The organism is Streptomyces sp. NPDC091209 (assembly GCF_044757755.1).
Classification (GTDB): Bacteria; Actinomycetota; Actinomycetes; order Streptomycetales; family Streptomycetaceae; genus Streptomyces.
On record NZ_JBIVVR010000009.1, the window covers coordinates 294,140 to 409,482 of the forward strand.

At 71.1% G+C, this 115,343-nt stretch carries 84 protein-coding genes (2 of these 84 running past the window's edge); 41 read left to right on the top strand and 43 right to left on the bottom strand.

Annotation, left to right across the window (positions count from 1 at the left end; genetic code table 11):
- The 3 genes from ACIQRL_RS26845 to ACIQRL_RS26855 all read right to left on the bottom strand — a co-directional run.
- Window positions 1-477, bottom strand: partial view of a hypothetical protein gene (locus ACIQRL_RS26845; RefSeq protein ID WP_401336142.1) — the 5' portion only. The gene continues 210 nt to the left of window position 1, outside the view; only the first 477 of its 687 coding nucleotides appear in the window; it begins with the start codon at window positions 475-477; its stop codon lies beyond the left edge, outside the window.
- Complete coding sequence (locus ACIQRL_RS26850) at window positions 474-2,126, bottom strand: serine/threonine-protein kinase (RefSeq protein ID WP_401336144.1); 1,653 nt, start codon at window positions 2,124-2,126, stop codon at window positions 474-476. The genes ACIQRL_RS26845 and ACIQRL_RS26850 overlap by 4 nt, the downstream gene beginning before the upstream one ends.
- 263 nt (window positions 2,127-2,389) lie before the next feature.
- A complete protein-coding gene (locus tag ACIQRL_RS26855) occupies window positions 2,390-3,250 on the bottom strand; it encodes an oxidoreductase (protein ID WP_401336147.1) in 861 nt (286 codons plus the stop codon).
- Between the two features lie 367 nt (window positions 3,251-3,617).
- On the opposite strand from ACIQRL_RS26855, the gene ACIQRL_RS26860 reads away from it, so the two are divergent.
- Window positions 3,618-4,358, top strand: a complete 741-nt coding sequence (locus ACIQRL_RS26860) for a flavodoxin family protein (RefSeq protein ID WP_401336148.1) — start codon at window positions 3,618-3,620, stop codon at window positions 4,356-4,358.
- 1 nt (window position 4,359) lies between these two features.
- On the opposite strand, the gene ACIQRL_RS26865 is transcribed toward ACIQRL_RS26860, so the two are convergent.
- Both ACIQRL_RS26865 and ACIQRL_RS26870 read right to left on the bottom strand, forming a co-directional pair.
- Window positions 4,360-5,418 carry a PucR family transcriptional regulator gene (locus ACIQRL_RS26865; RefSeq protein ID WP_401336151.1) on the bottom strand — a complete coding sequence of 353 codons (1,059 nt, stop codon included), beginning with the start codon at window positions 5,416-5,418 and terminating at the stop codon, window positions 4,360-4,362.
- A 238-nt stretch (window positions 5,419-5,656) separates the two neighbouring features.
- Window positions 5,657-6,226 (bottom strand): TetR/AcrR family transcriptional regulator, encoded by a 570-nt coding sequence (locus tag ACIQRL_RS26870; RefSeq protein WP_401336154.1) that lies wholly within the window; start codon window positions 6,224-6,226, stop codon window positions 5,657-5,659.
- Window positions 6,227-6,297: 71 nt separating this feature from the next.
- On the opposite strand from ACIQRL_RS26870, the gene ACIQRL_RS26875 reads away from it, so the two are divergent.
- On the top strand, window positions 6,298-6,789 hold the full coding sequence (locus ACIQRL_RS26875; RefSeq protein ID WP_401336156.1) for an FBP domain-containing protein: 492 nt from the start codon (window positions 6,298-6,300) through the stop codon (window positions 6,787-6,789).
- A 348-nt stretch (window positions 6,790-7,137) separates the two neighbouring features.
- Here ACIQRL_RS26875 and ACIQRL_RS26880 read toward each other — a convergent pair whose 3' ends face one another.
- Complete coding sequence (locus ACIQRL_RS26880) at window positions 7,138-7,788, bottom strand: hypothetical protein (protein WP_401336158.1); 651 nt, start codon at window positions 7,786-7,788, stop codon at window positions 7,138-7,140.
- A gap of 428 nt (window positions 7,789-8,216) precedes the next feature.
- Between ACIQRL_RS26880 and ACIQRL_RS26885 the strand changes: the two genes are divergently transcribed.
- Window positions 8,217-8,645 (top strand): ATP-binding protein, encoded by a 429-nt coding sequence (locus ACIQRL_RS26885; RefSeq protein ID WP_401336160.1) that lies wholly within the window; start codon window positions 8,217-8,219, stop codon window positions 8,643-8,645.
- Window positions 8,646-8,915: 270 nt separating this feature from the next.
- Here the strand turns inward: ACIQRL_RS26885 and ACIQRL_RS26890 are convergent, their stop codons facing one another.
- Entirely contained in the window at window positions 8,916-11,561 is a 2,646-nt protein-coding gene (locus tag ACIQRL_RS26890; protein WP_401336163.1) for an alpha-L-rhamnosidase C-terminal domain-containing protein, read from the bottom strand.
- Window positions 11,562-11,883: 322 nt separating this feature from the next.
- Between ACIQRL_RS26890 and ACIQRL_RS26895 the strand changes: the two genes are divergently transcribed.
- Together ACIQRL_RS26895 and ACIQRL_RS26900 are read left to right on the top strand one after the other, a co-directional pair.
- Window positions 11,884-12,408: a hypothetical protein gene (locus ACIQRL_RS26895; RefSeq protein ID WP_401336165.1), complete on the top strand. Its 525-nt coding sequence runs from the start codon at window positions 11,884-11,886 to the stop codon at window positions 12,406-12,408.
- Between the two features lie 395 nt (window positions 12,409-12,803).
- Entirely contained in the window at window positions 12,804-14,687 is a 1,884-nt protein-coding gene (locus tag ACIQRL_RS26900) for a glycoside hydrolase family 15 protein (RefSeq protein WP_401336167.1), read from the top strand.
- 67 nt (window positions 14,688-14,754) lie between these two features.
- Here ACIQRL_RS26900 and ACIQRL_RS26905 read toward each other — a convergent pair whose 3' ends face one another.
- Both ACIQRL_RS26905 and ACIQRL_RS26910 read right to left on the bottom strand, forming a co-directional pair.
- The gene (locus tag ACIQRL_RS26905) at window positions 14,755-15,576 is read right to left on the bottom strand and encodes a maleylpyruvate isomerase family mycothiol-dependent enzyme (protein WP_401336170.1); all 822 of its coding nucleotides are present in this window, start codon (window positions 15,574-15,576) and stop codon (window positions 14,755-14,757) included.
- 1,002 nt (window positions 15,577-16,578) lie between these two features.
- Entirely contained in the window at window positions 16,579-17,052 is a 474-nt protein-coding gene (locus tag ACIQRL_RS26910; protein WP_401336172.1) for an AAA family ATPase, read from the bottom strand.
- 133 nt (window positions 17,053-17,185) lie between these two features.
- Between ACIQRL_RS26910 and ACIQRL_RS26915 the strand changes: the two genes are divergently transcribed.
- Entirely contained in the window at window positions 17,186-17,533 is a 348-nt protein-coding gene (locus ACIQRL_RS26915) for a DUF1330 domain-containing protein (protein ID WP_401336175.1), read from the top strand.
- 156 nt (window positions 17,534-17,689) lie between these two features.
- Here ACIQRL_RS26915 and ACIQRL_RS26920 read toward each other — a convergent pair whose 3' ends face one another.
- Window positions 17,690-18,922 (bottom strand): carbohydrate-binding protein, encoded by a 1,233-nt coding sequence (locus ACIQRL_RS26920; protein WP_401336177.1) that lies wholly within the window; start codon window positions 18,920-18,922, stop codon window positions 17,690-17,692.
- A gap of 249 nt (window positions 18,923-19,171) precedes the next feature.
- Window positions 19,172-19,819: a TetR family transcriptional regulator gene (locus ACIQRL_RS26925; RefSeq protein WP_401336180.1), complete on the bottom strand. Its 648-nt coding sequence runs from the start codon at window positions 19,817-19,819 to the stop codon at window positions 19,172-19,174.
- Window positions 19,820-20,391: 572 nt separating this feature from the next.
- On the opposite strand from ACIQRL_RS26925, the gene ACIQRL_RS26930 reads away from it, so the two are divergent.
- The 4 genes from ACIQRL_RS26930 (at window position 20,392) to ACIQRL_RS26945 (ending at window position 29,258) form a co-directional block, all read left to right on the top strand.
- On the top strand, window positions 20,392-21,813 hold the full coding sequence (locus tag ACIQRL_RS26930; RefSeq protein WP_401336183.1) for a lipase family protein: 1,422 nt from the start codon (window positions 20,392-20,394) through the stop codon (window positions 21,811-21,813).
- A gap of 341 nt (window positions 21,814-22,154) precedes the next feature.
- Window positions 22,155-23,018 carry a glycoside hydrolase family 16 protein gene (locus ACIQRL_RS26935; RefSeq protein ID WP_401336185.1) on the top strand — a complete coding sequence of 288 codons (864 nt, stop codon included), beginning with the start codon at window positions 22,155-22,157 and terminating at the stop codon, window positions 23,016-23,018.
- 204 nt (window positions 23,019-23,222) lie between these two features.
- Window positions 23,223-26,165, top strand: a complete 2,943-nt coding sequence (locus tag ACIQRL_RS26940) for a hypothetical protein (protein ID WP_401336188.1) — start codon at window positions 23,223-23,225, stop codon at window positions 26,163-26,165.
- 294 nt (window positions 26,166-26,459) lie between these two features.
- On the top strand, window positions 26,460-29,258 hold the full coding sequence (locus ACIQRL_RS26945; RefSeq protein ID WP_401336190.1) for a hypothetical protein: 2,799 nt from the start codon (window positions 26,460-26,462) through the stop codon (window positions 29,256-29,258).
- A 241-nt stretch (window positions 29,259-29,499) separates the two neighbouring features.
- Here the strand turns inward: ACIQRL_RS26945 and ACIQRL_RS26950 are convergent, their stop codons facing one another.
- The 3 genes from ACIQRL_RS26950 to ACIQRL_RS26960 all read right to left on the bottom strand — a co-directional run bounded on the left by ACIQRL_RS26950 (window position 29,500) and on the right by ACIQRL_RS26960 (window position 33,247).
- Window positions 29,500-30,933: a metallophosphoesterase gene (locus ACIQRL_RS26950; protein ID WP_401336192.1), complete on the bottom strand. Its 1,434-nt coding sequence runs from the start codon at window positions 30,931-30,933 to the stop codon at window positions 29,500-29,502.
- Between the two features lie 168 nt (window positions 30,934-31,101).
- Window positions 31,102-31,932, bottom strand: coding sequence for an aldo/keto reductase (locus tag ACIQRL_RS26955; RefSeq protein ID WP_401336194.1), 831 nt, complete (start codon window positions 31,930-31,932; stop codon window positions 31,102-31,104).
- Between the two features lie 160 nt (window positions 31,933-32,092).
- Complete coding sequence (locus tag ACIQRL_RS26960; protein ID WP_401336197.1) at window positions 32,093-33,247, bottom strand: S1 family peptidase; 1,155 nt, start codon at window positions 33,245-33,247, stop codon at window positions 32,093-32,095.
- A 430-nt stretch (window positions 33,248-33,677) separates the two neighbouring features.
- Between ACIQRL_RS26960 and ACIQRL_RS26965 the strand changes: the two genes are divergently transcribed.
- The 6 genes from ACIQRL_RS26965 (at window position 33,678) to ACIQRL_RS26990 (ending at window position 45,551) form a co-directional block, all read left to right on the top strand.
- Window positions 33,678-34,859, top strand: coding sequence for a serine/threonine-protein kinase (locus tag ACIQRL_RS26965; protein WP_401336199.1), 1,182 nt, complete (start codon window positions 33,678-33,680; stop codon window positions 34,857-34,859).
- 516 nt (window positions 34,860-35,375) lie between these two features.
- Window positions 35,376-39,113 carry a S8 family serine peptidase gene (locus ACIQRL_RS26970; RefSeq protein WP_401336202.1) on the top strand — a complete coding sequence of 1,246 codons (3,738 nt, stop codon included), beginning with the start codon at window positions 35,376-35,378 and terminating at the stop codon, window positions 39,111-39,113.
- A gap of 426 nt (window positions 39,114-39,539) precedes the next feature.
- A complete protein-coding gene (locus tag ACIQRL_RS26975; protein ID WP_401336204.1) occupies window positions 39,540-40,805 on the top strand; it encodes a family 16 glycosylhydrolase in 1,266 nt (421 codons plus the stop codon).
- Between the two features lie 81 nt (window positions 40,806-40,886).
- Window positions 40,887-42,086 (top strand): beta-1,3-glucanase family protein, encoded by a 1,200-nt coding sequence (locus tag ACIQRL_RS26980; protein ID WP_401336207.1) that lies wholly within the window; start codon window positions 40,887-40,889, stop codon window positions 42,084-42,086.
- Between the two features lie 206 nt (window positions 42,087-42,292).
- Window positions 42,293-44,404 carry a SpoIIE family protein phosphatase gene (locus tag ACIQRL_RS26985; RefSeq protein WP_401336209.1) on the top strand — a complete coding sequence of 704 codons (2,112 nt, stop codon included), beginning with the start codon at window positions 42,293-42,295 and terminating at the stop codon, window positions 44,402-44,404.
- Between the two features lie 268 nt (window positions 44,405-44,672).
- Window positions 44,673-45,551: a YhjD/YihY/BrkB family envelope integrity protein gene (locus ACIQRL_RS26990; RefSeq protein ID WP_401336212.1), complete on the top strand. Its 879-nt coding sequence runs from the start codon at window positions 44,673-44,675 to the stop codon at window positions 45,549-45,551.
- 4 nt (window positions 45,552-45,555) lie between these two features.
- On the opposite strand, the gene ACIQRL_RS26995 is transcribed toward ACIQRL_RS26990, so the two are convergent.
- The gene (locus tag ACIQRL_RS26995; RefSeq protein ID WP_401336214.1) at window positions 45,556-47,622 is read right to left on the bottom strand and encodes a SpoIIE family protein phosphatase; all 2,067 of its coding nucleotides are present in this window, start codon (window positions 47,620-47,622) and stop codon (window positions 45,556-45,558) included.
- 255 nt (window positions 47,623-47,877) lie between these two features.
- Between ACIQRL_RS26995 and ACIQRL_RS27000 the strand changes: the two genes are divergently transcribed.
- Window positions 47,878-50,343 (top strand): SpoIIE family protein phosphatase, encoded by a 2,466-nt coding sequence (locus ACIQRL_RS27000; protein WP_401336217.1) that lies wholly within the window; start codon window positions 47,878-47,880, stop codon window positions 50,341-50,343.
- Between the two features lie 43 nt (window positions 50,344-50,386).
- Here ACIQRL_RS27000 and ACIQRL_RS27005 read toward each other — a convergent pair whose 3' ends face one another.
- The 5 genes from ACIQRL_RS27005 to ACIQRL_RS27025 all read right to left on the bottom strand — a co-directional run bounded on the left by ACIQRL_RS27005 (window position 50,387) and on the right by ACIQRL_RS27025 (window position 57,651).
- Window positions 50,387-52,168: a SulP family inorganic anion transporter gene (locus tag ACIQRL_RS27005; protein WP_401336219.1), complete on the bottom strand. Its 1,782-nt coding sequence runs from the start codon at window positions 52,166-52,168 to the stop codon at window positions 50,387-50,389.
- 55 nt (window positions 52,169-52,223) lie between these two features.
- Window positions 52,224-54,947, bottom strand: a complete 2,724-nt coding sequence (locus tag ACIQRL_RS27010; protein WP_401336222.1) for a cation-translocating P-type ATPase — start codon at window positions 54,945-54,947, stop codon at window positions 52,224-52,226.
- Between the two features lie 48 nt (window positions 54,948-54,995).
- Entirely contained in the window at window positions 54,996-56,015 is a 1,020-nt protein-coding gene (locus tag ACIQRL_RS27015; RefSeq protein ID WP_401336225.1) for a polyphosphate kinase 2 family protein, read from the bottom strand.
- A gap of 41 nt (window positions 56,016-56,056) precedes the next feature.
- Window positions 56,057-56,545: a three-helix bundle dimerization domain-containing protein gene (locus ACIQRL_RS27020; RefSeq protein WP_401336227.1), complete on the bottom strand. Its 489-nt coding sequence runs from the start codon at window positions 56,543-56,545 to the stop codon at window positions 56,057-56,059.
- A 653-nt stretch (window positions 56,546-57,198) separates the two neighbouring features.
- On the bottom strand, window positions 57,199-57,651 hold the full coding sequence (locus tag ACIQRL_RS27025) for a phospholipase (RefSeq protein WP_401336476.1): 453 nt from the start codon (window positions 57,649-57,651) through the stop codon (window positions 57,199-57,201).
- Window positions 57,652-57,922: 271 nt separating this feature from the next.
- Between ACIQRL_RS27025 and ACIQRL_RS27030 the strand changes: the two genes are divergently transcribed.
- The 3 genes from ACIQRL_RS27030 (at window position 57,923) to ACIQRL_RS27040 (ending at window position 59,984) form a co-directional block, all read left to right on the top strand.
- The gene (locus tag ACIQRL_RS27030; RefSeq protein ID WP_401336230.1) at window positions 57,923-58,141 is read left to right on the top strand and encodes a hypothetical protein; all 219 of its coding nucleotides are present in this window, start codon (window positions 57,923-57,925) and stop codon (window positions 58,139-58,141) included.
- Window positions 58,142-58,462: 321 nt separating this feature from the next.
- Window positions 58,463-59,062, top strand: a complete 600-nt coding sequence (locus tag ACIQRL_RS27035; RefSeq protein WP_401336233.1) for a cysteine hydrolase family protein — start codon at window positions 58,463-58,465, stop codon at window positions 59,060-59,062.
- A 10-nt stretch (window positions 59,063-59,072) separates the two neighbouring features.
- The gene (locus ACIQRL_RS27040) at window positions 59,073-59,984 is read left to right on the top strand and encodes a GlxA family transcriptional regulator (RefSeq protein ID WP_401336236.1); all 912 of its coding nucleotides are present in this window, start codon (window positions 59,073-59,075) and stop codon (window positions 59,982-59,984) included.
- A gap of 42 nt (window positions 59,985-60,026) precedes the next feature.
- Here the strand turns inward: ACIQRL_RS27040 and nhaA are convergent, their stop codons facing one another.
- Window positions 60,027-61,928 carry a Na+/H+ antiporter NhaA gene (nhaA, locus tag ACIQRL_RS27045; RefSeq protein ID WP_401336478.1) on the bottom strand — a complete coding sequence of 634 codons (1,902 nt, stop codon included), beginning with the start codon at window positions 61,926-61,928 and terminating at the stop codon, window positions 60,027-60,029.
- Window positions 61,929-62,238: 310 nt separating this feature from the next.
- Here nhaA and ACIQRL_RS27050 point away from each other — a divergent pair, with 310 nt between their 5' ends.
- Window positions 62,239-64,626, top strand: a complete 2,388-nt coding sequence (locus ACIQRL_RS27050; protein WP_401336238.1) for an ATP-binding cassette domain-containing protein — start codon at window positions 62,239-62,241, stop codon at window positions 64,624-64,626.
- A 334-nt stretch (window positions 64,627-64,960) separates the two neighbouring features.
- Entirely contained in the window at window positions 64,961-65,305 is a 345-nt protein-coding gene (locus ACIQRL_RS27055; protein ID WP_401336241.1) for a carboxymuconolactone decarboxylase, read from the top strand.
- A 27-nt stretch (window positions 65,306-65,332) separates the two neighbouring features.
- Here ACIQRL_RS27055 and ACIQRL_RS27060 read toward each other — a convergent pair whose 3' ends face one another.
- From ACIQRL_RS27060 to ACIQRL_RS27080, 5 genes are all read right to left on the bottom strand, one after another.
- The gene (locus ACIQRL_RS27060) at window positions 65,333-65,845 is read right to left on the bottom strand and encodes a potassium channel family protein (protein ID WP_401336244.1); all 513 of its coding nucleotides are present in this window, start codon (window positions 65,843-65,845) and stop codon (window positions 65,333-65,335) included.
- A gap of 285 nt (window positions 65,846-66,130) precedes the next feature.
- On the bottom strand, window positions 66,131-66,544 hold the full coding sequence (locus tag ACIQRL_RS27065) for a hypothetical protein (protein WP_401336247.1): 414 nt from the start codon (window positions 66,542-66,544) through the stop codon (window positions 66,131-66,133).
- Window positions 66,541-66,915: a hypothetical protein gene (locus ACIQRL_RS27070; RefSeq protein ID WP_401336249.1), complete on the bottom strand. Its 375-nt coding sequence runs from the start codon at window positions 66,913-66,915 to the stop codon at window positions 66,541-66,543. The genes ACIQRL_RS27065 and ACIQRL_RS27070 overlap by 4 nt, the downstream gene beginning before the upstream one ends.
- 138 nt (window positions 66,916-67,053) lie before the next feature.
- Window positions 67,054-70,710 (bottom strand): ATP-binding protein, encoded by a 3,657-nt coding sequence (locus ACIQRL_RS27075; RefSeq protein ID WP_401336251.1) that lies wholly within the window; start codon window positions 70,708-70,710, stop codon window positions 67,054-67,056.
- Between the two features lie 105 nt (window positions 70,711-70,815).
- Window positions 70,816-71,205 (bottom strand): hypothetical protein, encoded by a 390-nt coding sequence (locus ACIQRL_RS27080; RefSeq protein ID WP_401336252.1) that lies wholly within the window; start codon window positions 71,203-71,205, stop codon window positions 70,816-70,818.
- Between the two features lie 275 nt (window positions 71,206-71,480).
- On the opposite strand from ACIQRL_RS27080, the gene ACIQRL_RS27085 reads away from it, so the two are divergent.
- Complete coding sequence (locus tag ACIQRL_RS27085) at window positions 71,481-71,963, top strand: nuclear transport factor 2 family protein (protein WP_401336255.1); 483 nt, start codon at window positions 71,481-71,483, stop codon at window positions 71,961-71,963.
- A 39-nt stretch (window positions 71,964-72,002) separates the two neighbouring features.
- Here the strand turns inward: ACIQRL_RS27085 and ACIQRL_RS27090 are convergent, their stop codons facing one another.
- Window positions 72,003-73,178: an epoxide hydrolase family protein gene (locus ACIQRL_RS27090; protein ID WP_401336258.1), complete on the bottom strand. Its 1,176-nt coding sequence runs from the start codon at window positions 73,176-73,178 to the stop codon at window positions 72,003-72,005.
- A 386-nt stretch (window positions 73,179-73,564) separates the two neighbouring features.
- Here ACIQRL_RS27090 and ACIQRL_RS27095 point away from each other — a divergent pair, with 386 nt between their 5' ends.
- A complete protein-coding gene (locus tag ACIQRL_RS27095; RefSeq protein ID WP_401336262.1) occupies window positions 73,565-74,971 on the top strand; it encodes an FG-GAP-like repeat-containing protein in 1,407 nt (468 codons plus the stop codon).
- A 31-nt stretch (window positions 74,972-75,002) separates the two neighbouring features.
- On the opposite strand, the gene ACIQRL_RS27100 is transcribed toward ACIQRL_RS27095, so the two are convergent.
- Window positions 75,003-75,380, bottom strand: coding sequence for a winged helix-turn-helix transcriptional regulator (locus ACIQRL_RS27100; protein ID WP_401336265.1), 378 nt, complete (start codon window positions 75,378-75,380; stop codon window positions 75,003-75,005).
- A gap of 107 nt (window positions 75,381-75,487) precedes the next feature.
- Here ACIQRL_RS27100 and ACIQRL_RS27105 point away from each other — a divergent pair, with 107 nt between their 5' ends.
- From ACIQRL_RS27105 to ACIQRL_RS27120, 4 genes are all read left to right on the top strand, one after another.
- Window positions 75,488-75,853 carry a DoxX family protein gene (locus tag ACIQRL_RS27105; protein WP_401336268.1) on the top strand — a complete coding sequence of 122 codons (366 nt, stop codon included), beginning with the start codon at window positions 75,488-75,490 and terminating at the stop codon, window positions 75,851-75,853.
- A gap of 155 nt (window positions 75,854-76,008) precedes the next feature.
- Entirely contained in the window at window positions 76,009-76,965 is a 957-nt protein-coding gene (locus ACIQRL_RS27110) for a GlxA family transcriptional regulator (protein ID WP_401336271.1), read from the top strand.
- A 155-nt stretch (window positions 76,966-77,120) separates the two neighbouring features.
- A complete protein-coding gene (gap, locus tag ACIQRL_RS27115) occupies window positions 77,121-78,119 on the top strand; it encodes a type I glyceraldehyde-3-phosphate dehydrogenase (protein ID WP_401336274.1) in 999 nt (332 codons plus the stop codon).
- A 229-nt stretch (window positions 78,120-78,348) separates the two neighbouring features.
- Complete coding sequence (locus ACIQRL_RS27120) at window positions 78,349-78,678, top strand: antibiotic biosynthesis monooxygenase family protein (RefSeq protein ID WP_401336277.1); 330 nt, start codon at window positions 78,349-78,351, stop codon at window positions 78,676-78,678.
- 234 nt (window positions 78,679-78,912) lie between these two features.
- On the opposite strand, the gene ACIQRL_RS27125 is transcribed toward ACIQRL_RS27120, so the two are convergent.
- Window positions 78,913-79,644 carry a TetR family transcriptional regulator gene (locus ACIQRL_RS27125; RefSeq protein ID WP_401336280.1) on the bottom strand — a complete coding sequence of 244 codons (732 nt, stop codon included), beginning with the start codon at window positions 79,642-79,644 and terminating at the stop codon, window positions 78,913-78,915.
- Between the two features lie 130 nt (window positions 79,645-79,774).
- Between ACIQRL_RS27125 and ACIQRL_RS27130 the strand changes: the two genes are divergently transcribed.
- Window positions 79,775-80,254, top strand: coding sequence for an SRPBCC domain-containing protein (locus tag ACIQRL_RS27130; RefSeq protein ID WP_401336283.1), 480 nt, complete (start codon window positions 79,775-79,777; stop codon window positions 80,252-80,254).
- Between the two features lie 78 nt (window positions 80,255-80,332).
- On the opposite strand, the gene ACIQRL_RS27135 is transcribed toward ACIQRL_RS27130, so the two are convergent.
- The 5 genes from ACIQRL_RS27135 to ACIQRL_RS27155 all read right to left on the bottom strand — a co-directional run bounded on the left by ACIQRL_RS27135 (window position 80,333) and on the right by ACIQRL_RS27155 (window position 86,003).
- The gene (locus tag ACIQRL_RS27135; protein WP_401336480.1) at window positions 80,333-81,514 is read right to left on the bottom strand and encodes a hypothetical protein; all 1,182 of its coding nucleotides are present in this window, start codon (window positions 81,512-81,514) and stop codon (window positions 80,333-80,335) included.
- A 299-nt stretch (window positions 81,515-81,813) separates the two neighbouring features.
- A complete protein-coding gene (locus ACIQRL_RS27140) occupies window positions 81,814-83,040 on the bottom strand; it encodes a glycosyltransferase (protein WP_401336483.1) in 1,227 nt (408 codons plus the stop codon).
- 276 nt (window positions 83,041-83,316) lie between these two features.
- Window positions 83,317-83,832, bottom strand: coding sequence for a hypothetical protein (locus ACIQRL_RS27145; RefSeq protein WP_401336286.1), 516 nt, complete (start codon window positions 83,830-83,832; stop codon window positions 83,317-83,319).
- 8 nt (window positions 83,833-83,840) lie between these two features.
- The gene (locus ACIQRL_RS27150) at window positions 83,841-84,356 is read right to left on the bottom strand and encodes a SigE family RNA polymerase sigma factor (RefSeq protein WP_401336288.1); all 516 of its coding nucleotides are present in this window, start codon (window positions 84,354-84,356) and stop codon (window positions 83,841-83,843) included.
- A gap of 309 nt (window positions 84,357-84,665) precedes the next feature.
- The gene (locus ACIQRL_RS27155; protein ID WP_401336290.1) at window positions 84,666-86,003 is read right to left on the bottom strand and encodes an NAD(P)-binding domain-containing protein; all 1,338 of its coding nucleotides are present in this window, start codon (window positions 86,001-86,003) and stop codon (window positions 84,666-84,668) included.
- A 212-nt stretch (window positions 86,004-86,215) separates the two neighbouring features.
- On the opposite strand from ACIQRL_RS27155, the gene ACIQRL_RS27160 reads away from it, so the two are divergent.
- From ACIQRL_RS27160 to ACIQRL_RS27175, 4 genes are all read left to right on the top strand, one after another.
- A complete protein-coding gene (locus tag ACIQRL_RS27160; RefSeq protein WP_401336293.1) occupies window positions 86,216-86,866 on the top strand; it encodes a TetR/AcrR family transcriptional regulator in 651 nt (216 codons plus the stop codon).
- Window positions 86,866-88,578 carry a GMC oxidoreductase gene (locus ACIQRL_RS27165; protein WP_401336295.1) on the top strand — a complete coding sequence of 571 codons (1,713 nt, stop codon included), beginning with the start codon at window positions 86,866-86,868 and terminating at the stop codon, window positions 88,576-88,578. Before ACIQRL_RS27160 ends, ACIQRL_RS27165 begins: the two co-directional genes overlap by 1 nt.
- Window positions 88,575-89,261: an acetoacetate decarboxylase family protein gene (locus ACIQRL_RS27170; RefSeq protein ID WP_401336298.1), complete on the top strand. Its 687-nt coding sequence runs from the start codon at window positions 88,575-88,577 to the stop codon at window positions 89,259-89,261. Before ACIQRL_RS27165 ends, ACIQRL_RS27170 begins: the two co-directional genes overlap by 4 nt.
- A gap of 177 nt (window positions 89,262-89,438) precedes the next feature.
- Window positions 89,439-90,362, top strand: coding sequence for an SGNH/GDSL hydrolase family protein (locus ACIQRL_RS27175; RefSeq protein ID WP_401336301.1), 924 nt, complete (start codon window positions 89,439-89,441; stop codon window positions 90,360-90,362).
- 151 nt (window positions 90,363-90,513) lie between these two features.
- Here ACIQRL_RS27175 and ACIQRL_RS27180 read toward each other — a convergent pair whose 3' ends face one another.
- A complete protein-coding gene (locus tag ACIQRL_RS27180; protein WP_401336303.1) occupies window positions 90,514-91,947 on the bottom strand; it encodes a cellulose binding domain-containing protein in 1,434 nt (477 codons plus the stop codon).
- Window positions 91,948-92,244: 297 nt separating this feature from the next.
- Here ACIQRL_RS27180 and ACIQRL_RS27185 point away from each other — a divergent pair, with 297 nt between their 5' ends.
- From ACIQRL_RS27185 to ACIQRL_RS27205, 5 genes are all read left to right on the top strand, one after another.
- Window positions 92,245-93,132 carry a GntR family transcriptional regulator gene (locus ACIQRL_RS27185; RefSeq protein WP_401336306.1) on the top strand — a complete coding sequence of 296 codons (888 nt, stop codon included), beginning with the start codon at window positions 92,245-92,247 and terminating at the stop codon, window positions 93,130-93,132.
- A gap of 421 nt (window positions 93,133-93,553) precedes the next feature.
- Entirely contained in the window at window positions 93,554-94,381 is an 828-nt protein-coding gene (locus tag ACIQRL_RS27190) for an alpha/beta fold hydrolase (RefSeq protein WP_401336309.1), read from the top strand.
- Window positions 94,382-94,633: 252 nt separating this feature from the next.
- The gene (locus ACIQRL_RS27195) at window positions 94,634-95,494 is read left to right on the top strand and encodes a hypothetical protein (protein WP_401336312.1); all 861 of its coding nucleotides are present in this window, start codon (window positions 94,634-94,636) and stop codon (window positions 95,492-95,494) included.
- Entirely contained in the window at window positions 95,491-97,662 is a 2,172-nt protein-coding gene (locus ACIQRL_RS27200; protein ID WP_401336315.1) for a bifunctional serine/threonine-protein kinase/ABC transporter substrate-binding protein, read from the top strand. The genes ACIQRL_RS27195 and ACIQRL_RS27200 overlap by 4 nt, the downstream gene beginning before the upstream one ends.
- 35 nt (window positions 97,663-97,697) lie before the next feature.
- On the top strand, window positions 97,698-99,857 hold the full coding sequence (locus ACIQRL_RS27205) for a bifunctional serine/threonine-protein kinase/ABC transporter substrate-binding protein (RefSeq protein ID WP_401336486.1): 2,160 nt from the start codon (window positions 97,698-97,700) through the stop codon (window positions 99,855-99,857).
- Between the two features lie 39 nt (window positions 99,858-99,896).
- Here the strand turns inward: ACIQRL_RS27205 and ACIQRL_RS27210 are convergent, their stop codons facing one another.
- A complete protein-coding gene (locus ACIQRL_RS27210) occupies window positions 99,897-102,716 on the bottom strand; it encodes a SpoIIE family protein phosphatase (protein ID WP_401336317.1) in 2,820 nt (939 codons plus the stop codon).
- Window positions 102,717-103,168: 452 nt separating this feature from the next.
- On the opposite strand from ACIQRL_RS27210, the gene ACIQRL_RS27215 reads away from it, so the two are divergent.
- Window positions 103,169-104,353, top strand: coding sequence for an AI-2E family transporter (locus ACIQRL_RS27215; RefSeq protein ID WP_401336319.1), 1,185 nt, complete (start codon window positions 103,169-103,171; stop codon window positions 104,351-104,353).
- Between the two features lie 25 nt (window positions 104,354-104,378).
- On the opposite strand, the gene ACIQRL_RS27220 is transcribed toward ACIQRL_RS27215, so the two are convergent.
- The 5 genes from ACIQRL_RS27220 to ACIQRL_RS27240 all read right to left on the bottom strand — a co-directional run bounded on the left by ACIQRL_RS27220 (window position 104,379) and on the right by ACIQRL_RS27240 (window position 108,755).
- Complete coding sequence (locus ACIQRL_RS27220; protein WP_401336322.1) at window positions 104,379-105,332, bottom strand: NUDIX domain-containing protein; 954 nt, start codon at window positions 105,330-105,332, stop codon at window positions 104,379-104,381.
- Window positions 105,333-105,514: 182 nt separating this feature from the next.
- On the bottom strand, window positions 105,515-106,255 hold the full coding sequence (locus tag ACIQRL_RS27225; protein ID WP_401336325.1) for a VOC family protein: 741 nt from the start codon (window positions 106,253-106,255) through the stop codon (window positions 105,515-105,517).
- A gap of 103 nt (window positions 106,256-106,358) precedes the next feature.
- A complete protein-coding gene (locus tag ACIQRL_RS27230; protein ID WP_401336328.1) occupies window positions 106,359-107,360 on the bottom strand; it encodes an acyl-CoA desaturase in 1,002 nt (333 codons plus the stop codon).
- Window positions 107,361-107,577: 217 nt separating this feature from the next.
- Window positions 107,578-108,024 (bottom strand): SRPBCC family protein, encoded by a 447-nt coding sequence (locus ACIQRL_RS27235; protein ID WP_401336330.1) that lies wholly within the window; start codon window positions 108,022-108,024, stop codon window positions 107,578-107,580.
- 152 nt (window positions 108,025-108,176) lie between these two features.
- A complete protein-coding gene (locus tag ACIQRL_RS27240) occupies window positions 108,177-108,755 on the bottom strand; it encodes a hypothetical protein (RefSeq protein WP_401336333.1) in 579 nt (192 codons plus the stop codon).
- A 200-nt stretch (window positions 108,756-108,955) separates the two neighbouring features.
- On the opposite strand from ACIQRL_RS27240, the gene ACIQRL_RS27245 reads away from it, so the two are divergent.
- Window positions 108,956-109,996, top strand: a complete 1,041-nt coding sequence (locus tag ACIQRL_RS27245; protein ID WP_401336336.1) for a LacI family DNA-binding transcriptional regulator — start codon at window positions 108,956-108,958, stop codon at window positions 109,994-109,996.
- Window positions 109,997-110,292: 296 nt separating this feature from the next.
- Window positions 110,293-112,431, top strand: a complete 2,139-nt coding sequence (locus ACIQRL_RS27250; RefSeq protein ID WP_401336338.1) for an RICIN domain-containing protein — start codon at window positions 110,293-110,295, stop codon at window positions 112,429-112,431.
- Window positions 112,432-112,523: 92 nt separating this feature from the next.
- Here the strand turns inward: ACIQRL_RS27250 and ACIQRL_RS27255 are convergent, their stop codons facing one another.
- A complete protein-coding gene (locus ACIQRL_RS27255) occupies window positions 112,524-114,878 on the bottom strand; it encodes a glycoside hydrolase family 3 N-terminal domain-containing protein (RefSeq protein WP_401336341.1) in 2,355 nt (784 codons plus the stop codon).
- A gap of 135 nt (window positions 114,879-115,013) precedes the next feature.
- Window positions 115,014-115,343 carry the 3' portion of a carbohydrate ABC transporter permease gene (locus ACIQRL_RS27260; protein WP_401336344.1) on the bottom strand. Its footprint extends 612 nt past the window's final position, so the window shows 330 of its 942 coding nt (coding positions 613-942); its start codon lies off the right edge, out of view — the gene reads right to left on this strand; the stop codon is at window positions 115,014-115,016.

Sequence of the window (115,343 nt, forward strand, 5' to 3'; positions counted from 1 at the left end):
CCTGCCGTTGGTGGTGACCGTGCCCGTGATGTCGGCGGTTTCGTCGCATCCGGGGGAGGGTGACGCGGCGGCGACCGTGACGCCGTCCACGCCGAGGGACGGCGCGGCGCGGTGCCAGAGGAGAAACGCGACGACAGCCAGCAGCACCACGGCGGGCAGCGCGTGTCCGCGCCATGTCCGGCGGCGTACCGGGACCAGCGGAGGAGCCTCGAGAGCGCGGCGCATGGTGTCGGCGTTCACACCGGGTCCGAAGCGCAGCAGGGTGCCCTCGATCCGGTCGGGGCTGGTGTCCCTTGTCGTCGATTCCGACAGCGCCACCGTCGCCGCCGTGGCACCCGACAGCGTCACCGTCGCCGTGTCCCCGGAGAGGGGAAGCGTGTCGGAGGAGTCCGGCCGCTGGATCCAGTGGCTGGCCAGCGCGGTCGCGCTGTAGTCGTCGGGGGAGGGGGCGCCCGCGGCGCCGGGGTGTTCGGTCATGTGATGATGCACCGCCGGGTCAGTAGCTGTTGAAAGGCGCCGCCGTCGGCGGAGGCCGGCTGGGTCCTGGCCTGGACACTCCAGTAGCAGCCCGCTCCCTGGAAGGTGTGGGCGAGGGCGATCGTGTACTGGGTCGACCCGCTGCGCTGATAGGTGTCCGCCGCCCCGTCCTGGGACCCGGCCTGGCCGCTCACCTCACCGGTGAACCACGCGACCGTGATGGTGACCGGTCCGGTTCCGTCGGTGGTGACGGTGGCCGTCGCCGCCGCGGTCGCCGTCCCCGTCTGCCGGAAGCCGCTGAAGGTGACCGACTTGACGTTGACGCCGATCGTGGGCGACGGGGATGCCGTGGTGGGCTCGGCCGTCGTCGTGGCCGGTGCCGTCGGGGGCGCGCCGGTGGCGGACGCGGACGCGGTGGTGGTCGCGGACGCCGACGCGGGCGGCTGCGTGGTGGCCTCCGTGGCCGAACCGGAAGCCGTGGGCGGAGCCGATGTGGACGACGACGAGGAGGACGGAGTCGGGGAGCCGGTACCGGCTGTCGTCGTGGGGCCGCCGGCGCCGGTCGGCTGCGCGCTGGTGGTGGCGAGCGCCTGCGCGGCCCTGCGCGGTGTGCCGAAGTCCGGAGCGTGCCGGTCGATGCCGTACGTCAGGAGGAGGGCCGCGACGAGCGCGGCCCCCGACACGAGCAGCGCGCGGAGACTGGGCTGCCAGGCCCGGAGCCAGTCGGGTGTCCCGCCGAGGATGGTGCGCGCCGTGTCCGTGGAGCGGCGCGGAACGGAGGGGGCGGAGGGAAGCAGCAGCAGGGACAGCGCGGCGAGCGCCGCGAGCCGCCCGCGGCCGCGCTCCTCCCAGTCCGGACCGTACGCGCCGCCGGCCGTGGCCTCGAGTTCGGCGACGAAGTCCTCGGCGTGGGCGGGCCGTTGCGCGGGCGACTTGGCGAGGCCGCGCTGGACGAGGGAGCGCACCGGCTCGGGGACCTCGTCGGCGGGGATGGCCGCGTCCACGTGCTGGAGGGCGAGTTCGGCCATGTTCTCGCCCGTGTAGGGCTTGCGGCCGGTCAGGCACTCGAAGAACGTCGCGGTCGCGGCGTACACGTCGGCGGCCGGTGAGGCGGGGGCGCCGGTCCACTGCTCGGGAGCCATGTACGACGGGGTGCCCGCGATGCCCGCGGTGGTGCCGTCGGTGGCGGCGATCCCGAAGTCGACGAGCTTCGACGTGCCGTCCGGGCGGACGAGGACGTTCTCCGGTTTGTAGTCACGGTGCACCACGCCGACGCGGTGGGCGTCGGCGAGGCCCAGCAGCGAGCCCTTGAGGAGGACGAGAGCCGCTTCCGGATCGAGGGGGGCCTCCCGGGCGAGCACGGCCCGCAGGGACACGCCGTCGACCAGCTCCATCACGATGGCCGCGCCCTCCGGCCCCTCCACGTACTCGTACAGGCCGGCCACGTGGTCACTGCGCAGCCCGCCGAGCAGCCGGGCCTCCGCCCGGAACTCGTGCACGAATCCCGGACGGGTCCGCAGCGACTCGCTGAGGTACTTGACCGCGACCGGATGGCCGGTCTCCTCGTGAACGGCCAGCGCGACGCGCCCGCTCGCCCCCGAACCGAGCTCGCGGGACTCGGTGTAGCCCGGTACCGCCCAGGTGCTCATGATCCATGCCTCCCCATGACGTGGGGCACGTGAGGCATTCCGGGCCCCACGCGCTCCAGTCGTGTGCTGTGAGACACCATGGGGGCCGCTTCGGTTGCAGGCGGCCGGGGAGAGCGTCGCCCGACCGCCGTCATCCGCGTCACACCGGCGGCCGTCAACGGTCCCGGACCGTCGTGACGGCTCCGGGCGAGGCGTCGTCCGCCCCGTCGGCATGCGGAGCCTCGTCCACGGCGTCCGACCCGGTTCTCCGGAAAGGCACGCGGCTACCCCAGCTCGGCGAGGTCCTCGGCGCTCAGTTCCAGTGCTCCGGCGGCGATGTTCTCCTCCAGGTGGGCCAGGGAACCGGTGCCGGGGATCAGGAGGATGTTGGGCGATCGGGCCAGCAGCCAGGCCAGGGCCACCTGAGGGGTGGTCGCCCGGTGGCGGGCGGCGACGGACTCCAGGTGCTCGGCGGTCACGGGCTGGAATCCGCCGACCGGGAAGAAGGGGACGTAGGCGACGCCGGCTTCCGCGCAGGCGTCGACGAGGGGGTCGTCGTCGCGCTGGGACAGGTTGTAGAGGTTCTGGACGCAGGCGATCGGCGCGATCTTGCGGGCCTCGGCGAATTGGTCCGCCGTGATGTTGGAGATGCCCAGATGCCGGATCAGGCCCTCGTCGCGCAGCGCCAGCAGCGCTTCCAGCGGCTCGGCCAAGGACGGCGCCCCGGACCCGTCGACATCACCCAGCCGCAGGTTCACCACGTCCATCCGGTCCAGGCCCAGCGAGCGGAGGTTCGCCTCGATGCCACGGCGCAGATTGCCGGCGGTGAGACCGGTCTTCTCGGCCGCCGGAAGGGCGATGTCGGCGCCCTCGACCAGTGCGCCCACCTTGGTCACGATCACCAGGTCGTCCGGGTAGGGGTACAGGGCCTCCCGGATCAGCTCGTTCGCCGACACTCCGTCGCGTGCGTAGTAGTACGAGGTGTCGATGTGGTTCACCCCGAGTTCCACGGCACGGCGCAGAATTCCCAGTGCGGTGTCCCGGTCCGGCTGGTCGCCTCTCGGCCAACCGGTCAGCTTCATCGTGCCGTAGCCGATTCGCGCGACGCTCAAGTCGCCGCCGAGTGCCCATCGTTCAGTCGTCACGATCACCACCCTAGTGCTCCGGCGCGGGGGTGATGGCGGCGACGAGGGACGGGTTCCGGACGGGTCGCGGCCCGCGAGCCGGGTCGGTCGGGGCCGTCGCGGGACCGGCGGCCGGCCTCTCGCACGGCGCACACCGCAGGGGCGTACACCAGAGGGCACGGGACACGCGGCGTACGGCGTACGGCTGACACCCGCGCGGGCGCGTGACACCCCGACGCGCGTCCTGCGTGACGCGCGCCCGTGCGTCGTTCGGGACAAGCCGGGGTGCGCGGGAGACGCTGTTCCTGATCAACCGACCAGCGGGCCGACGCCGAGTCGTCCCGTGTCCCGGCCCCACCACCGCGGCCCCGCACGAAGGAGTCCCCCCGTGACCGAGTCACCGTCGACCCCGGCAGCCGACGACGCGTACCGCTTCGACGACCTGCGCGCGCTGTTCATCAACTGCACCCTCAAACCGGCACCCCAGCAGAGCCACACCCAGGGACTGGTCGACAAGAGCAGCCAGATCATGGAAGCACAGGGAGTCACGGTCGAGGAGGTGCGCGCCGTCGACCACGACATCGCTCCGGGCGTCTACCCGGACATGACCGAACACGGCTTCGCCACGGACGAGTGGCCGGCCATCCAGGAGCGGGTGATGGCCGCGGACATCCTCGTTCTCGCGGGCCCGATCTGGCTCGGCGACAACAGTTCGGTCACCAAACAGGTCGTCGAGCGGCTCTACAGCGGTTCGGGACTGCTCAACTCCGCGGGACAGTACGCCTATTACGGTCGGGTGGGCGGCTGTCTGATCACCGGCAACGAGGACGGCGTGAAGCACTGCGCGATGAACCTCCTCTACAGCCTCCAGCACCTCGGCTACACCATCCCGCCGCAGGCCGACGCCGGCTGGATCGGTCCGGCGGGTCCCGGTCCGTCGTATCTCGACCCCGGTTCGGGCGGCCCGGAGAACGACTTCACCAACCGCAACACCACCTTCATGACCTGGAACCTGATGCACATGGCGGCCCTGCTGAAGCGGTCCGGTGGCATTCCGGCCCACGGCAACCAGCGTTCGCAATGGGACGCGGGCTGCCGTTCCGACGCGCCGAACCCCGACTACCGCTGAGTCACAGACTCCGCGCGGGCCAGTCCAGCAACCGGGCACCGATGACCGCGGTCTGCAGCATGTAGCGCTGCGCGGGGTCGGCGGGGTCGGCCCCGGTGAGTTGGTGGATGCGTTCGAGGCGGTACGTCAGGGCGCGCACGCTCAAGGAGAGCCGGCGGGCCGCCGCGGCGGCGACGCAGCCGGTGTCGAAGTACGCGGTGAGGGTGTCCAGGAGCGGTTGGGCGCCGCCGCGGGCGCCGGTGAGCGGGCCGAGCGCGGCCAGGACCAGGTCGGCCATCGCCTGGCGGTCCCGGGTGAGAACGGGGTAGACGAGCAGGTCCGCGGCGCGCAGCACGGGGGCGTCCAGGCCCAGCCGCTCGGCGAGTTCGAGGGTGTTCAGCGCCTCCTCGTAGGACTGGACGACACCGCCGGGGCCGGGCTGGGGCCGGCCGATGGCCACATGTCCGCCGTCGGTCGCCGCGTGCGCCTGCCGGGCGAAGTGGGTCAGGACATCCTCCTGTTCGCCGGGCGCGACGCACAGCATCCGGCCGTCCTTCGTGGTGAACAGGATGTTGCGGTCGCCGAAGCGGGCGATGAGGGCCTGCTCCACCCGGCGGGGGACGGGCGCCGACTCGTCGTAGGCGACGGGGCCCTCCGCCACGGCGACGGTGTGCGCGTGGGAGAGCCGCAGACCGAAGCGTTCCGCGCGCTCGGCGAGGCGGCCCAGGTCGCTGCGCCCGTGGAGGAGGTCGTCGATGAACTCGCGGCGGGCGGCCTCCTCCTTGCGTACGGCGAGGAACTGGGCCCGCCCGTAGCCCTCGGCGAAGGCGTCGATGACCTGTTGGACCGCGGCGAGCGTGCAGTCGGCCGAAGCGGGTGAGGCGGGCCAGGCGGCACGGGCCGCGGAGAGATGGGCACTGACGAGGGCGGGCAGGCCGTGACCGGCGTCGGCGGCCCGTTCGCCCAGGGCTCGCCGGGACTCGATCTCGTCCCGGGTGAGGCGCCTGCCGGTGACGGAGACATCGGACAGTATCCGGGCATAGCCCTCCAGATACTGTTCGGGTATCTGCCGTTCCATCACTTCGTCCCCCGGTTTCTTGACGGCCCGGTGACGACTTCTTAGCGGCGACCGGCACGCAGAGCGTAGGCAACACTGCCGGGAACCGGCAATGCGCACCTCCCGTACCGCGATGCACGATGTCGGCAGGGGAGCACGGCGGATGGTCCTGTGCCGGACACCGGCAGAGTCGGCGGTGTCCGGCACAGGACCGGAAAGACGCCGGGGCGCCGGCGATCCGGCGCCGATGGAGGAGCCGCTCTCAGGGTGCGGGCCAGTTCCGCAGCAGCGCGTCGAGGGCGTCCAGGACACGCGACCAGCTTTCCTGCGAGTCGGGCGCGCTGTGGCTGAAGCCTCCGCCCATCTCCAGGCTGACATAGCCGTGGAACACACTGCCCAGCATCCGGACCGCGTGGGTCTCGTCCGGTTCCGTCAGGTCGTAGCCGCGCAGGATCGCTCGCATCATCCGCGCGTGCTTGACCCCGGCACTCGCCGCCGCCGTCTCCGGGTCGAGCCTGAGCTGTGCGGCGGCGTAGCGGCCGGGGTGTTCCCGGGCGTAGTCGCGGTAGACGTTCGCGAAGGCGGTCAGGGCGTCCTTGCCGGCCCGCCCGGCCAGCGCGGCGGCCCCTCTCTCGGCGAGTTCGTCCAGAGCGAGCAGGGCGATCCTGGTCTTGAGATCGTGGGAGCTCTTCACATGCGAGTACAGGCTCGCGACCTTGACGTCGAACCGCCTGGCCACGGCCGACACGGTCACCTGGTCGAAGCCGACCTCGTCGGCCAGCTCAGCCCCCGCCCGCGTCAGGCGCTCGGCGTTCAGTCCCGCGCGAACCATGTCCTTCCTCTCCTTTGGCGTAGTCGATTATGCATTTGCCTAATACCTTTAGGCAAATTACGGTGAGCTATATGAAGCCGTTGACCGAGCAAGAGATCCGTGCCGCGTTCGTGAACTGCACCAAGGGTGAGGCGAAGCGCCTCTCCGTCCCGCGCGACCTGGCCGACCGGCCCTGGGACGACCTGGACTACCTCGGCTGGCGGGACCCGCAGGCGCCGGACCGCGCGTACATCGTGGCCGAACTGGACGGCGGTCCGAAGGCACTCCAGCTCCGCTGCCCCAGCGCGACGTCAGGCCAGTTGCGGCGCAGCATGTGCTCGATGTGCGTGACGACCCACACCGGCGGGGTCTCCCTGATGGTCGCGCCCAGGGCGGGGAAGGCCGGACAGCAGGGCAACTCGGTCGGCGCCTATCTGTGCAGCGACCTCGCCTGCTCGTTGTACGTGCGCGGAAAGAAGGACGCGGGCGTCGGAGGCCGGCTCCGTGAGTCCTTGACCCTGGAGGAGAAGATCCAGCGGACCGTGCGGAACCTGGCCGCGTTCATCGCCAAGGTGACGGCTTGAGCGACGTTCCGGCGTACGGCACCCGGAGCCAGGACGTGCCCGTCTGTCGGAGCTCCTCGCGCGGCGCTCGGCCGCGGTGGTGAGCCGAGCCGCCGGGATGTGCGGGATCCCGGCGCCGGACCGGCTCGCCGTGCCGGCGGCGGGCCGCGGCGCCGACGCCGCGGCCGTGGCACCGGACGTCACCCAGTCCTCGAAGGGGCGGAGACCACCTCCGGGAGTGGGCACATCAAGGTGTTCGGCGCGGAGCCGCGCCGGACACATGGGCAGCCGTCCCGAGCCCCCTACCGTTCCGTCCACGGCCTCGGAGTTCATGTCCACGTACCGTGCCAGGAAACGAGGTTGACGGGTTCAGTTGCCGGTCGCCACTGCCTGCGACTCCGTCGGCCGGTCCGCGCTCGGTGCCGACGCGGACGGCTCCTGAGCACCGATGGCCGTGTAGAACACGGAACTTCCCTGCTTGGCGCGGTGGGCATGGCTCTTGGCCACGAGGTTCTCGAGCGTGGTCCGGACGACGTTGGTCTGGATGCGACGGTCGGGGTGGGTCTGGCCGAGTGCCGTCGACACCTCCGCGGCGGACCGCGGTTCCCGCTGTTCCGTGAGGTAGCGGCGGATGAGGTCGATGAGCGTGGGCTGAGCCGAGACGGCCTTGGGCGCGGGCTTCTTGGCCGCCGGCGTCCGCGCCGCTGTCTCCTTCACGACGTCTGCCTTCTTGGTCCGCGTGCGCTTGCCGTCGGCGGACTTGCCGGGAGTCTTCTGGCGGGGCACCGAGGACGCCGATGTCGGCTCGGGACCGGCCTCGACGGGCGTGCCCGCGGCCCCCAGTGCCTGCTGCAGATTGGTGAGGACGGCGTGGTCGTGCCGCAGAGCGCTCAACTGCTCCTGCAGGGCGTCGATTTCCGCACCGATGCGGTCCTGCTCCTTGGCGTTGCGCTCCAGGTCGCCGACCACCTGAGCGGTGTACTGCGATGTCAGTTCGGTGGGAGTCTTGGTGTCGGGCACGATGGAGACCTCTCTTCGGTGCGCGGTCGCCACATGAACACATCGGGAAGGTGCCGGAGGGCGGGGCGTGTTCCTGTTGACCGGCTGCGTGGCTGGGCGGCCGCACTTGATGCGTATGCCCCGGCTTACAGATAGTACGGACACCGTTGGCCTGTTGTTCCCTTCGCGTGCTGGTTCGCCCCAAAGGGGAGCTTGGGTTGTGGTGCCGGATTGACTCCCCCGGGTGTCGGCGGGGCCTCGCGCCGAGCGCGTGACGCCCTGTCCGAACTCATCCTGAACCGGTGTCCTGAACCCATCGACGCGGTGCGCACGGAGCGTTGCCGCGCTGTATCGGCCGCGTCGGCGGTGGGCCGACTGCGCGGGCCGCTTCCGGGTACCCGGCCAGTACGAGAGGGCACGGACGACGCGATCGGGAGCGAGGTCGGGCGATGGCGGTCAGGGCGATGGGCTGGGCACACTCGTTCCCGGTCTCCGGAGGGGTGAGCGCCGGGCGGCGCTGGACCCGTGGGCACCTGGAATCCCTGGCGTGGACGGCCGAGGAACCCGAGACGGTGGACGCCGTCGTGCTGACGGTGTCCGAACTGCTGACCAACGCCCACATCCACGCTCACAGCGACGCGCATCTCGTTCTCACCTGGGACGGCGACTGCCTGCAGGTGAGTGTCCACGACGAGGACTCCACGCTTCCGCTCCAGCGCGACCCCGAGCCGGGCGCGGTGTCCGGCCGGGGGGTCGGCATCGTGCGGATGCTGGCCGACGAGTGGGCCATGAAGTGTCAGCGGCACGGGAAGACGGTCACGGCGTGCTTCCGCCCGACCGGCGGCCGACAGCACCGTGACGGTGGCGAGGCTCCCTGACGTTCACGGGCGGAGCGTGCGCGTGCGGGTCCACGTGCCGACGCGGAAGGGATCTCATGCGGAAGGGATGTCATGGGGCCTCGGGTGACAGGAGCTGACGGGGCACGAACACCCGTGGGCGCGGGGACGGCCGGCAGTCGGCCCCGCGCCCGGTGCGTCAGGTGAGGCGGCGGAACGCGGCAGGTGCGCCGTCACCGACCACGGCGGGCGGACGAACGCCCTTCCCGGCCCCCTGCCCGATCGGCCCGATCGCGCCTCCCACGCCACCTCTCAGGCGTGCCGAACGGCGGAGAAGGTGTGGGTGCCCGCGCGCAAGCCGGTGACCGTGATCCGGCCGCCGGTGACCCGGACGCCACTGCCGGCCGACGCCCGGTGCCCGCCCCAGAGCACGCGCCCGCCCTTTCGCACCGTCACGGCACGACTGTCCATCGGGAACGCGACCGCACCTCGGGTTCCCGAGGGCACATGGACGGTCAACGCGAAGACCTGCGCGCCGTTCTCCCACGAGACCTCCAAAGGGCCCTGTGGTGTGGGCAGTTGTCCTTGGGCCCAGGCGATCCCGCCGGGATGCGGCCGTACCTCCCAGGTGGCGTATCCGGGGGATGTCGGCACGGCGCCCAGCAGTTGGTGCGTCAACGCCGGGAGGACGCCCGTGGACCAGCCGTGCGCCATGCTGGTGTAGGCGCCCTCGTACAACGATCCGCCGGGACCGATGCCCTCCCAGTTGGTGATGCCGGGGTCGTGGCTGTCCATCCAGCCGTACGTGCGCCGGATCTGGTCGACGGCGGACTCCGCCCGGCCGGCCTCGAAGCGTGCCACGATCTCGGGGTACGAGGTGAAGGCGTACACGCGCTGTGAGGCATCGCCGAAGATGGTGTCGTTGTCCATGAACGCGTTGCCGTAGGGCCGTTGTGTGGTGGCGTCGAGATGGGCCAGGGCCGATGCGGCGCGTCCGCTGTCGGCGACGCCCGCCGTGATGGCGATCGCGTTGCCGTCCTGCGCGTGCCTGACGGGTCCGGTCGCGGAGTCGAGGTAGGCGCCGGCGGCCGCGTCCCACAGATGGGCGTTGATGGCGTCCTTCACCGACGCGGCCCGCTGGGTCCAGCGGGCCGCGTCCCCCTCACGCCCCAGCCAACGCGCCAGCAGGGTGGCGTCGTTGAGGGCCTGTACGTAGTTGGCGTTGTAGTAGGTGATGCGTCCGGTGCGGTCCAGGAAGGCGTAATCGCCGTAGCCCCCCGTGCCGTTGAGACCCTTGCTCAGGAGTCCGGCGCTGTCGGTGACACTCGGGCACCAGGTGTCGAGCACCTTCACCAGGTTCGGATAGTAGCGGTTCGCGTAGGAGCGGTCCCCCGTGTAGAGCACATAGTCCCAACTGCACGTCACCCACCACAGCGGATAGTCGAACAGGGGGAGTGCGTAACCGGAGATGGAGGCGGGAGGGATCCAGCCGTCGGCACGCTGATGGTCGGCGAGGTCGGCCAGGACGTTGCGTGCGGCGGCGGCCGCGTCGTCATGCGTCAGATAGAGGGTGCGCGCGGACACCGCCAAGTCACCGACGTAGGGGTCCCGGTCGCGTTTGGCGCCGTCGTGCAGCACCGGCTTTCCTTCGAGGGAGGGGCTCCAGGCGTTGCGCGGGTCGACGTCGTCCTGGCGGAAGGTGTCGGTGACCAGCTCATTGGTGTACGAGGCTCCGTACCAGTAGCGGTTGAGGTCCTCGTCGGAGCACAGGAACCATCCGCGGTAGGTGCTCGGTGTGCCCAGATAGGCGCTGAAGTCGAGGCCGACGGAGTCGATCTCGACGGTTCCCCACGGCTGAGCGGCAGGCGCGTCGCCCGCCAGCGCGTCGAGTGTGATCCTGAGATAGCGGAAGCCGTGCAGTCCGTCCGCGTAGACCTTGTCGCCCGCCTGGAAGCCCTTGTGGTCGGTCCAGTCCGCGCCCGCGGCCGGTACGGCGAACTGGTCGGTTCCCTGGCCCGCCCCGCCGGACTGGTCGGAGCGTGTGAAGTCGGAGCGGTCGGTCAGGAACTGCCGGGTCTCGGAGAACGCGAGCCGCACGCCGGGGGAGTTGTCCGACGCGGAGGTGAAGCGGATGCGCGGATATCCCACGACGACTTTCCCGAAGTCCACCGTGACACTGGGTGTCACCACCGCCGCGACGGGCTCCGGCCACACCTCGTTGACCCGGGTGAAGGCCCCTCGCGGAGTGTCCTGGACACCCGTCACCGTGATGCGGACCTTGGTGGTGGACACCTTGGCCGCGAACGGCACGGCGCGCTGGATGACATCGTTGTCCACGATCGTGGCCGCGGTCTGCCACGCGCCGTTCTGCCACACGTCGACCGTGAAGCCGGTGGGGACGCCGTCGCTGTTGGAGATCAGCGTGATGCCCGACAGTTCGCGCGCCGCCGGAAGCGTGATGGTCAGGGTGTCGGGAAACACGCCCAGTGTGTCGTCGTTCCAGAAGGTGTCAGGATCCCCGTCGATGGCGTTCCGGGCGTCGTAGGTGCGCGGTTGTCCGTCGTTGCCGTTGTTGCCCGCGTGAGCGGAGGAGGCCTCGGCCACGGTTCCGGCGGGCCAGCGTGGGGCCGCCGCGGGCTGGGGGCGCCGCAGGACCGTCCGCGGGCCGCCGGGTTGCAGCAGGCCCTCGGGGCTGTCGACATCTCCGGTGGAGGCGATGACGCTCACGGGCTGCACCGCACGCGATGCCGGAGCCTGTACGTAGCGCTGCCAGCCCGTTCCGGAGCGGGGCGCGGTCGAGGGGGTCGCCGCGCCCGCCGATCTCTCGGCGGCGGACGCGGTCACCGTGGCGGAGAGGCCGGCGGCGGACAGGGCCAGTGCCCCGGCCCCTGCGGCGATGACCGTTCGCCGGGGAAGACCGGACTGCGGGGCGTTCTCGGAAGTGCTGTTCGACGGCATGACGCCTCATTCCTCGACCGATTGAAACGATTCAATCATGGTGGGCGAGGTGACGTTATCTCAGGACGTGGGCGGCGTACAGACATTGAGCGGGGCTCGGCTGCGATCGAACGGGAACCCGGTGGAGCTCGGAGACGATGTGATGATCCGCTCAGGGGCGACGCCGGGAGGAGTCAGGTACGTCGAGCGTGACGTGTCGGCTCCGGCAGCCGCCGGAGCTGTACCCGCATTCACGAACCCGACCGAGACAGCTCAGTGACCGACCTGGGGCGGACGGACCACTCGGCGGGCGTGGTGGTCGCCCCCTGCCTATCTTGAACTGGTGAGTGGCTCCAGCGTTCCACCTGAGCGTGGAGACAGTGCGGACCGGCCGGCCGGTCATCGAACCGACTACGCGGGCGCCATCTACGGCTCGATCCTGGCCGCCTCCGTGGTGGCCACGGCCGGAACGGGAGGGGAGTACCCGCGGCTCGAGGCCGTCGTACTGCTGATGATCACCGGCCTGGTCTTCTGGGCGACCCATGTCTACGCGCAGATCGCCGGGGAACGCATGGTCGGTCAGCCCTGGTCCTGGCGGGAGATCCGCCGGATCGGTGGGCATGAGTGGTCGATCGTCGAGGCCGCCACCCTTCCCGCCGCCGCCGTGGCTCTCACCGCGGTGTTCGGCATGAGTGTGAACACGGGCCTGTGGATCGCCCTGGGCATCGCGGTGGCCCAGCAGGTCATGTGGGCGTGTCTCGGAGCCGCCCGCGCCGGTGCCTCCCGCGGGCTGATCGTCGCCGAGGGCTTCGTCAACCTGTTTCTCGGACTGATCATCGTGGCCGCCAAGGTCGTCCTGAAGCACTGATGCCATCGCCCGAGGGGCCGATGGGGCGAGGGGTCGATGGGGCGAGGGGTCGATGGGGCGATTTGGCCAAGTGCCCGAGTGGCTGATAGCCGAGCCGCCGGTGTCTGAGCAGTCGGCCAGGTGTCCGAATGGCGAAGAGCCAGGTTTCCGAGCGGCCGGATGTCCGGGATGCGTGAACACCCCGGATCCCGGTCGACCGAGAGCGGGACCGGGAATTGCACGATCCTCCCGGGGCCCGGGACGGGTGAAGCCCCGGGCCCCGGGATGTATGAAGCCCCGGGCCGCGGAGTCCATGAAGCCCCGGGCCCCCGCATCTGCGAACGCCCCGGACCTCGGATAACTGGTTAGCCTGGAGCCGAGGGGGAGGCTCGGGCGAAGGCCCAGAGGAGGCCGGAATGGCTGACGTGACTCCTGAGGCCAGGGTGAACGACGAGACCCGTGGTGCGCCCGGTGGACCCCGTGGCGCCGGCTCTCCCCGCTATCTGCCCATCGCCGACCACGGTCTGATCGGCGACCTGCGCAGCGCGGCCCTGGTCGGCACGAACGGCACCATCGACTGGTACTGCTGCCCGCGCTTCGACGCGCCCAGCGTCTTCGCCTCGATCCTGGACGCCGACCGCGGTGGTTGTTTCGAACTCGCCGCCGACGTCCCGGCGCGTACGAAGCAGTTCTACTTTCCCGACACGAACGTGCTGATCACCCGGTTCTTCGCGGACGACGGGGTCGGTGAGATCCAGGACTTCATGCCGGTCCTCGACGACTCGCGCGAGTCCGCGCGGCACCGTCTGATCCGCCGTGTGGTGTGTGTCCGCGGAACGCTGCCCTTCCGCGCGCGGGTCGCCCCCCGCTTCGAGTACGGGACGGTCCCGCACACCGTGCGCGTGGACTCCGGCCAGGCTGTCTTCGCCTCACCCGCGCTCAAGCTGGCCCTGACGTCCACGGTGCCGATCGAGGTGGCCGGTCAGGACGTATGGTCGCTGTTCAAGCTGCACGAGGGGGAGACCGCGGTCTTCACCCTCGACCAGATCGACGACGAGACGCTTCCGCGGTTCTGTGCCGTCACGGAGGCCGAGCGGGACTTCAACGCCACCGTGCGCTACTGGCGGCACTGGCTGTCCCAGTCGCGGTACCGCGGTCGCTGGCGGGAGATGGTGCACCGCTCCGCCCTGACGCTGAAACTGCTCACGTACGCCCCCACCGGCGCCATCATCGCCGCGCCCACCACGAGCCTGCCGGAAAGGATCGGCGGCGAGCGCAACTGGGACTACCGCTATGTGTGGATCCGCGATGCCGCGTTCTGCGTGTACGCGATGCTCCGTCTGGGCTTCACCGACGAGGCCGAGGCCTTCATGGGCTTCCTCGCCGAGCACGTCCAGAGCGACCTCCCCGAGAAGGTCGGACCGGACGGCCCGCTGCAGATCATGTACGGCATCGACGGGCGTCGTGACCTGCCCGAACGCGAGCTGCCCCACCTCGAGGGCTATCGCGGATCCGCTCCCGTACGCATCGGTAACGGCGCTGTCGGCCAGCTCCAGCTCGACATCTACGGCGCCCTGATCGATTGCCTCTACCTCTACGACAAGTGGGGGCAGCCGCTGTCCAGCGCGCACTGGGACACCGTCAGCGGGCTCGTCGACTGGGTGTGCGACAACTGGGATCAGCCCGACGAGGGGGTGTGGGAGACCCGAGGGGGCCGCAAACCGTTCCTCTACTCCCGGCTCATGTGCTGGGTGGCCATCGAACGGGCCATGCGGCTGGCCCGGCACCGCGGCCTGCCCGCCGACATCATCCGCTGGAGCGCGGTCCGCGACACGATCTACCGGCGGATCATGGGCCAGGGCTGGTCCACCGCCCGCAACGCATTCACCCAGACCGAGAACAGCGACATCCTCGACGCGTCGCTGCTGATGATGCCGCTCGGGAAGTTCATCTCCCCGACCGACCCGAAATGGCTCGCCACCCTCGACGCCCTGGGAGAGGACCTGGTCTCCGACTCCCTGGTCTACCGCTACGACCCGCAGGCGAGCCCCGACGGCCTCAAGGGCGAGGAGGGCACGTTCTCGATCTGCTCCTTCTGGTACGTCGAGGCACTCACCCGCGCGGGCCGGCTCGACGAGGCCCGGCTCGCCTTCGAGAAGATGCTCACGTACGCCAACCACCTCGGCCTCTACGCGGAGGAGATCGGCCACACCGGTGAGCAGTGCGGCAACTTCCCGCAGGCCTTCACCCACCTCGCCCTGATCAGCGCCGCCTTCAACCTCGACCGCAAGCTCGGCTGACCCTGGGCTGACCCCCTCCGGAGCACGCCGAATTCCTCGGGACCGCCGAGGAGGACGTTCCGCGTGCTCAGGGCGCGGTGAAGAGGCCGGGAAAGCGGGGTGCGAGCCAGGGCTTGCGGCCCCGGACGAGAATGCGGCCACGGGCGATGGGACTCACTTGTCCCTGGCGCCCGAGCGCCATCAGGAGGAAGGTGACCGGCTCGATGGAGATGGTGCAGTCCGGCCTGGCCGGCGGCTGCTCGTCGACGGTCACCAAGCCGTCGGTCAGCGTCACACCGAATCCGCCGCGGCCCCACAGCCGTATGGCGTAGCGGGCGTTCATACCGGCCGTACGGAGCGGATCGGTCACCCTCGGCATCGCGGTGAGCATGAACGGCATCGTCAGGGCGACCCGGTCCCGGTCGAGCATGTGCGGCCGGCCCAGCGCGCGGGCGAGGTCGTAGCCGTGGCCGAGCATGTGCGTGAGGAGGTACGACCCCAGCTCCAGGGGACTCATCGAGCCCAGCGGAGTGACGACGGGCCCCTCCATCGCCCCTTCCTCCAGCGCCTTCACACAGGCATCGGCATGTTTGACGATCATCGCCGCCAAGGGTTCGGCCTTCCGCTCCCCGAACGCCGCCAGCGACCGCTCGTTGGCCTCGGCGAGGCTCTGCGGTGTGCCGTCCCCGTAGGAGCGCGCATGTCCCGCCGCCAGCTCCGCCATCAGCTCGTTGGCCAGGGCCAGATGTGCCGCCGCCTCGCCGACGCTCCACTCCGCCCCTGGAATGCGGCGTTCCATGTCGGCATCGGTCCGCAGCAGCGCGGCGATCTCCTCGGCGGTCTCGTGTATCGCCCCGGCCAGCCCTTCGGGCAGCGGCCTCCGCACGTCCTGCCCAGCCACTGAGTCCACGTTGTCGCCTTTCCCACAGGCCTTGCCTCCCCGGGCTGCGGGCAGACCGGGGTGAGGCAAGGCGCCATTTGCTCACCGGGCGTACAGAAGACCAGGCAACGGGGGTGGCGACAAGACCCTGAACAGCGAGAACGCGCTTCCAGTGCTGGACGGCGGCGGCAAAACGGTCATGTGCCGCGTCAGTCGCATGACGGGCGGCTCTTGGCGCGATGCCAGAGGAGCGTCACGTGTTCCGTGGCGATGGCGTGCGGGCGGCTGACGGTCACCGTGACCCGTCCACCGGTCCGGCCAGGGAGGTCGAAGGCGTAGAGCCTGCGCCTGCCGTCAAGGAAGGGGGGGAAGTGGTCGGAGTGCGAGGGGTGTGCCGTTGCATGTCACCGACAGCACGGTTTCGCGGTCTGCGCCGATCACGTGGTGCTGGTCGATGATCCCGAGGGTGACGAGGGGGACGATCGCGGGACGGGCGGAGAAGGGGGTGTCGCCCGGGGACGAGGTGCACGTCGTCATGACGGCTCCGCCGTCCGCCGTGGCTGAGCCGAAGCAGAAACGCATGTCGGCGGTTTCCCGGACGAACAGTGCCGTCCGGGAGTCGACGGCGCCGGTGGACCTGCCTGGCGGGCGGGGAACGTTCCGGGCGGGCAACTGTGCCAGCAGGCGGGAGGTCGCTGCGGCGATCACCTCGTTCCGGGTGGGTGTTGCGGCCCGCGGCGAGGGGGTGCGTGTCGTCGTCCTCGTCACCCTTGGAGTGTGTGACTTGGCCCCGGATGAAAGGCCACCGCCGGTGCACGCCGCCGCAGAGAGAAGAACGGCGCCGGCCGGCGCGAACGAATGAAGCCTGTTCATCATTCCCCCCGTTGTCCAGGCAACGTGCCCAGCGTAACGCCGTCGCGGGTGGCACGTGCGTGGTCCGCGACCGCGGCCGCACGGGCGATCGGGAGGCGGGCGGCACTCGGCGAGTGCTGTGACGAACAAGGCCCGCGGGGGCAGGGGTTCCGGCGGACCTCAAGGCGGGGACTGTGTGCGGACCTGTTCCCCCTCACCCTTCGGTTCCTCGAATCGGGTCAGGTAGCGGTCGAACAACTCCTGGTCCACGGTGACGGAGTTGGCCCCTTCCTCTCCGTTGCGGACCTTCAGGCGACGCTCCAGCGTCGTCCGGTCGGCCTTGAGGTGGACCAGTTCCCAGCGGCAGCCGTGACTCTCGACCAGTGCCTTGTAGTCGTCACGGGCGGCGCGACTCCAGAAGCTGTAGTCCACCACCGCATCGCGCCCGGCCAGCATCAGCTCGACCAGTTCCTGCCGCTGCTCGGCGCGGACCACTTCCTTGAGCTGGTCGAACGCCGCCGCTTCCAGCACCAGGCCGGCGTCGCGTTGCCCGAGCCGTCGCCAGACCGCCTCGTCGATCGAGAGCCGGACATAGCCACGTCGCACCAATTCCATCGCGTAGGTGGTCTTGCCCGACCCCGGAAGACCACACATCAGTACAACCGTGCTCACTCGCCGCGTCACGGAGTCAGGTTAGAGGGGGCGCTTACCTCTCCGGTAATCGACTCCGGTGTCCGCGGCAGGCAGGGTCGTTCGTGTACGGAGCCCGAACGGCCGGAAGGATGTCATGACCGCTTACGCCATAGCTCACCTGCGGGAAGCCGCACCGCACCCGGAGATCGCCGAGTACATCGAGCGGATCGGCGCCACCTTCGAACCGTACGGTGGCCGATTCCTCGTGCACGCCACCCGGCATGAGGTGATGGAGGGCAGCTGGCCCGGTCATGTCGTGGTGATCGGCTTCCCCGCCATCGCCGAGGCGCGTGCATGGTGGGACTCACCCGCGTACCGGGAGATCGCACCGCTGCGCTCGCGGCACATCGAGGGGGACATCATCCTGGTCCCCGGCGTCCCGGAGGGCTACGACCCGAAGGTCACCGCGAGGGCGGTGCGGGAGACACCGCCGGCCGAGTAGCCCGCGTGCCGACCGGGGGCGTACGCACTGAGGGGACGGCGTTGCCCGGAACTCGGGTGACGCCGCCCCCTCAGGGGTACTGCTCGGTGGGAAGCGTGGAGCCGATGGAGCCGGGCGGGGCACCCGTGGGGAACCCCGTCCGGAGCCGATCAGCTGTCAGCAGGCGCCTTCGTCCTGCCACGGACCCCAGTCAACGCCGGTCGGCGTCTCGTTCTGGGTCCACCACTTGGCCTTCCAGTTGTGGTTGTTGTACGACGCCTCGTTGCCGGCGGTGTAGACCGTGGTCGAGTTCCAAGCCGTCTTGCAGCCGGTGCTCGGCGGCGTGGGAGTCGGGGTCGGAGTCGGCGTGGGCGTGGGGGTGGGCGTGCCGGTGGGCGGGGTCGCGCCGGCGAACTTCACCGAGTACTTCGCGAAGTCCCAGGAGTTCTGGGCCACGCTGGAGCAAGTGCCCGACGTACGGCCGCCGTTGTCGGCGGGTGAGCACTGACGGTCCCGGTTCAGGGACCAGAAGGTGAAGCGGTCCATGGTGTGGCTGGTGGCGAAGTCCAGAACCGTCTGGAAGTCGGCCTGGGAGAAGTACTCGCCGCTGTCACTGCGGCCGTTCATGCCCGAGAAGCCCTCGTGGGCGTACGCGGTCGCCTGGTCCCAGCCGAAGGTCGACTGGAGGATGGTGTTGAAGTTGGCGAGCGCGCTGGTCTGGGACGCGGCGCCGTTGAAGCCGCCGTCGAACGGCATGATGGAGAAGTTGTTCGGAGTGAAGCCCTGCGACTTCGCCTCCAGCAGCATCTGCTTGCCGAACCAGCCGGTTCCGTCCGCCGTTCCGGGCGTGGTGACGGACACGTACAGTCCGGGGTTGTTCTGCTGCAGGATCTTGGCGGCGCCGATCTCGTTCTTGATGGCTCCCGTGTTCTCGTACTCGGGCTCCTCAAGGTCGAAGTCGATCGCGTGGAGGCCGTACTTGGTGATGACCTGCTGGTACGCGGCAGCGGTCGAAGCCGCGTCCGCGCAGGTCTGACCGAGCTTGGTGCCGCCGTAGCCGCCGATCGAGATGGAGACGTCGCCGCCCTTGGCCCGGATGGTGTTGATGACCGACTGCACGGCGGTGTCCGAGGAGACCGCTGCCGTCCCGTCCCAAGTGGGCGAGCATCCGCCGCCGTTGGGGGCGAGGACGAAGGCGAGCTGGAATGCCTTGAGACCGGTCGCGTCCATGATGGCGGCCGCGTCCGGCGGGTCGTTGTCCAGCGGCATCAGGTAAGGGGCGGCGGCGTACGACCGGTTGCTGAGCGCGCTGGTCGCGCCTGAGGCGCTGCCCGCGACGGCTGCGATCGTGCCGACCGCAGCCAGGCTGACGGCGGCTGCCGCGCCCAGACATGCGCGAAAACGTCTCACTGTGCCTCCAGAGGGGTGGGGGAACACCAGCTTCCGGTCTCTGTCGCGACCACGTCAAATGATTGGACTGGACCAGGCAGGTCTTTGGACTAGACCAGGTGAAATCTTTACTCGGCCGCCGTTCGCTTCTCGTCCCTTGTGGGGCGCGAGGGGACGATTCACACTCGTGAGCCCCGAGCGTCCTCGGCCGGACGGGTTCTCGCCTCGCGTGCGGCCAGGATTCAACTGGCAGGTCCCGTAGGACCGTTGTCAGTACGGCAGGCCCTCCGACGCCGCGTGCAGGGCGGCGTGCATGCAGGCGGCGAGATCCTCCTCCGAGGCCTGCGCCTCGTCGGCGAAACGCACGGCGAAGTCCTCCGCCGCCGCGCGCAGTGCGCCGTTGACGGTCGCCGCGTGCACCTTCACCCGCAGATCGTCGGCGCTCCTGCCGGAACGCCGGGCGAGGAGTTCGGTGAGGACGGGCAGCGCGTCGTCGTGCGCCTGGAGCCAGACGGCGCGCAGCGCGGGCTCGGTGGGGGTCATGCGGATCAGGTCGAGCACCGCCGGGTCGGCGGACGGCAGTCGCCCGTGCCGGCAGGAATGGGTGAGGAAGTCCAGCAGGCCGGTCTCCGGCGGCCAGTGCCGCAGTTGGTCCGTGGCGGCGTCGAGTCCCGCTGTGAGCAAGGGGCGTACGCAGCTCTCCTTGGTCGGGAAGTGGCGCCACAGGGTGCGGGTCGAGACGCCCACCGCCTCCGCGATCTGGTCCCCCGTGGTGCTCGTGACGCCCTGTGAGACGAACAGGCGAACGGCCTCGCGGGCTATGTCCAGCCGGAGCGCCTCCTTGCGTCGTTCGCCCAGTGACGGCCTCGCGGCCGCGGCGGCCTTCGTGGCCCGGTCTGCGGGTGCCGTATCGCGCACCGTCGCCCCACCACCCCTGTCTCGTCGACCGCTGGCAGCATAGCGAGCCCCTCAGAAATGACGCATGCAGACATCTTGTCACTGAGTGACATCCGCTCCTACTCTCCTGATGTGACTCGGGAGTAACTAACGGGCGTCGCACGGGACTTCGGCGTCCGTTGCTGTCGAGGACACAGACAGGAACAGGGCAGCACAGGACAGGCGAGTCAGCACGGGACGGCGGAGCCACAGCCACGAGCACCGGGCTGCGCCGTAGACAGAAACCCCCAGGACATCCGCCCCGCCCGGCGTCGTACGACGTGTGGGCGGGCGCCGCACCGCGCGCCGCCCGGCCGACGGCGCGCGGGCGGTCCCTTCGTCCTGCCCACCTCCCACGACGCGGGCGGGGCGGTCCCTTCCCGCCCACGCCCGTCTCCGGGTGCTGCCCTTTTCCCCGCACCGACCCGAATCCGCCGTCAGCGGTCCCGAGACGGCGGCTCGGTCGGCACCTCAGCCAGAGCCGGTGTCACTCCATGGACGCCGTCGGCCGCCCGCACGACCCCCACGTCTTGACGAAGCAGGGAGTGAGCCGCATGGAACGACCCCACAACACCCGTCAGCCGCATCCGGTGTCCAGCCGACGTCCCCACCCGGAGCGGACTTCCCCCGCCGCGCGCCCCGGACCCGCCGCACCGAACCGTGGCCGCCTCCTCGCCACCGCACTCGCGGCGCTCGCCTGCCTGAGTGTCCAGGCGATCCCCGCCGCGGCCGCCGGCACGGACGACGTGGTCTCCCGCGGCGTGACCATTCCCGCGTTCTACACGCCGCCCGCGAGCCTCCCCTCGGTCAACGGCGCCCTCGTCCGCAGCGAACCGCTTCCGCTCGCCCTCAGCCTCCCCGGCCTCGACGGTCCGCTCCCCGGCACCGCGACCCGCCTGATGTACAGGTCGACCGACTCCAACGGGCAGCCCGTAGCCGTGACCGGCGCCTACATCGAGCCCTCGGCCGCCTGGAAGGGCGGCGGCCCACGCCCCCTGGTGGCCGTGGCCCCCGGCACCATGGGCCAGGGCGACCAGTGCGCGGCCTCCATGGGCCTTGAGCACCCGATCACCCTGAACGGCCAGACGGTGTCGGTCGGTTACGAGGATCTCGCGATCTACCGGCTCCTGGCCGCGGGCACCGCGGTGGTCGTCACCGACTACGTCGGGCTGGGCGCGACCGACCGGCTCCACACGTACGTCAACCGCCTCGACGGCGGCCACGCACTGCTCGACGCCGTCCGCGCGGCCCGCGCGCTGACCGGGGCGTCGATCACCTCCGCCTCACCCGTAGGTCTCTTCGGCTACAGCCAGGGCGGCGGCGCCAGCGCGTCGGCGGCAGAGCTCCAGCCCTCCTACGCCCCGGACATCACCCTGGCCGGCACCTACTCCGGAGCGCCGCCCGCCAACCTCACCGAGGTGATCAAGGGCATCGACGGCAGCGCCCTCGCCGGTGCCCTCGGCTGGTCCCTCAACGGCTTCCTGCAGTCCGACCCCGACCTGCGGGCCATCGCCGACGCCCACCTGAACGCCGCCGGGAAGGCCGCGCTGAACGACCTGTCCACGATGTGCGTCGGCGACGCGATCCTCGGATACGCGTTCAAGAAGAGCACGTCCTGGACGACGGACGGCGAGTCCGTCAGCGACCTCGTCGCGAGCACGCCGGCACTTCAGGCCACGCTCGACAACCAGCGCATCGGCAACCTGAAGCCGACCAGTCCGGTACGCCTGGCCACCGGTATCCAGGACGACATCGTCCCGCACGCCCAGGCCCGTCAACTCGCCGTCGACTGGTGCCGCAAGGGCGCGAACATCACCTACGACGCCATCAACCTGCCGAACCTCGGCGACGGACTGCTCCTCAACCACCTCACGCCCCTTCTCACCGACCAGAGCGACGCCCTCTCCTGGCTGACCGACCGCCTCTCCGGCAAGCCGGCCGGATCCAACTGCTGGACGATGCCCCTGCAGCCCTGACACGCGTGCCGCGGGCCCCGGCGCGGATCCACCGCGCCGGGGCCCGCGGCACACCGAAGAACACCGGACCCCGGCGCCCGCAGCACACCGGACGCAGGGGCCCGCGAGTCCGGCGCGTCGGAGCCGGACCATCCGCATCGTGAGGTGTCCACGGGGTGGTGCCGCCCCCGCCGTCACGCGAGGATGCTCCTTCGCGTGGTGCTCACCGCCGCGGACGGTGTCCGGAGCGGTGCTCGCCGGTCCTGGGCGGGGGACAGCGGCGGCACCCGCGCGCCGAGGAGCGAGGGAGGCCCCCGATGGGTTCACACGCGGCGCCCGGCCGACGGGGGCGCGCTCTGCTCATGCCTCTCGCTCTCGCCCTTCTGGCCGGCGCCCTGTTCTGGGTCCCCCGTGCCGACGGGGCACCGCGCCCGGCGGACGCCTGCCACAACGCGAGCACGGTTCTGCCCCGCGGAGACTGCGGGCCGTTCTGGCAGGTCCTCGCGGAGGACTTCAACGGCGACCGGGTGCCGCTGGGTTCGTTCAGGGACTGCGACCACGCCGTCGACACGTCCGGCGCGTACTGCGGTGGGCTGAGCGGCAAGTACCGCGACAACTGGTGGGCGTATCCCACCGGTTGGCGCGACACGGCGAACGACCGGGGCCGGGACGTGGTGGGCGAGTACCACCCCGAGGACACGGTGAGCGTGGGTCCCGGCGAGAACGGCGACGGGATGATGCGCATCCGCATGTGGCGTCCCGAGGACGGAGGCCCCGTGCACGCTGCGGCGCTGGTACCGCGTGCCGTGATGCAGATGGCGTACGGCAAGTACAGCGCTCGTATCAAGGTGGCGAAAGCGGTCCCCGGATACAAATCCGCGTGGCTCCACTACGGCGGCGGCTGCGAGATGGACTATCCCGAAGGCGAGTGGACCGGCACCATGACCGCGTTCCACCATCCGTGCGGAGGGGGCGAACAGGGCTACTTCCCGAGCAACGACGACTGGACCCGGTGGCACACCGTCTCCACGGAATGGACTCCCGGGCGGGTGCGCTTCTTCGTCGACGGACGCCGGATCGGCGAGGACAACCGACGGGTTCCCTCCGCGCCCCTGTCCTGGGTGCTGCAGAACGAGAGCGCGCTCGAAGGCCCCGGCGCGGCGCCGGGCAGCAGCGCCGAGCTCGACATCACCTGGGTGGCCGCCTACGCGTACGGGTGGAAGTGACCGGCCGCGCGCGCGAGGCCGTGGAACAGGCACGGTCGCGGAAAGCGCCGCACACCGCACCGAGCCCGTCCCCCCGCGCGTGTCCGATCCGAAAGGCAAGCGGCCGCAATCGCTCAATGGGCGCCTATTAGAGGCAAAAGCCCTTGAATCGGCCCGGCTCTTCCTAGGCTCGCCTCCTGTTTCTCAGCATCCGGGAGGCCCCGCGTGCCGCAACCCCATCGGACGAACGAACCTGACCTCGTCCTCCCCGGCGGTTTCGACGACATCGTCCGAGTGATCGACCGCTACGTCGTCGACCGCCGAGCCGGTATCCCGCCCGGGCAGCAGAGCGCACGGCACCGGCTGCCCGCCCTCCTGCTCACCCGCGAGCCTGCGGCCGGCCCGGCCGCGGAGGGCACCACCGCGTCCGGACCCACGGCGGCCGACACCGCACGGGGCGAGCCGGATCCGGCCCTCGCGGCCCTGGTGCACCTGTACCACCACCGTCTGGTGCGCCTCACCACGGGGGAGTCGGGCCACCTGGCCAGCCTCGCGCCGCATGCCCTGGTCGACGAGGAACTGCTCGCGTGCGACCAGCCCGGCGAGAACGCCGAGCGGCAGGACGGCCCGCACGTACGGCTGTTGGACGGGGTGGCCAGGCAACTGCGCGTCACCATGCCGGACGGTTCCGGCACCTTGCGGCTGACCGAGTTCGACGCCTGTCTGTCGGTGCTGCGCGCCGCCATCGTCCCGGGCGACGTGATGGACGAACGGCGGGCCCTGCGCGACCGGATCTATGACAAGTACGCCTGGAAGTTCGGGTTCGCCGCCGAGGTGGGCGCCCTCGGCGACGAACTCGGCGCGAAGCACTGGTCGGCGATCACGAAGCTGGTGACCACACCACTGGCCTGGCTGTGGCGGTGGTCGTACGGCGTACGGATCGACCGCGGTGCCCGCTTCCGGTGGGTCGGCGGGATGCTGGACGAGCCGGGGCGCAGCTTCCTCAACGCCGCGATGTCCCTGCGCGACGCCCACCTGCGATCCCGGGCCCAGGACAGGGCCGATCAGGAAGCGACGGCCGGGCCGGGTACGGCGGCTTCCGCCAGGTCCGCGGCGTCCGCGGTGTCGGCCCGTGACGAGGCGGTGGTCCGGCAGGTCCTGCTGACCGCGCTCATCCATGACCTGGCGCGGGCGGCCCGTCCGCCCGTGTGGAGCGTGCGCAGGCCACGGCGGCGCTGGCCCTTCGTCCTGCTGCTGCCGACGGTGGGCGGCGACGTCTCCCCGAGCCGCAAGCTCCTGAACTCCTTCTCCGCCGTCTCCGAGGACATCGGGACCTGCCCGCTGCTCATCCTCGGCGCCGCCACGGCGGACATCCCGCCGTACGCCGCGGGCCTGACCCGGCCCGGCATCCCGAACCAGGGCACCCGGCAGAACGCCCCCGCCACGCCGGCTCAGGCGGTGGCCTCGCTCCTCGCGGCGGGCGCTTCCGGGCAGCCGGTCGAAGCGGTGCGCGCGGTGCCCCTGTCACGCGTGCCCGACAACGGGGCGCTGGCCGAAGAGGCTCCCGTGCAACGGCCCGTGCGCTCCCGCGAGCGGCGTGCGCGCGACTGGCTGCGTCCCGCGGTGGCCGTCCTGGGCGTGCTGGCGTTGATCGCCGCCGGACTGTTCCAGCTCCTGGGGCACGGCGAGACACCCACCCCCGCCGGAACCCGCGCCGCGTCCCACGCCACCGACACCTGGTGTCCGCGGGTCAGTACCGGCGAACGCGTCGGGATCACCGACGGCAGCGACGGGTGCGAACTCGCGCATGGCCTGTACGCGCCCGAACTGAAAGCGCTCGAAGCCCAGTTGGGCCGTCAGAACGCCCATGTCGAACGGGCCGGACCCTATCGCACCCTGGTCTTCTTCGCTCCGCTGAGCGTCGGTTCCGCGTCACGCCGCACCGTGCCCACGGGCTTCCAGATGCTGCGCGGCGCGCTGCTCGCCCAGAAGGAGGTGAACGCCCTCAACCTCAAGTCCCAGATGCCGATCCGGCTGCTCGTCGCCAACGCGGGGGAGTACTTCGCGTACGGATCGCACGGCGGACTCAACACGAAGAACCACAGTCGTGTGGATGTGGCCCACATGATCGTCGACCGCATCCACCGGGACCACATCGCCGGCGTCATCGGCCTCACACAAAGCCGTCCGGAGTCCCTCCAGGCCGCCATCGAACTCGACGCCCAGGGCGTCACGGTCCTCGGTACCGGAGTCTCGGGCCAGCCCATGGTCGAGGGCGACTCCCCGGTGTCGTACTTCCAGCTCTCGGCGCCGGACGCGCGGGTCGCCCGCGTCATGGCGGCCTTCGCCCGGCGCTCACCCCGGCTGGCGGCTCTGACCAAGGTCGCGCCGGGGCACACCGCGCCTGCCGCCGTTTTGGTCTTCGACCCGCACGACACGTACTTCAGCGCGGATCTGAAGAAGCGGTTCACCGACGCCTACGGTTCGGCGGGGCCGGTCTACCCGGTGCCGTACGGCGAATCGAGCAACGACAGCCAGACGCCCTCCGTTGCGGCCGGCATCTGCGCCCTGATCCGCAGGACCGACGGTTTCATCCTCTACGCGGGCCGCTCCAGCGTCATGTACGACCTGTTCTACTACCTGCAGAGCGACAAGCAATGCCGTACGCACCAGGGCCGCGTCGCCGTGCTGGCCGAGAGCCCCGCTCCCAATCTCGTGCTGCACCCGGAACTGATGGCGCAGCAGTACGGCTCGCTCAGTCTCTTCTACAACCAGTTCAGCCTGCCCGACACCAAGGGGCCCTTCGCCACGAACTTCCGCAGTTCCTACGGGATCTTCTCCGACAGCGACTCCGCCGCCGGGTACGACGCGGTGCGGGTCTTCTTCCAGGTGATGAACGAGATCTCGGTCACCGACCCGCAGTTCACCCCCAGTGCCGTCGTCACGTTCCTCCAGTCGACCGGAGTCACCGATTTCGTGGGCGAGTCGGGGATCATGACCTTCGGCAAGGGACACAAGTATCCGGTGAACAAGGAAGTCGACATTCGGGAGATCACCGAGGACGGCACCAGAATCACCGACCTGACGTGCGGAGCCGTAGCCGTGAAAGCGGCCCCGGTGACGCGCTGGGGCCCTTCCGGGAACTTCCTCTGCCCGGAGGACGACTGAGAAGAGCCCCGTGTCACGCGTCCGAGCACGGCGGCCCGGACGCGTGACGAAGGCCGGCTGCCGCGCACCGGCTTCCGCGCCGGTGCCTCGCTTCTCCTCTCCTCCTCTCTTCGCTTCCTCTCTCCTCTCCTCGCCGGACCGTGTGACTCCGCTTACCCGTAGGGGAGTTGAGGCGGCGGAACATCGGTGACAAGAGGCAACCCCTCGGCTTCGCCTTCCGTCCTCGTGGGACGGGGGAGCGCTTCGGGACCAACGGGGCGACGGGGGCGAATGCCGACCAAGAGGAGAAGAACCTTGTTCCGTGTCCGGCGAATAGGCATCGTCGCTGCGCTGTTACTCGCAGCGGTCGCGGGATCGCCAGGATCGACCCAGGCACACCAGAACACCACCGGCTCCGCACCGTCCACGGGACTCGCGTGGGCAGCGGACTCCGACGGCGGACTTCCCGCCGGGTGGAGTGTCCGTGGGGAAGGATCGGCGCGACAGCTTGTCTGGCGCTCCGACGCTCCGGTACCCATCAGTGATTCAGGCGTCGCGTTCTACGCAGGGGACCGCCTTCTCGGCCGGCCCGTCGGCGCGCCGGACGGCCGCTCCTTCCGGCTCGCGATCGGCGAGGCGCGGCTCGGCAAGCCGTCGGACCTCCAGGCACGGACCGGCGAGCGGCGCCTGGACGCGGCGGGCGCCGACCAGAACAGGCCCGCCGGGCAACGACCCGGACTCGCGGGCCGGCCGACAACCCGGCTCCCCGCCAACGCGGTCGACCCCGGAAAGCCGGGCACCTACCGGACGGTCACCGGCGACTACGCGCTCGCCTCGATCCGACTGCCCGGCTTCGCCCAGCCCGTGGAGATGCGCGCGGTGGTGGTCGCGCCCACCGACGCCCCGGGACACCGGCCGCTGGCCCTGTTCCTGCACGGCCGCCACGCCACCTGCTACACCGGTCACGGCGACGAGACCGACGGAGCATGGCCGTGCCCCGCGGGCTCGAAACCGATCCCGAGCTACCAGGGCTACCTCGCCGACCAGAAACTGCTGGCCTCCCAGGGATACGTGACGGTGTCCATCGCCGCCAACGGCATCAACGGGCAGGACTACGCGGCGGAGGACGGCGGCGCACAGGCCAGATCGTCCCTGGTGCGGCAGCACTTGGCCCGCTGGGCCGACTGGGCGGCCCACCCGGGCTCCGCGCCCGCGATCGTCCGACGGGGGGCTCCCGCCGACCTGTCGCGCGTCCTGCTCGTCGGCCACTCGCGAGGCGGTGAGGGCGTGAACCGGGCGGCCATGGACAGCCTGTACCGCGCCCCGGCCGACCAGGACGGCTACCGCGGACCGGTGCGCTGGCACATCCGGGGCACCGTACTGATCGGCCCCACCGTCTTCGGGCAGAACCCGACGCCCGACGTGCCGTCGGCGACGATCCTGCCCGGCTGCGACGGCGATGTGTCCGACCTCCAGGGCGAGATGTACGTGGACGCGACCCGCGGTGTCAGCCGTGGCGCCGCCCTGCACAGCGCCGTCTACATGGTCGGCGCCGACCACAACTTCTTCAACAGCGAGTGGACTCCGGGCCAGGCCCAGGCACCGGCGGAGGACGACTTCTGGAGCGGGGACCAGCCCGACCGGGTGTGCTCGCCCGGCACCGCAACGAGACTGACGGCCCGTCAGCAGCAGACGGCCGGGGCGACCTACATCGCCGCCGCCGCGCGGCTGTTCGTCGCCGGCGACGACCGCGTACGGCCGCTGCTGGACGGTTCGGGCCGTCGCGCGCCCTCCGCCGACCCCGCGCGGGTTCTCACCCACGCGGTCGGAGGACGCCGGACTCCGGCCTTCCTGCCGGACGGACAGGTCTCCGTCGACGGCGGCCGGCTGTGCGCGGAGGTGGACGAGAACGAGTCCGCTGCCTGCCTCGGCTCCGGCACCAACGGTGTCTCGCCGCACTTCGCCCGCTGGGAGGCGCCGAAGGAGCCGGCCCGGCGCGCCGTGGCACTGCGGTGGACGGCCGCCGGCTCCACGGTCCGGGTCCGCTCGGCGCGGCCGGTCTCGATCGCCGGATCCCAGGCGCTGGCACTGCGCCTGATCGTGCCGCCGAACACCAGGGACACCCGGTTCGACGTCACCCTGAGCGACACGGCCGGCCACCGGGCGACCCTCGGCCGCGTCCACCTCGACGGCCTGCCCGGAACCGGCCGCACCGCCTCCCACTGGGGCCAGGAGATCCGGCTGCCCCTGACCGCCGCCACCCGGGCGGGTGTCGACCTGCACCGGCTGACGACCCTGGGACTCGTCCCGCGCACCGGGTCCGGGCAGGCCTGGCTCATCGACTCGTGGGGATGGCGCCCCGGCACACCCGCCGTCCGGGCCGCGGCCCTGACACGCGTCGACATCGGGCGGCTCACCGTCAAGGAGGGCGACAGCGGCATCCGGACCTACCACGTGCCGGTGAAGGTCACCGGCCACGGGAGCGGCACCGTCCGTCTGTTCGTCGCCGATCCGGACACCGGCCGGACCACCTCGCGTCTGGTGACCGTACGACCCGGCAGCCAGAGTCCTGATGTGTTGGTCGAGGTCCGGGGCAACACACGCTTCGGCTACGACGTGTCGCACGACATCTTCGTGAAGGCGGTCCAGGGTGCGGTGATCGGCGCCCACCGAGGCGGCGTCACCGCGCGGAACGACGATCCGGCCCCCACCCTCACGGTGACCCCGGCCGCCGCCCGCGCCGCCGAGGGCCGGAACCTGACCTGGCGGATGTCCCTCTCCACGGCGGCCGACGCGGACATCCAGGCCGACATCGCCGTCCTGCCGGTCACCGGCGGCGCCGAACTGTCCACCACCGACGTCGATCCCCAGTGGCTGCGGGAGAACTCCGGCGAGGAGCCGCTGCCGTCACGGCCGCTGTCCCAGGTGCGCGGACTCTTCCTGTTCGTCGATGTCCCGGCCGGCCGGACGAGCGCCGAGATCACCATCCCCACCGTCGCGGACACCGTGACCGAGCCGGAGGAGACGGCACGGCTGCGGCTGACCGTCTACGACGGGAGCGGTACGCAGCACGACGGGCCGGAGTTCACCGGCACGGTGTACGACCCGTCGTAGCCCGCCGCCGACCCGCGCGCCGGCCGGACCCGGACCCATCGGACCCGGGCATCGGCCGGCGCGCGGGACCGGCATCCCCGGCGCCCCCACGGCACCGGCGCGAAGCGCGACAGGTGCCCGAAGCCGTGCGAGGAGCGGACCGCGGCACCGCGTCCGGCGGGACGGGGTGGAGGTCGTGCGCTGCTGCGCGGCCGATGGCATCGGCCCGCTCCCCGTACCGGGCACGACCGGCCGTACGGTCCTACGCGGCACCGCGGACGGCGGCGCTCGCCGGCAGCCGCGGGGTGATGCCGGACAGGTCGCGCGCCGTGACGCTGTTGCGGTCGCGGACGGACCGCCCGAGGGCGTACTGCGGCCACAGTCCGGCCGCGACCCGTCGGCCCCGCTCACTCCACTCCCTGGCCGGTTCGCTGTTGCTCCTGTAGTAGTTCAGCGCGTAGCCACCGGTGTGGACGCGAAGCAGCACGAAGCCACCCGGGTAGTCCTTCGAGGCGCCGACCTCCTGCAGGGTGACATGCCCGGCCCGCGCAAGGACGGTGCGTTTGTTGCGGTGGGTGTGCCCCGAGTGGTGCAGGAAGACGCCGGGCGCCATGGCGTAGGCGTCGAGGATGCCGCGGGCCTGACGACGGTCGAGGCGCTGTCCGCTCGTCACGGGGAAGGGCGAGCGGCGGACCGTGAGCGGATGATGGCCGAAGACCACGGTCGGCCGCTCCCCGTCCTTCTTCAACTGGGCTCGGAACCAATGAAGTTGTTCGGCCGAGAGCCCACCGGCGTCACCGCCGTTGCCGCGCTTGTCATAGGTGTCGAGGCCGATGATCCGCAGCCCGCCGAGCTCTCGGGTGAAGTACGCGGGGCCGTCGCCGCCGAAGAAGTGGTCCCGGAAACCGTCGTCCGACTCTCCCGGGCCGCTGCCCCGGGGCCGGTCGTGGTTGCCCCGTACGACGAAGTAGTCCTGCCCGTGCTCGCCGAAGCCGTCCAGGATCCGTCCGGCCTCCAGCAGGTCCCGCGGCGCGCCCCGGGCGGTTATGTCGCCCGCGGCCAGCAGGCGGTCGGCGCCGCGTCGACGCGCCTCGTCGACCAGCGCCCGGGCCATGATCTCCGGATACGGGGCGAGGCCGAGCTCCTGAGAGATGCCGCGCAGCAGCGGAACGCCCGCGATCAGACCCGCCGTGGTCTCCCCGAGATGCAGGTCGTTGCAGAGCGCGATCGACATCACATGGCGGCCCGGTGGCGGCTCCGGTGTGGTGAAGCAGTACGGGCCGTCGCGCGAGCCGAGCCCGTGCGGGGAGGTTCCCACCGCGTTGCCGCGCACCAGGTGCAGCGGTGTGGGCGTGGCCGCCGAACCCCGTGAGTGTGCCTGGTAGTAGTAGGTCTGGCCGGGTTCCAGATCCGTCAGTTCCACCGTGTGGTGGGCGGTGCGACGGCCTTCGGAGGCGGTGCGGTTCAGCCGGGCGGGATGGGTCCCGTAAAGGACCTCACCCTCGGTCACGGCCGGGAGCATCCGGCCCGGCCCGTTGCCGGTGGCGGGTGCTCCGGTGAACCAGGTGATGATGGCGCGGTCCTCCAGGAGGGTGACCAGCTCCAGATGCACGGCGGACACGGCGTCGGGGGAGCGGGGCGTGCGTGCGGATGCCGTACGGCGCGGGGCGACGGCGGGAAAGCGTCGGCGTTGCATGCCCGTTGGGTGCCCACGCGCGGTGAACGCCGCCGGTGCCACCGAGGGCGGGAACCTGAAGCGGGGCCGTGGGAAGGATGTCGCGTCCGGACTGTCGAGGGACCGGAGGAACACCTCCGCGTCGGTGCCCCGGCGCGGAGGTCCGACACGAGTGAGGTCCTTGAACGCTCAGAACTCCTCGTGTGTCGTGGGGTCACCGCCGAGGCGCCGGTGCGGATGGTCGGTGACGGCCGCCATCTCGGCGGGAGTCAGCTCGAATCCGAAGATGTCGAGGTTCTCCCGCTGCCGCCCGGCGTCGGCGGACTTGGGGATGGGGACCGCTCCGAGTTGGGTGTGCCAGCGCAGCACGACCTGGCCGGGCGTCACGCCGTGTGCTTCGGCGATCTTCCGGAGGGCCGGATCCTCCAGCAGGCTGCTGCCACGGCCCAGGGGGCTCCAGCTCTCCGTGATGATGCCCCGCTCGGCGTGGAAGGCGCGCAACTCGTCCTGGGGAAAGCGGGGATGGAGCTCGATCTGGTTCACCGACGGCAGCACTCCGGTCTCCGCCTCCAGTCGGGTGAGGTGTTCGGCGGTGAAGTTCGAGACGCCGATCGAACGCACCAGGCCCGCGTCGCGGAGTTCGATCATCGCCTTCCAGGAGTCCACGTACTTGTCGACGCGGGGCAGGGGCCAGTGAATGAGGTAGAGATCGACGTAGGAGAGTCCGAGCCGGCCGCGGGACTCCTCGAAGGAGGCGAGAGTCTCGTCGAAGCCGTGGTGCCTGCCCGGCAGCTTGGTGGTGACGACGATCTCCTCGCGCGGAACCTCGGAGCGGGCGACACCTCGTCCGGTGCCGGTCTCGTTGCGGTAGTTGGTCGCCGTGTCGACGAGTCGGTAGCCCATGCCGAGCGCGCGGCTCACCGCCTCCTCGGCCTGCGCGTCGTCCATCGGCCAGGTGCCCAGACCGACGGCCGGGAGCTGTGTACCGTCATGGGCCGTGTGGGCCGGGATGCTGATCACGGGAGAGCCTTTCCGAATCTGCGAGGGGTACGTTCCCATCGTGCACGGCCGCCGTCGTCGTGGCGACGCGGGCGCGCGCCTCGACGCGGGGTGTCCCCCCGATCCGGAAGTGACCCGCCGGTGCGCCGGCCCACGTGGCGCGTGGGCCGGCGCGGTCGGGTCACGCGGTGTGCAGGGTGAGCCCGTAGCGGCTCAGGATCTCGTTCACGGGCTGGTACCAGGTCTCGCCTCCGCCGGTGCAGTTGCCCCAGCCGCCGGAGGTGACACCCTGTGCCTGGTCACCGCTGATGAACGAGCCGCCCGAGTCGCCGGGTTCGGCGCAGACGCTCGTCTTGGTCATCTGGTGCACCGCGCCCTGGCTGTAGTTGACGGTCTCGTTCTTCGCGAGGACGGTGCCGCAGTGCCAGTGCGAGGTCGAACCGGAACGGCAGATCGACGCTCCGACGGGGGCCTCGCCCGAGCCCCGTACGAGCTGGTCGGAGACGGTGCCCCAGCCGAGCACGACGGGTACCGTCCACCAGCCGCTGCCCACGTTGACCCAGGCGTAGTCGTTGTCCGGGAACGAGGAGCCCTGGAAGTTGCCGATGTAGCTGTGGTCCCAGCCGCTGACGCCGGCGCCCGGCTGGGCGCAGTGCCCCGCGGTGACGAAGCCGCCGTACACCGAGAAGCCTATGGAGCAGCGGACGTTGCCCGTGTAGTAGGGGTCTCCGCCCACGGTGCCGGCCGCGAACGTCCTCGGCGCCCTGTCGGTCTGCCGCACGGTGACGGGGCCGGACGCGCGGGCCCGGGTGACGAAGGCCCGGACATCGTTGTCGTCGCGGTGTGCGGAGACCACGTCGATGACGACCGACCCGGCCTTGGGGTCGACGTGCCAACTACCCACACCGGCAGGCGCGTCGAGCGCGTCGATGCGTGCCATGGTGGCGTCGAGCTGTCGCAGGCTGTGCCGGACGAGGGTGACGCGGGCGCCGGTCGCCTCCACGGCCTCGCGTGCGGAGGCGTTGGTGAGGGCCACGACGAGCCGGCCGCTCCCGGCGTCGAACCAGGAGCCCCCGTACGAGGCGCCGGCCACGCGCCGGGCGGTGCGCTCGACGCCGCGTGCCGCTGTCTCGTCGGCGAGCCGGGCGGTCGCCTGCCGCTCGGTGAGTCCGAGGTCGTGCCGCATGGCCGTGATCAGTGCGGAGGAGGCGGGTGCCCGGGACGCCGTGGCGGTGCGGGGGGCTTCGTCGGCCGCGGCCCGGGTGAGGCCGAGCGTCGCGGCACTGACGAGCAGGCCGGCGGATAAGGCGATGCGCAGAACCGTGGTGCGTCTCAAGGGAGTTGCCTTTCGTCGATCCGATGATCGGTGAGTGGGGCGAAGGGCAGGAGAGCGCTCTCAGAGTTGCGTGGACGAGGGTAGTGGGTGGCCGCAAGTAGGTCCATACCAATGCACCGGCCGCTCGCTCGGTCTGTTTCCTGAGGTATGTCCGGAAGCGCGTCCGGCGGCATGGAGGCTCTCGCCGGTCCGCTTCCGTATGTCCTCGGCGGTGAACTCCGGATGGTCCTTTGGTGTCACATTCAGTCAACGTCCGGTGGCACTCCGACCGGTTCTCCGTGATCTTGAGGCCGAGGGTGAACAGCGTCTGATCACCGTCGTGTTGGCAGTAGGCTCAACCTGCCGCGGCACCCCGATGATCATTCCTGCTCGGTAGGGCATTGACCCGTGGCGAACGACAGGATCCCAACGGCGTGAGGATGAAGCACAAGTGCTGATAGCGGGGCGGTATCGGCTGCACACCACTCTCGGGCGGGGCGCGATGGGGGAGGTGTGGCGGGCCTACGACGAGATGATCGGCCGGTCCGTGGCCGTCAAGCTGCTTCTCTCCCAGGACGCCGACCCGACCGCCGCGGCCCGGTTCCGTCTGGAGGCCCAGACCGCGGGCCTGCTGAACCATCCTCATGTGGTGGGCGTCCTGGACTTCGGCTCGTTCGAGAACCGGCTCTTCCTCGTGATGGAGCTGGTCGAGGGTGACAGTCTCGCCCAGGTCCTGGCCGGCGCGGGGACGCTTCCCGCCGAGCGCGTCGCGCGGATCGCGGCGCAGGCTGCCGCGGGGCTCGCCGCCGCACATCAGCAGGGGATCGTGCACCGCGACATCAAGCCGGGGAACCTGCTCCTGGACGCCGCGGGGAGCGTCAAGATCGGCGACTTCGGGATCGCCCGCTTCCTGGACGATCCGGCGGGTGGCCTGACCGCGACCGGGCAGATCGTCGGCACCAGCCTGTACCTCGCGCCCGAGCGGGCCCTGGGCAAGACCGCGGGGCCGCCGTCCGACATGTACTCCCTCGGCTGCGTCCTGTACCAACTCCTCACCGGCAGACCGCCGTTCCAGGCCGGCAGTCCCGTCGCCGTCCTCCATCACCACCTCGACACCGCCCCCACGCCGCCCCGGGAGCTCGGCGCCGACCTGCCGCCCGCGTTCGAGAACTACCTGCTCGGCCTTCTCGCCAAGCAGCCCGACGACCGGCCCACCGCGCTTCAGGCGGCGGCCTGGTACAGCACGAGCGCCTGGCAGGGACGTTCCGAGCCGCTCCCGGCCGCACTGCCCGAGCCGGGACGCCATCGCCAGGACCGGCAGGACCGGCAGGACTTCAGGGTCACCGGCCCCGCGACGACGTACGCACTGCCCTCGGTGGCCAGGGACGCGGCGGGCGGCCACCGGTCGCGCCGACGCCCGCGCCCGGGAGTCGCCGAGCTCTTCACCGACCGGCGAAGAGCCGTGGGCGCGGCTGCCGGAGCGGTGGTCTTCCTCCTGGCGGTGCTCGTGGGCGTGGCGTGGTTCTCGCCGGACAGCAGCTCCGCGCAGACCCCGCAGCCCGGCTCGACCGGTGCGGTGAACACGTCGTCTCCCGGGCCCACGGCGCCGGGCGGCTCTCCCACGGGTTCGTGACCGGCCGGACGGCGGGCGAGGGCGAGGCCGATGCGCCGGAGCCGGACCCGAAGAGGGACACCTGGAGCCGTACGTAGCCGTAGTCATAGCCCATGGATGCCGGTGCGGGTCCGCGAGGCGGCGTCCACGGTCGCCCGCGACCAGCGCGCCGCGAGCAGGCCCCCTTCCGGCGCGTACAGGGACGATCCCGGCGCTGAAGGGGACGCGCGCGCCGCATGTACCGGATGGGCGCGGTGTCACTCCATAAGGGGCTTCGGGACGGCATACGGTGAGGGGAGCGCGAACGGTGTTGTTGGGATAACTCCCTTGCATTTATGGGGAGTTCGTCAATCTGGCACATGTGAGACGTGGCGCTTTCGTGCCACCGCCCACTGTTCCCACCGCAGGTCCGGGGCCGATAGAAAGCGCTCCATGATCTCCCGCATACCCCCCCGCCGGAGCAGCCGCAGGGCGCTCGCGGCAGCGGTCGGTTCCCTCGCAGTTCTGACATCCCTGGCCTGGCCACCTGGCGTCGCGGTGGCTGACGCGCCCTCAGAGGCCGGCGCGGCGCAGCCCGTTGCGGCCCCCGGCACCGGGCCACACACCGTAACTCTCCTCACCGGTGACGTCGTACGCGTCAGCGACCTCGGCGGCAAGCAGACCGCCGACGTGACCCGCCCGCCCGGCGCCCTCGGAGGCGTGCGCACCGAGACCGTCGGCGGCGACCTGTACGTCTATCCGGACGAGGCGCTGCCCTACCTGGCCGCGAACCGGCTGGACCGGCGGCTGTTCGACGTCACCTCCCTGATCGAGCAGGGCTACGACGATGCCCACAGCGACGGCATCCCGCTGATCCTGGGCTACGGCTCCAAGACGGCGTCCTCCGCCACGACCACGCCCAGCGGCGCCACCCGGGTGCGTTCCCTGCCCGCCATCCACGCGACATCCGTCCGGGCGGCCAAGAGGCAGGCCCGCAAGCTGTGGAAGTCCGTCGCGCCCGCGACGTCCGCCACCGGCACCTCGGCCGGCGCGAATTCCCTCACCGGAGCGGCCTCCACCTCTTCCCGGCTCGGCGACGGGCTGTCCAAGATCTGGCTGGACGGCCGCGTCAAGGCCACCCTGAAGGACAGCACCGCCCAGATCGGCGCACCCGCAGCCTGGGACAAGGGCCTGGACGGCAAGGGCGTCAAGGTCGCCGTCCTGGACACCGGTGCCGACTCCCACCACCCCGACCTGGCCGGACGGATCGGCGCGTCGCAGAGTTTCGTCCCCGACGAGACCACCGAGGACGGCCACGGCCACGGAACCCACACCTCCTCGACCGTCGGCGGCAGCGGGGCTGCCTCGGACGGCGCGGAGAAGGGTGTGGCGCCCGGCGCCGACCTGCTGATCGGCAAGGTGCTCTCCAACGACGGCTACGGCCAGGACTCCTGGATCATCGCCGGCATGGAGTGGGCCGTCGGCCAGGGCGCCAAGGTCATCAGCATGAGCCTGGGCTCCTCGACGCCGTCCGACGGCACCGACCCGATGAGCCAGGCGGTGAACCGGCTCACCGACGAGAGCGGCGCCCTGTTCGTGATCGCGGCCGGCAACTCGGGCGACGAGACGACCATCGGCAGCCCCGGCGCCGCCGACGAGGCGCTGACCGTGGCCGCGGTGGACTCCGCCGACAAGCGGGCGTACTTCTCCTCCCAGGGCCCGCGCCTGAACGACTACGCCCTCAAGCCCGACGTCTCCGCGCCCGGCGTCGCCGTCCTGGCCGCCAAGGCGGGCGGCAGCGCCGCGACCGGCTGGTACCAGTCCATGAGCGGTACCTCGATGGCGACGCCGCACGTCGCGGGCGCCGCCGCGATCCTCGCCCAGGAGCACCCGGACTGGAAGGCGCAGCAGCTCAAGGACGCGCTGATGAGCACCTCCAAGGAGCTGTCGGCGTACACGACCTACCAGGTGGGCAGCGGCCGCGTCGACCTCGCCGCCGCGACCACCGCCACCGTCACCGCGACCGGCTCGGCCTACTTCGGCATCGACGCCTGGCCGCACGACGGCGCGAGCTCGGTCGACCGCAGCGTCACCTACACCAACACCGGCGACTCGCCCGCGGAGCTGAAGCTCGCGCTGAACGCCTCCGTCGCCGGCGGCCCGTACGACACCGACCCGACCGCCGACAAGGGCAAGCCCGCCCCCGACGGGATTTTCACCCTCTCCGCCGACACCGTGACCGTGCCCGCCCACGGCACCGCGACGGTCACCGCCACCGCCAAGCCGGGCCTGGGCGCCGACGGCCGCCGCTACCTCGGCCAGATCACCGCCGCGGACGCCTCCTCCGGCGCGACGCTCGCCCGTACCCAGGTGGGCCTGTACCGGGAGGACGCTCGCCACACCCTGCACGTCACCCTGAAGGACCGTTCCGGCAAGCCGACGGCGGGCTGGGTCGAGATCCAGCGCTTCGGGGCCAACGAGGACCCGTACTCCCAGACCATCGACGACAGCGGCACGCTCGACTTGCGGCTGCGCGAGGGCACCTACAGCCTGGTGACCTACCTGGACGTGCCCGGCAGCCACGGCCCGGACTCGGTCGGCATGGCGCTGATGGGCGACCCCGAGGTCGTCCTCGACCAGGACCGTGACGTGGTCCTCGACGCGAGCCGTACCCGCGAGGTCACCGCGGAGGTCCCGCGCAGGACCGAGGACCGGGTGCTGTCCATGAACTGGTACCGCGCCGACGGCTCGGACATCAACCAGTACGGGCTGGGCATCCTGGAGGTGCAGTACCTGCTGGCCGCCAAGTACGACAGCATGTTCGTGCTGCCCACCCGCAAGGTGACCACCGGCAGCTTCGAGTACGAGACCCGCTGGCGCAAGGCGGTCCCGTTCCTCACCCTCACCGACGACGGCCGTGAGCTCCGGCCGATGGGCCAGGGCGGCTCCGCGCTGTACGACGGTCACCGGCGCCTGGACATGGTGTACGCCGGCACCGGCACCGCCGCCGAGTACGCGAAGCTGAGCGTCAAGGGCAAGGTGGCGCTGGTGACCCGTTCGGACGTCATCTCCGCCGCCGACCGGGCACAGGCCGCGGCCGACGCCGGGGCCGGGCTGCTGATCGTCGTCAACGACCAGCCGGGCAAGCTGCTGGAATACGTGGGCACCGCGAGCAGCGGCTACAGCGCCGTGCCGGTGTTCTCCCTCACCGCGCGCGACGGCGCGGCCCTGATCGCCGACGCCAAGCGCGGCCGGGGACGACTGGACGTCGAGGGTGTGCCCAACTCCCCGTACGTGTACGACCTCTCCGACGCCCACCCGGGACAGATCCCGTCCACCGGGCTGACCTACCGCCCCCGTTCGTCCGATCTGGCCACCGTGGACATGCGCTTCCACGGCACGACCACCACGCCCAGCGGCGAGTACCGGTCGGGCTTCCGTCCGTACCGCAAGTACGGCTCCGGGGTCCTGCAGCGCTTGGACATCCCCGGCACGCGCACCGACTACGTCTCGACGCAGCCGGGCACCCAGTGGGTGGAGACCGTGGCCACCGGGCCGGGAATGGTGCTCTCCTCGCAGAGCGTGCGGAACGCGTACAAGCCGGGATCGCGGCAGGTCCGTGACTTCTTCGGAGCGGTGACGCGGCCCGCCAACGGCGGCACCTACTGGTGGTCGCAGCGGCAGAAGGCCCAGATCGCGTTCAACGTCCAGCCTTGGGCCGACAGCAGCGCGGGACAGCACGCCGGCGTCATGCAGAGCGGTGACACGAAGAGCCTGAAGGTCTATCGGGACGGCACCCTGATCAAGACGAGCACCTCGCAGGCGGCCACGATCTACCCCGTGCCGACGACCCCGTCGGTCTTCACCCTCGACCTCACTGCCGAACGCGACGCCGACACCTACCGGTTGTCGCCCCGCACCCATACGGTGTGGCAGGTGAAGTCCGATCCGGTGACCGATCCGACGAAGATCGACCGGATGGCGGTTCTTCAGATGGACTACGGGGTCGACACCGATCTGGCGGGTGACGCTCGTGGCGGCCGCCAGACGCTCCGCCTCACCCCGCGCCACCTTGAGGGCGCGGCAGGCGCCGGGAAGATCCAGGGCGCCACACTGTCGGTGTCCTATGACGACGGCGCGACCTGGACGCCGGTCAGGACGGACGGCAAGTCCGGCACCTGGACGGCTTGTTACGACGCCCCGCACCACGGCTACGTGTCGCTCAAGGCCGAGGGCTGGGACGACGCGGGCAACCGGATCACCCAGGAGGTGATCCGCGCCTACGGTCTGAAGTAGTGCGCCTACGGAGGCTGTCGCCCCGAATCGTCGTGTCGCCCACTCAGCGGCGACCGACGGGGCGACAGCCTCCGTTCGTGTTCCCGGACCTCCGCTCGTACTGAACTCCGGTGGCCGATCGGGGCGGATCCACGACAGACCGGGCGGATGGCACTCCTGAAGCGGAACGCTCCTTCTTAAGTGCGGGTTAAACGCGTCTTAAGCAACCCTGGGCGTCAGGGGCTTCCACAAGTAGCCGCAGCTCAGGGCGGTTTGGCTTGGCCGACCGTCAGTTGGTGTCTCAACAACTCGTGAGTAGCATCGGGGCCCACCGGTGCTGTCCACCACTGGCACGAGAGCGCTCTCATCGATGTGTTCTCGTCGCCCGCACAGCGGGCGCGGGTCGGCACAGGGTTCAACTCCCCCACAGACAAGGTGTGTTCAGCCATGGCTGCTCATCGCGCACGGCGATGGTCCCTCGGAGGACTGGCGTTGCTGCTCGCCACAGGCGTCGCCGGCGGTGTCCTCTTCACCGCCACGGGTCCCGCCGCGAACCGGGCCCACGCCGCCTCGGTCGCGCAGACCTGGTCCGACGAATTCGACGGGGCCGCCGGAAGCGCGCCGAACTCCGCCAAGTGGACCTTGGAGACCGGCGGTTCGGGCAATGGCAACCACGAGCTGCAGTACTACACGAAGAGCTCCGACAACGCCTCCCTCGACGGGAACGGCCACCTGGTCATCACCGCGCGCAAGAACAGCGACGGCGGACTCCAGTGCTGGAACGGAACCTGCCAGTACACGTCGGCCCGGCTCAACACCGCACAGGCCTTCACTCAGGCGTACGGCCGGTTCGAGGCCCGCATCAAGGTGCCGCGCGGGCAGGGTGTCTGGCCCGCCTTCTGGATGCTGGGCGACAACCTGGGCAGCGTGGGCTGGCCGAACAGCGGTGAGATCGACGTCATGGAGAACGTCGGCAAGGAACCCGGCACGGTGCACGGGACCATCCATGGCCCGGGGTACTCGGGTTCCGGCGGCATCGGCGCCGCGTACACCCTGCCCAACGGCAAGGCGTTCGCGGACGACTTCCACGTCTTCGCCGTCGACTGGAGCCCCACCGCCATCACCTGGTCCGTGGACGGGCAGACGTACGAGACCCGCACGCCCGCCGACGTGAACGGCAACAAGTGGGTCTACGACCACCCGTTCTTCGTCATCCTGAACCTCGCGGTCGGCGGTGACTGGCCCGGCAGCCCGGATTCCGGCACCTCCTTCCCGCAGACCATGACCGTCGACTACGTACGGGTCTCCGCCCAGCCCACCGCCGGGACCGGAACCACCGGTGCCATCAAGGGCATCGGCGGCATGTGCCTCGACGTGGCGGGCGCCTCCAGTGCCGACGAGACGCCGATCCAGCTCCACGGCTGCAACGGGGCCGACGCCCAGAAGTGGACCCTGGGCAGCGACGGCACCGTACGGGCTCTGGGCAAGTGCCTCGACGTACGCGCCGCATCCACCGAGAACGGAGCCGCCGTTCAGCTCTACACCTGCAACGGCACGAAAGCCCAGCAATGGACCCTCACCTCCGCCGGTGATCTGACGAACACCGGCGCGGACAAGTGCCTCGACGCCAAGGACGGTTCCTCGGCCGACGGCACCCACCTGCAGATCTGGACCTGCGGCGGAACGGCCAACCAGAAGTGGACGCTCGGCTGACGAGCCGACCTTCACGGCTCCCTTCGCCCTTCCTCCCCCCACCGCCTCCCCAAGGCGCAAGCACCAAGGAGTACACGTCACATGACGCCTCGTCACCAGCGGAACCTGACCCGTCGCAAGACGCTGTTCGCCCTCGGCGGCGCTGCCGTCGCGGCACCCGCCATCGCGGCGATCGCCCCGTACGCCATGGCCGGCCAGACGAACGCCACCACCAAGGCCGCCGCGGGTTCGCTCCCGCTGACGATCGTCAACAACAGCGGTTCGTTCGGCAACGCGTCGGTGCACGTGTACATCGTCGGCAACCAGGACGGAAAGCAGGTCCGCGTCACGCAGGACGGAAGGCTCGCGCCGATCTCCCTCTCGGACAACGGTGCGAACGGATTCACCGACTACGCGCTCACGCTGGCCAAGAGCGGGGAGACGAAGTTCAGCCTCCCGTTCATGTCGGGCCGCATCTATGTGTCGCTGGGCGCGAAACTGAAGCTCAAGGTGGTCAAGGACGGCAACGGCAACGCTGCCCTCCAGTTCCCGGCCGGCTGGGTCAAGTCCGACCCCAGTTTCGGGGTGGTGCACGACTGTGCCGAGTTCACCTTCAACGCGGCCGGCATGTTCTGCAACACCACCATGGTCGACATGTTCAGCGTGCCCATGAACATCCGGCTGACCGGGGCCAAGCAGCAGACCACCGGCACCATCCGGGCCGGCGGACGGGCCGCCGCGTTCGCCGCGATCAAGCGGAACGCGGACTTCGCGCCCCTCGTGGTCGGCGACCTCCGCATCATCGCCCCGGGTCACGGCCTGGACGCGGGCCTGTTCGCCAAGGACTACCTCGCCCCGTACATCGACCAGGTGTGGAGCACGTACACCGGCAAGAACCTGACCGTCAAAACCAACGCGGGCACGTTCACCGGCCGGGTGCGCGGAGGCAGGTTCACCTTCGCGGGGCCCGCCTCCGTCTCGTTCGCCAAGCCCTCCACCCGTGACGTCCTCTTCTGCGACGGCACCCTCGCCGCGCCCAACGACGGCACGACCGGCCCGGTGGCAGCGGTCCTCGGCGCCGGCTTCAACCGCTCCACACTGCTCAGCAACCCGGCACAACCGACGACCAAGGCGGCGGACTTCTACCGGACCAAGCTCACAAACCACTACTCCAAGGCCGTTCACGCGGCCACCCAGGACGGCAAGGCGTACGGCTTCGCCTTCGACGACGTCGCCGACTTCGCCTCCTTCATCCAGGACACCGCCCCCAAGGCGATCCGCTTGACCCTGACACCGTTCTAGGTCCCGCAGGCGCCCTGTCCGTCGCGGGCAGGGCGCCGCCCGTCCGGCGGGCGCGGGGCGGCTCCTCGGAGCGGGGCGCGTCTGTTCGTTCCGGCAGGGGCCGCCCGCGCGCACCGGTGCTCCGGTCGCGCGCCACTCGTGAGCGAATATGGTGGAACTCTGGCAAACCGGAATGTATGGGTGGTCAACGGTCTACGGAAGTTGACATGGATGCATCGCATGGAGGGCGTGGTCGACCGGGGTCGGAGCTGGACGAGGCCGTTCTCGCGGCGCTCTTCTCCGAGTCGACCGTAGGCCTGCATGTCCTCGACACGCAGCTTCACCTGGTGCGATTCAACACCGCAGCCCGATACGTCCGGGCGTTCGCGCTGGATCAGGCCCTTGGCCGCCACCCGAGGGAGTGGGCCGGTGAGTTCTACACGGGAAACTATGAGGCGACCGTGCTGGAGGTGCTGGACACAGGGGTGCCGGCCCTGGATGTGGAGGTGCGCGGCCATCTGAGTCCCGATCAGCCCGAGATCGTCCTGTCGGTCTCCTGCTTCCGGCTGGAGGACGCGGCCGGCGGTGTCATGGGCCTGGCCACGGCGGTCGTGGACATCACCGAGCGCAAACGGGCGGCGGCGCGGCTGGCCCTGCTGGAGCGGGCGAGCGGGCGCATCGGTACGACGCTGGACATCTTCCGTACGGCGCAGGAGTTCGCCGACGAGATGGTGCCCGCGCTGGCCGACACGGTGGTGGTCGAGGTGCTGGACTCCGTCCTGCGCGGCGAGGTCTCGGCGCCGGGCACCGTGATGGAGTACGGGGCCCTGCGGTGCACGGGCCGTCGCTCCGTCGCACCGGAGGCCGAGCGCTGCCTTCCCTCCATCGGCGAGGCGATCACCCTGTCCTCGGCGACTCCCTTCGCGCAGTCCCTGTCCGACCTCCGGCCACGCATGATCGATCACTTGAGCCCGGACGCGGACTGGCTGCGCCGGGAGCCGGTACGGGGGCGCCGCATGATCGAGGCGGGGGCGCACTCGGTGCTCGTGCTGCCGCTGTCCGCCCGCGGCTCCGTGATCGGGGTGGCGCACTGCTACCGGGCAGGCACCGCGCACGCCTTCGACGACGGCGAGCTCGCCCTCGCCGCCGAACTCGCCGATCGCGTGGCTCTGTGCCTGGACAACGCCCGGCTGTACACGAGGGAGCGATCGGCCGCCCGCGTCCTCCAGCTCAGTCTGCGACCGGCCCGGATCCTCGGACACGCCGCGGCGGAGACGGCCTACAGCTACTGTCCGCTCGGCGCGGGCGGGGACTGGTTCGACGTCATCCCCCTCTCCGGTGCGCGGGTGGCCCTGGTGACGGGCGACACGGCGGGCAGGGGTCTGAGGGCCGCCGCCACCATGGGCGAGGTGAGGGCCGCGATCAGCGCGCTGGCCGTCCTCGACCTGGCACCCGACGAGGTCCTGGAGCGGCTGCACGCCCTGGTGACCCGTCTCCGCGGAGAACGGCCGCGTGATCCCGACGCCCCGGCTGACGACGAGATCGAGAACACGACCTGTGTCTACCTCGTCTACAGCCCCATCACCCGCCGTTGCGAGGTCGCGAGTGCCGGGCATCCGCCTCCGGTGCTGGCCCTGCCCGACGGGACCGTCGAGTACGCCGTGGTGCCGGCCGGCCCGTCGCTGGGCCGTGGTCTGGCGAAGTACGGCACGGCCGAGTTCGAGGTCGCCGAGGGCAGCATCCTTCTGATGTCCAACACCGCCATGCTGCGTGCTGTCTCGGACGACCCGCACGAACAACTGCTCCGGATCGGCGGTGCGCTCCTGCCGGTCGACCGGCCCCTGCAGAAGATCTGTGACGAGGTGCTCTACCGGCTGACGCCGGAGTACGCGGAGAACGACGCCGTGCTGCTGCTGGCCCGTACCCGCGCCCTGGGACCGGACCAGGTCGAGTCGTGGACGCTGCCCAACCACCCCGCCTCCGTTGCCGACGCGCGTGCCCGCACAGAGCGCGCGCTGGCGGCCTGGGGCCTGGAACAGCACGCCTTCACCGCCACTCTGGTGATCAGCGAACTCGTCACCAACGCGGTCCGTTACTCGGACGGTCCCATCGGAGTTCGCCTCATCCTCGACGGCTCCGCCATCGTCTGCGAGGTGACCGACGAGAGCAGTACCGCGCCGCACCTGAGGCACGCGGAAGAAGTCGACGAGGGCGGCCGGGGCCTCTACCTCACCTGGCAGGTCAGCCGCCGCTGGGGAACCCGCCCGGAGGCCCGCGGAAAGACGATCTGGGCGGAGGTCGCCCTGTCCGAGGACGGACGGGACCGCGACACCATGTGACCGGCGAGTGCCTCGGTACAGGGAGCAGGGTGTCCTGATGGGGGAGGCAGCCGGCCGGGACCGGCTGCGACCGCCGAACGAGTGACCTGACGCGCCTGGTCCGCCCGCACGTCGACGGCCGGCCGTGTCGTCGATCCCCGCCCGGACGGCCGTCCGTTACGCTCGCAGCGCCATACCGGGCCCTTAATACACGGAGGACAGGACGGCGGGGATCAATCGCGAGCGCCTCGTCAGGACGCTGACCTTCTGGCTGCGTCCCGCCTTCGCGTTGCGGGTCATCAACCGGTTCCAGAAGATCGTGGGCTTCGACCGCTCGATGGCCCTGGCATCGAGCGCGCTCACCGCGTTGATCCCGCTCACGATCCTCTGCGGCGCGGTGCTGAGCAGTTTCTCGGACTACGACGCCGCCGAGCGGATCATCCAGCGGTACAGCCTCACCGGACAGGGCGCCCAGGCGGTCAGGTCGCTCCTCGCCCCCGCCGAGGGCACCAGCGCGAGTGTGGGTGTCTTCGGGAGCGTGTTCCTGATCATCTCCGTGCTGAGCTTCGCACGCGCCTCGCAGCGACTGTTCGAACAGACCTGGCAACTGACCCCGCTCAGCGTCCGCAACACGAGGAACGGCCTGTGGTGGATCCTCGGGCTGGGCGGCTACGCGGCGGTCACCGGGTGGCTCCACGCCGTCCTCGGGGGGAGCAAACTGGGCCTGGTGGCTTCGGTGTGCGAGATTCCCGTGAGCGTCGCCTTCCTCGTGTGGAGCGGCTGGGACCTGTCGGCGAAGCGGATCCCCTGGCGCGATCTGCTGCCTTTCGGGATCACGGCGGGCGTCATGACCGCGCTGTACTCGGTGGGCGCGACCGTCTACCTCCCGCGGCTGTTCAACTCCTACGCCGCTCGCTACGGGGCGGTCGGTGCCGTCTTCGCGATGATCTCGGCGCTCTTCGCCGCGATGTTCGTCATCGTCGCCTCGGCGGCTCTCGGACGCGAGATGCGCGACGAACTGACCCGGATCCGCGCGGGCGACCGCCCCTCCGACGACGAGGTCCGCCGCCAGTGGGACAGCGTGGTCGAACAGACCCGGTCGCGCTGGCACAGCACACGCGAACAGGTCTCCGCCCGCCGCCGCACCAAGGACCCGAAGAAGCCGTAGGGGGCTACTTCGCGCGGGCGATGAGAAGGGCGACGTCGTCATGGTCGTCGGAGTTGCGCAGGCCGTGCAGGAGAAGGTCGCAGATCTCCTCGAGCGGCCGGCCCGGTTCGTCGAGGAAGCCGAGGAGGACGTTCAGACGGTCGTCGATGGCATGCAGCCGCGTCTCGACCAGCCCGTCCGTGTAGAGGACGAGCAGATCGTCGGGGTTGAGTTCCACTGTGGTGGTCTCGAAGGGGACGCCTCCGACGCCGAGCGGAGCGCCCGACGGCAGGTCCAGCAGTGTGGCGGCGGCACCGGGACGGGCCAGCGCGGGCGGCATGTGTCCGGCGTTGGCGATCCGGCACTGCCTGCTGTGCGGGTCGTACACGGCATAGATGCAGGTGACGATGTAGTGCTCCAGGTCGCACGTGATCTTGTCGAGGTGGTGGAGCACAGCGCCGGGGTCGAGGTCGAGGTCGGCGTAGGCACAGGTGGCGGTGCGCAGCCGGCCCATGGTGGCGGCGGCGTCGATGCCGTTGCCCATGACGTCGCCGACGACCAGGGCGGTCCGGTCGTCGGCCAGCGGGATCACGTCGTACCAGTCGCCGCCGACCTCGCTGGTGGCCTGGGCCGGCTGATAGCGGGACGCGACCTCCAGACCCGTGAGGTGGGGCGGATGCTCGGGCAGCAGGCTGCGCTGCAGGGTGACGGCCGTGTTGCGCACGCTCTGGAACCACCGGGCGTTGTCGATGGCCACGGCGGCGCGGGCGGCCAGCTCGCTCGCGAGGACCACGTCGTCGTCGTCGAAGGGGAGCGGGTTGCGGGTGCGCTTGAGGTCCAGGGCCCCGAGCACCTCGCCGTGCGCGATCAGCGGAACGGCGAGATACGAATGGACGCCGGCCTGTGCCAGGAGGGCCGTTCCCTCGGCGTCGCGGGCGATGCGCGGCAGATCGCGCTCGCCGACGTGGCGCACCAGGACCGGCCTGCCGGTGTGGACACACAGGGTCACCAGCCGGTCGCCGTCGTACGCGGCCAGGTCACCGGGAGGGTCGGCGGCGCGCAGCGCCACGGTGGGGTAGGACGCCTTGAGCGCGAGAGCCCGGAAGAACTCCGGGCCGTTGTCCGGCCTGCGCTTGCGGCGGCAGGCCAGGACCGAGTCGAGAACGTCCACGGCGACCACGTCGGCCAGCTCGGGGGCCGCGATCTCGGCCAGCTCGCGAGCGGTCTGCTCCACCTCAAGGGTGGTGCCGACCCGGGTGGAGGCGCTGGCGATGAGCGCGAGGCGGCGCCGCGCCCGGTCGGCCTCGGCGGCCGCGCGATGGCGTTCGGTGACGTCGACGACCGAGGCGGCCGCGCCCAGCACCCGCCCGCCGGCGTCCTCCAGTCGGTAGAAGGACAGGGACCAGGCGTGCTCGTGGTCGGGATCGGCCGGCGGGCGGCCCACGTGGTACTGGTCGAGCAGCGGTGTGCCCGTGGTGAGCACCTGACGCAGTGCGGACTCGACGGTGTCCACGTCGGGAAAGGGCAGCGTCTCCCGCAGGTCACGGCCGATGTGGTCCTCGGCGGGGATGCCGTCGATCCGTTCCAGCGCCGGATTGACCATGAGATAGCGCAGGTCGGGGTCCATCAGGGCCAGACCGATCGGTGACTGGTTGATGAGCTGCTCGCACAGCGCGAGATCGGTCTCCACCCGCTGGAGCAGAGTGTGGTCGGCCGCGATACCGAGGGCGTAGACGTCCCCGTGATCGTCCAGGAGCCGCATGTTGCGGAACTCCATCAGACGGGTGCTGCCGTCCTTGTGCCGGATGGGGAAGGCACCGGCCCAACTGCGCCCCGTCTCCAGCACATCGGCGAACAGCTCGGTGACGGACTGCATGTGCTCGGGATGGATGATCAGGCGCGCCGCGTACTTGCCGAGGGCCTCTTCCGCCGAATAGCCGATGAGTTCCTCGGCCTGAGGGGTCCAGAAGACGATGCGCCCCTCGGCGTCGAGAACCATGGCGGCCACACTGAGCACATCCAGCAGGCCGTTCGGCCGGGAAGGGCCGGGCTCGTAGCCTCCAATGTCGGACTGCGAGGAATCGGCTGTCATCCCTGGCCCTCCTCCACCGGCCGCGGCGCGGTGTGCCGGGCTCCGTCGCCGTCGCCGCGCACCCGTGTGCCGACCCCGGCCCTTCCATGCTGCGCCCTGCCCCCGGCCTTGCCCACTCCAGAGCGGCGCATTGGCATGTTCAGGGCCAGGGAGCGGGTGCCGCGCGGCGCTGCCCGGGTCCGGTGATCATCCGCCGGACCGTGCACATCGGGCGGACAAGCAGGAACATGGTCGTGTGTAAAGGATGAGAGCTGCATGGTTTCTGCGCAGGAAGGTTCCGACGCGCCCGCGTCCGAAGGACCGGGCGACCCCTTCGACGCGTCCACCGACGCGGCGGCGGTCGTGTCCGGCGGCGGGGTGGTGATGGGCTGGACCCGCGGCGCCGAATCACTCCTCGGCTACCCGGCGGCCGAGATGGTCGGCACCACGGCCGCGCATCTGCTCGCGCTGCCCAGGGACCCGCTGCGGGTGACCGGTGTCGCGGAGCGGTGCCGCGCCGGCATGGGATGGAGCGGCCTCATCCCGCTGCGCCACCGCGACGGTCGGCGCATCGACGTGGACCTTCGCGTCTCCGCGTCCTTCCGCATGGACGAGAGCGAGTGCTTCCTGATCTCGGCCCGGGACCGGAGACGGCAGTGGACGGTGGGACCGGCCTTCATCGACGGATTCCTGACCCGCTCGCCGGTCGGCATGGCGGTGCTGGACCTGCAACTGCGCTACGTCTGGATGAACGACACCTTGGAACACCTGGGCGGAGTGCCCCGTGAGCAGCGGCTCGGCCGCCGGCTCACCGAACTGCTGCCGGGGCTCCAGGCGGAGACCATCGAGGGACTGATGCACAAGGTCCTGGCGACCGGCGAGCCCGTGATCGACTACGAGTACCTGGGATGGAGCTGGGCCGACCCGCATCGCCGGCACGCCTATTCCACCTCGTTCTTTCCCCTGACGGGAGTCGACAACTCCTACACCGGCGTGTGTTACATGGTCCTGGACGTCACCGAGCGATGGAACGCCCGGAAGCTCCTGTCGCTGGTCAACGAAGCCGGGACCACGATCGGCAGGACCCTCGACGTCATGCGCACGGCACAGGAGCTCGCGGACTTCGCCGTTCCGCGCTTCGCGGACTTCGTCATCGTCGACGTCCTGGAATCCGTCCTCAGCACCGAGGGACACGGAGCCTGGCTGTCGGACGCGGGACCGGCACCCGCCAAGCCGATGATGCGGCGCGCCGGAATGAGCTCGGTGCGGGAGGGCTGCCCGGAGGCCGTGGCCCGGGTCGGGGACCGGGCGGACTTCCTCCCGCCGCCCCACGACGTGCACCTGCTCACCAACGGCGAGCCGGTCCTCATCCAGGTCCTCGACCCGAACGACGACCTGTGGATCGCCGAGGAGCCCGCACGAGCGGAAAGCATCCGCCGCTACGGGCTGCACTCCCTGATCTCCGTGCCGATGCGGGCACGCAACACCGCCCTGGGCCTCACCACGTTCGTACGGTCCCTCAATCCGGTCTCGTTCCAGGCCGACGACGTCCTGCTGGCCCGCGAGGTGGTGGCACGCGCGGCGCTGTGCGTCGACAACGCCCGCCGCTACACCCGCGAACACACGGCGGCGGTCACCCTCCAGCGCAGTCTGCTGCCGCACGCCCTGACGGGTGGGACAGCGCTGGAGATCGCCTCCTCCTACCTGCCGGCGGACCCGAGCGGCGGGGTCGGCGGAGACTGGTTCGACGTCATCCCGCTGTCGGGCGCCCGCGTCGGCCTGGTCGTCGGCGATGTGGTCGGCCACGGCATCACCGCGGCGGCCACCATGGGCCGGCTGCGCACCGCGGTGCAGACCCTGGCCGACATGGAGATGCCCCCCGACGAACTGCTGGCGCACCTCGACGACCTCGTGCTCCGGCTGAGCGAGGAACGCACCCAGGAGCAGGAGTCCGACCGGAGCACGACCGCGTCCTTCCTCGGAGCGACCTGCCTGTACGCCGTCTACGATCCCGTCACCCGGCACTGCACGATGGCCCGGGCCGGACATCCGCCCCCCGTCGTCGTCGCCCCCGACGGGCAGTTCTCCTTTCCGGAGCTGCCCGCGGGCCCTCCGCTCGGGCTCGGCGGGATGGCGTTCGAGAGCCATGAGATCGAACTCGCCGAGAACAGCCTGATCGGTCTCTACACCGACGGCCTCGTCGAGGGCGGGCACTACGACATGGAGCTCGGCATGACCCGGCTCGGGGAACTCCTCGCACGGCCGGACCCCGACCTCGAAGCGCTGTGCTCGGACGCGGTACGCCAACTCGTGCCCGTGCCCCAGCCCGATGACATCGCCCTGCTGCTGGCGCGCACCCACGCCCTGGGAGACGACCATGTCGTCTCGTGGGAGGTGCCGGTGGACCCGGCCGCCGTCTCCGCCACGCGGGCCCGTGCCACACAAGTCGTCGAATCCTGGGGACTCGGGGAACTGACCATGACGACGCAACTCATCGTGAGCGAACTGGTCACCAACGCGATCCGCTACGCCGAACCGCCCCTTCGGCTGCGGTTGCTCCGCGACACCCGACTGACCTGCGAGGTCTCCGACGCCAGTAGCACCGCCCCACGGCTCAGACACGCCCGCAGCACGGACGAAGGCGGTCGCGGCCTCTTTCTGGTGGCCCAGCTCGCCCACCGCTGGGGCGCTCGCCACACGGCGGCGGGAAAGGTCATCTGGGCCGAACAGGAGATCCCCTGAGGACGTCGGACCTCCGCGGCCCGCTCCGCGCGGGCCGTCTTCCTCAGCCGAGGCCGGCCTCCGGCCGGTCCGTCCGGCCGGGACCGCCGTCCTGGTCCCCGAGATCGACGCCGTGGCTGTCGCACCAGGACCGGTACGCGGCGACCGCCGTGGGCAGCGTGGGGAAGATCCGGTCCTCGCCGACGGACGCGCTCAGCCCGTAGGCGTCCAGGTCGTCCCGCAGATCCTGCTTGACCCGGGCCATCGCGAACTCGATCCCGCGCCGGCCGAGTTCCTGGCGCAGTTCGTCGAGCGAGTCCAGCGCGGTGATGTCCACCTCCACGTTGGCCTCCGCGTTGAGGACGAACCAGCGGACCGGGACGTCCTGTTCGGCCACCGCGCCCAGGGCACTGCGCCGGAAGTCCTCCGCGTTGGCGAAGAACAGCGGGGAATCGTAGCGGTAGACCAGCAGCCCGGGAATCACCCGGGCCTCGGGAAAGTCGTCGATGTCGTGCATCCCGGCCATGCCCGGCACCAGTCCCTGGACCGCGTCGTGCGGGCGCGCCACCCTGCTCAGCAGCTCGGCGACCGACAGACCCACGGCCACCAGCACCCCGTACAGAATGTCGAGGGCGAGGACGCCGACGAGACAGCCGAGGGCCAGCAGGAGTTCCCGGGCACGGAAGGACGCCAGCCGCCGGAAGCCGGCCAGGTCGATCATCCGGATCGCGGCGTAGACGACCAGCGCACCGAGGACCGCCTTAGGGGTGTTGGTGAGCAGGGGGCTCAGGAAAAGGAGTACGGCCAGGACGGAGACCCCCGCGGTGAGCCCGTACGCCTGGCTGTGCGCGCCCGTGGACTGGGCGAGCGCCGTACGGCTGGCGCTGCTGCTCACCGGGAAGCCCTGAAGGGTGCCGGCGCCGAGGTTCACGGCACCCAGGGCCAGCAACTCCTGGTTGGCGTCCAGCGCCGTACCGCCGTCGTCGGTCGTGAACGCCCGCGCGGTCAGGATGAAGTCGGTGTAGCCCACGAGCAGGACCCCGACGGCGGGCAGCAGCAGTTGGTGCAGGTTGCCGAGATCGGGCAGTTCAGGGCGGGGCAGTCCGGACGGAATCTCCCCGATCACCGCGAGGCCGTGGTCCTGGAGGTCGAACACCGCGACCACGGCCGTGCCGAGGACGAGGGCCAGCAGCGGCCCCGGGATCCTCCAGCGGAAGCGCGTGGCCAGGTACAGGAAGACCAGCGTCACGGCACTGAAGATCACCGTCGTGGGATCGATCTCGTCCAGGTTCCCGAAGAACGAGGCCAGCTTGGGGAAGAACCCCGAACCGTCCGTCGGGACACCGGTGAGCTTGGTGAGCTGATCCACCATCATGATCAGCGCCACGCCCGCGAGATACCCGATCAGCACGGGCCGAGAGAGCAGATCCGCGACGAATCCCAGCCGTGCCGCCCACGCCACGAGACACATCAGACCCACCGCGAAGGCGAGCGCGGAGGCCAGGGCCGCGTACCGCGCGGGATCGCCGCCGGCCAGCGGCCCCACCACCGTCGCGGTCATCAGCGCCGTCGTCGACTCCGGCCCCACCGACAGCAGCCGGGACGATCCCAGGAGGGCGTACAGCACGATGGCGGGCAGGATCGCCCACAGACCCACGACGGGCGGCAGTCCCGCGACACTGGCGTACGCCATGACCTGCGGCACCAGATAGGCCGCGACCGTGACCCCGGCCAGCAGGTCCCCGCGCAGCCAGCTCCGCCGGTACCCCCTGAGCACCGCGAGACCGGGAACCCCCGGCACAGCACGACGCCACCCTCCGCCTGGGGTGCCGGGGTGCTTCGACACGGCTGTCCTTCGGGGTAGGTCCGCGCCGGACGGGCACGGACACGGGCCCGCGCACTCACTCGGTGCGCTGCGCCCTGCGGGCCAGGAGCTTACCCACCTCCCACAGGACCAGGAGCGCGACGGCGGACAGCAGGGCCCAGCCGAACTGCCGCAGATCGATCCGGGTGGTGCCGAGGATGCGACGGAACCCGTCCATCTGGGTCACCAGGACCGCGAGGACGAACTGGGCCAGTGCCGTCCAGTTCATCTGCTTGCTTTCGAACGTGCTCGTCGTCAGCACCGAATCCGTCTCACTGCGGCACTCGAACGCGGCCACGATCAGGCAGAGCGCGAACGCCGTGAACGCCATCGAACTGCCGATGTGGACGCTGTCGAAGCGGGATTCGCCCAGCTTGATCAACCCCAGCAGGATGAGCGTGATCGCCAGCCCGCCGAGGCCGACCGTCACCATCACGGGCCGGGTCAGCACCGACTCGCCCCGAGGACGCGGCCTGCGCCGCATGAGCCCCGCGCTCTCCTTGTCGAAGCCGAGCGCGAAGCCGAACGAGGCGTTGACCACGAAGTGGATCCACAGCACCTGCGGCGGGGTGAACGGCTCACCGGCCGCGATGTTGAAGATGGTCGCCCCGAGGAAGGTCAGGACGAAGGTGACCAGCAACAGGAGCACGAAGCGGATGTACTTGGTGAGGTTGTCGTAGAGATTGCGGCCCTGTTCCACGGCGTAGACGATCGTCGCGAAGTTGTCGTCGGACAGGATCATCCGCGCCGCGTTCTTCGCCACGTCCGTACCGCTGCCCATGGCGATACCGATGTCGGCGGACTTGATGGCGGGAGCGTCGTTGACGCCGTCGCCGGTCATCGCGACGACATCGCCCTTCTTCTTGAGCGTGGCCGCCAGCAGCACCTTGTGCTCCGGCGCGACCCGACCCACCACCCCGATGTCGTCGATGCGGGCCAGCTGCTCGTGCTCCGGCAGCGCGGCGAAATCCGCGCCGAGGACCGCCTCGCCGGGGATCCCGAGCTGCCGGGCGATGGCGGCACCCGTCGTGACGTCGTCCCCGGTCACCATGCGGACCCGGATGTGGGCGGCCTGGGCGCTGGCCACGGCGGCCCGGGACTCCTCGCGGGGCGGGTCGACCATCCCGACCAGGCTGGTCATCCGCAGGTCCGTGACGTAGGCGAGCAGGTCGCCGCCGGGGTCGAAGTCGGCCGGGTCCAGATCCCGGGTGGCCGCCGCCATCACCCGGCGTCCCTCACCGCCCATGCGCTCGGACTGCCCGTCGGCGCGCCGGCTGAGGTCCTCGTCCCACGGGACGGTCGCGCCGCCCGAGAGCGCGGTGGCCGCGCGGGCCGTCACCGCCGGAGCCGCGCCCTTGACGAAACAGCGCACCACCGGCCGGCCCAAGGCGTCGACCGCGGAGTTGAAGGTGGCCATCAGCTTGTAGTCCGGGTCGAAGGGCAGTGTGGCGACACGGGGCAGCCGCTCGCGCGTGCCGTCGATGTCGAGGCCCGCCTTGTGCGCCAGCACCAGGAACGCGCCCTCCGTGGGATCGCCCACGACCTCGCCGTTCACCAGCTTGGCGTCGTTCGCGACGAGGTACGGAAGGATCGCGTCCTCGACGCCCGCGGAGGAGCCCGCGGCATGGTGGATCCTCCCTTCGAGGCCGTAGCCCGTACCGGAGACGGTGTACCGGTCGGTGGGCGTCACGACCTCCACGGCCGTCATCTGGTTCATGGTCAGGGTGCCGGTCTTGTCCGAGTTGATCGCCGACGTGAACGCCAGGGTCTCGACGGACGGCAGCTCCTTCACGATCGCGTTGCGCTTCGCCAGATTGAGACTGCCGACGGACAGGATCGCCTGGGTCACCGTGGGCAGGGCCTCGGGAATGGCGGCGATGGCCAGCGAGACCGCGCTGACGAACAGGGCGTCCCACGCCTGGTCGCGGCGGTACCCGAGCGCGAACATCACGATCATGGTCAGGCCCGCGGCGGCCGTGATCCACAGCGTCAGCGTGTCGAGCTCCTTGGTGAGCGGCGCCTCCTCCCGCTCGGTCGCCGACAGCATCTCCGAGATCTTTCCGAGCTCGGTGCCCTCACCCGTCCCGGTGACCACCACGACACCGCTGCCGTGGGTGACCGGGGTGTGCATGAACGCCATGTTCGACTGATCCCCCGGGCCCATGAGGACGGCCGGAAGTGTCGTGGCGTCCTTAGAGGCGGGAACACTCTCGCCGGTGAGCGCCGACTCGTCGATCTGCAGCGCGTGGGCTTCGACGATCCGCCCGTCCGCCGGAACCTGGTCGCCGGCGGTGATGTGCACGACATCGCCCACGACCAGCTGCTCCGCCGGGATCTCCGACTCGGTTCCGTCACGTCTGACCCGCGCCGTCGCCGTGAGCATGGACTTGAGAGCGTTCATCGCGCTCTCGGCCTTCCCCTCCTGCCGCAGACCCACGACCGCGTTCAGCAGGGTCAGCAGGACGAGCAGGATCGCGGTGCTCCACTCGGCGATCGCCAGCGAGACGACCGCGGCCACCAGGAGGACGATCTGCATATAGCTGCGGTACTGCTCGACGAACCGCCGCCACGCAGGCTTCGGCTTCTCCTCCGGCAGCGCGTTCGGCCCGTTCTCGGCGAGCAGTTCGGCGACCCGGGCGGCGGTGAGTCCGGACGCGGGATCGACACCGAAGGCCGAAGCGACGTCCTGCGGAGCACGCGCGTACCAGAGCTCCGGAGCAGCGCGCTCCGGAGCCCTTGGGCCGCTCGACTGCATCCCCATCTCAGCTCTCCGATCTGGATTCGCTCCGCCGTCCGTGTCCCGAGGGACCTACTTCCGCTTGCCCTTCCCGGTCCGCGAGGCCGTGCCGGACGCCTGCCGCCTCTTGGCCTCACGGCCGCCCGCTTCGGGGACCGGATGAACGGCCGCGTACGGGTCGGCCGGCGCACCCTCAGGAGCGTCGGCCTCCAGTTCCCGCCTCGCGGCCCGGAGGTCCTTGCGCGCCTCCTTGCCCACCACCGGGTAACTGGGGTCGATGTCCATGAGCGTGTGAGCCAGCACCGCCGCGGTGGAGATGCGCGCGAACCACTTCCGGTCCGCCGGGACGACATACCAGGGCGCCCACGGCGTACTCGTCCGCGACAGCATCTCGGAGAACGCGTCCTGGTACTCGTCCCACCGCCTGCGCTCCCGCACGTCGGCGGCGGAGAACTTCCAGTTCCGCTCCGGCAGGTCGAGCCGCTTCATGAACCGGGTGCGCTGCTCCTCCTTCGACAGGTTCAGGAAGATCTTCACGACCTTGAACCCGTTGTCCGTCAGGTAGCGCTCCCAGTCGTTGATGGCCCGGTACCGGCGATCCCAGATGTCCTCCCGGCGCGCGTCCGCCGGCAGCCGCTGGCGTTCGAGGACCTCCGGGTGCACCCGGACGACCAGCACCTCCTCGTAGTGCGAACGGTTGAAGATCGCGATGTCGCCACGGGCGGGCAGCTTGTTGGCGTACCGCCACAGGTAGTCGTGGTCGAGCTCCTCGGCGGAGGGCTGCTTGAAGCTGCTCACCTTGACGCCCTGCGGGTTCACCCCGCTCATGACGTGCCGGATCGTGCCGTCCTTGCCTCCGGCGTCGAGCGCCTGAAGACAGAGCAGTACGCCGTACGTGTCCTGGGCCGCCAGGCGTTCCTGGTACTCGGCGAGCAGGGACACGCCCGTGCGCAGCAGCTCCACGCCTCGCTTCTTCTTCAGGCCGGCCTTGTACCGGGGGTCGAAGTCCTCGCCCAGATCCACCCGCGATCCCGGTTCGACCCGCAGCGGCTCGATGAGCTCCGCGACGCGCTCGGCCCTGGCATCCGTCATGACGACCCGCCTCGTTTCCTGTCACGCAGAGCGCCGCACGGTCATGAGGGCTCACCGGCACGGCCCAGATCGGACGCGGGCCGGAGCCTGGCGGGTATCCACCGGCCGAGCAGGGAGGAGCGTCCCGGGCCCTCGTCCTGCCGCTCCGCCGTTCCGGCCGGTGCCGGCCGCTCCGCGGTCGCGTCGCCGGTGGTCGCCGGCGCGCGGGAGGCCTCTTCATGGTGGGTGCCGAGCAGCGCCCGGACCCGGCGTTCGACCAGAATCGGGACGTACGTCCTGACCTTCGCCTGCTGGAACGAACCGCGGGCCGTCGCCACCACGTCGTCCACGACGGACGGGGCGACCGAGGGGTACGCGGCCTTCAGCCTCGTGGCCAGGTGAAGGAGGGCGACCGCCTCGTCCTGGCGGGCCGCCTGGTGAGCCGCCGGATCCGCCGTCGGGGGAGTGCCTGTGGGCGGAGCGGGGGCGTGACTCGTTCCCTGCGGTGCGCCGCTCTCGCCGGCCGTGGATGCCGGCTCGTCCGTCTTCATCGCTCAACCACCCGCGCGCTCGCAAGTCTCGAGCCTCACGGGGCGGAGACCGTTGGGTCAACGGTCCCGATCGACCGCCCCGAGACGGCTCGACGGCCGGGTACGAGGCCGTCCCACTCATTCTGAGTCCGCCCGGTCGAAACCGCCTGACGGACGGTGCGCCCGCGCGGGTGCCTGCGCCGCTGCGGGCGGCGGCCGTCGCAACCGGGAGCCTCGCCGAGGCCGCTTCGCTCGCGGAGAGCGGACGGCTCACGGAGACCGGATCGCCGACGGAGGCCGACTTCGCACACGAGGTGACCGGACCCAGGCCCCGTGGAGAGGAGCCGGAGTCGTCCGGTCCGGTCGAGTCCGGCACCGCGGTGTCCGTACGACGACCCGCGCCACCCGACCGGCGCCGCCACCGCCGTGATGTGTTACCCCCGGTCCGGCGAACGCGGGTGGACGAGGGCACGGCTGGTGGGCGCGGGGCGGGTGGCAGGGGTCGATCCGTGGACCGGGCAGGCATCGCCCGTCATGACGGGGATCGGGAACTGACAACCTGTCATCTATGTTCAGGCGGAACGCGGTTGGCTCGAATGACGCCAGGCCGCGAGCGGGACACATCTCATGATTCGCCCGCGCGTTCCGCGGTGTTGCCTGTGTATGGCGAAGGGTCAGCCGAAGGCCTTGACCGCCTGGTAGTAGGTCCAAGCGGTGCTGTCGCAGGACACCTTCGTGGCGCCGCTGTAATTGGCGCAGACTCGCTCCAGGTCCGCGTAAAGGGCGCTGTCGAGGCGCGACTTGTTGGCATCGAAGGTGCCGGCGGCCTTGTAGTTGCGGTAGCCGAAGTCATGCCGGGCGCATGAGGTCGCGAAGGGGAAGCCGAACGGGTTGTCCGGCGAGTCGGAACAGTAGTCGGTGGACCAGTCGAAGGCATACGCTGACCAGGCGGCCTGGTTCGCGCGGGCGGCGACCCAGGTGTTGTAGCTCGACGCGCTGGTCTGGGTCCAACTGGACAGGACCTGGGGCTTGTCGGCAGGGGCGGCGCTGGCGGCTGTAGCGGTCGCCGTGATGGTTGCCAATGCCATGGCCGAGGCGGCAAGGCCGGTGGCGAGTCTTCGGTGCATCCCACACCTCCATGAGGCTGCGACCCGCCCATCGGGCTGCAGGTTCATGACAAGAATGATCGGCATCGCGACCCCCCCTTGCATAGTGCTCGGAGCCCAACAATCAATTAACTCGGGGAAGTTGGGGGTGGCGTTTCATTCCTGCGACCACCATGGCCGACTATGGCTGGATGTGTTCCCTTGGGGTCCGGGGGCGCCACCCTTCGAGCCGCCCGGAGCCAGGCGACAACGGGGGGTTGACGTGACAACGGGGGGTTGTCATTCTGGGGACATGGCGAACACGAAGGACCTCTCCGCGCATCAGCCAACTCTCGCTCGCATCAAGGAAGTACGGGCGCAGGCCATCCACCATGCCCGCCTGGCACGGCAGTTCGCTGTCGAGAGGCGTGAGCTGATGCAGGGACTCATCGACCAAGGGGTGTCGCAGGCGGACATCGCGAGGGAACTCGGCGTCACGCGACAGGCCATTCAGAAGATGCTGGCCTCCTAGGCCATGCCATGCCATGCCAGGTCGCGGCGCGGTGGATCACATGTCCTCAAGCACTCATGTCCCATGTCCCCACGCGTCCCTGTTCATGTGCGCCCTGTGTTCATGTCTCGTGTCCCATGACCGCATACGTTCCCGCGCTCGGGCGTTGTCGCCCGTGACGGCCGGACCTGTCCTGTCGGCAGGACGGCGCACGGCCCATGTCCTGGCCTGCGCGGCCGGAGTCTCGGTGGCGGGCGACCGGCGGCGCCATGACCGGATCGGTCCGCAGAGGGACTCGATGAGGTCTGTCCCCGTGGTGTGCGCGCCGGTCAGAGTGGAGGCATGAGCCGAGCACTGATCGTCATCGATGTCCAGGAATCCTTCCGCGCCCGCCCCCTGTGGGAGACGATCTCCAACCCGAAGATCACCGACCGGGTGGACCGCCTGGTCGGGCTCGCCCGCCGGGCCGGCGACACGGTGGTGTGGGTGCTGCACGCGGAGCCCGGCAGCGGCGACGTGTTCGACCCCGCCCTCGGCCATGTCCGGCTGATGGACGAGCTCAGGCGCCAGGACGGGGAACCGCTGATCCACAAGACCTCGCACAACGCCTTCACCACCACCAACCTGCAGCAACTCCTCACCGAACGTGGTGTCCGCGAGCTCGTCGTCTGCGGAATCCGCACCGAACAGTGCGTGGAGACCACCGCCCGCCTCGCGAGCGACCTCGGCTACCAGGTCACCTTCGTCTCCGACGCCACCGCCACCAACCCCATCCCGCACCGGGACGCCCCCGCCGACCAGAGCGTGGCGGAACTGCTGGCGGACCCCCGCACCCTGAGTGCCGAGGACGTCATCAGGCGCACCGAGTACGCCCTGGCCGGGCGCTTCGCCACCATCGCCACGGTCGACGAACTGGAGGCCTGGGCCGCGTCTCGGGCATGATGACCGGATCGTGACTCACATCGTCTTCTTCCTGGTGCCCGGAGTCCATCTGCTGGACCTGGCCGGCCCCGCGCAGGTCTTCTCCACGGCAACGGACTTCGGGCACCCGTACACCCTCCACTACGTCGCCGAGCAGCCGCGGATCCTCACCGCTCAGGGGCTGCCGCTGGAGGCCCGGCTCGACTGGCCCGAGCTCGGGCCCGAGGACCTTATCGTCGTGCCCGGCTGGCGGGCCCTCACCCTCGCCGAGGGGCCTCCCGTCGGGGAGGCCGGTCTGCGGGTCCTCCGGGACCATCACGCGCGGGGCGGCACCGTCGCCAGTGTCTGCGCGGGCGCCGACGCGCTCGGCCGGGCCGGGCTGCTCGACGGCCGTCGCTGCACCACGCACCACGACGTCCAGGACGATCTCGCCCGCCGCTACCCGCGGGCGGCCGTGGTCCGCGACGTCCTGTACACCGAGGACGACCGGGTGGTCACCTCGGCGGGCATCGCCAGCGGGATCGATCTCGCCCTGCACCTCATCGCCACCCGGCACGGCCCGGCGGTGGGCGCACAGGTCGCGCGGGACATGGTGGTCTACGCACGACGCAACGGCCACGAACCCCAGGCCAGCGCGATGCTCCGGCACCGGTCCCACCTGGACGACACCGTGCACCGCGCACAGGACCTGCTCGACGCCCGCTTCGACCGGCCGGTCCCCCTCCCGGAGCTGGCCGCGGCCGTCGGCGTGAGCGAACGCACCCTCACCCGTCTCTTCACCCGCGCGACCGACGGCCTCACACCGCTGCGCTATCAACAGGCCCTGCGGCTGGAGCGCGCCGAGCACCTCATCAGCCACGGTGTCACCGTCGACGCCGCCGCACGCGCGGTGGGCTTCGAGGACGCCCGTATGCTGCGCCGCCTGCGAGCGCGCTCGACCTGAACCGCCACCACGTACACCCCCGCCGTGTCCCGCGAGCGGGCCTCAGCCCTCCTGGCCCGCTCCCGTCAGCGTTGCCCGCTGGCGCGCGGCGCGTACGGCCGCCGTCAGCGAGACGATGTCGTAGGCACCGTAGTGACGGCGGCCGTTGACGAAGAAGGTCGGAGTGCCCGAAACGCCGCTGAGGTCCGCCGACTCGACGTCCTTGGCCACCCGGGCCACGGCCGCGCCGTCCCGGAGGTCCTCGCGGAAGCGGGCGCTGTCGAGGCCGGCGCGAACGGCGTACCGGAACAGGTCCTTGGGCCCCAGATCACCCTGGTGTCCCATGAGGAGGTCGTGCATCTCCCAGTAGCGGTTCTGCCGGGCCGCGGCCTCGGACGCCTGCGCGGCGAGCTGCGCGTTGGGGTGCACGTCGGTGAGCGGAAGGTGGCGCCATACATAGCGGACATCACCGAAGTCGGCGAGCAGTTCGCGCACCACGGACTCGGCCAGACCGCAGTAGGGACACTCGAAGTCGCCGTACTCGACGAGGGTCACGGGCGCGTCGAGCGGCCCGCGCACATGATCGCGCTCCACATCGACGGGTTCGCTGAGGTCCACGATGCTCTGACCCGTGCCGAGGAGCGCCCGCGCGCGGGCGCGCCCGCTGAGCGCACCGATCACCAGGGTGACGACCCAGGTCAGGAGGAACGAGCACGCGACCGCCGCCAGAATGCCGACCTTCGCCTGCGCCAGACGGTCGCCGCTGAAGGCCAGCGACGCGATCAGCAGCGCCACGGTGAAACCCACACCGGCCAGCGTGCCCCCGGCCGTGATGGCGCCCCAGCCCACGGGCGGGTGGAGACGCCCTCGGGCGGCGCGCGTGGTGAGCCAGGTGCCGCCGATGATGCCGACGGGCTTGCCGAGCAGGTAGCCGAAGAGGATGCCGAGGGTGATGGGTGAGGTGAAGGCGTCGGCGAGCTGACCGGCGCTGAGCGTGATGCCGGCGTTGGCGAGGGCGAACAGCGGCACGATCACGTAACTGGTCCAGGGATGGAACATCTGCTGGAGCCGCTCGTTCGGGGAGAGCGTCGAGGCGAGACCGCGTCGCACCGTGCGCTCCAGCTCCGGGGTCGGCTGCTCGCGGAAACGCCGGAACAGCCGGCTGGCGTGTTCCAGATCGCTGCGCTCCGCCGAGTACGCGTACGTCAGCATGCCCATCGCGAGACCTGTCACCACCGGGTCGATGCCCGACTTCAGCAGTGCCACCCAGATCGCCACGCCCAGTACGCCGTACAGAGCCGGAATCCGTGCGCCGATGGTGCGCCGCACCAGCAGGACGACCACGAACAGGCCGAGCGCCGTCAGCAGCGCGGGCAGCGAGATGGTGTCGCTGTAGGCGACGACGATGATGGCCAGCGCCAGGAAGTCGTCCACCACGGCGACGGTGAGCATGAAGACGCGGAGATTGGTGGGCAGTCGTGAGCCGAAGACGGCCAGCATGCCCAGGGCGAAGGCGGTGTCGGTCGACATGGCGGCACCCCAGCCGTGCGCCGCGGAGCCATGGCCCGAGGTGATGGCCAGGTACACGACGACGGGGACGATCATGCCGCTGAGACCCGCCAGCAGCGGCAGGGTGACCCGGCGGCGTTCCCGCAGCTCGCCCAGGTCGAACTCGCGGCGCGCCTCCAGGCCGACGACGAAGAAGAACAGCGTCATCAGGCCGCTGTTCACCCACTCGCGCAGGTCCATCGACACTCCGCCCGACCCGATACGGATCGACAGCTCGGTGCCCCACACGCTCTCGTACGAGTCAGGACCGATGTTGGCCCAGGCCAGCGCCACCAGAGCGGCGGCGAGCAGCACGGCGGCGCTGCCGGTCTCCGTCCGCAGGAACGCGCGCAGCGGGCTGCGGGCGCGGTTGCCGCACTGGGTCTGACCTGACAGGGGCGGCGTCTCGGATGGCATGGTCACCCTCCGATTCTCGCCCCGGAGCGGATACTTCCCCAGACGGCACGTGACCGGATCGACGGCGGGCGACCGGACCCGTCAGGATTCGAGAAGCGCCGGCGGCCGCATCTCACCTAGCGTGGCGCATGGACACCGTCACCTGACATCGGCCGGCACCGACGGTGACGTTCGCCGTGGACCGTGGCCACGGTCGCGCGGACGCAGTCGGTCGACGACGCCCCGGCACACCGCGCGATGCTGGTTGGATCGAGGCAGGCGATGCCGGCGGAGACCGTGAAGGCGGCCCCGCCCGAAAGATGGAGACACGATGAGCAAGGCCACGAGGACGGACACGCAGCCGCCCGCGCCGCATGGTGCCGACAGCCACGATCTGATCCGCGTGCTCGGCGCGCGGGAGAACAATCTCAAGGACGTCAGCATCGAGATCCCGAAGCGCCGGCTGACGGTGTTCACCGGCGTGTCCGGCTCGGGCAAGAGCTCGCTGGTGTTCAACACGATCGCCGCCGAGTCGCAGCGGCTGATCAACGAGACCTACAGCAGTTTCGTGCAGGGATTCATGCCCACCCTCGCGCGGCCCGAGGTCGACGTCCTCGAAGGCCTGACCACCGCGATCATCGTCGACCAGCAGCGGATGGGTGCCGACCCGCGCTCCACGGTCGGCACGGCCACGGACGCCAACGCGATGCTGCGCATCCTCTTCAGCCGGCTCGGCAAGCCGCACATCGGCCCGCCCAGCGCGTACGCCTTCAACGTCCCCTCGGTCCAGGCGAGCGGGGCCATCACCGTCGAGCGCGGTGCCAAGACGGCGGTGAAGGCGACCTTCAACCGCACCGGCGGCATGTGCGTGCGCTGCGAAGGCCGGGGAGCCGTCTCCGACATCGACCTCACGCAGCTCTACGACGACTCCAAGTCGCTCAACGACGGCGCGATCACCATCCCCGGCTACGGCTCGGACGGCTGGAACATGCGGCTCTACAAGGAGTCGGGCTTCGTCGACCCGGACAAGCCGATCCGCAAGTACACGAAGAAGGAGCTGCACGACTTCCTCCACCACGAGCCGGTCAGGATGAAGATCGCGGGCATCAACATGACCTACGAGGGTCTGATCCCGCGGATCCAGAAGTCGATGCTCTCCAAGGACAAGGAGGCGATGCAGCCGCACATCCGGGCGTTCGTGGACCGGGCCGTCACCTTCACCCCCTGTCCCGAGTGCGACGGCACCCGGCTCAGCGAGGGTGCCCGTTCGTCGAAGATCAAGCGGATCAGCATCGCCGACGCCTGCGCGATGCAGATCAGCGACCTGGCCGACTGGGTACGCGGTCTCGACGAGCCCTCGGTGGCACCGCTGCTCTCCGCGCTCCAGCAGACGCTCGACTCGTTCGTGGAGATCGGCCTCGGCTACCTCGCCCTGGACCGTCCGGCGGGCACGCTGTCCGGCGGCGAGGCGCAGCGCGTCAAGATGATCCGCCACCTCGGCTCATCGCTCACCGACATCACGTACGTCTTCGACGAGCCCACGGCGGGCCTGCACCCCCATGACATCCAGCGGATGAACGACCTGCTGCTGCGGCTGCGCGACAAGGGCAACACGGTGCTCGTCGTGGAGCACAAGCCGGAGACCATCGTGATCGCCGACCACGTCGTCGACCTCGGTCCCGGCGCCGGTACGGGCGGCGGCTCCGTCTGCTTCGAGGGGACGGTCGACGAACTGCGGACCGCGGGCACGGTCACCGGCCGCCACTTCGACGACCGGGCCTCCGTCAAGGAGTCGCTGCGCAAGCCCACCGGCACGCTGGAGATCCGCGGCGCGTCGGCGAACAACCTGCGCGATGTCGACGTCGACATCCCGCTCGGGATGCTGGTCGTCGTCACCGGAGTCGCCGGTTCCGGCAAGAGCTCGCTCGTGCACGGGTCCATCCCGGCCGGGGAGGGTGTGGTGTCGGTCGACCAGGCGCCGATCCGTGGCTCGCGGCGGAGCAACCCGGCGACGTACACCGGTCTGCTCGACCCGATCCGCAAGGCCTTCGCGAAGGCCAACGACGTGAAGCCGGCGCTGTTCAGCGCCAACTCCGAGGGTGCCTGCCCCACCTGCAACGGCGCGGGCGTCATCTACACGGACCTGGCGATGATGGCCGGCGTCGCCACCACCTGCGAGGAATGCGAGGGCAAGCGGTTCGACGCGTCGGTCCTGGAGTACCACCTCGGCGGCCGTGACATCAGCGAGGTGCTCGCGATGTCGGTCGACGAGGCCGAGGAGTTCTTCGGCGCCGGTGAGGCGCACACACCGGCCGCGCAGCGCGTCCTCGGGCGGCTCGCCGATGTCGGGCTCGGCTACCTCACCCTCGGACAGCCGCTCACCACGCTGTCCGGCGGCGAGCGGCAGCGGCTCAAGCTCGCCACGCACCTGGGCGACAAGGGCGGTGTCTACGTCCTCGACGAGCCGACCACCGGCCTGCACCTCGCCGACGTCCAGCAGTTGCTCGCACTGCTCGACCGGATCGTCGACTCGGGCAAGTCGGTCATCGTCGTCGAGCACCACCAGGCGGTCATGGCGCACGCCGACTGGATCATCGACCTCGGCCCCGGAGCCGGTCATGACGGCGGGCGGCTCGTGTTCGAGGGCACTCCGGCCGACCTCGTCGCCGCCCGCGCCACCCTCACCGGCGAACACCTCGCGGCCTACGTCGGCGCCTGACCGGGGATCGCGCGGACCCGTGGGACGAGTTCCGGCCGTCGTCCGAACTCGTCCCACGGGTCCACCGGCCGCCGACGGACGGCCGCGGTCCGGCATCGGTCCGATCGGCAGCCGGGAAGCGCCGGACACCGGCGAGCAACAGGGCCCGCCCTGAACGTCGGTGGCGAGCGACCCGTGGGGCCGGCCGTGGTCGTGACGGGCCCTGCCGGACCCGCAGGGCTCCGCGCGCGCCCTGCCCGAAATGCCCCTACGGTTGACGCACAGAGTGGCGCCCGCGGACAGCGACTTCTTCCGCTCCCAGCGCCCCCGTCAGCGCATCAGGAGGCCGGACGCCATGACCACAGCATCAGAGACCCCTGTCCTGGACACCATCGCCGCCATGACCGTCGACTCCCTGGAGCGGTGCGGACTGCCGACGGACCAGCTCCTCCTCACCCGTATCGCCGCCCTCGCGGCCTCGGACGCGCCGCCCATCTCCTACCTCGCGCACATCGACCCCGCCATCAAGGCCGATCTGACCATGGCGGCGGTGCAGGACGTCCTGGTGGCCATCGCCCCCATCGTGGGTACGGCCCGTGTCATGACGGCGGCGGGCAACATCGCCGCGGCGTTCGGCGTCGCGATCGCCGTGGCCGAGGAGGAGATCGCGGCGGAGGCCGCGGCCGAGGGCGGGAGTTGAGGGCGAGCGCTGGACACGGGCCCGGGATCACCGTTCATCCGGGGGCCTGTTGCTCTCCGCGCCCGGCTCTGACGGGTTCCGCTGACGTCTGCCCTGCTGGACTGCCGACACGAGCAGCCGGGCGGCGACACCGATCAACAGCAGGTTCACCGTCATCTGCCCGGTGACCAGCAGCCGGGCCGTTTCACTGAGTGGAGTGATGTCTCCGAAGCCGACGGTGCTGAAGACCGTCATGGTGAAGTACAGGGAGTCGGTCCGCGACAGTGACTCGCTGAAGCTGCTCGCGGCGGTGTGCTCGACCAGGTAGTAGACCGTCGCGAACAGGAGCAGGTAGAGCGGGGCGGTGGTGGCCAGGGCCTCCATGGCACGCAACTCCGGCCGCGACGCCCGGGTGATCTCGCGGATCTGCCAGGCCAGCAGCAGCGCCACCGCCACGATGCCGCCGATGAGCAGGAGGACCGTACCCGGGGTGAAGGCCGAGTCGAGCGGGAGCCGGTAGTAGGCGGTGACGAGGATCGCCGAGGTCAGGAGTGATCGCATGGTGGCGCGGAGCGCCTCCCGCCGGTTCCTCCTCGAATTCCTGTCCACCGCTCCGCCCCGATACCGGCTGCCACGACCGCGACCGCGCCGGCTCGCGGATTCACCCTTCCCGGATTCAGGAGCGCCGAGCGGCAGGCGCACCACGTGGTCACCTGGATGGCGGTGTCATCTCCCGGTCGGGCGATCGGCCCGGCCGACCGGAGACGACACCGGCGCGGCCGGGACCGGCCCGGGGCCCACACAGGGTCGCTCGTTTCGCCGGACGCGACTCGGATCGACCTGCCCTCAAGGCCGGATGAGCGTCACCTCGCGACGGTGGGCGTCCTGGACCTCGGGGGACCAGTCGCCGGTGCAATAGACGGACACCTCGCTCATCGAACCGTCGCGTACGTCGGCGCGGAGCAGTTCGCGGCAGTACCAGGCGCCATCGGCGCTCTCCCAGCGCTCCTCGAACTCGAGGACGATCCCGGTCCCGGTGACGTCGGCGCGGTGGCGCGGAACGGTGCCGAGGAAGGGATGGCTGGTGCGGCGCAGGGCCACGAGGTTGTCACGGCCGGATGTCTGGAGCCGCCACTGGGGCAGGCTGAGGTCCACGAACACATCGTCCGTGAAGAGTCCGGCCGGGGCGCTGTTCGTCGTGAGGAACTCCACGAAGAGATCGGCGAGTTCCTTGGCCCGGCGGGCGTCGAGCGTGCTCATGACGGTGCCTTCGCGAGATTGCCGCCGATGACCTGCATGGTGCGGTCGAGCTCGGTGGTGGGGCTGAACTCGACGACTTCGGTGCCGGCGAAGAGGAGGGGCAGGTGGCCCGGCGCGCCGTAGTAGGCGTCACCGGCGTGGAAGACCTCGTCGTGGTCGACGTACCGGAACACGATCTTTCCGGAGATCACCTGGCCCCAGTGCGGGCACTGGCACCGGTCGTCGGGCAGCCCCCGGAAGAGCGGCGCCGGATCCATGTCCGCCTTCATCGTTTCGTAGGAGACGGTGTAGGGGCCCACCTGGGCGTACCGGCCCTCGATCACCGGCTCGTCCACCTTGAGCTCCGCCTCCGCCTTGGCTGTGCGTGGCATGACGTCCTGCCCTTCGTTCCCGCGCCGTACCCGGTCGTACGGCGCCTTCACCCATCAGGCGTGAGGTCGGACGGCACAGTGTGAGGCGACGGCTCACCGGCGACGCTCGCGTGCCGCGCGGCAGCCCGCTCCCGGGACTCACAGACGCCAGGCGGGCGGGTTCTCGGGCTCGTAGACGCAGAGGGTGCCCGTGCGCACGGCGGTCTCCAGGTGCCGTCCGAGTTCCGGGTGGACCGCCGCGACTCGGCGTACGGCCGCGCGGACGCGTGCCGTGACGGCCGTGCGGGCGCGTTCCGCCGGGGAACCGGCGCGTCGGACGTGGCCGCCGATGCCGTACGCGGCGGACAACTGGCGCACGAGCGCCTCCCTCTCCTCCGCGATCCCGCGCGACCGCTCGGTGTCGCCGCCCGCGTCGGCGTCCTCGGCCTCCTCCTCCAGTTCCCGCAGCCGTCGCCGGTACGCGGCGCGCGCGGTGGCGTCGATCACCTCGCCCAGGTCACCGGGCGGGTGCAGATCCGCGGTGCCCGTGTCACCGGCGGCAGCGGGGCCACCGGACGCCGCGAGATCGACGGCCGGGACCGGGGTGCCAGGCCGCCCGAGAAGCACGGCGATGTCCCGCAGACCCTTGCTGTCGGGGAGGCGGGCCTCGCGGCCTGCGTAGACCAGGTGCCACAGCGGGCCTTCGCGACGGAAGAGCGGCAGGGCCCCGGCACCGGCGCCATCGGTGGAGCCGGTCGAGTCCCGGGGTTCGGTGTCGGTGGGGTGGGTCGAGTCCCAGGGATCGGTGTCCGTGGGGTGGGTTGTGTCCTGGAGTCCGGTGTCGGTGGGGTCGGGCGAGTTCCGGAGCTCGGCGTCGGTGGGGACGGTCGAGTTCCGGAGCTCGGCGTCGGTGGGGACGGTCGAGTCCTGGGGCCGCGCGTCGGCGGGGGCTTGGAGTGGCGTGCCGTGGCTCGTGCCGTCCTGCGTCCGGACGGGGTCGACGCGGAACACCGTCGATGCCGGAACGGCTGTCCCGGTGCGGTCCTCCGGAATGCCTCGCGCACCCGTCGTCTCCTCCGTGATGCGTTCGGCGAGTGCGACCGCTCCGGCCTCCACGGCGGCCCGCACGGCGCGATCGCGGTGGTGGCGTGCCGTCCGGTCGTCCCCCACGGACCGGGCCAGGAGGGCCAGATGACGGTCGACCGGGCCCCGGATCGCCGCGCCGATGCCCTCCACCGCGAACAGGCCCGCGTACGGCGCCAGGGCGTCGTAGAGCGGGGACGCGGCGGGATGGCCGCCCACCGCACCGACGGTCTCCGCGGCCTGCGCCATCATCGGCAGCCACTCGCTGTCCCGGGGAGCCCGGACGAGCGCCGGCATGAGGGCGGTCAGGCGCCGCGAGGCCTCCTCCGGACGGCCGAGCTGGGCGGCGAGCAGGGCCAGTGTGACCCGTGGCCACACGCCCGGCATGTGCTCCAACGGCGCCCGGTCGCAGAGCTGTTGCAGGTGGTCCCGGTCGCCGGTCTGGGCGTAGAGACACCAGCGCTGCGTCTCCGCGAGCAGCGCTGCGTTGGCGCTGCCCGCCGCGCCGCCCAGCGCCTCCACCTCCTCGAGGGCGGCGGCACAGGCCTCGTACCGCCCCTCCATCAGGGCCCGGGTGCCGCGCCACAACGGCACGTACCACGCGTACAGCGGTTGCCGCAGCGGACGGGCCGCGCTCGCGTACGCCGCCGCCTCGGAGTCGGCCTCGGCGAACGAGCCCGTCTCCATCAGTGCGACCAACCGCAGCCGCCGGCCCAGGAGTTCGAGGGGGAGGCCGCGCCGGTCGCGGGCCACCGCGATGATCTCCTGGGACCAGTCGAGGCGGTCACGGCAGTGGTCGGGGCCGGGCCGGGCGTCGCACAGGGCCGCGAGCGCCGGTCCGAGGGTTGCCGCGTCGCCGACCTCACGGGCCGTGGCGACAGCCTCCTTCGCGAGAGCGACCCGGTGTTCCTCCGGTTCGAGGAGGGCCGCCGCCAGGGAAAGCCGGGCCGTGACGGCGGCACGCAGCGCGGCGTGCGCCGGATCGTCCGCGAGGGAGGAACGCGCCTCGGCGAGCAGATCGACCTGCTCGCGGTCGGCCACATCGACCTCGAAGCCGACAGGACCCGTACCCAGGCCCAGCGCGGCCCGCGCGAGCAGATCGGGCCGGGCCGCGCGCCGCGCGAGCGAAGCGGCACGCAACAGTGCGGAACGGGCCGCCGGCCAATCGCCGGACCCGAGCCGCGCCGCGCCGAGCCCGAGCAGCACCTCTACGCGTTCTTCCGCGTCATCGAGCCCCCGATCGGCTTCCTCGACACCCTCGACGGGCCGAGAAGCCCTGTCGCCGTGGCCGTGGCCGTGGCCGTGGCCGTGGCCACCGCCACCGGCACTGGTATCGGCACTGGTATCGGTATCGGCACGGGCATCGGCGTCGGCCCTGGTTTCCTGGGCCGCGTCGACGGCACCGGTCGCGTACGCCCGCGCGGCTCTCTCGTACCAGCGCGCCGCCTCCTCGAACGCGAGAAGCGCCGCGGCACGGTCGGCGGCCGCCCGGCAGTACCCGGCGGCCTCGCGCGTGTGTTCCGGGCCTGCGAGAAGGAGGTGGTGGGCGACCTCGGCGGGCCCGGTGTCGCGGCCGCGCCGGGCGTAGTCGGCCAGAACGGCCGCCACGGTGTGGTGCAGCCGGGCCCGCTCACCGGGCGCGGACCTCCCGGACAGGGCCTCGCGCAGGAGATCGTGCCGGAAGCGGCCCTCGTTCGCGCCGGCCTCCGTCAGGAGTCCGGCTCCCGCCGCCTCCCCGAGCAGCGTGTGCACCTCGTCGAGGGGCACGTCGGCGGCATCGGCCAGCACGTCGAGCCGGAACCGTGTCCCCAGCAGGGAGGCGATGTCCAGCAACCGCGCGGCGCGGGGCGACAGTTCGGCGGTACGGGCACGGACCGCGTCCCGCACCTGTACGGAGACGGCGGTCGCCAGGACGTGGTCACTCCCGGCCCTGTCGAAACCGGGGGAGTCGAAACCGAGCGCGTCGGGACCGGGCTTGTAGGGACCGCCACCCGCCCGGAGGAGTTCCGTCACGAAGAACGCGTCACCGCCCGTGTACCGGGCCAGGGCGCGCACGGCCGACGGTTCGGGTGCGTTGCCCGTGGCGGCGTTGAGGAGCGTTGCCACGTCCTTCTCCCGGAGTGGTCCCACCGGCAGCGCGTGGCCGCGGCGCAGGAGTTGGGCGCGGACCCAGGCGCGGTCGTGCCAGGCCCTGTCGTCGTCGCGGGCCGTGGCCAGCAGCAGGATCCGGGCACCGCGCACGGCGTCCGCGGTCTCCAGGAGCAGCCGCAGCGAGGAGGCGTCGGCCGCGTGGACGTCGTCGAGGACCAGCAGCAGCGGCCGCCGCCGCGCCACCGTCGTCAGGACCTCGGTGACGTCCCCCGCCAGTCTCAGCCGCGCCGCCTCCGGGTCCGCGTCCGTTCGTCCGGCATCCGCGGATCCGGCCAGAAGCGCCCGCAACGCCGGTGACGCGGCGACCAGCCGTCCGCAGCGCACGTTGTCCACGACGAGTTCGCGCAGCAGCCGCGACCACGGTCTCAGGGCATGTTCGACGGCGTCCGGCGGGCACCACGTCCAGACCGTGCGAAAGCCTTCGGTACGGGCGGCGGCCTCCTCGGCGAGGCGGGTCTTGCCCGCTCCCGCCGCCCCCGTCAGCGTGACGAGTCCGCCCTTGCCCCCGGCGGCGCGCTCCCCGGCCTCCCGGAGTTCACGGAGTACGTCCTCGCGTCCCACGAACGGGAAACCCGTCACCATGGCAGTCCTCGTCGGTTCTTCGCCGCTCCGCCCCCCTCCGTAGAGCGTAGGCAGGAGAAACGGAGGCCGCGAGGCATGGACAGGATGACCTTGCGGTCCTCCGAGCTAAGCGCTCGGTCGCTTTCCGTAATAGGGGCTGACGGTCTGGGCCGGCTTCCGCTGGATCACCCTCAGCATCCTGATCGTCGCAGCATCGTCGCGCCCCGTGGTCGTCGGCCATTCGACGCCCGAGCCGGCGAGGTCGCTGACGAAGACGATCTCGGTAGCCAGAAGCGTCCGTGCCCAGTCCACTGCGGAGAGTGGGGAGTCTTCGCCAAGTGCGTTCCGGAGCCTTTGGCACTGGTCGATCAGATCCCGCGCGCCGGTGAACCCCATGCCGACGGCGAGTTGGTCGCTGCAGTGTGCGGGGCCGCCCCACTCCAGGAGCGCACGACTCAGCAGTCCCACCTCGTGCTCGGTCAACAACTCGCCGGCTCTCACCATGTCTCGCGACACAGGGTCACCCCTTCCGCCGATCCGCAGATGTGACCTGGCTCGGTGCCTGGCCCGTACCGAGGCCGTGTTCCACTGGATCGGGGAAGGCACATGCCGTCGCACCCGGTCCGGAACGCACTCCAAGCCCCCGGGTGATCACGCCACCGTGCAGCTCGCGCCGCACGGCCCGGAGGTTGTTCTTGAACACCTGCGCTCCGGCCACACCTACGCCCAACTCGCTGCCTGAAAACCTGTCGCCAGTGCGGCGGTTGGCTTGGTAGGAAGGACGGATGGCGATGCGTGATCTTGATCCTGTGGAGTGTCTGTTGGCCGAACGAGCCTGTGAGCGGCTGGTCTTGGAGTTGGTACGTCGGCTCGACCTCGGTGAGCCGAGTACCGTCTGCGACCTCTTCACGACCGACGGCGTCTGGGAATGGCCGTACGACGGGCGCCGGATCGAGGGCAGGGAAGCCCTGCGCGCCTATTTCGGCTCGCGGCCCGCGGACCGTCTGTCCCGGAGGATGTGCACGAACATTCTGGTCACGGTCGACTCACCGGACACCGCCTCGGCGACGACCTACTTCGCCACCTACCGCGTCGACGGTTACACGGAGGGCACGTTGGTTCCGTCGCGGCTGCCCGCGAACATCGGGCACTACGAGGACACCTTCCGCCGGGTCGGCGGCACTTGGCTCATGGCCACCCGCACGCTTGTCCTGCCGTTCGGCGGGCCGACGGAACGTCTGGCTGCGCCGAACGGTGTTCCCGGGTCCCTTTGACGGCGTTGACCGCGACCCGGTCGAGCGGGACGCGCTGCTTCAGCGCGTCGCCGCCGGCCGGTAAGGGCGGAAGAACGCGCGCAGTTCCTCCGCGTAGAGCTCCGGCTCCTCGAACGGGGCGAAGTGGCCGCCACGGGCCGGCTCGGTGAAACGGGCGAGGTTCGTCGTGCGCTCGAGCCAGGCGCGCGGCGGGCGGACGACGTCGCCGGAGAAGATCGAGAAGCCGGACGGCACCTCGACCCGGCGGGCGAGCTGCTCGGGCGGGATCGCCGCGTTCGCGCGGTACATGCGCATCGACGAGCCGATCGTCCCCGTGAGCCAGTAGAGCGTCACGTTCGTGAGGATCTCGTCCTTCGTGAAGGACCGTTCGATGTCACCGTCGCAGTCGCTCCAGGACCGGAGCTTCTCGACGATCCAGGCGGCGAGCCCGGCCGGCGAGTCGGTGAGCCCCACGGCGGCGGTCTGGGGCTTCGTGCGGTGCATGGCGGCGTACGCGCCCTCGGTACCGCCCCAGGCCGCGGCGCCCTCCATCCAGGCGCGTTCCTCGGGTGTCAGGTCGGCAGGATCCCCTGTGTACACGGGCAGGCCCCCGTCCGTGCGGTGGACGGCCACCACGCGGTCGGGGTGGTCGAGGGCGAGGTAACGGCTCACATGGCTTCCGAGGTCACCGCCGGCCGCGCCGAACCGCTCGTATCCGAGGACGTCCATGAGGTCGGCCCACAGACCGGCGACGGCGATGGAGTCGAGCGGCGGTCCCGTGGGGCGTTCGGAGTATCCGTAGCCGGGATTGTCGGGCACGATCACATCGAACGCGTCGGCGGGGTCGCCCCCGTGCGCACCGGGATCGGTCAGCAGCGGGATCACCTTCGTGTACCGCCAGAACGAGTCCGGCCAGCCATGGCTGAGCACCAGCGGCAGCACCGGCCCGGTCGGTGCCACAGCTCGGGCGTGCACGTAGTGGATCCCGAGACCGCCGAGCCGGACGCGGAAATGCGGGAGCCGCGCGAGTTCCGCTTCCCGCGCCGGCCAGTCGAACCCGTCGGCCCAGTACGCGACGAGCTCGCGCAGGTAGCCGAGGTCGGTACCGAGCGACCACCCGGCGTCCTCGGGGGCGTCCGGCCAGCGTGTCGTGCGCAGTCGCGAGCGGAGATCATCGAGTGCCGACGGGGCGGTCCGCGGAGTGAACGGCTCGGGGCGAGGCACGACATCAGGCATGAGTCGCATCCTAAGGAGCGTGTCGGGCGACGTCGCGGACGCGCCGAGCAGGCGTGGCGCCGTCGGGCGACGCCCCCATCCGCGGTCGGCATCAACTGACCTGAGCGGCGCGAGCGGTACGGGCCGTGCGAGCGGTACGGGCGGCACGGGCGGTGCGGCAGGCCGGCAGGACGAGGGGTCGGCTCCCGCCAGGCGCTCGCACCGCCAGGTCCTCGTACCACCGGGCCCTCGACCACCGGACCCGCGCACCACCAGTCGGTCGCATCGCGGTGAATCCGAGGTGAAGTGACGGCGTACAACCTTTGCCGTCCTGCGCGGGTCTTGTGGGTCACCGGGCGTCGAGAAGCCCGGTCGAGCGCCCACCGTCTCGTCCCAAGGGGTATGCCGTGTCCTCGCGAAAGCTCCGCCTGCCCGTCGCTGCCGCGGCCGCCGTCGTCCTGTCCGCCACGGGGGCGGCCCCCGCCGTGGCCCACCCGGAGAACGCCTCGGCGGGAGCCCCCGCGGCCGCCGCGACGGGCTCTGTGCGCGCGGACTTCGACGGTGACGGATACCTCGACGTGGCGGTCGGCGCCCCGGGCGGCACCGTCAACAGCCAGGCGGGGGCGGGGTACTTCGCCGTCGTCTACGGCATGGGCAAGGGCCCCGACGGCGTCAAGCGCCAGTTGGTCAGCCAGAACCGCTACGGAATTCCCGGCACGGCGGAGGCGGGTGACCACTTCGGCAGCGATCTCACGGCCGCCGACCTGGACGGTGACGGTTTCACCGACCTGGTCGTCGGATCCCCCGGCGAGGATGTCGGCGGCGCGCGTGACGTCGGGCGGCGGACCGTCCTGTGGGGAAGCACGGGCGGGCTGGCCACCGCCGCCGTCCTCGGGGAGGGCAGGGCGGCGACCCGGGCCGGTGACTTCGACGGGGACGGGCACCTGGACCTGGCGACGGCCTACGAGACGCGGTACGGGCCCATCGGCCGGACCGGAGCCGCGGCCCGCACCGGACCCCTCGTGGACCTGGACGTGCGTGTCTACGCGACGGCGGCGGGCGATGTGGACGGCGACGGAACGACGGACCTCGTCGTCAGCAGCGGTCCGTGGGACACGGACGACGGAGGGACGGTCCCGCCGCCCCACCTGCGACTGCTGCGGGGCACCCGGCACGGGCTGGTGGCAGGGCCGCTCATCGCCGCCCCCGACACCGTGTCCGCGGACAGCATCGCCCTCGGCGACATCGACCACGACGGTCGCGAGGACATCGTCTTCGGCCGCAGTACGGCGCCGGGCGGCGGTCTCGTGGGGGTGGTGCGGGGCACCGCGAACGGGTTCGCGCCGCGTGCCACCCTGATCGGCCAGGACACCCCCGGCGTCCCCGGCACGGGGGAGAGCGGCGACCGCTTCGGCACCGACGTCTCCGTCGGTGACGTCACCGGCGACGGTTACGCCGACGTCGTCGCCGGGGTCCCCGGCGAGGACCACGCCGGGCGGACCGACGCCGGTACCTTCGCCGTCCTCCGGGGGAGCCGCACGGGCCTCTCCGGCACGGCGGTCCAGGTCGTCAGCCAGAACACCGCCGGGGTGCCCGGCACGGCGGAGAACGGCGACGCGTTCGGCAGCCGTACCGCCGTCGTCGGCGGGTACGTCCTCGTCTCGGCGCCGAGGGAGAACAGCGGTTCCGGGGGCGTCTGGGTCTTCCCGGGCACCGCCGCGGGCATCACCGCGACGGGAGCGGTGAGCTACGGCCCGCACGCGCTCGCCGCGCCCGTGACCGGCGCATTGCTCGGCGCCGCCTTCCAACGCTGAGTCCGGTGCGGGAACCCCCGCCACACCGGAGTCAGCCGGCCCGGTCCCCGTACGCGGCCCTGCTGGCCTCGATCTCGGCGATGTGCTCGATCGCCCAGCCGGCCAGCGCCAGGGCCGGCGGTATGAGGCTCTGCCCGGTGGGGGTCAGCGCGTACTCGACGCGGGGCGGGACCTCCGCGTACGCCGTCCGGGACACCAGGCCGTCGCGCTCCAGGTTCCGCAGGGTCAGCGTCAGCATCCGCTGCGAGATGCCGGGGATCTGCCGCTGCAGGTCGGTGAAGCGCAGGCGTCCCTGCTCCAGGGTCGTCACGATCAGCAGCGTCCACTTGTCGCAGATCCGGTCGAGCACGGCGCGGATCGTCTGCCCGCCGTCCCCTCGGATCATGCATGTGTGCTCGTACTGCGACATGACAACTCCCTGTGGGTAACGCACATCCTTGTGCCTTTTGTAAGCCCTCCGACAGTGACTCATCATGGGGCAACTTACGCCTGGTAACTATTGTGCAAGGGGCTCCCATGGACGTCGCCTACTGGATCGTCGCAGCGCTGCTGGCGGCGTTCTACCTCTATGCCGGAGGCATCAAGATCCTGCAGAGCAAGGAGCGGCTCCAGCCCATGATGGGGTGGGTCGATCGCGTTCCGATGCCGGTCGTCCGGCTCATCGGGACCCTGGAGGTCCTCGGCGCGGTGGGCCTGATCCTGCCGCCGCTGACCGGCATCGCGCCGTGGCTCGCCGTCGCCGCGGCGACGGGTCTCGTCCTGATCCAGGTGGGCGGAATCGGCGTTCATGTCTCGCGCGGTGAGGCACGGATGATCGGACTCAACATCGTCCTGCTGGCGTCCGCCGCGGTGGCCGTCTGGCTCGGGACCACCTGGCTCTGACCGTTCAGCCGCACACAACGACAGGGGCGTGACGGCCCTTCACCGGCGGTCGGTTCAAGCGGTCGGCTCAAGCCGTCGGCACACCGAGTCGGCGCGGGCCGTCGTCGCGACCACGCCGTAAAGCCGTGCCCGGCACGCCCCCGTACCCTTTCACCGTGGCAGCATCCCCCTTGCATCGCGTCGCCGTTCTCGTGCTCGAGGGTGCCAAACCACTCGATGTCGGTATTGCCGCGCAGGTGTTCACGACCCGGGCGAGCATGCCGTACGAGGTACGCGTGTGCGGCGCGGAACCCGGTCTCGTGACCGGCGGCGACGGCCTGTCGTACCACGTCGCCCACGGCCTCGAACAACTCGCGTGGGCCGACATCGTCTTCGTCCCCGGCTACCGGTCGCCGGACCGCGAGGATCCGCCGCGGGCCGTCGTCGACGCGCTGATCGAGGCCCATGACCGGGGCGCACGGCTCGCCGCCATCTCGACGGGCGCCTTCGCGCTCGCCGCCACGGGGCTGCTCGACGGCAAGCGCGCCACCACGCACTGGCACTACACACGGGCGCTCGCGGCGAAACACCCGCTCATCAAGGTCGACGAGAACGTCCTCTTCATCGACGAGGGGAGCGTGCTCACGTCGGCCGGCGCCGCCTCCGGTATCGACCTGTGCCTCCACATCCTGCGCGGCGACCTGGGAGTGGCCGCGTCGAACCACGCCGCGCGGCGGCTGGTCGCGGCCCCCTACCGCAGCGGCGGTCAGGCGCAGTACGTGCCGCGCAGCGTGCCCGAACCGCTGGGCGAACGATTCGCCGCCACCCGCGAATGGGCGTTGCACCGGCTCGGCGAACCTCTCTCGCTGGAACTGCTCGCCCAGCACGCGGCGGTGTCGCCGCGCACCTTCTCGCGGCGCTTCGCGGACGACACGGGGTACACGCCGATGCAATGGGTCATGCGAGCCCGTATCGACATGGCCCGCGAACTTCTGGAGCGTTCGCAATGGGGTGTCGAGCGGATCGCCGCGGGCGTGGGTCTCGGCACCGGCGCCAATCTGCGGCTGCACTTCCAGCGGATCCTCGGCACCACGCCGAGCGAATACCGGCGCACCTTCACCCAGGGCGAATAGCCCGCCGACGCACAGCCCGCCGACGAGCAGCCCTCCGCCCTGCGCCGGGCAGCCCTCCGCCCGGTGGCGCGATCCTTGCGGACCGTGGCGATCTCGCCGCTGTTACGGCCCGACGCCGCGAGCGAATCTGAGAGGGAGCCGAAGGGACACCACTCATGACTCGTATCGCCATCAATGGATTTGGCCGCATCGGACGCAATGTGCTGCGCGCGCTGCTCGAACGTGACACCGACCTGGAAGTCGTCGCGGTCAACGACCTGACGGAGCCCGCCGCACTCGCGCGGCTGCTCGCCTACGACTCGACGTCCGGGCGGCTCGGCCGCCCGGTGACCGTCGACGGGGACACCCTCGTCGTCGACGGCAGGCGCATCAAGGTGCTGGCCGAGCGTGAGCCGGGGCAACTGCCCTGGGCCGAGCTCGCCGTGGACGTCGTACTGGAGGCCACCGGCCGTTTCACCTCGGCCAAGGCCGCCGGGGCCCACCTCGACGCCGGCGCGAAGAAGGTCCTCGTCAGTGCCCCGGCGGAGGGCGCCGACGTGACGCTCGCGTTCGGTGTCAACAACGACGCCTACGACCCGGCCCTGCACACGATCGTCTCGAACGCCTCGTGCACGACCAACGCGCTCGCACCCCTGGCCGCGGTGCTCGACGAACTCGCCGGTATCGAGCACGGCTTCATGACGACGGTGCACGCCTACACCCAGGAACAGAACCTGCAGGACGGCCCGCACCGTGACGCCCGCCGAGCCCGCGCCGCCGCTGTCAACATCGTGCCGACCACGACCGGCGCCGCCAAGGCGATCGGTCTGGTGCTGCCGAATCTCGAAGGCAAGCTGTCGGGCGACTCGATCCGGGTGCCGGTTCCGGTGGGGTCGATCGTCGAGCTCAACACCACCGTGGCCCGCGATGTGACCCGCGACGATGTCCTCGCCGCCTACCGTGCCGCGGCCGAGGGGCCGCTCGCCGGTGTCCTCGAGTACTCGGAGGACGCGCTCGTGTCGTCCGACATCACGGGCAACCCGGCGTCGTCGATCTTCGACTCGGCCCTCACACGTGTCGACGGCCGGCACATCAAGGTGGTCGCCTGGTACGACAACGAGTGGGGTTTCTCCAACCGCGTCATCGACACACTCCAACTCCTCTCCACGCGCTGACCCGAAGGCCGCGGCGGCCACGCCCCCGCGTCCACGCCCGGTGCCGGTCCGATCGTTGATCGGTCGCCGGTTGCCGGTCGCCGTGGCATTTTGCGCGGGGGCGAGCCCGCCGGTGCGGAGCGGTTCGGGGTTCGTCGCGAGGGGCCCCACCGGGAGATGACGGCCGTCCGGTCCGGGCGTCGGGCGGCCCCTGACCGTTCTGCCGACCGTGGTGCGGCAGGATGGGGTCATGAGCGTAGTCAAGATCAACGTACTGTCCGTACCCGCCGAGCAGCGGGAGACGCTGGAGAAGCGCTTCGCCTCCCGCGCGCACGCCGTCGAGGGCTCCGACGGGTTCGAGTGGTTCGAACTCCTCCGGCCCGTCGAAGGCACCGACAGCTACCTCGTGTACACCCGCTGGCGTGACGAGGCTTCGTTCCAGGCGTGGATGGAGGGCCCGATGAAGGCCGCGCATCAGGGCGGGGACGCGCAGGGCGCCGAGCGTCCGAAGCCCGCGGCGAGCGGGTCCACGCTGTGGTCCTTCGAGGTCGTGCAGCAGGCGGCGCCGACCCAGCCGTAGACAGACGGTCGCGCGAAACGGCCGGGGGCGCCCGAGCGCCCTCGGGCGGGGCGCCCTGCCAAGGGACGCAGCCTCGCGCGGCGGGCGCCGGGGGCAGGGCGTGCCGCCCGCACCGGGGTCGCCGCGCCGGAGGTCAACCGCTGTGCGGTGGAACGGCTGTTGATCCGCTTGACGAGCCGCATGGGGACCGATGCGGCGAGCCGTGTGTGGGCCGTCGGTCCGTCATGCTTCCGCTCAAGGGCGCGGTGTGGCCGCGGACCGGGTCGGCTTCGTGAGACCGTCGAACGCAGCCAGGCCGGTGTCGATGAGCGTGGCCGCGCGCCGGACGTCGGCGGTCACCGCCTTGTGGACCTGCTCGGGTGAACGGGCCCCGTCCAGGTGTTTCCGCAGGCTCTGGAACTGGATGCTCCACAGTCCGAGCAGAGCGGTCGCCGCGATCTGCGGTTCCGGGGCGTCCGGGCTCATGCGGGTGCGCTCGGCGAGCACCTCGGCCGCGACGGCGACGAGTCGGTCGGTCATGTCGCGGTGGTAGGCCCGTAGCGAGGGCGTGGACCTGGTCAGCGAGCCGAAGCGTTTGATCTTCGCGGCGGCCTCGACGGGGTCGTCCTGTCCCGCGATCCAGGAGGTCATGCCGCGCAGTTCGCCCGAGAGGATCCGCAGTACCGCCTCGACGGGGGAGCGGGCCGGGTCGGCCAGCGCGACCCGCAGGGCGTCCATCGTGCTCTCGCCGAGGTCCAGGACGAGCGATTCCTTGGTGGGGAAGTAGTTGAAGACCGTCTTCTCCGAAACCCCGCACACCTCGGCGATCTCCGCCACGCGGACGGCGTCGAAGCCGCGTTCCATGAACATCTCGGTCGCGGTATCGGACAGGCGTTGCCGTGTCAGACGCTTCTTCCGCTCCCGCAGTCCCTCGGTCTCGGGCTCCCCGGCCTGCTGGCGCCAGGCCGTCCAGTCCACTGTGCTCATGGCAGCAGCGTAGTCCAGTGGCAAAATGATTACTGCTGCTGTAAAGTTTCAGTCGCTGTAATGATCTGCGGTGCTGTTCTGCCGCGGTGAACTGTGCGGTCCTGTCATCCCTACGCCTTCGGGAGCTCGCATGAGCGCCATCCATATCGTCAACGACTACCCCCATGCGCCCGCGAAGGTCTGGCGCGCCGTGACCGATCCCGAGCTCATCCCGCTGTGGACCGTGACCGGCGCCGGTGCGCGAGCGGACGGGTTCGCCGCGGAGGAGGGCACCACGTTCCAGTTCGTGGCGAAGCCGAAGCCCGGCTGGAGCGGCATCGTCGACTGCGTCGTCCTGCAGGCCGACGAACCCCGACTGCTGCGCTACTCGTGGACCGACCACGGCGGCGGCGAGACGACCGAGGTGGCCTACCGGATCCAGCCCCACGCGGCAGGGACGCGGTTCACGTACGACCACACGGGCTTCACTGGCGTCGGTGGTCTCTTCATGGCCCGGATCCTGGGCGGCGTCCGGAGAAGGATGCTGCGTGTCGGCCTGTCCGCCGTGCTCGACGAACTCGACGGGACCGGCAGCCTCCGTCCCGGAAGCACGCTCAGGCCCAAGATCTAGCCTCCCAGGGGTGAGGGAGGGCTTCCCGGGACGTCGAGGAGCCGCGTGTTCGACGGCGGGGCGTGGTACGGGTGCCGGTCACGGAACGCCGACTTCGAACAGCACGTATCCGGCGTACGAGCCCGACGCGGCTGCCGCGATGGTGAGAACCGTGCACAGCACCGGAGTGCTGAGCCGGCGCATGGCGGTGGCGCAGGGGATGAGGAGAGGGAAGGCCGGGAGCAGATAGCGGGAGACGTTGCCGAAGATCTGCTGGCTTCCCAGGACGAGGGCGATCGTCAGAAGGGTGTGGACGGTCAGCACGAGGGGCGGGCGCAGCCGGAACAGCAGGGGCAGCACGATGAGGGCCAGCAGGACGGTGCCGGCGGCGATGACGTCTTCGAAGGGGAAGGCGTAGAGATAGTCGTAGCGACCGACCATGAGCGACGTGAACACCTTGAAGGTGTGCCGGCCGTAGTCGAACGTGTGGGCCCAGGCGCCGGCCTGCAGCGTGAAGTACCCGCCGTAGTCGCCCATTTGGCAGCCCACCCAGCCGAGATAGCCGGCCAGTCCGACAGGCGCGATCACGAGGGCCACCAGTGGGCGCACCGACGCGTCCAGGCGCCTTGTGCCGTCCGGCACGGGGGAGTCCTCCCTGCGCCGCACCGCGCGCCTGCGCCGGAGCAGTTCCACGAGTACGGCGAGGGCGAGCGCCGCGATCAGCGCGGTGGCCGTCGGCCGGGTGAGGCCCGCGGTGCAGGTCAGGAGGCCGGCGGTGAGCCAGTGCCGGCGCATGACGGCGTAGCAGGCCCAGGCGGCCAGGGCGACGTACAGGGATTCCGAGTAGCCGGACCACTCCGTGCCCGAGCCGGGCCACACGGCCCAGAGCCCGGCGGCGGCCAGCCCGGCACGCCGGCCGCTGATCCGGGCGGTCACGGCGTAGACCGCCAGTGCGGCCACGAACGAGGCGACGACGGAGACCACCAGTCCCGCTCCGAGCAGACCGAGCCCGGTGCAGGACGACACCAGGCGCATCAGGGCGGGGTACAGCGGGAAGAACGCCGCGGAGTTGCCTTCCAGGGTGATCAGGCCGGTGGCGCCGGGCACCGGTACGAGCGCGGGGTGGTAGCCGTGCGCCGCGATCTGCTGGTACCACCAGCCGTCCCAGGTGGCCAGGACGTCCCAGGTGTGGGCGCCGCCCCCGAAGCGGGGGTTCTTCCCGCGGAAGTCTCCGGAGGAGTCCAGCAGGTACATGAAGACGCAGAAGCCGATGAGCTTCATGGTGCCGTACAGCGCGAGGACCGGACCGTGCGGCCTTGAGGCCCGGCACAGCCGCGTCCAGCCCTCGCGGGCGCCTGCGCGGGCGCGGGCGCGGGCCGAGGTGACGGCGGGTGTGCCGGAGGTGGGCGGGGCGGTCCTCTCGCCTTGCGCGCGGATGGCGTCCGTCGAGCCGATGCCGTACGTCGAGAACGTGCCGTGTGCCGGGATCGTGTCGTCCGGCTGTTGGACCGTGGGCCAACGGGCCGCGGTGCGGGGCCTGTTGTTCTGCTCCGCCGGGGTGTTCGCGGGGTCGGTGTTGTTCATCGCTGCTCGGCTCCCGTGCCGTCGTCCTGGGTGGTCGGGGTGAAGACCCAGGCACGCAGGAGCAGGAACCGCAGCAGCGTCGCGGCCAGGTTGGCGGTGACGAGGACCATGATCTCGGTGGACCGGCCGGGCCCGTGCGTCCAGTGGTGCAGCGCGGCCAGCGAGCCGCTGGTGAGCGCGAGGCCGAGGCCGAACACGGCAAGTCCCTTGACCTGGTGGCGCAGTGAGCCGGTCCGGCCGCGCAGCCCGAAGGTGAGCCGTCGGTTCGCGGCCGTGTTGGCGGCGGCGCAGACCAGCAGCGCCCACGCGTTGGCGGCCTGCGGTCCCGTCATCGGGCGCAGGGCCGCGTAGAGGAGGACGTACCCGATCGTGCTCACCACGCCCACGGCGCCGAACCGCAGCAACTGAGCCGTCAGTGAGACCGGCGGCCCGCTCTCGGGGTCGCGCCCGAGCCGCGCGGTCGGCAGCGTGCCACGGGCCAGCGCGCGGCCGATCCTCGCGATGCCGCGAAGGTCGGCCACGGCCGTGGACACCAGGTCGACCCGGCTGTCGGGGTCGTCCACCCAGTCGACCGGCACCTCATGGATACGCAGCCCGGCGCGTTCGGCGATCACCAGCAGCTCGGTGTCGAAGAACCACCCCGAGTCCTCCACCAGCGGCAGCAGACGCTCGGCGACATCGCGGCGGATGGCCTTGAAGCCGCACTGCGCGTCGGAGAAGCCGACAGCGAGGGTGGACCGCAACAGGGCGTTGTAGCAACGGGAGATGATCTCGCGCCGGGGGCCGCGGGTCACTCGGGATCCGCGAGCGAGCCGCGAGCCGATGGCGATGTCGGAGTGCCCGGATATCAGCGGGGCGACCAGCGGCAGGAGAGCGTTCAGCTCGGTGGACAGGTCGACGTCCAGATAGGCGAGGACCGGCGCCTTCGAGCCCGACCACGCGGCACGCAGGGCCCGGCCGCGTCCCTTCTCGTCGAGCCGTATCCACGTGGCCTCGGGCAGGTCCGCGGCCAGCCGGGCGGCGATCCGCGGGGTGGCGTCGGTGCTGGCGTTGTCGGCGACGGTGATGCGGAACGGGTACGGGAACGTCTCCCGCAGGTGGGCGTGCAGGCGCCGGACACTCGGTTCCAGGTCCGTTTCCTCGTTGAACACGGGGACGACCACGTCCAGTACGGGTTCCGTGTGGTCCGCCGGCAACGGAAGGCGGACGGGCAGGCGGTCCACGGGCAGTCCCCTCTCGAAGGTCTCGAAGTCCGCCGAGCCCTCGAAGTCCGGGGGAGCGGACCGCAATGTCTTCATCATGATTCGTCCTGTTCTGTTCTCTGTCGCGAGGCAGGCCGAAGACGCTCACGGCCGAACTGCGCTGACGGAGTGGGGATATGGGTGCTGTGCGGACAGGGGCCGGTACCGCCCGTCGAGCGGTGGGGGCGGGCGCCTGTCCCGGGCCGCGCGGGCCCGCGGGAGCGGCGCGGCGGAGGCCGTGCCGGAGGTGTGCCGGACCTATGGGGTGTTGGTCGCGCCGGCCGACGAAGACGGATAGAGGTTCGGCGTCGGCGTGGACGACGGGGTCTCGCTCGGCGTCACCGGCGCGGTGGCCGGCGCGCTGGACGTCGCGGTTCCCCCGGGGCCGGAGGACACCGAGGTCGAGCTCCCTGTCGTGGTAGCCGTGTCGGGCGGTCCGGAGGTCCCGGCGGTGTTCCCGGCCGTGGCCGACTCGGTGGGGGGCCCGCTCGATGGCGGGCTCGGGGACGGGGTGACGTAAGGGGAGGTGGGGCTGGTCGCGGGCCGTGGTACGGGGCCCAGTGGCATGTCGCGGTCGGGGGTGTGCGGCAGCAGGAACAGGCCGACGCTGACCCCGGCGACCGCCAGGACGCAGCTCGCCGCCTTCTGTGCCGCGCGCACTCGGCGGCGGACGCGGACGCCGGCCCGGAGGCTGTTCTGCTGTGCGGGCTCGAAGGGGGTGTGTTCCTGGGCGTCGCGCATCATCCGCGCCAACTCCCGCTCGAAGTGGTCCATGCTTTCCTTCACCCCACCGGCTCGATGACATCCGCCAGGATCTGGCGCAGCCGCGCCACACCGCGTGACGCGTGGGAACGGGCGGTGCCCAACGGGCAGCCCAGGACCTCCGCGACCTGCCGTTCGGGCAGATCCTGGTAGTAGCGCAGCACTACGGCCGCCCGCTGCCGGGGCGGCAGTTGGGCCAGAGCCGCCTCCAGCCGTGACCGTTCCACCACGGCCGCCGACTCGTCCCCGGTGTGCGCCAGGTCCGGCAGTGCCTCCACGGGCCGTTCACCCCACCACCGCCGCCGTGCGGAACGCGCGGCCGCACGGGCCAGAATCTTTCGTACGTACGCCTCGGGCGCCTCGTCGGCGACCTTCGGCCAGACGAACCAGAGTTTGACCAGGGCTTCCTGGAGCAGATCCTCGGCGCGGTGCCGGTCACCCGCGCAGAGCAGGCGGGAGAGGTGGAACAACGCCGACCAACGGGCCGCGACGAACGCGTCGAAGCCGTGGGTCCCCTCGGCTCTTGTCTGTTCCATCCGCACCGTCCCCGCCCTTGCCGGCTTCGTACACCTGGAGAAAGACGTCGGCGGGCGCCCCACTATGCAGTCGGGTCAGGTGATCCGGGTCACGCCAGGCGAAGGGCGGGGAGGTCCGGTGGGGGCCGGTGAGGACCGGGGCGGAGAACTGGACGGCGCCGCGGGCACGTCGGAACGCACCGGGCCACTCGGGACGGTGTCGCCGCCGCGGGCACGCTGGAAGCGCGTCGGCGCGACCGGGCATGAGCGGAGGGGGACATCGCCGAGTGCGATGTCCCCCTCCGTTCCTCCGCCGCGCGCCGCGGGGTCTCAGCGGCCGGCTGTCCGCCGTCGGACCCGGGCCGCGCCCACGCGTCGCTCCGCCCGCAGTTCCCGGAGATAGGCCTGCGCGTCGACCTGAATGGTGTGCCGGGTCGAGGTGACATAGCGGCGCGCGAGCCTCGCGCGGTACGTCCCGGTCTCCTGGCGCATCCGCTCCGGTCCGGGCAGTGCGCACCGGCCCTCCAGCAGATCCGCCACCCAGTGCGACTGCGCCTCCGCGAGCGGCATGATCGCGCCGAGGGGCTGGACGAGTCCGATGAAGTAGAGGCCGGGACGGTCCGGCGCGACCACCCGGTGGTAGAGGTCGATGTCGTTGTCGGACGGATCGATCACCTCGTTCTCGAGGAACGGGAAAGCGATGTCGTAGCCCGTGCAGTAGACGATCGCGTCGATCTCCTCCGTGCTCCCGTCCTCGAACGTCACCCGGTTGCCCCGCAGTTGTACGGGAGCGGGCTTCACGGCGATGTCGCCGTGGCCGAGGCGGGACAGCAGGTCGTCGGAGATGGTGGGGTGGGCCCCCAGCACACGGTGCCGGGGCGTCGGCAGCCCGTAGTCCTTCAACCGGCCCCGGCTGAGCCGCAGCAGGAGCCGAAGGCCCCGCTCCTGCACGGACAGCGGAGCCCGCGCCAGCCAGGAGCCGGTGAGATGGTCGGTGGGCACACCGAACAGGTACTTGGGCAGGATGTGCGCGCCGCGGCGCATGGCGAGAACCGTGCGCCGGGACACCCGTGAGGTCTCCACCGCGATGTCGCACGCCGAGTTGCCGATGCCGAGGACGAGGACGCGCCGGTCGGCGAAGGCCTCCGGTGTCCGGTAGTCGTGCGAGTGCGTCTGCGTGCCGGTGAACTCCTCGGCTCCCGGCAAGGAGGGCCGCGGCCAACGGGGCTTCCAGTGATGGCCGTTGGCCACCAGGACGGCCCCGTAGATCCGTTCCGCCGTCTCGCCCGAGTCGCGGTGGCGGGTCGTGACACTCCACGACCCGCCGGGGACCGGTTCCACGCGCACCACTTCGGTCCGGAAGGTGATCGACGGCCGCAGCCCGAAGTGGTCCACGAAACGGTCGAAGTACCGGGCGATCTGGAAGTGACTGGGGTAGACCGGACAGTCCTCCGGCATGGGGAAGCTCGCGTACTCCATGACCTGCCGCGAGGTGTTGATGTGCAGCGAGCGGTAGGCGGACGACATCCCGTTGTCGTTCAGATAGCGCCAGTTGCCGCCGACCTCGGACCCGGTCTCGTAGCAGTCGTACGCGATCCCGCGCGCCGCGAGCACCTGGCAGGCGGCGATCCCGGACGAGCCCGCCCCGATCACACACACCCTTTCCATGTCCGCCCCTTCCTGTGACCACCCGGTCACATGACCGGGTGGTCACAGGCTGCTGTGCGGTGATTCCCCTGTCAATGGCCCTGACACAAGCCGGAGTTCGCGCGTCTGGTTGAGCAACAACGGTTTCTGTCCGCCTTGTTGACAGCGTGTCATCACCGCACCGACGATGACCGGGCGGTCACATGACCGCCCGGTCATACGCAGGAGCGCCGATGCCCACTTCCACCTGGACCCGTCTGTCACCGGTGCGCCGCGAACGGGTCCTGGTCGCCGCGATGGACGAGTTCGGCACCCACGGCTACTCCACCGGAAGCCTCAACGTCATCGCCCGAGAGGCCGGCGTGGCCAAGGGTTCGCTGTTCCAGTACTTCGAGGGCAAGCTCGACCTCTTCGCCTACGTGGCCGAGCAGACCTCCCTGCGCGTCCACGCCGCCATGCGGCCCTGGCTCGACGGCTACGACGGCTCCACGGCGTTCTCCCGCTACCTCACCGACGCCCTGGAGGCCTGGCTCGACTACTTCGCCGGCCATCCGCTGGAGCGCGGGGTCACCGCCGCCACCAACATGGAGCTCGACCCGGCCGTCCGCAGCGCCGTGCGCGCCCCGGTGCAGGACATCTACCTGGCCGGTCTGCGGCCCCTGGTCGAGCGGGCGGTCGAGACCGGAGACCTGCGCAAAGGCTCCGACATCGACGCCCTGCTGTCCCTGCTGCTCGTCCTGCTGCCGCACTTCGCGCTCGCGGTCCACACGCCCTGCCTCGAAGGACCGGTGCGGCTCGCGGGCGAGCACCCGGAAGTCCGCCGGGCGAACATCACGCGCCTGATCGGCCCGGTCCTCGCCGACTTCGTACCGAAGGGACCCTGATGGACGCGCCCGACTACGACGTACTCGTCATAGGCTCCGGATTCGGCGGCAGCGTCACCGCGCTGCGCCTCACCGAGAAGGGGTATCGCGTCGGGATCCTGGAGTCCGGCCGCCGCTTCGCCGACACCGACTTCCCCCGTACGTCCTGGCATGTGCGGGACTATCTCTTCGCCCCGCGCCTCGGGTGCACGGGCATCCTGCGCATGACCCTGCTGGGTGATGTGCTCGTCCTCACGGGCGCCGGTGTCGGTGGCGGCTCCCTCGGCTACGCCAACACGCTCTACGAGCCGCCCGACGCCTTCTACCAGGGCTCGCCGTGGGCCGCGATCACCGACTGGCGCGGCGAGCTCGCGCCCTACTACACGCAGGCCCGCCGGATGCTCGGCGTCACCCCCAACCCCGTGCTCACCGACGCCGACCGGCTCCTCAGGGACGCCGCGGACGACCTCGGCTGTGCGGAGACGTTCAAGGCCGCGCCGGTCGGCGTGCACTTCGGGCCCCCCGGCTCCGCCCCGGGGGCCCGCGTCGCGGACCCCTATTTCGGCGGGGCGGGGCCCGAGCGCAACACCTGCCTGCACTGCGGCGCGTGCATGACCGGCTGCCGGCACAACGCGAAGAACACACTGCCGAAGAACTATCTGGGACTGGCCGAGCGCGCGGGCGCCGAGGTGCTGGCCCTGCGCACGGTCACCGACGTCACCCGGGACGGTGGCGGCTGGGCCGTCACATCGGTACGCACCGGTGGCCGGGCGCTCCCCCGCAGGCGGACCCTGACCGCCCGGCACGTCGTCTTCGCGGCGGGCGCCCTGGGCACCCAGCGACTGCTCCACCGGCTGCGGGACCGCGGATCCCTGCCCCGGCTGTCACCCCGGCTCGGCAGACTGACCCGCACCAACTCCGAGGCCGTCCTGGGTGTCAGGGCCAAGGACAGGACCACCGACTTCAGCCGGGGCGTCGCCATCACCTCCTCCGTGCACCTCGACGAGAACACGCACGTCGAAGCCGTCCGCTACGGCCGCGGCAGCAATCTGCTCGGGCTGCTCGGTGCGATGCTCGTCGACCCCGTCCCCGGCCGCTCCCGGCTGTTCGTCGGTCTGGTCGCGATGGCACGCAATCTGCGCGACCTGCCGAGCCTGCACAACCCGCGCCGCTGGTCCCAGCAGTCCGTCGTCCTGCTGGTCATGCAGTCCCTCGACAACTCCGTGACGACGTACCTCCGCCGTACTCCCACCGGACGCAAACGGCTGACCAGCCGCCCCGGCGAGGGCACCCCCAATCCGTCCTGGATACCCGCGGGACACCGGGCGGCCCGCAGAGCGGCCGAGCGCATCGGCGGCCAGGCCTGCGGCACCTGGGCCGATCTGTTCGACATTCCCACCACCGGGCATCTCATCGGCGGATGCACCGTCGGCGAGACCCCGGAGACCGGGGTCGTCGACCCCTATCACCGGCTGCACGGATATCCGGGTCTGCATGTCATCGACGGTTCCACGATCTCGGCGAACCTCGGTGTGAACCCCTCCCTCACCATCACCGCCCTGGCCGAGCGGGCCGTAGCCCTGTGGCCCAACCACGGCGAGGACGACCCCCGGCCCGGACCCGGTCTGTCCTACCGCCGACTGCGGCCGGTACCGCCGAAGTACCCCGCCGTTCCCGCGGGCGCACCGGCGGCGCTGCGGCTGGAACCCCCCACCGGAAAGGACACCCCGTGACGCCCTACCCCGAGGAACCCTGGCGTCTGGCCGGCCAGATGTATCTGTCGTTGTGGCTGGTGCCGACCCGCGAACTGCCGCCGGTTGCGGACGGCACCCGGCCGGTCACCGTCGCCGGACGTGGTGTGGTCGGCGCCGCCTGGGTCGTCTACGAGAACGACAGCGTCCTGCACTACAACGAACTGCTCCGCGCCGTCCTCGTACGGGACGGCCGTCGCCCCCGTGTCTGCATCACCGACATCTGGGTGGACAGCGCCGCCTCGATGGCGGGTGGCCGGGAACTGTGGGGCATCCCCAAGGAGATGGCGGACTTCGAAATCGACCGGAACATCGGTGTGCGGGCCGGCGCGAGGACGGCGAAGGACGTGCTGGCCACCGCCGTCTTCGAGCCCGGCCGCCGGATACCGGGCCGCTGGCCGCTCACCTATCGCGTCACGCAGACCCTCCACGGCGGACTGAAGACCAGCTCTGTCCGCTCGCGCTCCACCGTACGAACGGCAAAGGCGCGCTGGACCGCACAGGACGGCGGCCCGCTCGGGGAGTTGGGCCGCCGCCCGCCCCTGCTCAGCCTGGCCCTGAACGACTTCACCATCCGATTCGGGGACGCCGCCCGCCCGCCGTCCCCGTCCTCCGCGCCGTCCGACGCAGCCCGTACGCCGACCGAACCGGCGGGCGGTGGATGAGAGTTGGACAAGTGGAGGCGATCAAACTCTGGTCCGGCGGCCTACCGGCCGGTATACAGACCAGGTTGGGTCTGCCGGGCAGGAGCCGTCCGGCCTGCCGCGGCGCCGGGATCCCGCGCGCCGCGGGAAAGCCGGTACCCGTTCAGCAGGCCGTCATGGCTTCAGGGGAGGGGCACGATGAACCATCACACGCGTCCGGACAAGGGCGTCCCGAGGCGACGGGGCGCCATGGCGGTGGGGGCGGCGCTGAGCAGCTGCGCGCTCGTCGCCGGTGTCGCGGCGGCGACTCCCGCCGCGGCGGGCGAAGGCCACGCGCCGCACGGCGTCGACTACGTCGCGCTCGGCGACTCGTACACGTCCGGGCCGCTGATTCCTCAGCAGGTCGACGCGAACTGCGCGCGCTCCGACCACAATTATCCCTCGATCACAGCGGCCGCACGCAAGGTCGCCTCTTTCACGGACGTGAGCTGTTCCGGCGCCAAGACCGACGAGATGTGGAAGGCGCAGGGGACCAACGGGCCCCAGCTCAACGCGGTCAAGCACGGCACCGACCTGGTGACCCTGCAGATCGGCGGCAACGACATGGGCTTCGGCCCGATCATCGCCACCTGCGCCGGGCTCAGTTCGAAGGACCTCTCGGGCAACCCCTGCCAGCAGTACTACGGCGCCGCGGGCTACGACCAACTCACCCTGAACATCCTCGAAACGGCTCCCAAGGTCGCCCGGGTGCTCCGCGAGATCCACGCCAGGGCGCCGCACGCCCGGGTGGTCGTCGTCGGCTACCCCGACCTCCTGCCCGACGACGGCAGCGGCTGCTACCCGACCGTTCCGTTCGCCGCGAAGGACTTCCCCTATCTGCGGGACACCGGCAAGCGGCTCAATCTGATGCTCCGCACGGTGGCGTTCCTGAACCGCGCCGAGTACGTGGACACCTACGGGCCGACCGTCGGCCACGACATGTGCAAGGCCCCCGCCGATCGCTGGATCGAGCCGCTGCGCCCGACCTCGCCCGCCGCTCCGGCCCACCCCAACGCCAAGGGCCAGGAGGCCATGGCCGGCGCGGTGCTGGCGCACCTGGGCGAACGGGCCCGGCACCACTGACCGTTCCGGTCGTCGGCACCCGATGCCTGAGCGTCCCTGTCGGCGAGCGCCCACGCGCTCGCCGACAGGCTGTCCGGGGTCGCGGTCCCAGCCGCCGGCCACGCGCAGGAGTCCGGCCGTCGTTCCGGACAGGTCGTACCGACCGGCCGCGTCAGGGAGTCGGCACCTCGTCCACGAACGCGGTGCCGGCGCTGCGGTAGCCGGCCACCTTCGAGGCCACCTGGGCCGGGGTGAGGACCTGGTCCTTGACGTGCAGGACGTAGTCGACCTGTTCGTCGTAGGCGCGTGCCGTGGTCGAGGTCTGTCCTGCCAGGTCGATCAGCCACTGGTTGAAGTTGATCGACATCGGCCGCTCGGGCAGGTACTGGGCGTCGTGGGTGCCGAAGAGCTGTCCGTCGATGTAGTACTTGATGCTGCCGCTGTCGATGGTGAGCACCAGGTCGTGCCAGCCGGCGTAGCTCTGGCGTGCCTCGGTGTGCTGGTTGACGGCCTGCCAGGGATCCGGGTTGTACGTCTCCCAGGAGGTGGTGTACAGGATGTTGCCCGTCTCGCCCCAGCCGCCGTTGGGCAGGTACTCGAAGTCGTACTCGGAGTAGTCGTCCGCCATCGGCGCCGTCAGGTCGTTGATGGTGAAGAACGTCTGCACCAGGTGATCGCCGTCGGGGCCGGACCCCGGAGCGTCGGCGAACCTGACCCGGGCCGCGTAGGTGCCGTTCTTGAACTTCATGCTCTTGGAGACGACTTCGGTCTGCCGGGTGGACTCCGCGGTGCCCGAGGTCGACGTCCGCAGGTTCATCACCGCGTTGCCAGACACGGTCGGGAAGGTGACCCCGGACGGGTCCCAGGTCGCGCCGGGGACCCCGGGTCCGCCGGAGTTGGAGCGGACGTTCCAGCCGTGCGCGGAGATCGCGGGGTCGGTGTACGACGAGTAGGAGAAGTCGTCGAACAGCGCCTGGCCGCCGCCGGGCGGGTCGGTCGGGTCGGTGGGATCGGTCGGATCCGTGGGGTCGTTGCCCTCCGGCGCAGTGCCCCACACGGTGGCTCCGGCGAGCTGGGCGGTGACCTTGTTCCAGTCCGCGTACGAGGTCTGCGCGCCGTTGAAGGAGTAGTCGTCCGCCTGGTTCACGGACTGCCAGGTGGACTGGTAGAAGCGCAGTTGCATGTCGCCGGTGTCCGCGCCCGGTGCGAGGGCGCCGGCCGTGGAGGTGAAGCCGATCTCCAGGTAGCGGTCCGCGGTCGCGGTGGGATGAGTCAGGGTGCCGAAGGTGCCGGTGACGTTCGCGCATCCCTTGACCGCCCAGGAACAGGCGAAGCGATAGGTGGCGCTCGCCGAGTCCGCCTTGAAGTAGTAGCGGATCTTCACCTGGCTCAACTGCACTGCGGCGGGGCCGGTGTTGCGCACGGTGAACCAGGGCTCGCTCTGGTCGGCGGTGGCCCCGCTCGCGCTGGTGCGGTACTGGACGGCGAGACCTCCGGCCGCGGCGGCGGGGGCGGACAGCGGAACGGCGACCAGGGCGGTGCCGCCCAGGAGGGCCGACAGCGCGAGGGCCACACGACGGCGGCCGGTGGGGGGACGGTTTCTCATGGGGGTTCCTTCCGGTGGGCTCCCGCCGGCTGCGGGAGGTGGGGGTGCTCAGGAACGCGAGAAGACGTGCCGTGCTTGACCAGTTGGCCGATCGGCCTTACCAGTTGACGTCGCCTGAAAGTGGCATAGACCATTGCGTCAGTCAACCCCCTTGTATTCAAAGGGACTTGCTGGGCTCGGCGTGATGCGGCACACCTGTCTCGCGAGGACGAGCTGAATCGATCCACTTGACCAGCGGACCAGTTAGGGTCGGATGCCGTACCGGTTGGCCGCACCGACGACGAACGAGAGTCACGCATGGAGATCGATCCCGCCGCCTCCCGCGCGGTCCTCAAACGAGAAAGAGTCCGCGACACGATCCTCGAACTCATCGAGGAACGCCGTCCCGGTGACGCCATCCCCTCCGAGCGCGCGCTCTGCGCACAACTCGGTGTCTCCCGGCCCACTTTGCGTGCGGCTGTGGATCAACTGGTGGTCGCCGGACTCCTGGTGCGCGAGCACGGGCGGGGGATGTTCGTGGCCGCCGAGAAGATCACCCAGGAACTGGTCCCGGACCGGCAGACCTTCAGCCTGCCCCAGGCCGCGGGCACATGGACCAGCAGGCTTCTGGAATTCAGCACGCTGTCCGCAGGTGCCCGGGTGGGCCGCAGGCTGCGCATCTCGCCCGCGGCCGGAATCCGGTACGTGGCGCGGCTCCGCCTGGTCGACGGCTCACCCATGGCCATCGAGTACCTGCATGTCCCCGCCGACCTCGTGCCCGACCTGACCAGTGACGAACTGGAGAACGGCGACCTGTACGAACACCTCGGCCGGCGGCACGGAATCCAGGTGAGCGAGGCGGTCCAGTCGATCGAGCCCACGGTCGTGACCCGCGAGGAGGCGGGACTGCTCGATGTGCCGGAGCTCTCCCCGGCCCTGCTGTTCGAGCGCCTCACCTCGGACGCCCGGGGCCGACCGGTGGAGTACGTCCACTCGATCTACCGAGGGGACCGCTACCGCATCGTCTCCCGGCTGGCGCTCGGCCCCGGATCCGAAGATCCGTCACCCCGCGAGGGGCACCACCCCGGTATCCCGCCGGGAGGCTTCCTGCCGGGCGAACCCGTCACCTTCTCCACCCGAGGCGTGGTGGCCGGCGGTCTCTTCGGGCGCTCCGGCGGACGAGGTGAGGCCGACGCCGCGACGTGACGGGGGGGCGGCCCCGCGAACTGACAGCGACGCAAGGCCGTACCCTTCGAGGACTCCAGGCCGAACCGTGCACCCACTTCAGGCCGAACCCTTGGCGGACTCCTGGCAGCGCCTCTCACCGGCTCCGGACGGGCGGGCGCTTCTCGGTGAACGCCCGGCCGCCCGACGCGACGAGGTGGGGTGCCTCGGCTAGGGTGATGTGGACGACATGCTCACTCCGGTCATTTCGTGCTGCCGACCGCCCCGTCGCCCCTCGCGCGTGTGCCGCCGGTTCATGGCGTGGCGGGGCAGCAAGTTCGTGAGGGCCGTCGCGGGGACTCGCTGCCGGACACATCGGCGACAGCGCCGTCCGCCGGCCGGGCGCGGGTACCGGCATCGCGTGCAGCGTGGAATTCCGGACCAGATGCGAGAGGACCCACACATGCCCTTCGCCACGGCCAAGGACGGCACACAGATCTTCTACAAGGACTGGGGATCGGGCCAGCCGGTCGTCTTCTCCCACGGCTGGCCGCTGACCGCGGACGCCTGGGACGCCCAGATGAAGGTGATGGCGGACAACGGTTTCCGGGCCGTCGCCCACGACCGGCGCGGTGGCGGACGCTCCGGCCAGCCCTGGGACGGCAACAACCTCGACACGTACGCCGACGACCTGGCGGCGGTCATCGAAGCGCTCGACCTCCGGGATGTCATTCTGGTCGGCCATTCGACGGGCGGCGGCGAAGTCACCCGCTACATCGGCCGGCACGGCACCGGCCGGGTGGCCAAGGCGGTCCTGGTCGGCGCGATCCCGCCGCTCATGCTGAAGACGGACCAGAACCCCGAAGGACTGCCGATCGACGTCTTCGACGGCATCCGCAAGGGCGTGGAGACCGACCGGTCGCAGTTCTACCGGGACCTCAGCGCCTCCTTCTACGGGGCCAACCGTGACGGATCGACCGTCACCCAGGGGACGCGGGACGAGTTCTGGCTCTGGAGCATGACCGTCGGCATCAAGGGCGCGTACGACTGCGTCAAGGCGTTCTCCGAGACCGACCTCACCGAAGACCTCAAGAAGATCGACGTACCGACACTCATCGTGCACGGCGACGACGACCAGATCGTTCCCATCGTGGCTTCCGGCGACAAGTCGTCGAAGCTCGTCAAGGACGTGGTCTACAAGGTGTACCCGGGGGCGCCCCACGGGCTCGCCATGGTGCCCAAGTTCGCCGAGGTCTTCAACGCCGACCTCCTGGAGTTCGCCCGCAGTTGAACCAGCGGTCTCCTGGCAGGACCCAGGAGGCCGGCCCACGAGACCGAGCAAGCGGTCCGGCGCCGAGAGACGCCCGGACCGCTTGTTCGGCGCTTGCCCGGCGCGGACTCGGGCGACGGCGATCCGGCGGTGTGGCCCGTTCGCATGTGCCGCGGCCGTCGCGAGGCAACGGACCGCGGCAATGCGTAGTGCCCCGGAGGCATAGTCGATACCCTCCCCGTGGGGGAACACCCTTGCGGATGGGGGACGTTCATGGCGTATCGGAGACCGGTGCGGCTGTGCTGCGGGGCGTTAGCCACGGGGCTGGTGCTCGCCGGCTGCTCGGCGGGGGCGGGGGACGCCGGGACCGCGAAACCCACGGCCTCGAACGACGCGACCGCGAGCAGGCGTACGAGCGCCGTCTCGGCCCCGACTCCCAGCAGCGGTAAGGGTTCCGCCTCGCCGGCCCCGACCCCCAGCGGCACAGGGCTGGGCTTTCGTCCCGATCCCGGCCGAGCACCCAGAACCCGCGCGGAGGGCTTACGTCTGGCCCGCGCCATCGCGTCGACCCCCGACAACTGGGGCCCCGGCTACGTCAAGCGGAACCCGTACGAGAGTGACCCCGGCTACTGGCCCGTGCTCGACGCGAACTGCGTCTGGCAGCGCGAACCACTGCCCTCGACGGTGCTCGCCAGTCTCACCCGCTACAGCGAACTGCCGGCCGGGAACGGCAAGGGCCCGATCCGCGTCGCCGCCGTCGTCACCGTGCACCGCACCGTGCGGGACGCCGAATGGGAGATGGCCGGAACCCTCGAAGAAGCCCTGCGCTGTCCCGACCAGCAACTCCGCCAGGGCGAGCGGATCACCGGACTGCTCTCCCAGGGGTCCGCCTTCGGCCAGCTCGGCAACGCCAACGCCGAGGACACGCTCACCGAGGGCGGTCAGTACTACAGCGACCAACTCGGCGGCCCCTATTACTACTACTGGATACAGAGCCGCATGGCCCAGGTCACCGTGGCCGTCGTCGGCAAGGGCGCCAAGGGCCGGTCGGGGGAAGAGGTCGACGCGGCGCTGCTACAGGGCGCGGGCGAGATGCTCACCCAGGTCGAGAGCGAACTGGAGGCGGCGCGGTGAGCGAGCGTCTGCTCCCCACCGACCCCGCCTCGATCGGCGGACACCGGCTGCTGGCCCGGCTCGGCGCGGGCGGCATGGGCGTGGTCTACCTCGGCCGTACGGAAGCCGGGGCGCTGGCCGCCGTCAAGGTCATCCAGGCGGAGTACGCGGACGAGCCCGACTTCCGGGCCCGGTTCCGCCGTGAGGTCGAGGCGGCCCGGCGGGTGACCAGCCCCTGGGCCGTGCCGGTCACCGGCGCCGACCCGGAGGCGGCGGCGCCCTGGCTGGCCACCGCGTTCGTGCCCGGCCCCTCGCTGGAGGAGGCGGTCACCCGCCACGGTCCGCTGCCCGCCCGCAGCGTGCGCGTCCTGGCCAGGACGCTCGCCGCCGCGCTGCGCGAGGTGCACGCCGCCGGGCTGGTCCACCGGGACGTCAAGCCCGCGAACGTCCTGCTCGCCGTGGACGGCCCGCGCCTGATCGACTTCGGGATCGCCCGCGCGGCCGACGAGACCGCGATCACCTCCACCGACCTGGTCGTCGGCACCCCCGGATTCCTGTCGCCCGAACAGGCCGAGGCGCGCGGCTCCGCCGTCGGTCCGCCGAGCGACATCTTCTCGCTGGGGTGCCTGCTGGCCTACGCGGCGAGCGGCCGGCCGCCGTTCGGCACCGGCACGGCGGACGCCCTGCTCTACCGGACGGTCCACGACGAACCCGACCTGGCCGGCATCGAGGCCGAGGAGGACGCGGACGACGGCGGCCTGCCTGAACTGCTGCGCCGATGCCTGGCGAAGGACCCGGCCGACCGTCCGACGGCCGGGCGGTTCGGCACGGAGCTGCTGGTCGAGGACGCGATCCCCGAGGGCGGGCAGCTCGACTGGCTGCCCGAGGACGTCGTACGGGCCATCGCCGACCGTTCGTCCGAGATGCTGGCGCTGCCCGACATCGAGCCGACCGTCGCCGAGGCGTCGGGGGACGCCGGGCGGACCTCGCCGAGCCGTCGGCGCCTGCTCGTGCTGGCCTCCGGGGCGGCCGTGCTCCTGGCGGGTGGCGGTGTGGCGGCCTGGGCCGCTCTGCGCGACGAGGACGACCCGGGGTCGCCCGCGCCGCGGGACCACCGCTGGGCCGTCGGCGTGCAGGCGGACCTGAGCGGGGCGCAACGCGCGGTGGGCGAGGCGCAGGAGCGGGGCGCCCGGCTGGCGATCGAGCAGTACAACTCCCGTAAGGACAAGCCCTTCGAGCTCGTACTGAAGACCGCCGACGACGGCGGCAGCGCCGGACGGGCGCCGGGCGCGGCCAAGAAGCTGATCCAGGACACCGACGTGCTCGCCGTCCTCGGCCCCACCAACGACGAAACGGCGGGCGCCGTGCTAGGCGCCTACGACGAGGCCCTGCTGCCGGTGCTGTGCATCTCGGCCGGGGGGCTGATCCTGACCTCGCAGCAGTACCGGTCCTTCCTGCACTGCCGGCCCAGCGACGCCGCCGTCGCCCTGCCGATCAGCATCTATGTCCTGCGGCAGAAGGGAAAGCTGCGCTCCGGCCTGCTCCAGGACCGTACCGCGCGGACGTACGCCCAGGAGTCCGCCTCGATCAACGCCATCCTGATGCGCAAGCTGGGCCGGCCGGTCTACCCCCGGGTGATCCCGGCGGACACCGAGGACGTGCGACCCGTCGTCGCCGACATGCTGCGGGCCGGGATCGGCTCCTTCATCTACGCCGGAGACGCGCGGGGCGGGGCCCGGGTGGCCCGCGCGCTGGCGGCGGCCGGTTTCGACGGGCCACGGCTCACCCCGCAGGCCGTGATCGACCCGGAGTTCCTGAAGGAGGCCGGGAAAGCGGCCGAGGGATGGCTGTTGACCGCCTCCTTCGTCGACCCCACGGCCGTGCCGGCCGCGGCGGCCTTCACCGCCGCCTTCCGCAAGCGCTACGGAGCCGAGCCCGGCCACTACGCCGCCGAGGCGTACGACACCGTCAACCTCGTCGTCCAGGAGACGGTGAAGGCCACGAAGGGCGGACGGCCCCCGAAACGCCAGGCGTTGCTTGGCCTGCTGCGCAACGGGCACTACAAGGGCATCACCAAGGACTTCTCCTTCAAGCCGGCGGACGGCACGTTCGCCGGCGGGGGTGTCTTCCTGTACCAGGTCGAGGGTGGCCGGTTCCGCTTCCTCGGCGCCGCCCCCTCCCAGGTGTAGCGGTGAGCGACGCGCACGCGCGGGGACACACGGGAGTGCGGGCGCTCAAGCCCGGGGATCCGCCGTTCGTCGGCGGCTACCGGCTGCTCGGGCGGCTCGGCGCGGGCGGTATGGGCGTGGTCTACCTGGCCCGCTCGACGGGCGGGGCGCTGGTCGCGCTGAAGGTGATCCGCACCGAGTACGCCTCCGACCACGACTTCCGGGCCCGGTTCCGTCGCGAGGCCGAGGCGGCGGCCGGGCTCGGCGGGAGATGGGTCGTACCGGTCACCGCGGCGGCTCCGCAGGACCGCGAGCCCTGGCTGGCCACCGCCTTCGTGCCGGGTCCGTCGCTGGCCGAGGCCGTCGCGCTGCACGGGCCACTGCCCGACCGGACCGTGCGCGCCCTCGGCGCCCGGCTGGCCGAAGCACTCACCGAGGTGCACGCCGCGGGCCTGGTGCACCGGGACGTCAAGCCGGGCAACGTCCTGCTCGCCCTGGACGGGCCCCGGCTGATCGACTTCGGTATCGCGCGCAGCACCGGCGCCACCGCGCTGACCGCGAGCGACGTGGTGATCGGATCGCCCGGCTATCTCTCGCCCGAACAGGCGCGGGCGCAGGGCGGTGACATCGGGCCGCCGAGCGACATCTTCTCCCTGGGCTGTGTCCTGGCGTACGCCGCGACCGGCCGCCGCCCGTTCGGCGTCGGTACCCCGGCCGCCGTCATCTTCCGTACGGTCCACGAGGAGCCGGACCTGGACTCCGTACCGTGGGCGCTGGTCCCGCTGCTGTCCCGTTGCCTCGCCAAGGACCCGTCGGCCAGGCCCACCGCGCCGGAGGTACGGGCCGCGCTGGCCGGCGAGGGCGAGGGGGACGGGGACGGGGAGGACGACTGGCTGCCGTCCGAGCTGCCCCGGCTGATCGCGGAACGCTCGGCCACGGTCCTGGCCCTGCCCGACCCCGCGCCGGGCACATTCGTGCAGGCGCCCGAGGGGCCCGGCCTCTCACGGCGCCGCCTGCTGACGCTGGGCTCGGCGGCCGGCGTCGTCGCGGCCGGCGGGGGAGTGGCGGCCTGGGCCGCCTCCAGATCCCCGGGACGCAACGCGGGCGCGACGGGTTCCGGACAACTGCGCCGGTACGTCATCGGGGTGCACGCGGACCTCACGGGCCGGGACAGAGCGGTGGGCCGGGCCCAGGAGCGGGCCGTACGTCTGGCCGTGGAACAGTTCAACTCCCGCCCCCGGGACGGCCGTACCTTCGATCTGGCCCTGAGGGTCCTCGACGACGCGGGAGTGGCCGAGCGGGCCGGCGAGGTCGCCGGAAGCTTCGTCGCGGACCAGCGGGTGTACGCCGTCATCGGACCGACCGGCACCACCCTGACGCAAGGCGTCGTCGCCCGCTACGAGAAGGCACTGCTGCCCGTCGTGACCGTCTCCTCCGGCAGCGATCTGTACTCGACGACCACCACCCGCGCCCTTTTCCAGCTCAGACCCGACGAGGACACCCTGTCCACGGGTTTCATCTCCTACCTCACCCACACCGAGAAGAGCCGAAGAACCGCCCTCATCGACGACAGGGCCGCCAGCCGCACCAGTTGGCAGATCGTCAGGGACCTGGCGACGTTCCCGCCCTCCAACGGCACCACGACCACCCATGTCGTGGCCGCCGACAGCCAGGACTTCGACACCGTGGCCGCCGCCGTGCTCGCCGACAAGGCGCAGGCCGTGGTCTACGGCGGTTCCTCTCCGCACCGCGCCGCCCGGTGCGCCCGCGCGCTGGAGCAGGCCGGCTTCCGGGGCACGCGCATGGCCCCCGAACCGGTCCTGGAGGCCGCGTTCCTGAACGAGGCGGGACCGGCGGCCGAGGGCTGGGTGATCTGCGCGACCTACGTCGATCCGACCGAACTGCCCGCCGCCGCAGGCTTTGTGACGGCGTACAAGAAGCGCTTCGGCGTACGCACCGTCGAGCGCTTCGCCGTCGAGGCGTACGACGCCCTGAACTTCGTCGCCCAGGGCCTGCGCGATCTCGGCAGCGACGGCGTCGAGCGAGGCGCCATGGTGCGCAGACTCCGCGCGTCCACCTACAAAGGGCTGGCGAAGACCGTCCGATTCGACGCGGTCACCGACGAGTTCCACTGGGCGAACGGCCTCTTCCTGTACCGCGTACAGAACGGCACCCCACATTTCCTGGGCCGCTACGACCAGCTCGAGAAGGCCTGAAACGCCGTCCGTCGACGGTGACGACCGGCCAAAGCAGGGCTAAGGCTGGTCCCCCTGGGCCGGGTCCTCCGTGTCCGGGAGGGGCTGTTCGGTCCAGATGGCCTTGCCCTCCGGGGTGTAGCGGCTGCCCCAGCGTTCGCAGAGGGCGTTGACGAGCTGGAGTCCGCGGCCACCCTCGTCGGTGTCCGAGGCGCGCCGGATGCGGGGCATGGTCAGACTCGCGTCGGACACCTCGCAGACGAGCGTTCCGCTGCACAGGAGGCGCAGTCCGATGGGGCCCCTGGCATGCCGGATGACGTTCCCGACGAGCTCGCTGGCCAGCAGTTCCGTTGTCATGACCAGGTCTTCCAGATGCCACTGGGCGAGTTGCTCCCGTACATGGCGGCGGGCCTCACCCGCGGCCTCCGGACCCTCCGGAAGATCCCAGAAGGCCATCTGCCGGTCGGCCACGGTGTGCAGGCGGGCGATCAGCAGGGCGGCGTCGTCGGAGGTGGGCCCACCCGGCAGCAGGCCGGCGGTGATGGTGTCGCAGAGGTCCTCCAGATCGGGACAGCAGGCCTCGCGGGGGAGCAGATCGGCGAGCTGGGCCATGCCCTGGTCGATCTCCCGGTGCGGCGACTCCACGAGCCCGTCGGTGTAGAGGACCAGAAGGGTGTCCGCCGACAGCTTCAGTTCCGTCGTCTCGAACGGAGGGAACGCGGCGCCCAGCGGAGGGTTGACGGCGACCTCCGGGAAGTAGGCGCTGCCGTCGGGCCGGACGACCAGCGGCGGCGGATGCCCCGCCCGCACCACGGTGCACGATCCGTCGGTGGAGTCGTACAGCGCGTACAGGCAGGTCGCGTACGCGTGCTCGCCGAGTCCCCCGACGATGTCGTTGAGGTGGCCCATGATCTCGACGGGAGGCAGTTCCAGCGCGGCCAGCGTGTGGAGGGCGGTGCGCAGCCGTCCCATGGTCGCGGCCTCGGACAGTCCGTGGCCCATCACGTCACCGATGACCAGGGCCACTTGGCCCGCGGACAGCGGGATCAGGTCGTACCAGTCCCCGCCCACGTCGGAGGTCTGACCGGCCGGCAGAAACCTCGCCGCCGCCGTGACCTCGGGAACGGTGGGCAGCCCCAGGGGCAGCAGAGCCTGCTGGAGTTCCTCGGAGCGGTTGAGCTCGGCGTCGTAGAGCCGCGCTCTCTCCAGGGCGTGCGCCACCAGCGCGCTGATGGTGATGAGGAGCGTGCGTTCCTCGGACGTGAGGCGTCGTACGGTGTCGAAGGCGATGACACACACGCCGAAGGTGTGGCCGGAGGCCGTCAACGGGAGGAACGCCCAGGCCTCCTTGTCGGTCGGAGGCCGGCTTCCGCCGTCGGGGAAGGCCGTGGCCCATTCCTCCCGCGACGAGTAGAAGCGGGGTTCGCCGGTCAGGACCGCCTGCCCGGCGGGACTGGCGTCGGACACGTCCATGCCCTGCGCTCCGTGCATGTGCCGCAGGAAGGAGCTCGGGTAACCGACGGACCCGACGTGCACCAGCTTCTCGTCCTCGAGGACGAGTACGAGCAGACCCTGGGCGCCGAACGGGGGCAGGACACGCTGGGCGACGGCCTTCACCACGTCCTGCGAGGTGGTCGCCGCCGCGAGCTGTGTGGTCAGCTCCGCCGTCCGGCTCGCCCGCTCGGCCGTGCTGCGGACGGCCGCCGCCCGTTCGGCCTCACGGTGGCGGCGATCGGTGACATCGGTGAAGTACAGGGTGAGACCGCCGGGTACGGGGACGAGCCGCAGGTCGTAGCAGCGTCCGGTGTCGGCCATCGTGACGTCGAAGCCGACGGCGGTGGCCTGAGCGGCGCCGCGCCGGCACCGTTCCTCCAGTTCCGGAACGCCGCGCAGCGCGGGCAGGCCCCACAGGTCACGCCCGAAGAGCTGTTCGTCCTCCACACCGAGAACGCGCTCCGCCTCCAGGTTGGCGAAGGTGATGCGCCAGCCGTCGTCCACGGACAGGAAGGCGTCGCTCATGTGCTGCAGGGCACGGTTGAGGGCGTCGCGGGTGGAGCGCGCCGCGTCGCTCGCCCAGCCCTTGCCGATGACGCGGGCGACCCGGCCCTGGTCGTCGACGACGACGTGACCGGACGCGCGCGTCCACGTGTAGCCCCCGTCGCCCCGCCGGACCCGGTACTCGGCTTCGAACGGTGCGTGGGTCCGGATGGTCCGCTCCGCCGCGGCCAGGGTGCTCGCGAGATCGTCGGGGTGCACCGCCTTCATCCAGCTCTCGACTCCGGGCACGAAGGTGGCCGGATCGGTCTGGTAGACCTTCATGGCCACCTCGTCCCACAGCAGCTCGCCGGTGCGCACGTCCCACTCCCAGGAGCCGACCGCAGTGGTGTCGAGGTCCGTGCGCAGGCGCGCGGGCGCCGGGATCCGGTTCAGGCGCTTCATGGTCCATTCGGCCACTGCGCTGAGGAACGTCCACTGCTCGGGCGTCGGCTCCTCGTTGTCGCCCGTGAGGCAGGTGATCGCGCCGATGGCGCGCTTCGCCTCGACCAGGGGTACGGAGAACCAGCCGGACCGTGACAGCAGCGGCGCGGTGGGTTCGGCCAGGTCGGAGGGGAGGGCGGCCACCCATGAGCGCTCGCCGGAGCGTACGGCGCGGGCCGTCGCCGTGGGTCCGTCCTGGTCGACGATCTCCCACGCCCGGGTGACCGACGACGGCAGCCCGGTGGAGGACACCAGGCGCAGAGCCGACATGGGGCCCCGCAGGTAGACGGCCCCGCCGACGCAGCCCAGCTCCGCGACGGAGTGCTGAAGGGCGAGCCGGAAGACCTCGCTTTCCGTGATGCCGTCTTGAGCGGTGTCGAGTAGGTCCAGCCGCCTGATCACAGACCCAATATAGGATGAAATGCCGTGAATGACATGAAGGGAATCGTCTGCTGCTGAGCGTGCCCTCGGCCGGGGTTCTCCGCCCGTACGGGCCGGGTCCCGCTTCCTCCGGAGGGCGGGAGACCCGGGAGGCGGTTGCGCGACGGGGCGTCCGCGCCGAGCGGGGGCGCGCCACGGGCGGGGCGCCGTCCGCCATCCGGTCGGGGCCGAGGCGCGCGGCTGTCCCGGGTTGCGGGGCGTGGTGCGCGACATCACGCTGGCCAGGACGCCCGCGTGATCGACGGCTCGGGGCCGGTCACCCGTTTCCCGTGGGGTCGCGCGGCGGTCCGCGTACGGGCCCGGATGGCGGGTGGTCCCGACGACGGGAGGACGGTGGCACACAGGTGAACGCCGGATCGCGTCGTCCTCACCGGCGGCCGGGCGAGCCCGGAACGGGCCGCGGCGGGCGCCGGATGCGGTACGTCGTGGGGAATCGTTCCTCCCGCGGTGTCTGGACCGTCACGAAGGCGCGTACGGCCGGCACAGAGGCGCGGCCCGGCACCGCCGAACGCACGGGCGTCTCGGTGAGCCACGGGCTGCGGGTGGCCGCGGCGTACGCGTGGCGGCTGCTCGTCCTCGGTGTGGTCGCCTACGTGGTCTTCGCCCTGCTGGGCAGGTTGCAGCTCGTCGCCGTGGCCCTGTTCCTCGCGCTGGTCGTGACGGCGGTCCTGCGTCCCCTCGCCGATCTGCTGGCTCGCCGCATGCCGAGGACCGTGGCGGTGATCGTGAGCATCCTCGGAAGTCTTCTGGTGGTGCTGGGCGTGATGGCACTGGTCGGTCGTGTCGTGGCGGGCGAATCGAGGAAGCTGGGCCATGAGTTCGCCGGGGGACTGGGGCGGATCGAACGCTGGCTGGAGGGCTCCCCCTTCCATCTCAGCCACGCGGTGATGTCGAATCTCCAGGGCAAGGTCGCCACCTTCGTCTCGGATCACCGTTCCGTGCTGATCAGCAGCGCCCTCAGCGGCGCCGGCCGCGCGGTGGAGTTCGTCACCGGACTCGTCCTCGCCCTCTTCTGCTCGCTGTTCTTCATCCGCTCCGGGGACAAGTTCTGGCGCTGGTTCCAGGAGCTGATGCCGGAGAGCGCGCGGGACCCGTGGGACCGCGGTGGGCGCGCGGCCTGGCGGACCTTCGCCGGGTACACACGCGGCATCATCATCGTGGCGGCCACCAACGCCATTCTCGTCGGAATCGCCCTCTACATCCTGGGCGTCCCCTTGGCGCTGCCGCTCACGCTCCTGGAGTTCTTCGCCGCCTTCATCCCCCTGGTGGGTTCACCCGTCGCGCTCGGCGTCGCCACCGTCGTCGCTCTGGCCACCAAGGGGCCGGTCGTCGCGTTCATCGTGCTCGCCCTGATCGTCGTCATCGGCCAGTTGGAGGGGCACGTACTGCATCCGCTCGTCCTGAGCTGGGCGGTCCGGCTGCACCCGGTCGTCGTGGCCCTCTCGGTCATCGCCGGGAGCATCCTGGCCGGTGTGACCGGCGCCGTCGTGGCCGTACCGATGGTGTCGGTCGCCTGGTCCGTGATCTCCGAGCTGCGCGCACGCCCCGAGCCGGAGCCCTCCAGCCCGCCCGAACGGGCCCGGGCCGGGGAGCCGTAGCGGTGACGGGCCGGGCGTTCCGGGTTCAGGCCGTCCAGCCCAGCTCCGTGTAGGACTTTCCGTCGGCGATGGCGGCGAGCGCGATACGGGTGTACTCGACCAGCCGGCCGGGGAGCGCGTCCAGCGGCCACCACCGCCACTCCGTGCACCGGTCGGGTTCCAGGACCTGGGGCTCGCCGCTCCACCGGGATGCGGCGAAGAACAACTGGACGCGGGGGAAGGGGCTCCAGGGGTTGCGTTGATCCAGGGTGTGTACGAGGGACAGGTCGCGCGCCTCGATCGTGATGCCGGTCTCCTCCGACGCCTCTCGGACCGCGCAGGCCAGCGTGGACTCCCCCGGCTCGCGGTGCCCGGCCGGTACGTGCCAGGTCGAGGGCGCGAAGGGACTCTCCGGGTGGCGTTGGCCGAGCAGGACCGCGCCGTCGCGTACGAGGACGAGGTGGGCGCCGACGATGCTGCCCTCCCGGTGCCCGGCGTCCTGCCGGACGCGCACGGTCGCCGGTGTGCCGCCGCTGTCGGGAAGGGGGTGCGGGTGCCGTTGGTGTTCGCGGATGACGGCCACCGTGCCGGGGTCCATGGTCATGAACTCCGTCTCGTCGGGGCGGGTCCATCGGAGCTGGATGCCTTCGTGGAGGGGGATCTCGTGCGCGGGCCGGTTCAGGGTGCCCCGGTAGACGAGGACCCGGTCCTTGAGCGTGCCGGAGGCGTCGAGAGTCTCCACGGTGAGGAAGGGAACGAGGCCGGGGACGGTGAGCCCGGTCTCCTCGCGCAGCTCGCGGGCGATGCACTCGGCACCCGTCTCGCCGGGTTCGAGGCCCCCGCCGAGGAGGCCCCAAGTGCCGGGACTCCAGATGGGTTTGTTCGCGTCGCGCAGATGCAGCAGGTAGCGCCCGCGGTCGTCGACGAGAAGGGCGGCTGTGCCGGGCGTGTCCACGGTGCGAGGGCTCGACGGAAGGCCGGCGGGGCTGGTGTCGGTCACGCGGAGAGTCCTTTCGTGTCGTGCTGCCGTGAGTCGAGCGTCCTCGCGGGCCGGCCTCGCCCACGCGCCGGGGGCGGCGACACTCGTCTTGCCGCGCCAGTGCGCCGGTTGGATTGCCCGACAGCCCGACTGACGCATGGGTGCTCAAGGTTCACCTGCCGGGACGTCCTCAGGGCCTCAGGTCAGGACGGGGCGAGGACGCAGAACTCGTGGCCCTCCGGGTCGGCCAGGCAGGTCCACGGGGCGTCGCCCTGGCCGACGTCGAGGTCGGTGGCGCCGAGGGCCCGCAGCCGGGCCACCTCCGCCGCCTTGTCGTCATCGGGGTACGGCAGCAGGTCCAGATGGACGCGGTCCGGCACGGTCTTCACGTCGGGCCTGCGGATGAATTCGAGATAGGGGCCGACACCCTTGGCGGAGCGCAGCACCGCCTGATCGTCGGTCACCTCGTGCACGGTCCAGTCCAAGGCATCGCCCCAGAACCGGGCCATGGCCCGCGGATCCGCGCAGTCGACCACGACCGCGGCGATCGGCCCGGTGTCCCGGTAGGTGTCCCGGGGCTCCAGCACACAGAACTCGTTGCCCTCCGGGTCGGCGAGGACCGTCCACGGCACCTCGCCCTGACCCACGTCGGCGGGCGTCGCACCGAGAACCTGGAGACGCGCCACCAACTCCGCCTGATGGGCCGCGGAGGTGGTGGCGAGGTCGAGGTGCACACGGTTCTTCGCTGTCGTCTTGGGTTCCGGGACGGGAACGACGTCGATGCCCACGGCGACCGGGTCCGGCCAGACGGGGCCGCCGGGGGGTCCGACATAGGTGGTCACGCCGGGGCTGTAAGCACTCCAGCCGAGCGCCGCCGCCCAGAACCGGCCGACCGCCGAGGCGTCAAGAGCCTTGATGTTCACGTGAACAGGTCGCAGTGCCATGTCGGCGATCCTATGCGCCCGCTGACGGCTCGGCAGGTGTCGCGAAACAGAACACCCGCGCGTGCACATGGAGTTCGGGTGTCGCTCGGGTGCGCTGCCGGCCTCAGACGCGGCGGGCGGCGACCCGATCCGGACTGGGCCAGCGGACCTCGGACACCCAGCCGAGGCGTTCGAGGACGCGGATGACGGCGGCCGACGGGTCGATCTGGCCGCGGTCCACGCCGTGGCGGGCGCTCGTGGGGTCGGCGTGGTGGAGGTTGTGCCAGCTCTCGCCGAACGACAGCAGGGCCAGCGGCCACAGATTGGTGGCCCGGTCGTGACGCCTGGTGTGGAACGGGCGTTCGCCGATCATGTGGCACAGTGAGTTGACGCTCCAGGTCACGTGATGGAGCAGCGCGATGCGGACAAGTCCCGCCCACAGAAGGGCGGTCAGCCCGTACACCCAGGTGCCGCCGATCGCCCAGCCCAGCCCGAACGGCAGGGCGAGGGTGAGGACGCACAGCGCCGGGAAGGCTCGCGCGACGGCCCGTATGTCGCGGTCGGCGAGGAGGTCGGGGGCGTAACGTTCCGGCGGTGTGCGGTCGTTGCGGAAGAGCCAGCCGATGTGCGCGTGGACCAGCCCGCGCAACTGGCCCCGCAGATACGTGCCGTAGCGGTACGGGGAGTGCGGGTCGCCGGGCCGGTCGGTGAAGGCGTGATGGCGGCGGTGCGTGGCGACCCAGTCGATGACGTCACCCTGGAAGCTCATCGACCCGGCCACCGCGAGCGCGATGCGTACGGGACGGACGGCCCGGTAGCCGCCGTGGGTGAGGCCGCGGTGGAAGCCGACGGTCACGCCGAGCCCGGTGACCGTGTAGAGAACGGCGGCCAGCAGCACGTCGACGGGATGGACGAGGCGCCCCCACAGCAGCCATCCGGCCAGGCCGAGGGCCACGAACGGCAGGACGACGATCATGGTCGTCACGGTCACGTAGATCCGCTCGCCGCCGTCCCGCGCGGGCAGCGCGTCCTCCGGCGGGAAGGGGGACGTTCCGTCGTAGACCTGGGGCGGCGAGGGACCGTTCGGCGGAAGGGCCGTCGTGGATGCGCTGGACACGGGCGACATGGAGAACTCCTGGCCTCGGTGCGGTGGCGCGCCGGGGTCAGGGGGCTGCCCCTGTTGTGGGAGATCGTGAGAGCCGGACCGGTCCGGACAGCGGCGCATGAAGCGTCCTCGCTTCCTTCACCCTACGCCCGCACCCTCCGGAGCGACGCGTGCCGGCGCGACCACCGCGGCCGGGCACGGGTCGCCCACGCGGTGGTCGCGGCCGGGACCGGCTCCCTCAGGAGGCCTCCACGGCCGCCTTGATCCGCTGGCCGAAGGCGTCCGCGTCCTTGCGGGCCGCACTCAGCGCGAAGCTCACCAGGAGCTTTCCGATGCCATGGCCCTCGAGGACGTTGTAGATCCTGACCCGGGTCGTGCGGTCGCCGGTGGACTCGAGGTCGTAGCCGCCCTCGTCCGCCGTGACCGTGTTCTTCGAGACTTCCGCCCAGCGGATGCGGCGGGGCGGCTCGAACTCGGTGATCCGGAACTTCCGGCCCGATTTCATGCCGGCGTCCTTGACCGTGCTGGTGAAGATCGTGCCCACCGCCGTCGGGCCCTCCGGCGTCTTCGTGATCGCCTGCACCCTGGGGCTGAACTTGGGGTCGTTCGTGCCGGCGGCGAGGAAGGCGAAGACCTCCTCGATGGGGCGGTTGATCTCGGTTGTCGCCTCGAACTGACCGGACACGGTTCCTCCTGTGCTGCGATCACGGACCGCCCGCTGAGGGCGCGCGGGATTGCCGCGCATGCTCAGACTAGGGGGCGGGAGCCCCACCGTCGCGTCACACGGACCCGTCGGTCATGCCCCGTGCCAGGGGCCCGTGCTACGGCCCCGCGCGGTCAGTGGTCGAAGCCGTCGGTCAGGCGGACGGTGTAGCCGTCGTCCTCCATCAGGACGACGGTGACGCCGAAGGGGTTGGGATGGTCCAGTTCCATGGGGGTGAAGGCGTAGTCGACGGCGGCCTGAACGGGCGGCGGAAGTTCGCCGCCCGGCTGAGGCGCGGGAGCCCGCTCCCATGCGAGGGCGGCCGTGGCCCCCTCCGCGTCCTCGGAGCCGTCGGACGAGAACTCCTCGCTGTAGGGGAACTGGTGCAGCACATGGCCGTCCGGGGTGGCGTGGACCATGTTCAGACAGGGGGCGGGGCCGACGACGGGCAGCTCGCAGGCGGTGGCGACGTCATGTGTCTCCCAGGCGAGGACGACCTCGTCCGCGCAGGCCGCCGCGGCGATGTTCGACAGTGCCGCGATGCCGGTGAGCGCGTCGGCTCCGGGCTTCGTGGGACGGACCCAGATCAGCCCGACCAGCTCGCCCCGCACCAGCGGCATGATGACCGGCCGGGGCGTCGCACCTTCGCCCACTCCGTTGACGTAGGTGCTTTTCATCGAGCTGACCAGCGTGTCCCACGTTCGCGTGTCCACGGAAGTCCCCTTTGCCACTGTTGCCATCGATCACCTCCGACCCTGTCACGCGGGGCGCCCCCGTGTCAGCGGGATGTCCGGCACACGGCGCCCCGGTCTTGCCTCCCCGTCCCCGGGCCGGTTACGTTGCGGCGGAGTTTTCGGCCAGGTACGCGGTGCGGTCCGGCGCATCAATGTTCGGCGTACGGAACGGACATCGGGTGACAGGTCGAGTCAAGGACCGGCAGGAAGCGCAGCACGGTCTGCTCACGAGCATCGCCGCCGAGGCGGGGGTCTCGCTCAGTACCGTGTCCAAGGTGGTGCACCGGCGCCGGGACGTGGGCGCGGCGACACGGGGCCGGGTCGAGGAACTGCTGACGCGGTACGGGTACGTCCGCCCGTGGGAGCGGGGTTCCGCGACGCCCCGGCAGATCGTCGTCGTCTTCCGTGACCTGTCCGGGCCCTACACCCTGGAGGTCGCCCGCGGCATCGTGGACGCGGCCGGCGAGTTCGGCATCGACGTGGTCACCGGGACGACGAGCCGGCGGTCGATCTCCGGATGGCTGGAGGAGTGCGTGGCACTCGGCGCGGCGGGGATCGTGATCGTGATCTCCATGCTGGCCGAGGAGGACCAGCGGCGGATCGTCGAGCAGCGGCTGCCGGTGGTGCTGATCGACCCGCTCAGCGCGCCTTCGCAGGACATTCCCAGCATCGGGGTGACGAACTGGAGCGGAGCCCGGGACGCCGTCCAGCACCTGCTGGCGCTGGGGCACACCCGGATCGGCATGGTCGCGGGCCGCTCGCACTCCCTGGCGGGCGCGGCGCGCGTGCACGGGTACCGGGCCGCGCTGGAGGAGGCCGGGGTCGCCTACGACCCGGCGATCGTCCGCTCGACCGACTTCGACTACACCGAGGCGCTCGCCGCGAGCCTGCAGATCCTGCGGGCCTGCGACCCGCCCACGGCCGTTTTCGCGGCCAGCGACGCACAGGCGCTCGGCGTGCTGGAGGCCGCCCGGCAGCAGGGGCTCTCGGTACCGCACGATCTGTCCGTCATGTCCTTCGACGACACGCTCGTCGCGGCCATGGCCTGCCCGCCGTTGAGTGCGGTGCGCCAGCCGTTCGAGGAGTTGGGGCGCGAGGCGACCCGGGTGCTCATGGATCTCGCCGAGGGCCGGCCGCCCGCGGCGCCGCGCATCGAGCTGGCCACGGAACTCGTCATACGGACCTCGACGTCCATGCGCCACCGGGTCGGTACCCCGTGACCCGCGAGGTCCACACCCCTTGACCCGCGAGGTCAATACGCCTTGACCCGCGAGGTCAATACCTCGTCACCCGCAACCGCGCGAAACCCTTTCGCAACGTGCCGGTGACAGTGAGATGTCGCCTGCGAATACTGGCTTCCTGCCTCGCACCCCCTTTCCCCTCCCCATGCGGCCCCCCCCGGGGACCCCATGCCCGTGGAACCCCATGGACCGGGGTGCGTGTTCCCCCGGTGAAAGGAACGCCGTTGAAAAGATCCTGGGCGCGAAAGGCTTTCGCTTCGGCGACGGCCTTCGGCATGGGTGTGGCATTCGCCATCGCCTCCGCGACGAACGCGTCGGCGTATCAGCCGAGTCCCGCGAACCTGTATACGGCGGACAACACCGCCGCGTGCAACAAGAGCCCGTGCGTGCTCTACCCGAAGTCGGCCCAGCTGCCGGACGGCCGGATCGTGGCCACGTTCGAGAACGACCAGACCGCTCCGGTGGGCCAGACGCTGCCCGTCCACAAGAGCGACGACGGCGGCACGACGTGGGCGAAGCTCGCCGACGTCAAGGCCCCGGCGTACCTGTCCGGCGACAGCGCGTACGCGAAGTACACGAGCAACTGGACCAACCCGTATCTCTACGTGCTCCCGCAGAACGTCGGAAACCTGAGCGCCGGCACGCTGCTGCTCGCGAGCGTCGTCTCGGGCGACGACTCCTACTACGAGGAGCAGAAGGCCGCCGACTCCGGCTGGACGCCGACCAGTGACGGCGACCGCAAGGACGTGGCACTCGCCCTGTACGCCAGCACGGACGACGGCGCGACCTGGAGCTTCGAGAACATCATCGCGGCCGGGACCTGGCAGGGCGGCAGCGCGGGCAGCACCGGCCGCGTCTCGACGGCCAACACCCACGCCCAGGTCGACCCCGTCTGGGAGCCGCACCTGCTCGCCCACAACGGCACGCTCATCGCCTACTACTCCGACGAGGACGACTACACCGGCTACGACACCGGCACCGGCGCCCCCACCCTCGACCCGGCCAACGACACGGCGACGGACTCCGGCGGCCAGGTGCTCCTCCACCGCACCTGGAACGGCAGCGGCACCACGTCCTGGAGCAGTCCCGTCGTCGACGTCCCGGGCGCCACGGTGAGCATGGGCAGCGGCAAGACGGAGATCGGCGGCGGCCGCCCGGGCATGACGACCATCGCCCCGACGACCGACGGCAAGTGGCTCCTGACGTACGAGTACTGGGGCGGCGGGACGAACGTCCGCTACCGGATCTCCGACGACCCGACGAAGTTCTTCTCGGCCACGGACGCCGCGATCACTTCGCTGCCGGTGCCCTCGGGCGGGGCCGCCCTGTCCACCGGCGGCAGTCCGGTCCTCCTCCCGATGCCGGACGGCCGGATCGTCTACAACGCCGCCGGCAGCGGCGACGTCTGGGTGAACGAGTCCGGACTGAGCACCGGCACGTGGAAGGAGTACAAGACACCGATCGCCGCCGGCTACAGCCGCACCCTGCAGTACGTCGACGGCACGGGACGCGTCCTGATCCTCCAGGCGTCCTGGAGCGGTGGCAGCGTCGGCCCCGTGAAGTACGCCGAGGTCGACCTCGGACGGTCCGACGGCGCCTACTACAGCCTCGTCAACCGGCTGACCGGCCAGGTCCTCACCACCGCGTCCGGCAAGACGCAGGACGCCAACCTCACCGGCAACACCCCCGACCTCGTGCTGGGCGCGTCCAGCTCCACCGCCGACACCCAGCGCTGGCACCTGACCGCCAAGGGCGGCAACGTGACCCTGCTCAACAAGGCCGGGGGCCGCTCGGCCGCCGTCTGGACCGGCACCGCGACAGCCGGGCAGAAGCTGGCCCAGTGGGTCGACGACGGAGCCACCGACAAACTGTGGACGCTCGTCTCCTCGACCAGCGGGTACTACAAGCTCCGCTCGGTCCTCAACACCAGCCTGTACATGACCGGTTCGACGGCGGGCGGCTCCGTCACCGTGGCGGCGTCGACCACCGACGGCTCACAGGACTGGCAGTTGGTCCAGGATCCGCTCCCCACGGACTCGGCCTTCACCCTGAAGGGCACGTACTCCAGCCGCTGCCTCGACGTCCCGAACGGCCAGACGGGTGTCCAGGTCCAGATCTACGACTGCTCGGGCAACGCCAACCAGACCATCACCCGGACCACAACCGGCGAACTGCGCGTCTCCGGCAAGTGTCTGGCCGCCGACGGTGACGGCACCACCGCGGGCACCAAGCTCATCCTCTGGGCCTGCAACGGAAAGTCCGGTCAGAAGTGGTCGTTCCGCGTGGACGGCACCATCGCCAACCGCTCGAACGGTCTGGTCGTCGACGTGACCGACTGGGGTACGGCCAACGGCTCGAAGGTCGATCTGTGGACCGCGCTGGGCAACGCCACACAGCAGTGGAGCCGAGGCTAGGACCTGTCCTGGCCGCATCGGTCCAAGAGGAAGGCGGCGCCACCGGATCGGATCGACCGGTGGCGCCGCCCTCGTTCACGCGCCCCCGCGGCTCACTCCCGTTCGACCGCCACCGGCACGGTGTGCTGCCGTACGACCGTCGCGTCCCGCTCCTCACCGACCAGCCGCACGACGTCCCGCACCGGAGTGTCCAGGCTGGATGAGCCCGCTTGGAGCACGATCTCGCCGGGCTCGACGATGCGGCGGCCGGCCAGGCCGGTGAAGGCCAGGCGGTCGGTGTGGACGTGGAAGCTGACCGTGGCCCGCTCGCCGGGGGCGAGAGACACCTTGGCGAAGCCGAGGAGGGCGCACACGGGCCGCGTGACCTGGGCGACCGGGTCGACGGCGTACAGCTGGACGGTCTCGGCGCCCGCGACCGTCCCCGTGTTCCGCACCCGCGCGCGGACCGTGAACTCCCCGTCCGTCGGCACCTGTTCGCGGTCGGCCGCGAGCAGGTCGACCTCGAAGGAGGCGTAGGACAGCCCGTGGCCGAAGGGGAACGCGGGAGTGGGGTCGAGGTTGGACAGGAAGCTCTGCCGGTCGGCGAGCGGCGGATGCAGGTAGGTGTACGGCTGGCCGCCCGGCGAGGCGGGGATCTGCACGGGCAGCTTGCCGCTGAAGTTGGCCCTGCCGGACAGGAGTTGGGCCACCGCCCGGCCGCCTTCCTCACCCGGCAGGAAAACCTGGACCATGGCCGCGGTGGCCGACGCGAACCGGCCCACGGCGTAGGGCCGGCCGCTGCTGACGATGAGCACCACGGGCTTCCCGGTCGCCAGGACCGCCTCGGCCAGCTCCTCCTGGACGCCCGGCAGACGCAGGTCCTCGACATCACAGCCCTCCCCCGAGGTGCCGATGCCGAACATCCCCGCCTTGTCGCCGACGACGAGGACGGTGAGATCGGCGGCGGTCGAGGCCGCCACGGCGGCCGGGATGCCGGAGCCGTCCTTGTCCCGGATCGGGCAGCCTTGGACGAACTCCCACTCCACGGAAGGGAGTTCCTCGGCCAGCGCGGTGCGCAACGAGACCGCCTCGACCCCGTTGCCGAGGTCGTCGCGCTCGGCGAGGACGTGGTTGGGGAAGCTGTAGCAGCCGAACATGGTGCGCACGTCGTCGGCGCACGGTCCGATCAGCGCGATCCGGCCGCCGGCCGGCAGGGGCAGGGTCCCGTCGTTGGACAGCAGGACGGCGCCGGCCCGCGCCACGGCGCGGGCGAGTTCGCGGCTGGCCGGCTTGTCCAGGTCGAGTTCGCCCGCGCGCAGGGCGGGGGGCCGCGGGTCCCAGTCGGCGTCCAGGAGCCCGAGCTCGGTCTTCTGCCGCAGCACCCGGCGTACGGCGCGGTCGACCAGCTCCTCGTCGACCGCGCCCCGCTCGACGGCGTGCACTAGGGCGTCTCCGAAGCCGCGCTGGTCGGGCAGTTCGACGTCCAGGCCGGCGCGCAGGGCCAGCGCCCCGGCGTCGGACAGGTCGGCGGCCACCCGGTGGGCGCTGACCAGGAAGGGCAGGGACCAGTAGTCGGAGACGACGGTGCCTTCGAAACCCCACTGCTCGCGCAGGACGTCGGTCAGCAGCCACCGGCTGGCGGCGGGTGCCTCGCCGTCGATCTCGGCGTACGAGTTCATGACCGAGCCGACACCCGCGGCGACGAGCCGTTCGAAGGGCGGCAGGATGATGTCGAGGAGTCCGCGGCGGCCGGCGTGGACGGGGGCGTGGTTGCGGCCGCCCATCGAGGCGGAGTACCCGGCGAAGTGCTTGAGGGTGGCGTACACCCCGGCACTCTGCAGACCGGTGACGTACGCCTCTCCCATCTCTCCGACCAGGTACGGGTCCTCGCCGTAGGTCTCCTCGCAGCGGCCCCAGCGGTAGTCGCGGATCACGTCGACGACCGGGGCGAGCCCCTGGTGGACGCCCGCCTCGGCCAGGTCGGCGCCGATGGCCTCCCCGACCCGCCGGATCAGCTCCGGGTCGAAGGTGGCCGCCATGCCGAGCGAGGTGGGGTAGATCGTCGCGCCGTAGGCGGTGAAACCGGTCAGACACTCGTCGTGCGCCATGGCCGGGATGCCGAACCTGCTCTGCCGGACGATCTGCCGCTGGCGCTCGGCCAGGGCCCGGGAGTGTTCCAGGGCGGGCCGGGGCAGGGTGCCGTACGGGCGGGTGAGCTGGCCGAGGCCGTGCCGGGCGGTCTCGGCGAGGTCGCCGACGCGGTCGAAGACGCTGGTGCCCGGCGCCACCTCCGGGCCGGCCGGTTCGACGTCCTCCCACGCGCTGCCGAGCTGCGCGACCTTCTCGGGGAGGGTGAGCCGGGCGAGCAGCGCCTCGACCCGGTCGGGGATCGGCAGGGCGGGATCGGTCCAGGGGCGGTCGTCCTCCCGCTGGGGGATGCCGCCGTGGTCCGGGACGGTGGTCGTCATTCACGACTCCTCAGGGATTGCGCGGGTGCTCGCGAGGGGGCGTGCGGGGTGCGCGCGGGCACGCCGACGGGGCCGGGCGCGCTGCCCGGCCGCTGCTCGGAGCGAACTGTCGGCTGAAGTGGCTTACGAACTTGGCTACTTGGAGAAACCGGCGGTGAGACCGGCGACGAGCTGGCGCCTGGCGAGGATGAACAGCGCGAGCATCGGCAGGGTGGAGAGCACCACCGCGGCCATCGTGGCCGGTACGTCGATGCCGAACTGGCCCCGGTAGAGGGTCAGCGCCAGCGGCAGCACGGCCTTGTCGCCGCTCTGGGTGAGGATGAGCGGGAAGAGGAAGCCGTTCCAGACCTGGAGGCCGTCGTAGACGGCGACGGTCATCAGCGCCGGGCGGGCCAGGGGTGCCGCGAGGGAGAAGAGCATGCGCCAGTCCCCGGCGCCGTCGACGATCATCGCCTCGAACAGGGA

Coding starts and splice junctions, on each gene's coding strand:
- ACIQRL_RS27165 (WP_401336295.1), top strand. CDS start 86,866: ATGGACGCGCCCGACTACGACGTACTCGTCATAGGCTCCGGATTCGGC.
- ACIQRL_RS26885 (WP_401336160.1), top strand. CDS start 8,217: ATGGCGGTCAGGGCGATGGGCTGGGCACACTCGTTCCCGGTCTCCGGA.
- ACIQRL_RS27250 (WP_401336338.1), top strand. CDS start 110,293: ATGGGTGTGGCATTCGCCATCGCCTCCGCGACGAACGCGTCGGCGTAT.
- ACIQRL_RS27230 (WP_401336328.1), bottom strand. CDS start 107,360: ATGTCGCCCGTGTCCAGCGCATCCACGACGGCCCTTCCGCCGAACGGT.
- ACIQRL_RS27255 (WP_401336341.1), bottom strand. CDS start 114,878: ATGACGACCACCGTCCCGGACCACGGCGGCATCCCCCAGCGGGAGGAC.
- nhaA (WP_401336478.1), bottom strand. CDS start 61,928: ATGCCATCCGAGACGCCGCCCCTGTCAGGTCAGACCCAGTGCGGCAAC.
- ACIQRL_RS27175 (WP_401336301.1), top strand. CDS start 89,439: ATGAACCATCACACGCGTCCGGACAAGGGCGTCCCGAGGCGACGGGGC.
- ACIQRL_RS27055 (WP_401336241.1), top strand. CDS start 64,961: ATGACCACAGCATCAGAGACCCCTGTCCTGGACACCATCGCCGCCATG.
- ACIQRL_RS27215 (WP_401336319.1), top strand. CDS start 103,169: ATGCGGTACGTCGTGGGGAATCGTTCCTCCCGCGGTGTCTGGACCGTC.
- ACIQRL_RS26980 (WP_401336207.1), top strand. CDS start 40,887: ATGACGCCTCGTCACCAGCGGAACCTGACCCGTCGCAAGACGCTGTTC.
- ACIQRL_RS26995 (WP_401336214.1), bottom strand. CDS start 47,622: ATGACAGCCGATTCCTCGCAGTCCGACATTGGAGGCTACGAGCCCGGC.
- ACIQRL_RS27135 (WP_401336480.1), bottom strand. CDS start 81,514: ATGAAGCTCATCGGCTTCTGCGTCTTCATGTACCTGCTGGACTCCTCC.
- ACIQRL_RS27090 (WP_401336258.1), bottom strand. CDS start 73,178: ATGCCTGATGTCGTGCCTCGCCCCGAGCCGTTCACTCCGCGGACCGCC.
- ACIQRL_RS26985 (WP_401336209.1), top strand. CDS start 42,293: ATGGATGCATCGCATGGAGGGCGTGGTCGACCGGGGTCGGAGCTGGAC.
- ACIQRL_RS27010 (WP_401336222.1), bottom strand. CDS start 54,947: ATGGGGATGCAGTCGAGCGGCCCAAGGGCTCCGGAGCGCGCTGCTCCG.
- ACIQRL_RS27120 (WP_401336277.1), top strand. CDS start 78,349: ATGAGCGTAGTCAAGATCAACGTACTGTCCGTACCCGCCGAGCAGCGG.
- ACIQRL_RS27225 (WP_401336325.1), bottom strand. CDS start 106,255: ATGGCACTGCGACCTGTTCACGTGAACATCAAGGCTCTTGACGCCTCG.
- ACIQRL_RS26910 (WP_401336172.1), bottom strand. CDS start 17,052: ATGTGTGGTCTTCCGGGGTCGGGCAAGACCACCTACGCGATGGAATTG.
- ACIQRL_RS26850 (WP_401336144.1), bottom strand. CDS start 2,126: ATGAGCACCTGGGCGGTACCGGGCTACACCGAGTCCCGCGAGCTCGGT.
- ACIQRL_RS26890 (WP_401336163.1), bottom strand. CDS start 11,561: ATGCCGTCGAACAGCACTTCCGAGAACGCCCCGCAGTCCGGTCTTCCC.
- ACIQRL_RS26875 (WP_401336156.1), top strand. CDS start 6,298: ATGAAGCCGTTGACCGAGCAAGAGATCCGTGCCGCGTTCGTGAACTGC.
- ACIQRL_RS27185 (WP_401336306.1), top strand. CDS start 92,245: ATGGAGATCGATCCCGCCGCCTCCCGCGCGGTCCTCAAACGAGAAAGA.
- ACIQRL_RS27155 (WP_401336290.1), bottom strand. CDS start 86,003: ATGGAAAGGGTGTGTGTGATCGGGGCGGGCTCGTCCGGGATCGCCGCC.
- ACIQRL_RS27180 (WP_401336303.1), bottom strand. CDS start 91,947: ATGAGAAACCGTCCCCCCACCGGCCGCCGTCGTGTGGCCCTCGCGCTG.
- ACIQRL_RS27065 (WP_401336247.1), bottom strand. CDS start 66,544: ATGAGCACGCTCGACGCCCGCCGGGCCAAGGAACTCGCCGATCTCTTC.
- ACIQRL_RS27085 (WP_401336255.1), top strand. CDS start 71,481: ATGCGTGATCTTGATCCTGTGGAGTGTCTGTTGGCCGAACGAGCCTGT.
- ACIQRL_RS27075 (WP_401336251.1), bottom strand. CDS start 70,710: ATGGTGACGGGTTTCCCGTTCGTGGGACGCGAGGACGTACTCCGTGAA.
- ACIQRL_RS26930 (WP_401336183.1), top strand. CDS start 20,392: ATGGAACGACCCCACAACACCCGTCAGCCGCATCCGGTGTCCAGCCGA.
- ACIQRL_RS27125 (WP_401336280.1), bottom strand. CDS start 79,644: ATGAGCACAGTGGACTGGACGGCCTGGCGCCAGCAGGCCGGGGAGCCC.
- gap (WP_401336274.1), top strand. CDS start 77,121: ATGACTCGTATCGCCATCAATGGATTTGGCCGCATCGGACGCAATGTG.
- ACIQRL_RS27000 (WP_401336217.1), top strand. CDS start 47,878: ATGGTTTCTGCGCAGGAAGGTTCCGACGCGCCCGCGTCCGAAGGACCG.
- ACIQRL_RS27035 (WP_401336233.1), top strand. CDS start 58,463: ATGAGCCGAGCACTGATCGTCATCGATGTCCAGGAATCCTTCCGCGCC.
- ACIQRL_RS27100 (WP_401336265.1), bottom strand. CDS start 75,380: ATGTCGCAGTACGAGCACACATGCATGATCCGAGGGGACGGCGGGCAG.
- ACIQRL_RS26975 (WP_401336204.1), top strand. CDS start 39,540: ATGGCTGCTCATCGCGCACGGCGATGGTCCCTCGGAGGACTGGCGTTG.
- ACIQRL_RS26915 (WP_401336175.1), top strand. CDS start 17,186: ATGACCGCTTACGCCATAGCTCACCTGCGGGAAGCCGCACCGCACCCG.
- ACIQRL_RS27160 (WP_401336293.1), top strand. CDS start 86,216: ATGCCCACTTCCACCTGGACCCGTCTGTCACCGGTGCGCCGCGAACGG.
- ACIQRL_RS27060 (WP_401336244.1), bottom strand. CDS start 65,845: ATGCGATCACTCCTGACCTCGGCGATCCTCGTCACCGCCTACTACCGG.
- ACIQRL_RS26935 (WP_401336185.1), top strand. CDS start 22,155: ATGCCTCTCGCTCTCGCCCTTCTGGCCGGCGCCCTGTTCTGGGTCCCC.
- ACIQRL_RS27150 (WP_401336288.1), bottom strand. CDS start 84,356: ATGGAACAGACAAGAGCCGAGGGGACCCACGGCTTCGACGCGTTCGTC.
- ACIQRL_RS26950 (WP_401336192.1), bottom strand. CDS start 30,933: ATGCAACGCCGACGCTTTCCCGCCGTCGCCCCGCGCCGTACGGCATCC.
- ACIQRL_RS27105 (WP_401336268.1), top strand. CDS start 75,488: ATGGACGTCGCCTACTGGATCGTCGCAGCGCTGCTGGCGGCGTTCTAC.
- ACIQRL_RS26870 (WP_401336154.1), bottom strand. CDS start 6,226: ATGGTTCGCGCGGGACTGAACGCCGAGCGCCTGACGCGGGCGGGGGCT.
- ACIQRL_RS27015 (WP_401336225.1), bottom strand. CDS start 56,015: ATGACGGATGCCAGGGCCGAGCGCGTCGCGGAGCTCATCGAGCCGCTG.
- ACIQRL_RS26900 (WP_401336167.1), top strand. CDS start 12,804: ATGGCTGACGTGACTCCTGAGGCCAGGGTGAACGACGAGACCCGTGGT.
- ACIQRL_RS27190 (WP_401336309.1), top strand. CDS start 93,554: ATGCCCTTCGCCACGGCCAAGGACGGCACACAGATCTTCTACAAGGAC.
- ACIQRL_RS27025 (WP_401336476.1), bottom strand. CDS start 57,651: ATGCACCGAAGACTCGCCACCGGCCTTGCCGCCTCGGCCATGGCATTG.
- ACIQRL_RS27020 (WP_401336227.1), bottom strand. CDS start 56,545: ATGAAGACGGACGAGCCGGCATCCACGGCCGGCGAGAGCGGCGCACCG.
- ACIQRL_RS27050 (WP_401336238.1), top strand. CDS start 62,239: ATGAGCAAGGCCACGAGGACGGACACGCAGCCGCCCGCGCCGCATGGT.
- ACIQRL_RS27195 (WP_401336312.1), top strand. CDS start 94,634: ATGGCGTATCGGAGACCGGTGCGGCTGTGCTGCGGGGCGTTAGCCACG.
- ACIQRL_RS27130 (WP_401336283.1), top strand. CDS start 79,775: ATGAGCGCCATCCATATCGTCAACGACTACCCCCATGCGCCCGCGAAG.
- ACIQRL_RS27030 (WP_401336230.1), top strand. CDS start 57,923: ATGGCGAACACGAAGGACCTCTCCGCGCATCAGCCAACTCTCGCTCGC.
- ACIQRL_RS27145 (WP_401336286.1), bottom strand. CDS start 83,832: ATGGACCACTTCGAGCGGGAGTTGGCGCGGATGATGCGCGACGCCCAG.
- ACIQRL_RS27070 (WP_401336249.1), bottom strand. CDS start 66,915: ATGCCACGCACAGCCAAGGCGGAGGCGGAGCTCAAGGTGGACGAGCCG.